This window comes from Ralstonia sp. GX3-BWBA (assembly GCF_003290055.1).
In the GTDB taxonomy this organism is placed as follows: domain Bacteria; phylum Pseudomonadota; class Gammaproteobacteria; order Burkholderiales; family Burkholderiaceae; genus Ralstonia; species Ralstonia holmesii.
Window position 1 is genome coordinate 738221 of record NZ_QMKS01000009.1, and the last position, 111987, is coordinate 850207.

General features: G+C 62.9%; 116 protein-coding genes, 3 tRNA genes, 1 pseudogene and 1 riboswitch (1 of these 121 running past the window's edge). Of the genes and pseudogenes, 66 read left to right on the forward strand and 54 right to left on the reverse strand.

The features are described 5' to 3' along the window. Positions 1-40: 40 nt before the first annotated feature. Positions 41-1363 (reverse strand): DUF3999 domain-containing protein, encoded by a 1323-nt coding sequence (locus DOD19_RS11025; protein ID WP_112185482.1) that lies wholly within the window; start codon positions 1361-1363, stop codon positions 41-43. Then, on the reverse strand, positions 1360-4221 hold the full coding sequence (locus tag DOD19_RS11030) for a DUF2339 domain-containing protein (protein WP_112185484.1): 2862 nt from the start codon (positions 4219-4221) through the stop codon (positions 1360-1362). Before DOD19_RS11030 ends, DOD19_RS11025 begins: the two co-directional genes overlap by 4 nt. A gap of 170 nt (positions 4222-4391) precedes the next feature. Here DOD19_RS11030 and DOD19_RS11035 point away from each other — a divergent pair, with 170 nt between their 5' ends. The 5 genes from DOD19_RS11035 (at position 4392) to DOD19_RS11055 (ending at position 7161) form a co-directional block, all read left to right on the forward strand. Further along, positions 4392-4943 (forward strand): YaeQ family protein, encoded by a 552-nt coding sequence (locus DOD19_RS11035; protein ID WP_024976314.1) that lies wholly within the window; start codon positions 4392-4394, stop codon positions 4941-4943. 42 nt (positions 4944-4985) lie between these two features. Next, a complete protein-coding gene (locus tag DOD19_RS11040) occupies positions 4986-5339 on the forward strand; it encodes an FKBP-type peptidyl-prolyl cis-trans isomerase (protein WP_112185486.1) in 354 nt (117 codons plus the stop codon). A gap of 64 nt (positions 5340-5403) precedes the next feature. Beyond that, positions 5404-5479 (forward strand) — tRNA-Cys (locus tag DOD19_RS11045). A 135-nt stretch (positions 5480-5614) separates the two neighbouring features. Beyond that, entirely contained in the window at positions 5615-6355 is a 741-nt protein-coding gene (locus DOD19_RS11050; RefSeq protein ID WP_024976316.1) for a gamma-glutamylcyclotransferase, read from the forward strand. Between the two features lie 11 nt (positions 6356-6366). Beyond that, positions 6367-7161, forward strand: coding sequence for an ankyrin repeat domain-containing protein (locus tag DOD19_RS11055; protein WP_024976317.1), 795 nt, complete (start codon positions 6367-6369; stop codon positions 7159-7161). A 28-nt stretch (positions 7162-7189) separates the two neighbouring features. On the opposite strand, the gene DOD19_RS11060 is transcribed toward DOD19_RS11055, so the two are convergent. Then, positions 7190-8896 carry a long-chain fatty acid--CoA ligase gene (locus DOD19_RS11060; protein WP_112185488.1) on the reverse strand — a complete coding sequence of 569 codons (1707 nt, stop codon included), beginning with the start codon at positions 8894-8896 and terminating at the stop codon, positions 7190-7192. A 210-nt stretch (positions 8897-9106) separates the two neighbouring features. On the opposite strand from DOD19_RS11060, the gene trxA reads away from it, so the two are divergent. The 4 genes from trxA to DOD19_RS11080 all read left to right on the forward strand — a co-directional run bounded on the left by trxA (position 9107) and on the right by DOD19_RS11080 (position 11591). Then, a complete protein-coding gene (gene trxA, locus DOD19_RS11065; protein WP_112185490.1) occupies positions 9107-9952 on the forward strand; it encodes a thioredoxin in 846 nt (281 codons plus the stop codon). Between the two features lie 9 nt (positions 9953-9961). Further along, positions 9962-10627, forward strand: coding sequence for a DsbA family protein (locus tag DOD19_RS11070; RefSeq protein WP_112185492.1), 666 nt, complete (start codon positions 9962-9964; stop codon positions 10625-10627). 81 nt (positions 10628-10708) lie between these two features. Next, positions 10709-11125 (forward strand): bacteriohemerythrin, encoded by a 417-nt coding sequence (locus DOD19_RS11075; RefSeq protein WP_112185494.1) that lies wholly within the window; start codon positions 10709-10711, stop codon positions 11123-11125. 97 nt (positions 11126-11222) lie between these two features. Continuing rightward, positions 11223-11591: a thioredoxin domain-containing protein gene (locus DOD19_RS11080; RefSeq protein WP_112185496.1), complete on the forward strand. Its 369-nt coding sequence runs from the start codon at positions 11223-11225 to the stop codon at positions 11589-11591. On the opposite strand, the gene tcdA is transcribed toward DOD19_RS11080, so the two are convergent. Continuing rightward, positions 11559-12464, reverse strand: a complete 906-nt coding sequence (tcdA, locus tag DOD19_RS11085) for a tRNA cyclic N6-threonylcarbamoyladenosine(37) synthase TcdA (protein WP_024976323.1) — start codon at positions 12462-12464, stop codon at positions 11559-11561. The two genes, DOD19_RS11080 and tcdA, sit on opposite strands and share 33 nt — an antisense overlap. Positions 12465-12545: 81 nt before the next feature. On the opposite strand from tcdA, the gene DOD19_RS11090 reads away from it, so the two are divergent. Next, the gene (locus tag DOD19_RS11090; RefSeq protein WP_112185498.1) at positions 12546-14831 is read left to right on the forward strand and encodes an AsmA family protein; all 2286 of its coding nucleotides are present in this window, start codon (positions 12546-12548) and stop codon (positions 14829-14831) included. Positions 14832-14853: 22 nt separating this feature from the next. Here DOD19_RS11090 and DOD19_RS11095 read toward each other — a convergent pair whose 3' ends face one another. From DOD19_RS11095 to DOD19_RS11105, 3 genes are read right to left on the reverse strand one after another with little or no spacing between them, the layout of a single operon-like run. Further along, the gene (locus DOD19_RS11095; RefSeq protein WP_235193186.1) at positions 14854-16113 is read right to left on the reverse strand and encodes a cytochrome c; all 1260 of its coding nucleotides are present in this window, start codon (positions 16111-16113) and stop codon (positions 14854-14856) included. 25 nt (positions 16114-16138) lie between these two features. Beyond that, complete coding sequence (locus DOD19_RS11100) at positions 16139-17749, reverse strand: GMC family oxidoreductase (protein WP_112185500.1); 1611 nt, start codon at positions 17747-17749, stop codon at positions 16139-16141. Continuing rightward, positions 17749-18234, reverse strand: a complete 486-nt coding sequence (locus tag DOD19_RS11105; protein WP_112185502.1) for a sugar dehydrogenase complex small subunit — start codon at positions 18232-18234, stop codon at positions 17749-17751. Before DOD19_RS11105 ends, DOD19_RS11100 begins: the two co-directional genes overlap by 1 nt. Positions 18235-18442: 208 nt before the next feature. Between DOD19_RS11105 and pdxH the strand changes: the two genes are divergently transcribed. From pdxH to DOD19_RS11120, 3 genes are all read left to right on the forward strand, one after another. Then, a complete protein-coding gene (gene pdxH / locus DOD19_RS11110) occupies positions 18443-19081 on the forward strand; it encodes a pyridoxamine 5'-phosphate oxidase (RefSeq protein WP_112186014.1) in 639 nt (212 codons plus the stop codon). 196 nt (positions 19082-19277) lie between these two features. Beyond that, entirely contained in the window at positions 19278-20498 is a 1221-nt protein-coding gene (locus DOD19_RS11115) for a cyclopropane-fatty-acyl-phospholipid synthase family protein (protein WP_112185504.1), read from the forward strand. Positions 20499-20502: 4 nt separating this feature from the next. Continuing rightward, positions 20503-21588: a DUF72 domain-containing protein gene (locus DOD19_RS11120; protein ID WP_112185506.1), complete on the forward strand. Its 1086-nt coding sequence runs from the start codon at positions 20503-20505 to the stop codon at positions 21586-21588. 15 nt (positions 21589-21603) lie between these two features. On the opposite strand, the gene msrA is transcribed toward DOD19_RS11120, so the two are convergent. Beyond that, positions 21604-22164, reverse strand: coding sequence for a peptide-methionine (S)-S-oxide reductase MsrA (gene msrA, locus DOD19_RS11125; RefSeq protein WP_102064738.1), 561 nt, complete (start codon positions 22162-22164; stop codon positions 21604-21606). 181 nt (positions 22165-22345) lie between these two features. Between msrA and DOD19_RS11130 the strand changes: the two genes are divergently transcribed. Then, entirely contained in the window at positions 22346-22924 is a 579-nt protein-coding gene (locus DOD19_RS11130; protein ID WP_024976332.1) for a flavin reductase family protein, read from the forward strand. A 13-nt stretch (positions 22925-22937) separates the two neighbouring features. Here DOD19_RS11130 and DOD19_RS11135 read toward each other — a convergent pair whose 3' ends face one another. Both DOD19_RS11135 and DOD19_RS11140 read right to left on the reverse strand, forming a co-directional pair. Then, positions 22938-23144, reverse strand: a complete 207-nt coding sequence (locus DOD19_RS11135; protein ID WP_112185508.1) for a DUF3079 domain-containing protein — start codon at positions 23142-23144, stop codon at positions 22938-22940. A gap of 88 nt (positions 23145-23232) precedes the next feature. Further along, positions 23233-23760, reverse strand: a complete 528-nt coding sequence (locus DOD19_RS11140) for an Lrp/AsnC family transcriptional regulator (RefSeq protein WP_112185510.1) — start codon at positions 23758-23760, stop codon at positions 23233-23235. Positions 23761-23908: 148 nt separating this feature from the next. Here DOD19_RS11140 and kynB point away from each other — a divergent pair, with 148 nt between their 5' ends. From kynB to kynA, 3 genes are read left to right on the forward strand one after another with little or no spacing between them, the layout of a single operon-like run. Continuing rightward, complete coding sequence (gene kynB, locus DOD19_RS11145) at positions 23909-24538, forward strand: arylformamidase (protein ID WP_024976335.1); 630 nt, start codon at positions 23909-23911, stop codon at positions 24536-24538. A gap of 43 nt (positions 24539-24581) precedes the next feature. Beyond that, positions 24582-25835, forward strand: coding sequence for a kynureninase (kynU, locus tag DOD19_RS11150; protein ID WP_112185512.1), 1254 nt, complete (start codon positions 24582-24584; stop codon positions 25833-25835). 1 nt (position 25836) lies between these two features. Next, positions 25837-26712, forward strand: coding sequence for a tryptophan 2,3-dioxygenase (gene kynA, locus DOD19_RS11155; protein WP_024976337.1), 876 nt, complete (start codon positions 25837-25839; stop codon positions 26710-26712). 10 nt (positions 26713-26722) lie between these two features. Here kynA and DOD19_RS11160 read toward each other — a convergent pair whose 3' ends face one another. Next, entirely contained in the window at positions 26723-27547 is an 825-nt protein-coding gene (locus DOD19_RS11160) for an IclR family transcriptional regulator (RefSeq protein WP_112185514.1), read from the reverse strand. A gap of 103 nt (positions 27548-27650) precedes the next feature. Here DOD19_RS11160 and DOD19_RS11165 point away from each other — a divergent pair, with 103 nt between their 5' ends. Beyond that, the gene (locus DOD19_RS11165) at positions 27651-28844 is read left to right on the forward strand and encodes an acyl-CoA dehydrogenase (protein WP_045204570.1); all 1194 of its coding nucleotides are present in this window, start codon (positions 27651-27653) and stop codon (positions 28842-28844) included. A 473-nt stretch (positions 28845-29317) separates the two neighbouring features. Then, positions 29318-30637: pseudogene (locus DOD19_RS11170) on the forward strand (NCS2 family permease); the annotation flags it as partial. A 159-nt stretch (positions 30638-30796) separates the two neighbouring features. On the opposite strand, the gene DOD19_RS11175 reads toward DOD19_RS11170, so the two are convergent. Beyond that, on the reverse strand, positions 30797-31435 hold the full coding sequence (locus tag DOD19_RS11175) for a peroxiredoxin (RefSeq protein ID WP_024976341.1): 639 nt from the start codon (positions 31433-31435) through the stop codon (positions 30797-30799). A gap of 281 nt (positions 31436-31716) precedes the next feature. Here DOD19_RS11175 and DOD19_RS11180 point away from each other — a divergent pair, with 281 nt between their 5' ends. The 3 genes from DOD19_RS11180 to DOD19_RS11190 all read left to right on the forward strand — a co-directional run bounded on the left by DOD19_RS11180 (position 31717) and on the right by DOD19_RS11190 (position 33085). Then, positions 31717-32043, forward strand: coding sequence for a DUF883 family protein (locus DOD19_RS11180; RefSeq protein WP_009238780.1), 327 nt, complete (start codon positions 31717-31719; stop codon positions 32041-32043). Between the two features lie 140 nt (positions 32044-32183). Further along, on the forward strand, positions 32184-32561 hold the full coding sequence (locus DOD19_RS11185; protein ID WP_024976342.1) for a phage holin family protein: 378 nt from the start codon (positions 32184-32186) through the stop codon (positions 32559-32561). Further along, positions 32558-33085: a DUF3318 domain-containing protein gene (locus DOD19_RS11190; protein WP_024976343.1), complete on the forward strand. Its 528-nt coding sequence runs from the start codon at positions 32558-32560 to the stop codon at positions 33083-33085. The genes DOD19_RS11185 and DOD19_RS11190 overlap by 4 nt, the downstream gene beginning before the upstream one ends. 66 nt (positions 33086-33151) lie before the next feature. Here DOD19_RS11190 and DOD19_RS11195 read toward each other — a convergent pair whose 3' ends face one another. After that, the gene (locus DOD19_RS11195) at positions 33152-33517 is read right to left on the reverse strand and encodes a hypothetical protein (protein ID WP_024976344.1); all 366 of its coding nucleotides are present in this window, start codon (positions 33515-33517) and stop codon (positions 33152-33154) included. A gap of 310 nt (positions 33518-33827) precedes the next feature. On the opposite strand from DOD19_RS11195, the gene DOD19_RS11200 reads away from it, so the two are divergent. From DOD19_RS11200 to DOD19_RS11210, 3 genes are read left to right on the forward strand one after another with little or no spacing between them, the layout of a single operon-like run. Further along, positions 33828-34502, forward strand: a complete 675-nt coding sequence (locus DOD19_RS11200) for an ATP-binding cassette domain-containing protein (protein WP_112186017.1) — start codon at positions 33828-33830, stop codon at positions 34500-34502. Then, complete coding sequence (gene fetB, locus DOD19_RS11205; protein ID WP_112185516.1) at positions 34499-35308, forward strand: iron export ABC transporter permease subunit FetB; 810 nt, start codon at positions 34499-34501, stop codon at positions 35306-35308. Before DOD19_RS11200 ends, fetB begins: the two co-directional genes overlap by 4 nt. Before the next feature lies 1 nt (position 35309). Then, a complete protein-coding gene (locus DOD19_RS11210; protein ID WP_112185518.1) occupies positions 35310-35771 on the forward strand; it encodes an NUDIX hydrolase in 462 nt (153 codons plus the stop codon). 143 nt (positions 35772-35914) lie between these two features. On the opposite strand, the gene DOD19_RS11215 is transcribed toward DOD19_RS11210, so the two are convergent. The 17 genes from DOD19_RS11215 to DOD19_RS11295 all read right to left on the reverse strand — a co-directional run bounded on the left by DOD19_RS11215 (position 35915) and on the right by DOD19_RS11295 (position 50224). Next, positions 35915-36400, reverse strand: coding sequence for a nucleoside 2-deoxyribosyltransferase (locus DOD19_RS11215; protein ID WP_112185519.1), 486 nt, complete (start codon positions 36398-36400; stop codon positions 35915-35917). Further along, complete coding sequence (locus DOD19_RS11220) at positions 36397-37461, reverse strand: LacI family DNA-binding transcriptional regulator (RefSeq protein ID WP_112185521.1); 1065 nt, start codon at positions 37459-37461, stop codon at positions 36397-36399. The genes DOD19_RS11215 and DOD19_RS11220 overlap by 4 nt, the downstream gene beginning before the upstream one ends. Positions 37462-37540: 79 nt before the next feature. Beyond that, complete coding sequence (locus tag DOD19_RS11225; RefSeq protein ID WP_112185523.1) at positions 37541-38515, reverse strand: NAD(P)-dependent oxidoreductase; 975 nt, start codon at positions 38513-38515, stop codon at positions 37541-37543. 4 nt (positions 38516-38519) lie between these two features. Beyond that, entirely contained in the window at positions 38520-39800 is a 1281-nt protein-coding gene (locus DOD19_RS11230; RefSeq protein WP_112185525.1) for an MFS transporter, read from the reverse strand. 59 nt (positions 39801-39859) lie between these two features. Further along, positions 39860-40849, reverse strand: a complete 990-nt coding sequence (locus DOD19_RS11235; protein WP_024976352.1) for a sugar kinase — start codon at positions 40847-40849, stop codon at positions 39860-39862. A gap of 29 nt (positions 40850-40878) precedes the next feature. Next, positions 40879-41649, reverse strand: coding sequence for a TIM barrel protein (locus DOD19_RS11240; RefSeq protein ID WP_024976353.1), 771 nt, complete (start codon positions 41647-41649; stop codon positions 40879-40881). 267 nt (positions 41650-41916) lie between these two features. Beyond that, positions 41917-41992: transfer RNA gene (locus tag DOD19_RS11245), tRNA-Lys, on the reverse strand. A gap of 52 nt (positions 41993-42044) precedes the next feature. Then, positions 42045-43160, reverse strand: a complete 1116-nt coding sequence (locus tag DOD19_RS11250; protein WP_112185527.1) for a YeeE/YedE family protein — start codon at positions 43158-43160, stop codon at positions 42045-42047. Positions 43161-43166: 6 nt separating this feature from the next. After that, the gene (gene queC, locus DOD19_RS11255) at positions 43167-43841 is read right to left on the reverse strand and encodes a 7-cyano-7-deazaguanine synthase QueC (RefSeq protein WP_112185529.1); all 675 of its coding nucleotides are present in this window, start codon (positions 43839-43841) and stop codon (positions 43167-43169) included. Positions 43842-44003: 162 nt separating this feature from the next. Continuing rightward, positions 44004-44789 carry a tol-pal system protein YbgF gene (gene ybgF, locus DOD19_RS11260; RefSeq protein WP_024976356.1) on the reverse strand — a complete coding sequence of 262 codons (786 nt, stop codon included), beginning with the start codon at positions 44787-44789 and terminating at the stop codon, positions 44004-44006. Between the two features lie 68 nt (positions 44790-44857). Next, the gene (gene pal / locus DOD19_RS11265) at positions 44858-45379 is read right to left on the reverse strand and encodes a peptidoglycan-associated lipoprotein Pal (protein ID WP_004629508.1); all 522 of its coding nucleotides are present in this window, start codon (positions 45377-45379) and stop codon (positions 44858-44860) included. 29 nt (positions 45380-45408) lie between these two features. Continuing rightward, positions 45409-46713: a Tol-Pal system beta propeller repeat protein TolB gene (gene tolB, locus DOD19_RS11270; RefSeq protein ID WP_024976357.1), complete on the reverse strand. Its 1305-nt coding sequence runs from the start codon at positions 46711-46713 to the stop codon at positions 45409-45411. A gap of 67 nt (positions 46714-46780) precedes the next feature. Continuing rightward, positions 46781-47809 carry a cell envelope integrity protein TolA gene (gene tolA, locus DOD19_RS11275; protein WP_112185531.1) on the reverse strand — a complete coding sequence of 343 codons (1029 nt, stop codon included), beginning with the start codon at positions 47807-47809 and terminating at the stop codon, positions 46781-46783. A gap of 52 nt (positions 47810-47861) precedes the next feature. Continuing rightward, complete coding sequence (tolR, locus tag DOD19_RS11280; protein ID WP_024976359.1) at positions 47862-48296, reverse strand: protein TolR; 435 nt, start codon at positions 48294-48296, stop codon at positions 47862-47864. Positions 48297-48308: 12 nt separating this feature from the next. Continuing rightward, on the reverse strand, positions 48309-49001 hold the full coding sequence (gene tolQ / locus DOD19_RS11285; RefSeq protein ID WP_004629517.1) for a protein TolQ: 693 nt from the start codon (positions 48999-49001) through the stop codon (positions 48309-48311). Next, positions 48998-49402, reverse strand: a complete 405-nt coding sequence (gene ybgC, locus DOD19_RS11290; RefSeq protein ID WP_004629519.1) for a tol-pal system-associated acyl-CoA thioesterase — start codon at positions 49400-49402, stop codon at positions 48998-49000. The genes tolQ and ybgC overlap by 4 nt, the downstream gene beginning before the upstream one ends. A 69-nt stretch (positions 49403-49471) precedes the next feature. Further along, positions 49472-50224 (reverse strand): SDR family NAD(P)-dependent oxidoreductase, encoded by a 753-nt coding sequence (locus DOD19_RS11295; RefSeq protein ID WP_112185533.1) that lies wholly within the window; start codon positions 50222-50224, stop codon positions 49472-49474. Between the two features lie 138 nt (positions 50225-50362). Then, positions 50363-50491: riboswitch (ZMP/ZTP riboswitch) on the forward strand. Between the two features lie 134 nt (positions 50492-50625). On the opposite strand from DOD19_RS11295, the gene glyA reads away from it, so the two are divergent. After that, the gene (gene glyA / locus DOD19_RS11300; RefSeq protein ID WP_027677962.1) at positions 50626-51873 is read left to right on the forward strand and encodes a serine hydroxymethyltransferase; all 1248 of its coding nucleotides are present in this window, start codon (positions 50626-50628) and stop codon (positions 51871-51873) included. Between the two features lie 125 nt (positions 51874-51998). Continuing rightward, a complete protein-coding gene (gene nrdR, locus DOD19_RS11305; RefSeq protein WP_024976362.1) occupies positions 51999-52463 on the forward strand; it encodes a transcriptional regulator NrdR in 465 nt (154 codons plus the stop codon). 32 nt (positions 52464-52495) lie between these two features. Here the strand turns inward: nrdR and DOD19_RS11310 are convergent, their stop codons facing one another. The 6 genes from DOD19_RS11310 to DOD19_RS11335 are packed head-to-tail and all read right to left on the reverse strand — an operon-like array spanning position 52496 to position 59024. Then, positions 52496-52975 carry a type IV pilin protein gene (locus DOD19_RS11310; RefSeq protein WP_024976363.1) on the reverse strand — a complete coding sequence of 160 codons (480 nt, stop codon included), beginning with the start codon at positions 52973-52975 and terminating at the stop codon, positions 52496-52498. A 2-nt stretch (positions 52976-52977) separates the two neighbouring features. Beyond that, a complete protein-coding gene (locus tag DOD19_RS11315; RefSeq protein ID WP_037031652.1) occupies positions 52978-56403 on the reverse strand; it encodes a PilC/PilY family type IV pilus protein in 3426 nt (1141 codons plus the stop codon). Continuing rightward, positions 56403-56993, reverse strand: coding sequence for a PilX N-terminal domain-containing pilus assembly protein (locus DOD19_RS11320; RefSeq protein WP_024976365.1), 591 nt, complete (start codon positions 56991-56993; stop codon positions 56403-56405). Before DOD19_RS11320 ends, DOD19_RS11315 begins: the two co-directional genes overlap by 1 nt. Next, positions 56990-57718: a PilW family protein gene (locus tag DOD19_RS11325; protein WP_200869034.1), complete on the reverse strand. Its 729-nt coding sequence runs from the start codon at positions 57716-57718 to the stop codon at positions 56990-56992. The genes DOD19_RS11320 and DOD19_RS11325 overlap by 4 nt, the downstream gene beginning before the upstream one ends. Before the next feature lie 11 nt (positions 57719-57729). Next, positions 57730-58287, reverse strand: coding sequence for a type IV pilus modification protein PilV (gene pilV, locus DOD19_RS11330; protein WP_037031654.1), 558 nt, complete (start codon positions 58285-58287; stop codon positions 57730-57732). Continuing rightward, positions 58278-59024, reverse strand: a complete 747-nt coding sequence (locus DOD19_RS11335) for a Tfp pilus assembly protein FimT/FimU (protein ID WP_037031655.1) — start codon at positions 59022-59024, stop codon at positions 58278-58280. Before DOD19_RS11335 ends, pilV begins: the two co-directional genes overlap by 10 nt. Positions 59025-59454: 430 nt before the next feature. On the opposite strand from DOD19_RS11335, the gene DOD19_RS27890 reads away from it, so the two are divergent. The 11 genes from DOD19_RS27890 (at position 59455) to DOD19_RS11390 (ending at position 67723) form a co-directional block, all read left to right on the forward strand. Continuing rightward, positions 59455-59655, forward strand: coding sequence for a type II secretion system protein (locus DOD19_RS27890; protein ID WP_112185535.1), 201 nt, complete (start codon positions 59455-59457; stop codon positions 59653-59655). Position 59656: 1 nt separating this feature from the next. Next, on the forward strand, positions 59657-60589 hold the full coding sequence (locus DOD19_RS11345; RefSeq protein WP_112185537.1) for a PilW family protein: 933 nt from the start codon (positions 59657-59659) through the stop codon (positions 60587-60589). Next, the gene (locus DOD19_RS11350) at positions 60583-61374 is read left to right on the forward strand and encodes a pilus assembly protein PilZ (protein ID WP_112185539.1); all 792 of its coding nucleotides are present in this window, start codon (positions 60583-60585) and stop codon (positions 61372-61374) included. The genes DOD19_RS11345 and DOD19_RS11350 overlap by 7 nt, the downstream gene beginning before the upstream one ends. Continuing rightward, entirely contained in the window at positions 61371-61775 is a 405-nt protein-coding gene (locus tag DOD19_RS11355) for a prepilin-type N-terminal cleavage/methylation domain-containing protein (RefSeq protein WP_112185541.1), read from the forward strand. Before DOD19_RS11350 ends, DOD19_RS11355 begins: the two co-directional genes overlap by 4 nt. Then, positions 61763-62344, forward strand: coding sequence for a GspH/FimT family pseudopilin (locus tag DOD19_RS11360; RefSeq protein WP_112185543.1), 582 nt, complete (start codon positions 61763-61765; stop codon positions 62342-62344). Before DOD19_RS11355 ends, DOD19_RS11360 begins: the two co-directional genes overlap by 13 nt. A 23-nt stretch (positions 62345-62367) precedes the next feature. After that, positions 62368-63480, forward strand: coding sequence for a bifunctional diaminohydroxyphosphoribosylaminopyrimidine deaminase/5-amino-6-(5-phosphoribosylamino)uracil reductase RibD (gene ribD / locus DOD19_RS11365; protein ID WP_024976374.1), 1113 nt, complete (start codon positions 62368-62370; stop codon positions 63478-63480). A gap of 6 nt (positions 63481-63486) precedes the next feature. Then, a complete protein-coding gene (locus DOD19_RS11370) occupies positions 63487-64140 on the forward strand; it encodes a riboflavin synthase (RefSeq protein ID WP_024976375.1) in 654 nt (217 codons plus the stop codon). Positions 64141-64278: 138 nt separating this feature from the next. After that, entirely contained in the window at positions 64279-65418 is a 1140-nt protein-coding gene (gene ribBA / locus DOD19_RS11375; protein ID WP_024976376.1) for a bifunctional 3,4-dihydroxy-2-butanone-4-phosphate synthase/GTP cyclohydrolase II, read from the forward strand. Positions 65419-65499: 81 nt separating this feature from the next. Beyond that, positions 65500-66000, forward strand: a complete 501-nt coding sequence (gene ribH, locus DOD19_RS11380; protein WP_024976377.1) for a 6,7-dimethyl-8-ribityllumazine synthase — start codon at positions 65500-65502, stop codon at positions 65998-66000. Positions 66001-66027: 27 nt separating this feature from the next. Then, the gene (gene nusB, locus DOD19_RS11385) at positions 66028-66495 is read left to right on the forward strand and encodes a transcription antitermination factor NusB (RefSeq protein WP_012761449.1); all 468 of its coding nucleotides are present in this window, start codon (positions 66028-66030) and stop codon (positions 66493-66495) included. Between the two features lie 43 nt (positions 66496-66538). After that, positions 66539-67723, forward strand: coding sequence for a pyridoxal phosphate-dependent aminotransferase (locus DOD19_RS11390; protein WP_112185545.1), 1185 nt, complete (start codon positions 66539-66541; stop codon positions 67721-67723). An 80-nt stretch (positions 67724-67803) separates the two neighbouring features. On the opposite strand, the gene DOD19_RS11395 is transcribed toward DOD19_RS11390, so the two are convergent. Beyond that, complete coding sequence (locus DOD19_RS11395) at positions 67804-68991, reverse strand: lytic transglycosylase domain-containing protein (protein WP_112185547.1); 1188 nt, start codon at positions 68989-68991, stop codon at positions 67804-67806. Between the two features lie 538 nt (positions 68992-69529). Between DOD19_RS11395 and ubiD the strand changes: the two genes are divergently transcribed. The 4 genes from ubiD to DOD19_RS11415 all read left to right on the forward strand — a co-directional run bounded on the left by ubiD (position 69530) and on the right by DOD19_RS11415 (position 75660). Beyond that, on the forward strand, positions 69530-71041 hold the full coding sequence (gene ubiD / locus DOD19_RS11400; protein ID WP_024976380.1) for a 4-hydroxy-3-polyprenylbenzoate decarboxylase: 1512 nt from the start codon (positions 69530-69532) through the stop codon (positions 71039-71041). Positions 71042-71170: 129 nt separating this feature from the next. Continuing rightward, positions 71171-72682, forward strand: coding sequence for an NAD-dependent succinate-semialdehyde dehydrogenase (locus tag DOD19_RS11405; protein ID WP_024976381.1), 1512 nt, complete (start codon positions 71171-71173; stop codon positions 72680-72682). An 80-nt stretch (positions 72683-72762) separates the two neighbouring features. Beyond that, a complete protein-coding gene (locus tag DOD19_RS11410) occupies positions 72763-74817 on the forward strand; it encodes an acetoacetate--CoA ligase (RefSeq protein ID WP_112185549.1) in 2055 nt (684 codons plus the stop codon). A 129-nt stretch (positions 74818-74946) separates the two neighbouring features. After that, positions 74947-75660, forward strand: coding sequence for a hypothetical protein (locus tag DOD19_RS11415; RefSeq protein ID WP_024976383.1), 714 nt, complete (start codon positions 74947-74949; stop codon positions 75658-75660). Positions 75661-75823: 163 nt separating this feature from the next. Here the strand turns inward: DOD19_RS11415 and DOD19_RS11420 are convergent, their stop codons facing one another. Further along, positions 75824-77029, reverse strand: coding sequence for an amino acid aminotransferase (locus DOD19_RS11420; protein WP_112185552.1), 1206 nt, complete (start codon positions 77027-77029; stop codon positions 75824-75826). A 31-nt stretch (positions 77030-77060) separates the two neighbouring features. Further along, a complete protein-coding gene (locus tag DOD19_RS11425; protein WP_112185553.1) occupies positions 77061-77987 on the reverse strand; it encodes a DMT family transporter in 927 nt (308 codons plus the stop codon). Positions 77988-78107: 120 nt separating this feature from the next. Here DOD19_RS11425 and DOD19_RS11430 point away from each other — a divergent pair, with 120 nt between their 5' ends. The 3 genes from DOD19_RS11430 to trmB all read left to right on the forward strand — a co-directional run bounded on the left by DOD19_RS11430 (position 78108) and on the right by trmB (position 79794). Beyond that, complete coding sequence (locus DOD19_RS11430) at positions 78108-78614, forward strand: Lrp/AsnC family transcriptional regulator (RefSeq protein WP_112185555.1); 507 nt, start codon at positions 78108-78110, stop codon at positions 78612-78614. 246 nt (positions 78615-78860) lie between these two features. Continuing rightward, positions 78861-78934 (forward strand) — tRNA-Gly (locus DOD19_RS11435). 86 nt (positions 78935-79020) lie between these two features. Then, the gene (trmB, locus tag DOD19_RS11440) at positions 79021-79794 is read left to right on the forward strand and encodes a tRNA (guanosine(46)-N7)-methyltransferase TrmB (protein ID WP_112185557.1); all 774 of its coding nucleotides are present in this window, start codon (positions 79021-79023) and stop codon (positions 79792-79794) included. Positions 79795-79819: 25 nt separating this feature from the next. Here the strand turns inward: trmB and DOD19_RS11445 are convergent, their stop codons facing one another. The 4 genes from DOD19_RS11445 to DOD19_RS11460 all read right to left on the reverse strand — a co-directional run bounded on the left by DOD19_RS11445 (position 79820) and on the right by DOD19_RS11460 (position 82842). After that, positions 79820-80932: an NADH:flavin oxidoreductase/NADH oxidase gene (locus DOD19_RS11445; RefSeq protein ID WP_112185559.1), complete on the reverse strand. Its 1113-nt coding sequence runs from the start codon at positions 80930-80932 to the stop codon at positions 79820-79822. Positions 80933-81051: 119 nt separating this feature from the next. Next, positions 81052-81933 carry an undecaprenyl-diphosphate phosphatase gene (locus tag DOD19_RS11450; RefSeq protein WP_024976395.1) on the reverse strand — a complete coding sequence of 294 codons (882 nt, stop codon included), beginning with the start codon at positions 81931-81933 and terminating at the stop codon, positions 81052-81054. Between the two features lie 51 nt (positions 81934-81984). Continuing rightward, positions 81985-82578, reverse strand: a complete 594-nt coding sequence (locus DOD19_RS11455; protein ID WP_112185561.1) for a DUF1439 domain-containing protein — start codon at positions 82576-82578, stop codon at positions 81985-81987. Between the two features lie 6 nt (positions 82579-82584). Continuing rightward, positions 82585-82842, reverse strand: a complete 258-nt coding sequence (locus DOD19_RS11460; protein ID WP_112186019.1) for a YkgJ family cysteine cluster protein — start codon at positions 82840-82842, stop codon at positions 82585-82587. Positions 82843-83023: 181 nt separating this feature from the next. Between DOD19_RS11460 and DOD19_RS11465 the strand changes: the two genes are divergently transcribed. The 4 genes from DOD19_RS11465 to DOD19_RS11480 all read left to right on the forward strand — a co-directional run bounded on the left by DOD19_RS11465 (position 83024) and on the right by DOD19_RS11480 (position 86451). Beyond that, positions 83024-83767: a TetR/AcrR family transcriptional regulator gene (locus DOD19_RS11465; RefSeq protein WP_112185563.1), complete on the forward strand. Its 744-nt coding sequence runs from the start codon at positions 83024-83026 to the stop codon at positions 83765-83767. A 95-nt stretch (positions 83768-83862) separates the two neighbouring features. Then, a complete protein-coding gene (locus DOD19_RS11470; protein WP_024976399.1) occupies positions 83863-84513 on the forward strand; it encodes a protein-L-isoaspartate O-methyltransferase in 651 nt (216 codons plus the stop codon). Positions 84514-84536: 23 nt separating this feature from the next. Next, positions 84537-84869: a rhodanese-like domain-containing protein gene (locus DOD19_RS11475; RefSeq protein WP_024976400.1), complete on the forward strand. Its 333-nt coding sequence runs from the start codon at positions 84537-84539 to the stop codon at positions 84867-84869. Between the two features lie 145 nt (positions 84870-85014). Beyond that, positions 85015-86451, forward strand: coding sequence for a TolC family outer membrane protein (locus DOD19_RS11480; protein ID WP_112185565.1), 1437 nt, complete (start codon positions 85015-85017; stop codon positions 86449-86451). On the opposite strand, the gene DOD19_RS11485 is transcribed toward DOD19_RS11480, so the two are convergent. The 4 genes from DOD19_RS11485 to DOD19_RS11500 form a co-directional block, all read right to left on the reverse strand. Further along, complete coding sequence (locus DOD19_RS11485) at positions 86452-87132, reverse strand: META domain-containing protein (protein ID WP_024976402.1); 681 nt, start codon at positions 87130-87132, stop codon at positions 86452-86454. A gap of 103 nt (positions 87133-87235) precedes the next feature. Next, positions 87236-88552 carry a lipid IV(A) 3-deoxy-D-manno-octulosonic acid transferase gene (gene waaA / locus DOD19_RS11490; protein ID WP_112185567.1) on the reverse strand — a complete coding sequence of 439 codons (1317 nt, stop codon included), beginning with the start codon at positions 88550-88552 and terminating at the stop codon, positions 87236-87238. Further along, on the reverse strand, positions 88552-89550 hold the full coding sequence (gene waaC / locus DOD19_RS11495; RefSeq protein ID WP_112185569.1) for a lipopolysaccharide heptosyltransferase I: 999 nt from the start codon (positions 89548-89550) through the stop codon (positions 88552-88554). Before waaC ends, waaA begins: the two co-directional genes overlap by 1 nt. Positions 89551-89593: 43 nt before the next feature. Then, complete coding sequence (locus DOD19_RS11500; protein ID WP_112185572.1) at positions 89594-90982, reverse strand: phosphomannomutase/phosphoglucomutase; 1389 nt, start codon at positions 90980-90982, stop codon at positions 89594-89596. Between the two features lie 178 nt (positions 90983-91160). On the opposite strand from DOD19_RS11500, the gene rfbB reads away from it, so the two are divergent. From rfbB to DOD19_RS11580, 16 genes are all read left to right on the forward strand, one after another. After that, positions 91161-92225 (forward strand): dTDP-glucose 4,6-dehydratase, encoded by a 1065-nt coding sequence (gene rfbB, locus DOD19_RS11505; protein ID WP_112185574.1) that lies wholly within the window; start codon positions 91161-91163, stop codon positions 92223-92225. A 15-nt stretch (positions 92226-92240) separates the two neighbouring features. Continuing rightward, positions 92241-93125, forward strand: coding sequence for a glucose-1-phosphate thymidylyltransferase RfbA (rfbA, locus tag DOD19_RS11510; protein ID WP_112185576.1), 885 nt, complete (start codon positions 92241-92243; stop codon positions 93123-93125). Continuing rightward, a complete protein-coding gene (gene rfbC, locus DOD19_RS11515) occupies positions 93122-93676 on the forward strand; it encodes a dTDP-4-dehydrorhamnose 3,5-epimerase (RefSeq protein ID WP_112185578.1) in 555 nt (184 codons plus the stop codon). The genes rfbA and rfbC overlap by 4 nt, the downstream gene beginning before the upstream one ends. Beyond that, a complete protein-coding gene (gene rfbD / locus DOD19_RS11520) occupies positions 93673-94593 on the forward strand; it encodes a dTDP-4-dehydrorhamnose reductase (protein ID WP_112185580.1) in 921 nt (306 codons plus the stop codon). The genes rfbC and rfbD overlap by 4 nt, the downstream gene beginning before the upstream one ends. Further along, positions 94583-95038, forward strand: a complete 456-nt coding sequence (locus DOD19_RS11525) for an FdtA/QdtA family cupin domain-containing protein (protein ID WP_112185582.1) — start codon at positions 94583-94585, stop codon at positions 95036-95038. Before rfbD ends, DOD19_RS11525 begins: the two co-directional genes overlap by 11 nt. Then, positions 95035-95505 carry an acyltransferase gene (locus DOD19_RS28150; RefSeq protein WP_112185583.1) on the forward strand — a complete coding sequence of 157 codons (471 nt, stop codon included), beginning with the start codon at positions 95035-95037 and terminating at the stop codon, positions 95503-95505. Before DOD19_RS11525 ends, DOD19_RS28150 begins: the two co-directional genes overlap by 4 nt. A 39-nt stretch (positions 95506-95544) precedes the next feature. Next, a complete protein-coding gene (locus DOD19_RS11535; protein WP_112185585.1) occupies positions 95545-96672 on the forward strand; it encodes a DegT/DnrJ/EryC1/StrS family aminotransferase in 1128 nt (375 codons plus the stop codon). A gap of 5 nt (positions 96673-96677) precedes the next feature. Further along, on the forward strand, positions 96678-98132 hold the full coding sequence (locus DOD19_RS11540) for an oligosaccharide flippase family protein (RefSeq protein WP_112185587.1): 1455 nt from the start codon (positions 96678-96680) through the stop codon (positions 98130-98132). After that, a complete protein-coding gene (locus DOD19_RS11545; protein WP_162634365.1) occupies positions 98129-99121 on the forward strand; it encodes a glycosyltransferase in 993 nt (330 codons plus the stop codon). The genes DOD19_RS11540 and DOD19_RS11545 overlap by 4 nt, the downstream gene beginning before the upstream one ends. 6 nt (positions 99122-99127) lie before the next feature. Next, the gene (locus DOD19_RS11550) at positions 99128-100387 is read left to right on the forward strand and encodes a hypothetical protein (protein WP_112185589.1); all 1260 of its coding nucleotides are present in this window, start codon (positions 99128-99130) and stop codon (positions 100385-100387) included. 23 nt (positions 100388-100410) lie between these two features. Then, positions 100411-101550 carry an NAD-dependent epimerase/dehydratase family protein gene (locus DOD19_RS11555; RefSeq protein ID WP_112185591.1) on the forward strand — a complete coding sequence of 380 codons (1140 nt, stop codon included), beginning with the start codon at positions 100411-100413 and terminating at the stop codon, positions 101548-101550. Between the two features lie 204 nt (positions 101551-101754). Further along, entirely contained in the window at positions 101755-102102 is a 348-nt protein-coding gene (locus tag DOD19_RS27905) for a hypothetical protein (RefSeq protein WP_239497988.1), read from the forward strand. After that, on the forward strand, positions 102099-103142 hold the full coding sequence (locus tag DOD19_RS11565) for a hypothetical protein (protein WP_112185593.1): 1044 nt from the start codon (positions 102099-102101) through the stop codon (positions 103140-103142). Before DOD19_RS27905 ends, DOD19_RS11565 begins: the two co-directional genes overlap by 4 nt. Positions 103143-103160: 18 nt before the next feature. Next, positions 103161-104264 (forward strand): glycosyltransferase, encoded by a 1104-nt coding sequence (locus DOD19_RS11570; RefSeq protein WP_112185595.1) that lies wholly within the window; start codon positions 103161-103163, stop codon positions 104262-104264. Then, positions 104257-105141 carry a chain-length determining protein gene (locus tag DOD19_RS11575; RefSeq protein ID WP_112185597.1) on the forward strand — a complete coding sequence of 295 codons (885 nt, stop codon included), beginning with the start codon at positions 104257-104259 and terminating at the stop codon, positions 105139-105141. Before DOD19_RS11570 ends, DOD19_RS11575 begins: the two co-directional genes overlap by 8 nt. Next, complete coding sequence (locus tag DOD19_RS11580) at positions 105138-105983, forward strand: symmetrical bis(5'-nucleosyl)-tetraphosphatase (RefSeq protein WP_112185599.1); 846 nt, start codon at positions 105138-105140, stop codon at positions 105981-105983. Before DOD19_RS11575 ends, DOD19_RS11580 begins: the two co-directional genes overlap by 4 nt. A 9-nt stretch (positions 105984-105992) precedes the next feature. Here the strand turns inward: DOD19_RS11580 and DOD19_RS11585 are convergent, their stop codons facing one another. The 7 genes from DOD19_RS11585 to DOD19_RS11615 all read right to left on the reverse strand — a co-directional run bounded on the left by DOD19_RS11585 (position 105993) and on the right by DOD19_RS11615 (position 111461). Further along, positions 105993-106790: a lysophospholipid acyltransferase family protein gene (locus tag DOD19_RS11585; RefSeq protein ID WP_024976416.1), complete on the reverse strand. Its 798-nt coding sequence runs from the start codon at positions 106788-106790 to the stop codon at positions 105993-105995. Next, entirely contained in the window at positions 106777-108054 is a 1278-nt protein-coding gene (locus DOD19_RS11590; RefSeq protein ID WP_024976417.1) for a dihydroorotase, read from the reverse strand. Before DOD19_RS11590 ends, DOD19_RS11585 begins: the two co-directional genes overlap by 14 nt. A gap of 8 nt (positions 108055-108062) precedes the next feature. Further along, positions 108063-109034 (reverse strand): aspartate carbamoyltransferase catalytic subunit, encoded by a 972-nt coding sequence (locus DOD19_RS11595; protein ID WP_024976418.1) that lies wholly within the window; start codon positions 109032-109034, stop codon positions 108063-108065. Between the two features lie 63 nt (positions 109035-109097). Next, positions 109098-109616, reverse strand: coding sequence for a bifunctional pyr operon transcriptional regulator/uracil phosphoribosyltransferase PyrR (pyrR, locus tag DOD19_RS11600; protein ID WP_112185600.1), 519 nt, complete (start codon positions 109614-109616; stop codon positions 109098-109100). Next, the gene (gene ruvX, locus DOD19_RS11605) at positions 109613-110053 is read right to left on the reverse strand and encodes a Holliday junction resolvase RuvX (RefSeq protein WP_024976420.1); all 441 of its coding nucleotides are present in this window, start codon (positions 110051-110053) and stop codon (positions 109613-109615) included. The genes pyrR and ruvX overlap by 4 nt, the downstream gene beginning before the upstream one ends. Continuing rightward, positions 110046-110618, reverse strand: coding sequence for a YqgE/AlgH family protein (locus DOD19_RS11610; RefSeq protein WP_024976421.1), 573 nt, complete (start codon positions 110616-110618; stop codon positions 110046-110048). The genes ruvX and DOD19_RS11610 overlap by 8 nt, the downstream gene beginning before the upstream one ends. A gap of 96 nt (positions 110619-110714) precedes the next feature. Further along, positions 110715-111461, reverse strand: a complete 747-nt coding sequence (locus tag DOD19_RS11615) for a pseudouridine synthase (protein WP_112185602.1) — start codon at positions 111459-111461, stop codon at positions 110715-110717. Between the two features lie 79 nt (positions 111462-111540). Between DOD19_RS11615 and DOD19_RS11620 the strand changes: the two genes are divergently transcribed. Next, on the forward strand, positions 111541-111987 hold the 5' portion of the coding sequence (locus DOD19_RS11620) for a deoxyribodipyrimidine photo-lyase (RefSeq protein WP_112185604.1). It continues 1110 nt past the right edge of the window; 447 of the gene's 1557 nt are visible here — the first part of the coding sequence; the start codon lies at positions 111541-111543; its stop codon lies beyond the right edge, outside the window.

Here is a 111987-nt window from a genome sequence, read left to right on the forward strand (position 1 = left end):
CGGCGCCCAGGTGGCGCCGTTTTCTTTTGAGCAAGGTCGATTACGTCGATGCATCCGGCGGTACGGCCGGCGCGCGGAACAACCGCCAGGCCATGCCGCCCAGCACCGCCACCGCCGCCAACAGCGCGCCCCACAGAACCCACTGGCGCTTGCGGCCGCCCGGGGGCTCTGCCGTCAGCGCGTCGGCAGGCGAATCGCTCATCGCGCCAAGTTGTGCCTGCGCAATGGCAGGCGACGCACCCGCGAGCAAATCCGCCCGTGCGACCGGATTGCCGCGCGCCACTTCCGCCACCGCCAGCATGAACGGCACATTACCGCGCGCCGCATACGTGACCGTGGCCGGACGCCAGCCGATTGCCAACTGCGGCGCGCCGGCACCCAGGCCACCGCTGCGCGTGTCGACCTGCAGACGCCAATAGCGCTCGCCCGTCGCAGGCACGGTGATGGCCGCATTTTCCTGCTCCCCCTTCCCGTCGGCCCCCGCCAGCCGGAACAGGCGCGCGGAAGTCACTGGCCGCCAGGGCGCCTGGGCATCGGCACGCGCATACAGCGTCGCCTGCGCGACGGTGTTGGCTTGCGGCAGGTGGATCTTCACGCGTTCGACCGGGAACACGCCGCCGGTATCGAAGTCGTAATCGCCGGCGGCGGGCGTTTGCACTGGCGCCAGACCTGAGCGCCACTGGATGGCGTTATCCGCAAGCGCCACCGGCGCACCGGCGGCCAGCTCCGCACGCACCGCATCCGGCACAGGCGGCTTGCCTTGCCACGTCAGGCGCAAGTATTTCGCCCGTAGCCCCGTGAACTCGATGCGATCCTGCACCAGCGTGCTGCCCTGATTGGACAGGCGGAACAGCGTGGCCTGGGCGACGGGGCTCCAGTGCTGCAGGTCATCGCTGGCCTGCACGCTCACACCGCTCTGGAATTCCGCAGCGGGCAGCGCAACGATCAGCGCCGTCACCGTGTCACGAAGCTGGCTGAGGTCGACCACCCACGCACGGACAGACGCCTGAGATAGCTGGACGCCCGTTGCGCGCAGCACGCCATCGGTACCGAGCACGACACCAGCGGCACCCGGTTTCTGCACATCGTCGATGGGCGTGGCGAACCAGTGCACGTCGTGCAATGTGCGAGCCTGTGGCGCCGGATCGCGCGGGATATCGATGGTGAACGGCACGGGCTCGCCGTCGCCATTGAGGATGCGCAGATCAGCCAGGCTGGCCTCGTGCGCATGGGCGTAGACGTCTTCGCTGAGCGTGACGGCGTAGTAAGGGGCGCCGGGCGTGCCGGTCAACGCAAAGCGCTCGGCCCAGGCCGGCGCAGACAACAGCGATGCCGCAGCCATCGCAAGAACAACCTTCTTCACAGAACCTCCCCGGTTTCAGCTTCGGCGCTGGTTTTGGGCTTCGGCGGCAACGGCGACAGATAGCCGATCAGCAACAGCAGCACGCCAATACCGATGAATGACACGATGCGCTCGACACCCGTGACGCGCGACAGATCGAACAGGAACAGCTTGACCACCGTCACGCCCAGCAGCGCCCCACCGGTGAACCACAGCGCGCGGCTGGCGCGCCGCGTGGCAAACACCATCACGGCCAACGCCAGCACCGTCCAGAACATCGACAGCGACGCCTGCACCAGCATTGAGGCGCCCAGATCGTCCAGCGTGTACGGCACATGCGCCCAATGGTGCAACGTGCGCAGCAGCACCGCGTTGGCCCAGATGAACAGCGTCGCGCCGATGGCGTAGCCGATCACCATCGGCTCAGGCACAAGCTTCTGCAGCGCCACGCGGCGCATCCACAACGCGATGGCGAAGAAGACCAGCAGTTGCGCGACGTCCAGCGGATTGAGAATCGGCAGGTAGAACAGCGGCGCGGCATTGCCATCGCTGGCGGCGCTCGCCAAGCTCCACAGCCACAGCAGGGCAGCCAGTGGCGCGGCACCCCATAGCAGGTAGGCGCGTTCGAAGCGGGTGATGGGCCAGCGGATGCGCCAGCCTGCGCCCGCCAGCAGGGCAAGCAACGCGCCGTAGGCATAGGCCCAGGCGGCGAAGCTCCAGGTGCCCTCGGGCACGTAGGCATCGAGGCGCCAGTAGCCTTCCGTCGCGAGTACGCCGCAGATCAGCCAGAACAGCACGGTATGCAGCGGCGCGAGGATGGTGTCCTTCACGTCGCGCTCCTGGCGGCGCAACAGCACGAAGGTCAGCACCACAGCCGCAATCCACACCAGCCCGCCCCAGCCGGCCAGCGGTGACGGCACCCAGTGCTCGATCGCAGCCAGCGAAACCAACGCGAGCACCGGCGACAACGCCAGCGCAGGCCATTCGGCCAGCGCCCAATCGAGCTTGCGACGCAGGCCGTGCGCAGCCCACGCCGTCAGCACGGCGAAGGCCGCATACAGCGGAATGTCGGGCCGGTCGACTGTCTTGCTGGCGAAGCGCCAGGCCCAGCGGTCGATCTCGTTGCTGCCGCTGCCGAGCCACCACAGCAAGCCCCACACCGACGCGACGATGCCAAGCACCGGCGCCGCCTTCAGCCATACACGCGCCTCCGCCTTGCCATGCAGGCGCCAGCCGCTGAACACGCCCGCCAGCGCAATCAATACCCCGCCGATATAGCGGCTGTTGAGCACGGCCCAGCCGTTCTGCGGCGCCCAATCGAATACCGCGTCCACGGCGAATGCTGCGCCCGCCGCGAGCTGCAGGAGCAGGCCTGCCGCCAGCGCCAGCCGACGCTGCTGGCGCACGCCCAGCCATACCACGGCGGCCCCTTCCAGCGCCCACACCGCACTGGTGGTGCGCCCGTCGAAGGCCAGCGGAATCGCCAGCGTGATGAAGATCACGCCCAGCGCGAGCATCGCCTCGTACAGCAGACCAAGGTGGGCCCGCCTGGGCGCCAGCCAGCCCGCAATTGCCAGATAGAACGCGGCCAGCGCAGTGGCGCTCCACGCCATCGCAAACGGAATGTGGTGCACCAGCCCCGCCTGCAACCCCATCGCCACCAACGGCGTGCCGAACACCAGCGTGCCGTCAACGTAGTTCGTCAGGCTGATATGACGGCGCAGCGCGGTCAGCAGCGCAATGCCCACATACATCAGGAAGAAGAGGATCAGGAACGGTTCGGTGCTCGCCAGCAACGACGGCTGATAGCGCAGCACGCCCCACGCCGTGGCAATGCCGAACGTAAAGACGAAGCCCAGCAGATTCAGCGCCCGCCACGCCCGGAACCACGCAATGGCGAAGATGCCCGCATTGAGCAGCGCGTAATAGCTGAACAGCGCCACGTGGCTGCCTTGGCCCGTCGAGATCAGGATCGGCGCGAGGAAGCCGCCCGCACTGCCCGTAAAGGCCAGCGCTGGCGCGTTCTGCTTGACGGCCAGCCCGGCGGCCAGCGCGCAGATGAGCACCAGCAGCGGAAACGCCATTGCGGGGCTGAGCAGTGGCACCACGCGCGTGGCTGCAAATACCGTCAGATACAGCACGCCGACCCCGCCGCCCTGCAGCACGAGCGCATAGCCCGGACGCTTCTCACGCAGGTGCCAGCCGATGCCCAGCAACGCAATTGCCCCGACCGCCACACCCGCCAGCCGGAATTCGACGGGCAGCAGGCTGTTGTCCGCCGCGTACTTGAGCAGGAACGCCACACCGAAGAACAGGATCAGGATGCCGACCCGCACCACGCTGTTGCCGCCCAGCAGCCAGTCGCGGGCAGCGCCGACGGCGCGCTCGACCCAATCGGGCTCGTGCGGCGCCAAGACCGGCGCGGGCTGGGGAACAGGCTGAGGCATTGGCTGCGTAGCCACCACCTGCGGTGTCGACGCAGGTACGGCAGGCGTCTCCACCGGTGGCAACGCCTCGGCCACGATCGGCGGCGCCTCAACGGCAGCGGCCTCCACGTTGGCGGGCGCTGCAAACGTTCCACCTTTGATTTCAGCCATCTGCCGGCGCAGGAGCGAAACCTCGTGCTCAAGCTGCGCCACTCGTTCCTGCAGCGTGGCAGGCGGTGGCGACACGGCAGCCTGCGCGGGCGCATGGCTCTGCGCAGCGCCGGTTGCGCCCGGCGCGTCGGGCGGATTTGCCCACTGCGCGCTGCCCCGCTTGTCCATGTACAAAATCAGCGATGCCAGTCCCAGACCGATCAACGCCCCAAAGAACGCCCCGACGACGCCCCCCGACAGGCCTCCGAGCAACAGACCCACGATTCCGAATATCCAACGCATCGTTCTGATTGTCCTGTTTGGATAGGAAAAATATGCGCCGAATAGCGCACGCACCGCTCATATACCGCAAACCGCCGCCGTTGGGAATGCGCCAGGCCAATCCGTCAGCTTCACCGGCCCGTGCGACAATGCGCGCTTTGCCAAAAACGGCCCATCCACCGACCACCCGCATGGCCCTGAAATCCACGATCTACAAGGTCGATCTGCAGATCGCCGACATGGATCGCCACTACTACGCCAATCACGCGTTGACCGTCGCCCGCCACCCCAGCGAAAACGACGAACGCATGATGGTGCGCGTGCTCGCCTTCGCTCGCCACGCCAGCGAAACGCTTGCCTTCACGCGTGGCCTGTCCGAGCCCGACGAACCCGAACTCTGGCAGCGCGACCTGACCGACGCCATCGAACTGTGGATCGACCTCGGCAACCCCGACGACACCCGCATCCGCAAGGCCAGCAACCGCGCCGAACAAGTCGCCGTCTATACATATAGCGGCAACGCAAGCCGCGTGTGGTGGCAACAAATCGAGACCAAGATCACGCGCTTTGCCAACGTGTCGGTGTACGAAGTTGCGGCGGACACCGTGGCCGCGCTAGCCGCCATGGTGGAACGCACCATGCGTCTGCAAGTCACCATCCAGGACGGCGACATCTGGATCGCCAACGACGCCGACAACGTCCACGTCCAGATCGAAACGCTCAAGGCCGCGGACGCCGCCTGAGCCCTTTCCCCTCATCACCCACGCCACTCCACGAGGCTCATCATGACCATCGAAACCACCGCAAGCGGCCTGCAATACGAGGATGTCGTCGTCGGCGACGGCGCTGAAGCCACGGCCGGCAAATACGTCACCGTGCACTACACCGGCTGGTTGTACGACAACGGCCAGGCCGGCAAGAAATTCGACTCCAGCAAGGACCGTAACGACCCCTTCGCCTTCCACCTGGGTGGCGGCATGGTCATCAAGGGCTGGGACGAAGGCGTTCAAGGCATGAAGGTCGGCGGCACGCGCAAGCTGATCATTCCGGCGGCCCTGGGCTACGGCGCACGCGGCGCAGGCGGCGTGATTCCCCCGAACGCAACGTTGCTTTTTGAGGTCGATCTGCTGGAAGTTTGATCCTGCGCTAGAATCCGCCCCGGCTTGCGATGTGCCACGCGGTGCATCGCAAGCCGCCTCCCCCGGCGGGGTGGCAGAGTGGTCAATGCTGCGGCTTGCAAAGCCGTATAAGACGGTTCAATTCCGATCCCCCGCCTCCAGTTTTCCGGCTGCGCATGCTCCACCGTTGCGGCCGCGCCATAGTCAAACGCCCCCGAGCATCGCAACGCCCCGTTTCCGGGCCATCGGCCGTCAGCCCGCGTGACCACTCGTAACGATTGCTCTATGCTTGCGACATGGCCGTCACCCGAGAGGATCTCGAACAGAACCGGTTGCGCGCCGCCCTGGGTGATTCGCCCGTCGCGTCGTCGTTGCTGACCGAGGCTGCGCTGGAAGCGTCGCTTGCATCGACGCTCGCGCGGTTGTCGGCCGCGCACGGCGAATGCCAGGACGCCTGGGTGTTCGGCTACGGCTCGCTCATCTGGAACCCGATGATCTTCCACACCGAGGCCGCCCGCGCCACGGTGCATGGCTATCACCGTGGCTTCTACCTCTATTCCCGTATCAATCGCGGCACTTGGGACAACCCCGGGCTCGTGCTCGGTCTGGACCGTGGCGGCAGCTGCCGAGGCGTAGCCTTCCGCGTACCGCGCGACCATGCGGAGCACGAATTCCGCGTGCTCTGGCGCCGCGAAATGCTGACCGGCGCGTACCTCCCCCGCTGGCTGCCCACCGAAATCAATGGCCGACGCGTCATGGCGCTGGCTTTTGTCATGAACCGCGCGCATGAGGCCTATGCCGGCCGTCTGCCCGACGAGCGCGTGGTCGGCTGCCTGCGCGAGGCGGTCGGGCTGTACGGGCCGGCACGCGAATACCTACAGCGCACGCTGATCGGCCTGGCCAGCAATGGGCTGCACGATCCGTATCTGGACCGCCTGTGGTCACGCCTGCAGGCCACCGACGCGGCAAACGCCCCCTGCGCGACAACGGACGCAACCGACACCGCGCCGCTTCCCGATCCCTATCTCAGCGCCTGAACCCGCCCGCCATGCTTATCGCTCCGCGCCCCGCGATCAACCAGCTCATCGGCGTCATGCTGGGGATGGCACTGGCCGTGGGCGACATGGCCAATGCGTGGCAGGAGCAACACCTGCCGGTCCTGCATGTGGCAGCCAACGCGAGCGCCAAAGTGGCACCCGGCGCGGCACGCCCGGCCGACGCCCGCCCCACCCGCCGCAGCGACCCCGCCACGCGTGACCGCGACCTGATCCTCGCCGCGCAGGCCGGAAACACGATGGCCATCCAGTCGTTGCTGGCCGAAGGCGCCAGCCTCAAGGCGCGTGATGCCGAGGGCCGCACGGCCCTCATCGCCGCCGTCATGGCGCACATGGGTGCGGCAGCACGCTTGCTCATCCAGGCCGGTGCCGACGTCAACCTGCAGGACAACACGCAGAACAGCGCCTTCCTGCTCGCTGCCATCCAGGGCGATGCGGAAACGGTACGCCTGGCCCTGTCGCACGGCGCCAACCTGCGCGCCACCAACGCTGATGGCGATACTGCGCTTATCCCGGCTGCGCGCCGTGGCTACGTCGAAGTCGTCAACGAACTCGTGAAGGCCGGCGTACCGCCCGATGCCACCAACAACCTGGGCCTGACCGCGCTGATCGAAGCCGTGGCCCTGGGCGATGGCAGCGACAAATACGAGAAGACCGTGCAGCTCCTGCTCGACGGCGGCGCCGACCCCAACCTGGCCGACCGCGGGGGCGTCACGCCGATGCGGCATGCGCGTCAGCGTGGCTTCCACGGGATCGGCGCACTCTTGTTCAAGGCGCGCGGACATTGAAAAAGGGGCCACTGAGGCCCCTTTCTCATTATGCCGCCGCAGGTTTCGCGGCCACTTCGTTCCTTGCGTTTTCCTGCTCCTGCAACGTGCGCCACATCACCTTGCCCGTGCCGGACTTGGGCAGCGCATCCACAAACTCCACCACGCGCGGGTACTTGTAGGCGGCCATGTTGTCGCGCGCCCAGTTGATGATGTCCTCTTCGGTGGTCTTGCCCTTGGCGTGGGCCTTGAGCACCACCACCGCTTTGACCGACTCGCCGCGATACGCATCGCGCGTGCCGATGATGCAGGCCTCCTGCACGTCGGAGTGCTTGTACAGCAGGCTCTCCACCTCGGCCGGCCAGACCTTGAAGCCCGACGCATTGATCATGCGTTTCAGGCGGTCGGTGAGGAAAAAGTAGCCATCTTCGTCCATCCTGCCGAGGTCGCCCGTGCGGAAGAAGCGCTTGCCTTCGAATTCGATGAAGACTTCGGCACTGGCCTGCGGCTTGCCCCAGTAACCCAGGAAGACCTGCGGGCCGCTGACGATGATTTCACCCACCTCGCCAATCGGCAGCTCCTGCAGCGTCTGCGGATCGACGATGCGAGCGTCGGTGTTGAACACGGGAATGCCCAGGCACTGCTGCTTGGCCCGATCCGCCGGATTGCTGTGCGTAGGCGCGATCGTTTCCGACAGGCCGTAGCCTTCCTGGTACGCGAGGTTGAAATCCTTCAGCAACCGCTCGGCCACTGCCTGCGGCATCGCCGCGCCACCGCCGCCGATGTAGGCCAGGCTCGACAGGTCGAACTCCGCCAGCTGCGGGCTCGCCAGGAAGTCGATCACCATGGTCGGAATGTTCGTCCAATGCGTGATCTTGTAGCGCGAGATCAGCCGCCCTGCCACCTCGCGATCCCAGCGGGGCAACATCACGACCGTGGAGCCCATGTAGATAGGTGCGTTCATGCCGTACTGCATGCCGGTCACGTGGAACAGCGGGATGATCGACAGACTCACGCCTTCCTTGGTCGAACTCGACCACATCGAACCGCCCACCACGTTGTGCATGACCGTGCGATGCGGGTGCATGCAGCCCTTCGGAAAGCCCGTGGTGCCCGATGTATACGGCATCACGGCCAGGTCGTCCGGCCCGGCGGTGTGCGGGCCCGGCACGAGCCGCTGTGCGAGTGCGTCGTTCCAGGCGACGGCGCCGGGCTGTGCCGGATGCTGCGCGGTAATCCACGCGGGGGGTGCATCTTCGGGATATTCGTACTGGGCCGGCAGCGCATCGGCGTACGACGTGACCAGCAGGTGCTTGGTGCGTTGCGCCTCCGGCAGCTCGGCGTTGGCCGTGGTCACGTTGACGGCCAGATCTGCGCTGCAGATGACCGTAGCGGCGCCCGCATCGGTGATGTAATGCTTGAATTCTTCCGGCCGGTTCATCGGATTGACCGGCACGACCACCGCATCAGCGCGCAGGATGCCGTAATACGCGGCCATGAACTGCGGACAGTTCTGCATATAGAGCAGCACGCGGTCGCCCTTTTGCACCCCCGCCACCTGCTGCAGCCAGCCAGCCACGGCCACCGCATCGTCGTGCAGCTCACGGAAGGTGGTGTGGCGACCGTAGAAGATGATCGCGTCCTTGTCCGGATAGCGTCGGGCAGACACTTCCAGGTTGTACCAAAGGCTCGTTTGCGGCGAGCTGATGTTGTGCGGCAAACGTCGGGGCCAGAACTGGAAGTGCGGTCGTGTCATGCCATGTCTCCGTGAATCTGTGTGTTGTTTTTACCGGATGGTATCCGAACGATCGTTCTATTTTCAACCGTTGCCCTGACATACGTTATTGCGGCGGACAAAAGGCGGGCAGATCGCCTGGAAACGGTCTGCTCCACCCCCAAGTAAAATGCACGATACCTCTCGCCGGTGCGTATGCCGGCGCCATTGCCCCTCAGGAGAATCCCGACGATGAGCGACATCACCTCGCAGAATTTCGCGCAAGAAGTGATCGAAACCTCTCGCCAGGTCTCAGTGCTCGTTGATTTCTGGGCGCCATGGTGCGGTCCGTGCCGCACATTGGGCCCGATGCTGGAAAAGCTGGAGGCCGAGTACGCCGGAAAATGGAAGCTCGCCAAGATCAACTCGGACGAAAACCCCGAGCTTTCCGCCCAGTTCCACGTGCGCAGCATCCCGTATGTGGTGGCGTTCGTGGATGGCAAACCGGTCGACCAGTTCGTCGGCGTCTTGCCCGAAGCGCAATTGCGGGCGTTTCTGGACCGCGTGATTCCGCAACCCGCAGAAGTCGCCTATCGCGAAGGGCTGGCCGCGAGCCAGGCCGGCGAAACTGCCCACGCGCGCGAAGCGTTCCAGAACGCCCTGGCATTCGACCCGGGCTTCGATGCCGCCCGCTTTGAGCTGGTGAACCTGTTGCTGGACAGCGGCGACGTGCATGCCGCGCAGGGCGAATTCGCACTGCTCTCCCCCAAGGCGCCGCAGGACGAACGCTATGCCCCGCTGGAAACGCGGCTGAAGGCCACCGAACGGGCCGATACGCTGCCCGATGCCGGCGCCCTGCGCACGGTCGTGGGAGCGGAGCCCGGCAATCTGCAGGCGCGGCTCGATCTGGCGCAACAGTACATCGCCGGCAAGGATTACGAAGCGGCCTTGGAGCAATTGCTCGCCATCGTTGAGCGGGATCGCACATTCCGTGACGACCTCGCCCGCAAGACGATGGTCTCGGTATTCGACATGATGCGCGACGCACCGCAGGCGGTATCGCACTGGCGCCGGCAGCTGGCGTCCAAACTGAATTGAGGAGCCGTCATGCGACTGATCTACGTAGCCGATCCGATGTGCTCCTGGTGCTACGGTTTCGGCCCGCAGTTGGCTGACCTGCGCAAGCGGCTGGCCGACACCCTCGGCGCGCCTGTGCCCGTCACGCTCATCACCGGCGGCCTGCGCCCCGGCCAACGCGAACCGATGGCTGCAGACAAGCGCGACGAAATCCTGCACCACTGGCATGCCGTGGCCGAACGCAGCGGCATGCCGTTCGACCAGTCGCCCGAGGCGGCCATACGCCGCAATGGCTTCGTCTACGACACCGAACCCGCCTGCCGCGCCGTCGTCATGGCGCGCGAGCACTGGGCCGAGGACGACGAACGCGTGCTCACCGTCTTCCATGCCATCCAGCACGCCTTCTACGCCGAAGGCCGCGACACCACACAAGCCGACGTGCTGCGCGACGTTGCACTCGCCAATGGCGTTGAGGCGGCACACTTCGATGCCGTGTTCGACACGGACGCGTTGCGCGACGAAACGCGCGAAGACTTCCGACTGTCGCGCCGCTGGGGCATCACCGGCTTTCCCAGCTTGCTGGCCGAACTGGGCGGTGCGCTGTATCAGATCGGGCGTGGCTATGCGCCGTCGGTGGCGCTATACACGCGGGCGGTAGAAGTGCTTCAGCAGCATCCCGCACCGGACGCCGGCTAATACGTTTGCCCGACGTCAAACTGTGGTGAGGTGGCCGTCGCTTAAGCTGACCGCCTCGCCCATCCAATTCTTCAGCCTGCCATGCCCGTGATCGAATGGTCCGAGGCGCTCCAACTAGGAGACGCCGCCACCGACGCCAACCACGCCGAATTCTGCGCGCTGCTCAACGCCATCGCAGATGCCTCGGACGCCGAGTTCATTCCCGCGCTCGACGCCTTCATCGACCACACCGAGCACCATTTCGGTGAAGAAAACACGTGGATGGACGCCGCGGACTTCCCCCCGCGCCACTGCCACCGCGGTGAGCACGACAACGTGCTGGCGCTGTGCCGCGAGGTGCGCAAGCGCGCCGCCGCCGGCGAGATGGATCTGGGCCGGCGGCTGGTGGCGGAATTGCCAGAGTGGTTTGCCCAGCATGTGGACGTGATGGACCGGATGATGACGACGTACCTGGCGCAAATGGGCAGCGCGGTGCGCAACATCGAGCACGTCGGCTGAACCCGGGTTGTCGACCGGCGGTCTGCTGCCTAGAGTCAAAGTGGCCCTGCCCGCTGGCCTTCGTTGCGCGGGCGTCCACTCCACCCTGGGAGCGCCCATGAAGATCGTCAACGAAGCCTCGTTTCAATCCGATGTGATCGACGCCTCGCAACGCAGCCCGGTGGTGGTGTGCTTTGCCGCGGAGTGGAGCCACCCAAGCCAGTCCGCCGTGGCCAGCCTCGAACAGATGGAATCGAGCTTCGCCGGACGCGCCACATTCGTCACCATGGATTTCGACGAGAACCAGCACACCGCTGATCGATACGGCGTGTCGGTCATGCCTGGTTTTGTGGTCTTTGCCAACAGCCAGCCACGCGACGGATGGTCGGGCGTGTATGCCGACGCCATCCGCGAGAAGCTTGATCAGGTCATCCCTCGATCAAGCAGCACGCCGTCAGACACCGGCGATCGCACGCAGCGCCGTTGACGCGGCCACCATCCCGAACACCGCCGTCACGCAAACGGACGAGCCAAAGCCCGCGCATGCCAGGCCTTGCGGCCCTTGCTGCGCAGGCTGCGGAGCGGGCGGCGCGTTGACCACGGCAATATCCCCAGCCGCTGCAAGGTCGTCGATGCCGGCGTGGCTCGACTCGACCGGCAACTCGACGGCGCACGCCTGTTGCTCGGGTTCGGGATAGCGCAGCGGCTCGTCCGAGAAGACGGCATCGATGCCGAAACGTGACTTCGGGTTTTTCGGAAAGCCATGCTGGCGGCGGAGGTTGCCGCGCACCTTGGCGAGCAGCGGATCTTGAATCGTGCGCGAGAGGTCCGTCACGCGAATGCGCGTCGGGTCCAGTTGCCCGCCTGCAGCGCCGCACGTCACCACGCGTTTGCCGGTGCGTTTGCAGAACGCGATGATGGCCGTCTTCACCTTCACCGCATCGATCGCGTCGATCACGTAATCGAACGGATGGCCAAGCAGTGTTTCGACGTTCTCGACCGTCACGAAATCATCGATGCGGCTGATCTCGGCGCGCGGATTGATCTGCAGGATACGCTCGGCCATGGCGTCGACCTTGGCCATGCCATACGCATCGCCCAGCGCGTGAATCTGCCGGTTGGTGTTGGACACCGCGATGTGATCGAGGTCGATCAGGGTGAACTTGCCCACACCGCAGCGCGCCGCCGCCTCGGCCACCCACGAACCCACGCCGCCGATGCCGATCACGCACACGTGCGCCGCCGCAAACCGCTCCAGCGCCTGCGGACCGTACAACCGGGCAACACCGCCAAACCGGCGTGCGTATTCATCATCGAGGACGGGCGGGTGCGCTGGCGCGCTGATTGCTACTTGGCTCATGACACAATTGAATCGTGGTTGCGCCGAACTATATATCAACGTGCGCAGTCGCATTTTTGTGCCAATACCAACAAAAAGACGATGCGTACATCCGGCAAACTCGCCCTCGGACTGGTCATCACACCCGTCGTCATCGTGGCAGCGGCGGTCATCTTTGTGCTGACGTTCGACTGGAACCGCGCAAAGCCGTATCTGAATGATCGCGTCTCGCAAGCCATCGGGCGCCCCTTCGCCATCAACGGCGATCTGATGCTCACGTGGAAGAAGCCCGAAGGCGAATCCGGCTGGCGTGCATATGTGCCCTGGCCACGACTGATTGCCAACGACATCACCATCGGAAACCCGGATTGGGCCAAGCAGCCGAACGTGGCCACCATCCATCAACTCACGTTTGTGCTGGAGGCGCTGCCGCTGCTGGCGCATCGCATCGTCATCCCCAGCGTGACACTGGACACGCCCGCCATTGCGCTGGAGCGCGACAAGCAGAACCGCAACAACTGGACGTTCGATCTGGCGGGCAGCGAGGGCGACAACAAGAAGCCGTCGGACTGGAAGCTGGACCTGCGCGAGATCGCCTTCAGCAAGGGCTCGCTGGCCCTGGACGATGACATCAAGCGCATTCACCTGACAGCGGCCATCGACACCGTCGACAACCAGACGCTATACACCGCCGCCAACGGCACCGCCATCAAGAGCGCGGACCAGCCCGGCGGAGTGCCGGCTGCATCCGGCGCGGCAGCATCCGATACCGCCGCGCAGACGCGGGCGGAGCCGGATCCGCAGCAGCCTTACGGCATCGCGTGGACGGTCAAGGGCACCTACAACAACGCCACCATCAAGGGCAGCGGCAAGGCCGGCGGCGTGCTGCGCCTGCAGGAGGCACAACGGCCCTACCCGCTGCAGGCCGACGTGACGGTCGGCAAGACGCGCATCGACCTGGCAGGCACGCTCACCAACCCCGCCAGCCTGACGGCCATCGACTTACGCCTGCACCTGTCGGGCGCAAGCATGGCGCAGTTGTATCCGCTGACCGGCGTGGTGCTGCCGGATACGCCGCCGTTCGACACCCGCGGCCGGCTGATCGGTGAACTGCGCAAGCAAGGATCGACGTGGCGCTACGAGAAATTCTCGGGCCGCGTGGGCGGCTCCGATCTGGGCGGCACGCTTACCTTTGCGATGCGCGAGCCCCGTCCGCAATTGACAGGCGAACTCGTTTCGCATCAATTGCTGTTCGCCGACCTCGCGCCAATCATCGGTGCCGACTCCAACGCCAGCAAGGCCAAGCGCGCCGACCCGAGCGCCGACCCAGGTGACAGCAAAACCGTGCGCCAGCCGGCCGACAAGGTGCTGCCGGTCGAGCCCTTCCGTACCGATCGCTGGAACGCCATTGATGCCGACGTGAAGTTCACAGGCGAGCGCATCGTCCACACAGCAGATCTGCCGATCAACCACCTCGTTACGCACGTCAAGCTGCAGGACGCCCTGCTCACGCTCGACCCACTCAACTTCGGCATTGCGGGCGGCACGCTTTCCTCCAACATCCAGCTCGACGGACACGCCACGCCCATGCAGGCGCGCGCCGCGCTGGCGGCACGGCACTTCAAGATCAAACAACTGTTCCCGAAGATCGAATCGGTGCGCGCCAGCGTGGGCGAGATCAACGGCGATGCGCGGCTCTCAGCCACGGGCAACTCGGTGGCGGCGCTGCTCGGTTCATCCAACGGCGAGGTGAAGATCCTGGTGGAGCAAGGCACCATCAGCAAGTTCATCCTGGAAGCCATGGGGCTGAACGTGGGCAACGTGATCCTGACCAAGCTCTTTGGCGACAAGCAGGTCACCATCAACTGCGCGGCGGGCGACTTTGCTGTGAGCAATGGTCTGGCGCAGGCGCGCACGTTTGTGGTGGATACGCAGGATGCCGTCATCGACGTGACCGGCGCGACGAGCTTCAGGCAGGAAGCGCTGGACTTCACCATTCATCCGGATTCGAAGGGGCTGCGCGTGTTTTCGCTTCGCACACCGCTGTATGTGAAGGGCACATACAAGCATCCGGATGTGTCGATTAACCCGGCAGTCGTGGCGCTACGGGCAGGCGGCGCAGTGGCGCTGGCATTGACGGCGCCGGTGGCGGCGGTACTGCCGGTGCTTGAGCTCAAGCCTGCACCGGAGAGCGCCTGCGGCAAGCTACTCGCCGATGTGCGCCAACGCCCGACTGCGCCGCCGCCGGGCAAGACGTATCACAGCAAGAACCCGGGCCGCACGCCGGAAGGCGATTTGAAATCGACGCAGCCCGACTCGGGCAAGACCGCTGTGCCCCAGCGTCCCGCAGCACCCGCGTCGCGCGACCCGCACACGACCGGCGGCTGACTTGCCGCCGGCACCGTCGCCGCTACTTCGCTGAACGCCGCTTTGCGATGGCCTCCGCCGTCACCGCCGGCGTGGCCGGATCGCCAAACTGGCGCGTGACGTAGTTCGTCAGCGCGGCGAGCTGTTCGTTGGACAATTGACGCCCAAACGCCGGCATGCCGATGTGCTTGTCGCCTGCCTTGCGCTCAATGCCAAACAACATCACCTGCACAAGGTTGGTCGTGTCCCGCGTGCCGACCGCTGAGTTGTGCAGCAGCGGCGGGTAATAGCCATCGGGCGTGCCACGTCCATCAGCCTGGTGACACGTGGCGCAATTGCCAAGGTACAGGCGCGCGGCGTCAATCGTGGTTTCGATGGGCTTGCCGCGCAGCGCGGTCACATCGGTGGCAGGCTTGCCCCAATCCTGTCGTGCGCGTTCAAGGTTGTTGCTTACCGCTGGCACGGTGCGCAGGTATTCGGCGATGGACTCGACGTCCTGCATGGTCATCCGCGAAAAGCTGTGCTGCACGGCTTCGCCCATCGGCCCCGCGGCTTGCGCCACGCCGGGCACGCTGCCGGTGCGCAGATACTGGACGAGCTGTTCAGGCTTCCAGGCGCCGATGCCGCTCGTTGGGTCCGACGTGATGTTGAATGCCGTCCAGCCCGCGAGGGTTGAGCCTGCAAGATAGCCGCTGCCGCGCTCGTCCAGTGCCTTCTCCTGCATGGCGAAGCCGCGCGGCGTATGGCACGTGCCGCAGTGTGCGAGGCCTTGCGTGAGGTACGCACCGCGATTCCACGTCGGCGACTTGTCATCCTTCGGGGTGTACGGCTCGCTCTTGAGGAAGACGAGGTTCCACAGCTTGAGCGGCCAGCGCATGTTCAGCGGCCAGCGGATCGTGCTCGGTGGCGGATCGTTCTGCACGGCCGTCACGCCGTTGTGGAAATACGCATAGAGATCGCGCATGTCCGCATCGTTGATCTTCGCGTACGACGGATACGGCATGGCCGGATACAGATTGTCGCCGTCGTCGTCCACGCCTTTTCGCACGGCGCGCTCGAATTCTTCGTAGGTCCATTTGCCGATGCCGGTCTTCTCATCGGGCGTGATGTTGCTGCTGTAAATGGTGCCCAGCATCGGAATCTGCATCGGCAAGCCGCCGGCAAAGGGCTTGCCGCCGGGCGCCGTATGGCAGGCCGCACAGTCCGCCACAATCGCGAGGTATTCACCGCGTTTGATCTGCGCAGCGTCAGCCGGTGTGTCCTTCGCCCAGGCATTCGTCACGAGGCCGGTCAGCAACAACATCGAGAAAGAAGCGATCGATTTCATCTCACGCCTCCTTCTTCAGTTGGTCAGCAATGCGCAGGGCCAGCGCCGCGATGGTCAGCGTCACGTTGACGGTGCCCACGGTCGGCATGGTGGAACTGCTGCTGATGAACAGGTTCGGGTGATCAAACGTCCGGCAATCCTTGTCGACCACGGAGTCTTTCGGATCGGCACCCATGATGGTCGCGCCGGTGATGTGGTTGTTGGGCGCGAAGTCGTCGTGGAATTCGACATTGGTGCCACCCATCACCTGCGCTGCCGTCGCGTAGACCTCCCGCGTATGCACCGCGCTGCGTTTGACGTAGTCGTCAATGTGGTACGTGATTTCGGGGCGTGGAATGCCGATGGCATCCACTTCCGTCGCGCTCGGCACGATGCGGTTCTCGGGCAGCGGCAGGATCTCGTGAAAACTGTCGAACTGGACGTAGCGCGCGGCCTGGTCGCGGATGCGCGCATCGAGTTCGGCCGGCTTGATCAGCTTGCCTTCCTTGAAGATGCGTTGCGTCTCCTGCTCGATGCGCGAGATGTTCGACAGGTGCAGCTTCTTGCCAGCCTGCGTGGCACGGAATGGCCCGTCACGAAAACCGATCAGCGAGGTCATTTCCTGCGGCCCGCGGCCGGGCCATAGCTTGCGGTCGGCATAGAAGCTCACGCCGGTGCCGGGGTGGTCCATCAGGTTGCGCCCCACCATGTCGGAGCTGTTGCCCACGCCCTTCGGAAAATCCTGGCTGGTCGACATCAGCATCAGCTTCGGCGTTTCGATGCCGTTGGCGGCCAGCACGAACCACTTGCCTTCCACGCGGTGCTCGGCGCCTTTCGAGTCCTTGTAGCGCGCGGCCACGATGCGCTTGTTGGGGCCGACTTCGAGCTTGAAGACAACGGCGTTCTCGATCAGCCGCGCGCCGGCCTGCTCGGCTTTCTCCACATGGACGATGCCGTTGTACATCGCGCCGATCGGACAGATCGGCATGCAATTGTTGTTGCCGCAGCAGGTCGGGCGACCGTCGTACGGGCGGCTGTTGCGTGCCACGGGTTCGGTCACCACGTGGAAGCTCGCGTCATGCGCATTGAGCGCTTCCTTGATCGTGCGCTCATTGAACGAGAGCGGAGGCGGAGCCATGGGATACGGCTGGCTGCGCGGCGAGCCGAGGTCTTCGTCGTTCGGCCCCCATACGCCCAGCGCCTCTTCGGCCAGGCCGTAATAGCGCTCCAGATCCTGATACTGGATCGGCCAATCGCGCGCGATGCCGTACACGCTGCGCAGCTTGAAATCATTCGGCAAAAAGCGCCACGTCGATGCGGCCCAGTGCCACGTCGTGCCGCCCACCGCCCGGATGTACTGCGAGTTGAACTGATGCTCGCCCTTGAGCACGAGGTAGTTGTTGGGCGGCCCATATTCCGGGTGCGGCGCCCAGGGCGTGGATGGATACGGAGCCATGAAATCCATCTTGTCGGCCTGGTTGCGGAAGCGCTCGACGATCTCCCAGCGCGGCAGGCGCGGACCGGCTTCGAGCATCAGCACCGACTTGCCCGCGCGCGCCAGTTCGTACGCCACCAGCGCCCCGGCCACGCCGGAGCCCACCACCACGATATCGGCTTGTTGGGTATCGGCCATCAGACTTGCCTCTCGACAGGGGGCTCGGCCCAGAAGCCTGGCTGGTTCGGGCAATACGTGCGGATGACGAGCGTGTCGGAGACCACGCTGTACATCAGCGCTTGCTCGTACGTGACGATATTGCCGTCGACCACACCCAGGTACCACGCTTCCAGAATCTGCAGCGCGGTCTTCTGCTGCGCATCGGAAAGCGAGCCCGCCGCCAACGCCTGTGCCAGTGGCCGCAATTGCGCGGCAAAGTCGGCGCTGGATTTGCCCAGCGCCGCCAGCAACCGCGTGCCGACGCCGCGATCCAGCGCCGGCCGCGCCGTCAGTGCCTGTGACAACACCATGAATGCATCCAGCGATTCAGTCGGGGCCTGGGCGACCGCACGCAGCACCTGCGAGCCCGCCAGCCCGGCCGCAGCCAACGCCAGCGTGCCCTGCAGCCACTGGCGGCGTGTCAGGCCGGCGACGGTGTCGGGAGAATGGGAACGGGGGGCCATTTCGACATCCTGTTGAAATTTTTGTGGGGAACATGGCAGGCGGCGCCAGCCTGACGCCCTTGACTAGCCAATATAGGCGGCGCACGGCGGACCGCCAGAACAGACGCCGAAGCGTGAAACGTGCCAGCCTGTGCTTGCGCAGGCGCAAACGGCGGCCGCCGATGTTTGTCTATACTCGGCCCGTTCGCATGTTGCATCCGCCACGCTCATGACCTCCATTGCCGATATCCGCACCGATTACGCCCGCGCTTCGCTCGACATTGCCGACGTCGACGCCAACCCCCTGCGCCAGTTCCGACGCTGGTTCGACGAGGCGCTGAAGGCCGAGGTGGCCGAAGTCAACGCCATGACGCTCGCCACTGTCGATGCGCAGGGCCAGCCGGCGGCGCGCATTGTACTGCTCAAGAATCTGGACGAACGCGGCTTCACCTTTTTTACCAATTACGCCAGCCACAAGGGCGAGGAACTGGCCGCTAACCCACGCGCTGCGCTGCTGTTCCACTGGATCGGGCTGGAGCGGCAAGTACGCATCCAGGGCATCGTCGAAAAAGTGAGCGACGCAGAGAGCGATGCCTATTACCACTCGCGGCCGCTAGGCTCTCGGTTGGGGGCGTGGGCGTCGGAGCAGAGCAGCGAAGTGCCCGACCGCGCCACGCTGGAAGCCCGCGAAGCCGAATACAGCCAGCGCTTTGGCGACTCCCCCCCGCGCCCGCCGCACTGGGGCGGTTATCGTTTGCTGCCGGAGCGGCTGGAATTCTGGCAAGGCCGCCCTTCGCGCCTGCACGACCGTCTGGAGTACCGCAAACAGGCAGACGGCAGCTGGACGATCGTCCGCCTCGCCCCGTAGCCGGACGCATAGACGCGCAATACGTTATTGCGCATCGCGTCATGTCGGCACGGCGCTTGCTGGCAGCGGATTGGCCCGGCACGCGCCCGTAAGACCCAGACAGCACAATGGGAAACTTTGTCGTAAGCTAATGTGATCCGTTCGGGCCGCAATCCGATGGCCGCCCCGAACATTTGCACATCAGGGAGGCGTCGACATGTTTTTCCAACAGGCGATTGACCGCAAACTCGAGCAGTGGATCCAGGAAATCCGCGAGTCTGCCGACCTTCCTTTACGCCTGCGGCTATGGAACGGTGATCAATATGAACTGGGCCGCTTCGAGCAGCCCCGCGTCACGCTCACCGTGCGCGAAGCTAGCGCACTGCCGCTGCTGCTGTCCCCCACGCTCAACAACCTTGGCGAGGCGTACGTTCAGGAGAAGATCGATCTGGACGGCAAGCTGGCCGACATCATCAACGTGAGCTACAGCCTGGCTTCTGCGGCTGCGGTCAGCAGTGGAAACGCGCTGGCCCGCGTGGTACGCCACTTCGCCCACACGAAGGAAGGCGACAGGGAGTCGATCCAGTACCACTACGACGTTTCCAACGATTTCTACAAGCTGTGGCTGGACCAGAACATGGTCTACTCCTGCGCTTACTTCGAAAATGGCGATGAAACGCTCGACGAGGCGCAGCTCAAGAAAATCGACCATATCCTCACCAAGATCCGCTTGCAGCCCGGGCAAACGCTGCTTGATATCGGCTGCGGCTGGGGCGCGCTGGTGCTGCGTGCCGCGCAGAAGTACGGCGCGCGCTGCCTGGGCGTGACGCTGTCGCAAAACCAGTACGAGCTTGCCACCGAACGCGTGCGGGCGGCCGGTTTGCAAGACCAGATCGAAATCCGCATCCAGGACTACCGCGACCTCACCGGCCAGTTTGATCGCATCACGAGCGTCGGTATGTTCGAGCACGTCGGTCGCAAGAACCTGCCAGGGTATTTCCGTCGCATGCACGATCTGCTGGCCGATGGCGGCGTCGCCATGAACCACGGCATCACGTCGTCCGACACGGCTGGCGGCGAGAGCTCGATGGGCGGCGGCGATTTCATCGATCGCTACGTCTTTCCGCAAGGTGAACTACCGCACATCTCGCTGGCGCTGAGCGCCGCGCAGGATGGCGGCCTGGAAGCGCTTGACGTTGAAAGCCTGCGCCGCCACTATGCGCGCACGCTTGAGCACTGGGCTGAGCGTTTCGAAACCAACGGCGAGACCATCCGCGCGATGGTGGGCGAGAAAAAATACCGCATCTGGCGCGTCTACCTGGCCGGCTGCGCGCACGCTTTCGACGCCGACGAAATCTCGATCTTCCAGACCGTGCTGCAGAAGGCCGGCAAATCGGCGACGTCGATCCCGTGGTCGCGCCGCTATATCTACGCGTAACCATTTGACTGCCAGTTCCCCCATCGACGATCTGTTCGGCGCGCCGCCCATACCCAGCGACGGCGCGGCCGCCGAACCCGGCAAGTCCGCCCCGAAAACCAAACGTTCCCCCACCCGCCAAGGCGTTCTGCCCGCAGCGGTCGCACCCGAAGTGGCCGAGCTCGCGCAACGCTTGCCGCGCGGCCTGCGCATTGGCACGTCGTCGTGGTCGTATCCGGGGTGGGACGGGCTGGTGTATGCGGGCGAGTATTCCGATTCGATGCTCGCACGCAAGGGCCTGGCGGCTTATGCCCAGCATCCGTTGCTGCGCACGGTCAGCATCGATCGCGGTTTCTATTCGCCGATCCCCTTGGCGGACTACGTCGCTTACGCGGCCAGCGTGCCGGAAGATTTCCGCTTTGCCGTCAAAGCCACCTCTGCCGTATGCGATGCGTGGATTCGGGAATCGGACGGGCGCGGGCGCATGGCCAATCCCGCCTTCCTGAATGCTGAATTTGCGATCCGCGATTTTGTTGAGCCAGCCACCCGCGGGCTCGGGACGCGATGCGGGCCGCTGGTGTTTCAGCTCTCGCCGCTGGGCGCGCTGGCCGAAGATGCCACCGGCTTTGTAGAGCGGCTTGAGGCGTTCCTGACCGCCCTACCGCCGCTCGATCCGCAACTCAATCCCGATGCCGTCTACGCGGTGGAATTGCGCGATGCCACGCTGCTCACGCCACGCTTGATCAAGATGCTGCGCGCGGCAGGCGTGCGTTATTGCGTCGGCCTGCATGAGCGGATGCCGGCGGTGGACCGGCAAGCCGCCGCCGTTGCGCTGCTGGATGAGGGCGCGGGCGGCCCGCTGGTGGTGCGCTGGAACCTGAACAGCCGCTATCGCTACGCGCAAGCCGAAGCGGCGTACAAACCGTTCAACAAGCTCGTCGATGAAGACCCGCTCTCGCGCGAGACGCTGGCTGACATGGCAGTCGGCGCGCTGGCGGCCGGGCGCAAGGTGACGATCCTGGTCAGCAACAAGGCGGAAGGATCGTCCCCGTTGTCGTGCATCAAGCTGGCCGAGGCCATTGCCGCGCGCCTGCCGGCGGACGCAGCGTAGCCTCGGCGCCATCTCCTAACCCTGCAAGCGGTGCGCGAACTGCTTGCGGAACTTCGCCACCTTGGGCGAGATCACGAACGCACAGTAGCCTTGTGCCGGGTGGTCGCGGAAGTAGTTCTGGTGCTCGTCTTCCGCGCGCCAGAAGGTCACCTTGCCGTCAGCGGCATCCACCAGTTCCGTCACGATGGGCGCTTCAAAGATATCGCTGGCGCCCAGTTCGGCAATGGCCGTGCGTGCCGTCGCCAATTGCTCGGGCGTTTGCGCAAAGATAGCCGAACGGTATTGCGGGCCGACATCGTTGCCTTGGCGATCCACGGTGGTCGGGTCGTGAATGGCGAAGAAGATGTCGAGAATCTCGCGATACGGGATCACGGCCGGGTCGAACTTCACGGCCACCACTTCAGCATGGCCGGTGTTGCCATTGCATACGGCACGGTAACTCGGACGATCGACATGGCCACCGGCATAGCCGGACACCACGTTTTGCACGCCTTGCACCTGCTGGAACACGGCTTCCAGGCACCAGAAGCAGCCGCCGCCCAGAACGGCGGTTTCAAGGGCGCGTTGTTCAGTCATTCGAATTCTCCTGCGGTTGATTAGGCTGCCATTGGTCGGTCGAAGACCCTCATCCTGACACAGGCACCCTCATGTGATCGCAGGACCACGCAAAGCCCTACCCCGATGCGGCCTATCGGGCGTCCGTTACAATTGAGTATTACTTTCGGTAGTTTTCATGGACCAACACGGAGCCATTCCCATGGATGCGCGCGCCCCGGAATCTTCCGCGCGCGAGGCGTCGTCACATCGACGCCCACATGGCCGCGCCACCCCGCCCGATTTTGACGCCGCGCACTTCCGGCATGCACTGTCCCAGTTTGCGACTGGGGTGACGGTGGTTACCACGCGCTCTGAAGGCCGGCCGGGTACGCCGGCGTTCGTTGGGGTGACGGCCAGCTCGTTCAATTCGGTGTCGCTGGATCCGCCGCTGGTGCTGTGGAGCCTGGGCACGCAGGCCAATTCATTTCCGCTGTTCCACGCCGGCTCGCACTACGTCATCAATATCCTGGCGGCCGAGCAGTTGGACCTGTGCAAGCGCTTCGCCACGCTCAAAGGCGACCGCTTTGCCAACATCGACTATCGCCTGAGCCCAACCGGCTTGCCGATCCTCGCGCAATCGCTGGCGTGGTTCGAGTGCCATAACCGCAGCCGATATGACGAAGGAGACCACGTCATCTTCGTGGGTGAAGTCGAGCGCTGCGGCGTGATCGACGCGGACGGCGCACCGCTGGTGTTCCATCGCGGCGCGTTTTCGTCGCTCACGCACATCGGCGACTGATCCTCCGGCCACATCACGTAGAAGTCGCTGCCTTCTGCGGCGCTTCCGCGTCGATGCCCCAATCCCCGAATTCGTACCAGTCGTCGCCCAGCAGTTCAGCGGGGTGCTGCGTGCGGCCCGAGCCGTTGCCGCAGCCCAGGGCGTCGGTGGAGCAATACTTGTCGCAGCCCCAGCAGATGCGCTCAGGATGCACAGGATGCAGCGGAAACTTCTTGGCCATGGCCCGCTCCGGTCGACAACACAGGGCCACTATCCGCGCATGCTTGCAGTAGGGGATTGATTCTCGTCAGAAACTCCAGCGCTAGCTTCTACTTTGCCTTCCCGCGCTTGCCCGCCGCCCCGCCCTCCAGCGGGCGCACGCCACGCGCTTCCATCAGCAGCGCCAAGCCGCCATCGCGGTCCTTGATGGTACGCAGGACGATATTCGAGCGGATGTCCATCACGCCGGGCGTCTTGTACAGCCGCTCGATGATGAACTCCGAGTAGTGCTGCAGGTTGGGCGCCTGCACGCGCAGGATGTAGTTGCAATCCCCGGTGATGATGTAAGCGGCCACGATCTCGGGCCAACTCTGCACGGCGGCCATGAACGTCTCGTGCCAACCCGTCACGTCCTGGCGCATCGACACCTGCACGATGGCTTCCAGTTCCAGCCCCAGTGCCGCGCGACCCAGTTGCGCCCGATAACCGGTGATGGCTCCGCCCTCTTCCAGCATCCGCACCCGCCGCAGGCAAGCTGATGGCGACAACGCCACGCGCTCAGCCAGGTCCTGATTGCTGATGCGGCCGTCTTCCTGCAATACCTGCAGAATGCGCAGATCGGTGGTATCGAGTTGCATCTGTCGTCGTTCTTTGCGTGATTTCTTTGATATGTTGAATTTTATGCGAATTCATTGAAATAGCACGCACGATTATGCACACCCATTGCGCGTGCTTTTCCCTATCATTTCGGCACGGATTCAACGAATTTTCCGCCCTGGAGCCGCCTTGGAACGCACTTTGTGGGACATCAGCCCCGCCCTTTCGCCCGCCACGCCCACGTGGCCCGGCGACACGCCGTTTTCGCAGGAAATTGCGTGGAAGTTGGAAGGCGACTGCCCGGTCAACGTCGGGCGCATCACGCTCTCGCCGCATACGGGCGCGCATGCCGATGCTCCGCTCCACTACCGCGCCGACGGCGCTGCCATCGGGCAGGTGCCGCTGGACGCTTACCTTGGCCCATGCCGCGTCATCCACTGCGTGGGCGTAGCGCGCGTTGAGCCGGAACACGTGCGTGAAGCGCTGACTGGCGCACCGCCGCGCGTGCTGCTGCGCACGTACGCACACATGCCGCAGAACGCGTGGGACGACCACTTTGCCGCCGTTGCGCCCGAGACCATCGCGCTGCTGGCTGCCCACGGCATGAAGCTCATCGGCGTCGACACCGCCTCGCTTGATCCGCAAACCTCCAAGACCATGGACGCGCACCACGCCGTCGGCAAGCACGGCCTCGCCATCCTCGAAGGACTCGTGCTCGACGACGTGCCCGCCGGCGATTACGAACTGATCGCCCTGCCCCTCAAGTTCGCCACCCTCGATGCAAGCCCGGTGCGCGCCGTGCTCCGCAGCCTGCCCTGATCGATACCACGACAGAACACCAATCACTTCGCCCCGCATTCACATGACAATCACCCGCAACTCCTGCCTCGAACGCGACGCGGCCGATCCCATCGGCTCGCTGCGCGACGCCTTTGCACTGCCCGAAGGCGTGATCTATCTGGATGGCAACTCGCTCGGCGCACGCCCGAAAGCTGCTCTCGCTCGCGCGCAGGAAGTCGTCGCCAGCGAATGGGGCGACGGTCTCATCCGCAGCTGGAACCAAGCCGGCTGGTTTGAACTGCCGCGCCGCCTCGGCAACAAACTGGCACCGCTGATTGGTGCGCGCGAAGATGAAGTCGTCGTCACCGACACCACGTCGATCAACCTATTCAAGGTGCTTGCCGCGGCGATTCGCGTGCAGCGCGAAGACGCGCCAGACCGCAAGATCATCGTTTCGGAAACGCACAACTTCCCGACCGATCTGTACATCGCGGAAGGACTGGCCGATATGCTGCGCGACGGCTACAAGCTGCGACTGATCGATTCGCCGGAAGAGCTGGAAGGCGCGCTGGGCGACGACGTCGCCGTCACCATGCTCACGCACGTCAACTACAAGAGCGGGCACATGTACGACATGGCGGCCGTCTCTGCACTGGCGCACCAGCACGGCGCCCTGGCCATCTGGGATCTCGCGCATTCGGCCGGCGCGGTGCCCGTGGACCTGCACGCTGGCGGCGCGGATTACGCCATCGGCTGTACCTACAAGTATCTGAACGGCGGCCCAGGCTCGCCGGCCTTCGTGTGGGTAGCACCGGCACTGCGCGAGCGCTTCTGGCAGCCGCTGTCGGGCTGGTGGGGCCATGCACGGCCCTTCGCGATGGAGTCGCGCTACACAGCCGACGCCGGCATCGGCCGCTTCCTGTGCGGCACGCAGCCGATCACCTCGATGGCGATGGTGGAATGCGGGCTCGACATCTTCGCGCAGACGTCGATGGCCGCGCTGCGCGCCAAATCGCTTGCGCTGACTGACCTCTTCATCACGCTGGTCGAAACACGCTGCGCGGGCTTCCCGCTCACGCTCGTCACGCCGCGTGAGCACGCCGTGCGCGGCAGCCACGTCAGCTACGAACACCCCAACGGCTATGCCGTGGTGCAGGCACTGATCGAGCGAGGCGTGATCGGCGACTACCGCGAGCCGCGCATCATGCGTTTCGGTTTCACGCCGCTGTACACGAGCTTTGCCGATGTGTGGGATGCCGTGGAGGTGCTGCGCGATGTGCTGGAGACCGGCGCATGGCAATCGGCCCAATTCAACGAACGTACGCTGGTGACCTGAGATGTCGAACCCAAATCAACCTGCAGCATCGGGCTGCCCAATGCATGCCGCCCCGGGCGAAGGCTGGCACGACGCACAGCTCGATTTCTCGAAATCGATGAGCTACGGCGACTACCTCGCGCTCGACCAGATCCTGAACGCGCAACACCCGCGCTCACCAGATCACAACGAGATGCTGTTCATCGTCCAGCATCAGACCACCGAGCTGTGGATGAAGCTGATGCTGCACGAGCTGCGCGCCGCGCGGGATTGCGTGCGCAATGACAACCTGCCGCCCGCCTTCAAGATGCTGGCGCGCGTGTCGCGCATCATGGATCAGCTGGTGCAGGCGTGGAACGTGCTCGCCACGATGACGCCGCCGGAATACTCGGCCATGCGTCCGCACCTGGGGCAATCGTCGGGCTTCCAGTCGTATCAGTACCGCGAGATCGAGTTCATTCTCGGCAACAAGAACGCGGCGATGCTCAAGCCACATGCGCACCGCACCGAGCATTACGAACAGGTCAAGACTGCATTGGAAACGCCGTCGCTGTATGACGAAGCCGTGCGTTACATGGCGCGCCACGGCTTTGCGTTCGACGCGGATTGCGTCGAGCGTGACTGGTCGCGCCCGGTCACCTACAACGCTTCGGTGGAAGCGGCGTGGCTGGAGGTCTATCGCGACCCGACGCACCATTGGGAGCTGTACGAACTGGCCGAGAAGTTCGTCGATTTGGAAGACGCGTTCCGGCAATGGCGCTTCCGGCATGTGACTACGGTGGAGCGCGTGATTGGCTTCAAGCGCGGCACGGGCGGCACCGAGGGTGTCGGCTACCTGCGGAAGATGCTGGATGTCGTGTTGTTTCCGGAGCTTTGGAAGCTGCGCACGGACCTTTGATCGACGCGGCTCAGGCTGGCTCGACCACTTGGCCGAGCCTTGCCGCGAACTCGCGCAGCGCGGGGGCCAGCTCGTCGCGAATGCGTTCCGCGTCGGCGGCCGTGTAAGGCGCGCTGCAGCTCACCACGTAAGGCTCGCGCTGGCTCGGCGCGAAGAACGCCACCGCACACGCGTGGATGGCTGGATGCCAGTCGCGCAGCGATACGGCATACCCATTGCGTATGCCGGCTTTCACTGCGTCATCTGCGGCGGCACCTTCTGCCGCCCACTGCGCCGGCTGCTGCGTGCGCAGTGCTTCGTACAGGCGCTCACGCCGCGCTGCAGCCAACGAAGCCAGATACGCCCGCCCCATCGAACTCGACAGCAGCGACAGCCGCGAGCCTACGCCCAGCCCGGACGACCCGCTCATCGAAGGGCTGTCATGACGGATCGTTTCCAGATACACCATGTCCAGCCGATCTCGCTTGCCTAGCGAGATCGATACGCCAAAGCGCTGCGCAAACGCGCTCATGTGCGGCCGCGCAAGCTGGATTACGTCGCTCGATGCGAGGTAAGCAAAACCAAGCGCGAGCACACCGGCGTCGAGTCCGTATTTGCCGAGCGCATCGTCGTAACGCAGGTAGCCAAGCGACACCAGCGTGCCGGCCAGCCGGCTCACCGTGGCTTTGGGAAAGCCGGTGCGCCGCACGAATTCCTGGTTGCCGAGCAGCGTGTCACCCGGGCGGAATGCGCGCAGCAACTCCAGCCCGCGCGCCAGTGCCGTAACGAAATTCGGATCGCTCGACTCGGCGGGCGCCGTATCGAATTCGGGATCAGGGAGACGGGTTGTGCTCATGGCAAAAAAGCCCTGGAAATTGTCGGTGCTTGCGCTATGATAGCTCTAAATTTCGAAACTGTGTTCCGTATAACGGAACAACAAAGACTCGGAGACTACCGCTGTGACTGCTCGCAACGCCTTCAATTGGGCCGACCCGCTGCTGCTCGACCAACAACTGACCGACGACGAGCGCATGGTGCGCGACGCCGCCGCGTCGTACTGCCAGGACAAGCTGATGCCGCGCGTGCTGGAGTCGTTCCGGCATGAGAAGACCGACGCATCGATCTTTCGTGAGATGGGCGAGCTGGGCCTGCTAGGCCCGACGATTCCCGAGCAGTACGGTGGCCCGGGCCTGAACTACGTCAGCTACGGCCTGATCGCGCGCGAAGTCGAACGTGTGGATTCGGGCTATCGCTCGATGATGAGCGTGCAGTCGTCGCTGGTGATGGTGCCGATCTATGAATTCGGTAGCGAAGCGCAAAAACAGAAGTACCTGCCCAAGCTGGCAACCGGCGAGTGGATCGGCTGCTTTGGTTTGACTGAGCCGAACCACGGCTCCGACCCGGCTTCGATGATCACGCGCGCCAAGAAGGTCGACGGCGGCTACTCGCTGTCGGGCGCCAAGATGTGGATCACCAATTCGCCCATCGCCGATGTCTTTGTCGTGTGGGGCAAGCTGCCGAATGACAACGGCGAGGACGAAATCCGCGGCTTCATCCTTGAGAAAGGCTGGAAGGGGCTGACGGCACCAGCCATCCACGGCAAGGTTGGCTTGCGTACGTCGATCACCGGTGAAATCGTGCTGGACGAAGTGTTCGTGCCGGAAGAAAACCTGATGCCGGGCGTGCGCGGCCTCAAGGGCCCGTTCACGTGCCTGAACTCGGCGCGCTACGGCATCGCGTGGGGCGCCCTGGGCGCTGCAGAAGCTTGCTGGCACATCGCGCGCCAGTACGTGCTGGACCGCAAGCAGTTCGGTCGCCCCCTCGCCGCCAACCAGCTCGTGCAGAAAAAGCTGGCCGATATGCAGACCGAAATCACGCTCGGCCTGCAAGGCTGCCTGCGTCTGGGGCGCATGAAGGACGAAGGCACGGCGGCGGTGGAAATCACCTCGATCATGAAGCGCAACTCGTGCGGCAAGTCGCTCGACATCGCCCGCGTGGCGCGCGACATGCTGGGCGGTAACGGCATCTCCGATGAGTTTGGCGTGATCCGCCACGTGGTGAATCTGGAAGTGGTGAATACGTACGAAGGCACACACGATATCCACGCGCTGATCCTGGGCCGCGCACAGACCGGCATTCAGGCTTTCTTCTGATTGCGCTTTGTTTTTCCGGCGAGTTGGCGCACACTCGTGCGCCACTCGCCACACCCCTGGCTGCATCTCTCGCCCGTCCTGGGCACCGTTGTTCTCCTTCCCTCGCGATATACCAATTTGCAAATGACCGGGATACGCCACGCCGCATGAATCGGCGGTAGCGCGCGTCTATGCTTCGGTCCAAGTGTCGGCGGATTGTTGGGCCGCACGCCCCTCACACCGATAGAACGAGCGCGCAGTCCACACGCAGATTGCAGCGCCACGCGACAAAACCAATCGCGAGACAACGGTCTGGAGAATGCCGGCGCGCGTACGCAGGCACCCGTACCGATATCAAAACCAGAACAGGGCACCTTACGCGGACGACCCAGATCGGCCGGCGCGGAGTCCTGCCAGGAGACAAACCCACCATGGCTGAACAGTCCATTCCGTCGTCGACGGAACTTGGCGCCGCTGGCATCGCCGATGCGCGTGCCATCGATCGCTATTTCCAGATTTCTGCACGCGGCAGCACGCAAAAGCGCGAGGTCGTGGCTGGCATCACCACCTTCATGGCGATGGTCTACGCCGTGTTTGTCGTTCCCGGCATGCTGGGCAAGGCCGGCTTTGATACCAGTGCAGTCTTCGTCGCTGTATGTCTGACCACTGCCTTCGGATCGCTGCTGATGGGCCTGTGGGCCAAGCTGCCGATCGCCATCGGCTGCGCAATTTCGCTGACCGCGTTCATGGCCTTTGGCTTGGTGCTTGGGCAAAAGCTGACGCCGGAAATCGCGCTGGGCGCCGTATTCCTCATGGGCGTGGCCTTCACCGCCATCTCGGCTACGGGCGTGCGCTCCTGGATCCTGCGCAATCTGCCTTCGGGCGTGGCGCATGGCACAGGCATCGGCATCGGCCTGTTCCTGCTGCTGATCGCCTCCAACGACGTCGGACTGGTGGTCAAGAACGCCGGCGAAGGCCTGCCCGTTGCACTTGGCCACGTCACCGCCTTCCCGGTCATGATGTCGGTGCTGGGTCTGGCCGCCATCTTCGGCATGGAGCGTCGTCGTGTGCCGGGCGGCATCCTGATCGTGATTATCGCCATCTCGATCCTGGGCCTGATCTTTGACCCGGCCGTGAAGTTCACCGGCGTGTTCGCTGTGCCTTCGCTCGCCGCCGCAGGTCACGCCTCGCTGATCGGTGCAATGGATATCCGCGGTGCCCTCACGGCCGCCGTGCTGCCGAGCGTGCTGGCGCTGGTGATGACCGCTGTGTTCGATGCCACCGGCACGATCCGCGCCGTGGCCGGCCAAGCCGGCCTGCTTAACGACAAGGGCCACATCATCAACGGCGGCCGCGCCCTCACGGCCGATTCGATCAGCTCGATTTTCTCGGCATTCTTCGGCGGCGCTCCTGCAGCGGCTTACATCGAGTCGACGGTTGGCGTGGCAGCAGGCGGCAAGACGGGCCTGACGGCTGTCGTGGTCGGCGTGATGTTCCTGGCGGTGATGTTCTTTTCGCCGCTGGCCGGCCTGGTGCCGTCGTACGCAACGGCCCCGGCGCTGATGTATGTCGGCCTGCTGATGCTCTCCAGCGTGAGCAAACTGCACATGGACGACATGGTTGACGCGCTGTCCGGCCTGGTCTGCGCCGTGTTCATCGTGCTGACCTGCAACATCGTCACCGGCATCATGCTCGGCTTCAGCACGCTGGTGATCGGCCGCCTGGTGGCCGGCGAATGGCGCAAGCTCAACATCGGCACCGTGGCGATTGCCGGTGCGCTGGTGGCCTTCTACGCAGGCGGCTGGGCGATCTGATCGCACACTGAACCGTCTTCACAAAAGACAAACCGGCCAGACCCGAAAGGGCTGGCCGGTTTTGTTTTGCGCTGCGCGTTACCGCACAGTCAGATTGTCATGCCGACGCAAAAACGCCCGGCACTAGGCCGGGCCGCAATCACACTACCAAGGAGACGGTCACTTGTTGGGCTGCGGCGTCAGGCGCAGATACGGCCGCACCGCCTTGTAGCCCTTCGGGAATTTCTGCTTTAAGACTTCCTCGTCCTTCAACGACGGCACGATGACCACATCGTCGCCGTCTTGCCAGTTGCCTGGTGTGGCCACGCTGTGGCTGTCGGTCAACTGCAACGAGTCGATCACGCGCAGCACTTCATTGAAATTGCGCCCCGTCGAGGCCGGATACGTAATCGTCAGGCGAATCTTCTTGTTCGGATCGATCACGAACAGCGAACGCACGGTAAAGGTCTCGCTCGCATTCGGATGAATCATGTCGTACAACTGCGAGACCTTGCGATCGGGGTCGGCAATGATCGGAAAGTTGACGCTGGTGTTCTGCGTCTCATTGATATCGTTGATCCAGCCCTTGTGCGACTCGACCGAATCGACCGACAGCGCAATCGCCTTGACATTGCGCTTGGCAAATTCATCCTTCAGCTTGGCGGTCAGGCCCAGTTCGGTGGTGCAGACCGGCGTGTAATCGGCCGGGTGCGAAAAAAGCACGCCCCAGCTATTGCCCAGCCACTCATGAAACTTGATGCGGCCTTCGCTGGAATCCTGCTCGAAATCAGGGGCGATATCGCCCAAACGTAGAGACATCGTGTCCTCCATACACAGATTGGGAACCACTATAGCCAGATTGCCATCCAACCAAAACGACTATAAATTCACAACAACATCACTTTTCGTCATTAGGCGCGGCATTTGCTGACAACAGGGTGGAAGGCGCGCGCACATTGCCGGACAATGACCGAAGCCTTGATCCATCGCAGTGCGCGCGACGCGAGCGCTTGAAGTTTCGCAGCGCTCACACATATGCTAGCGAATAAGCGCGCCAAGATATTGACGATTGAACACCCCCCGACACCGAGGACCCGACCATGACGAACACTTCCCCCAACCTGGCCGATTCCGTCAATAAGGAGAAACTGATGACCGACGTGAAGACTGTACTGTCCGACGCTGAAACCCTGCTCAAACAAGCTGCCTCCAGCAGCGGCGAAAAGGCCGCCGAACTGCGCGAACGCGGCATGGGCATGCTCCGCCAAGCCAAGGAAAAGGCGCAGGACCTGCAAGACGCGGTCGTCCACAAGAGCAAGGCTGCCGCACGCGCCACCGATGACTACGTCCACGATCATCCGTGGCAAGCCGTGGGCGTGGCGGCCGGCGTGGGCCTGCTGATCGGCCTGCTGCTCAACCGCAAGTAACCCGCAGCAGCCTTTCTGGCCGATGGCGCGCGCCCTGTGGATCGCGCCATCGGCCAGTTGCATTTTGGCGGCTCCATTCCGGGCATGGCGCGTGCTGCGTCCGCAGTGGCGCCATTGGCCTAGCACCCTCTCAACACCCCATGACCGACGACACCAGCCCAAAGCTGTTCGCTTCCTTGAAGAAACTGGCCGGCACGGTCGTCTCGATGCTGCAGACGCGGCTCGAGCTGGCGAGCGTCGAACTGGCTGAAGAAAAAGAACGGCTGCTCGGTACCGCCTTCCTGGGCATGCTGGCCGTGAGCCTGATCGGCCTGTCCATCATGACGCTGACTGCGCTGGTGGTCATTCTGTGCTGGGATACGTATCGCTGGCAGTCCCTTGCCGTGATGGCCGCGCTGTATGCGCTGGGCGCGGCGGCGTGCCTGTGGAAGGTACGCTCGCTGCTGCGTAACGCACCGCCACTGTTCGAGGCCACGCTGGCCGAACTCGACAAAGACCGGGAGATCCTGCGCCGATGACCGATCCGACCGAACACACGCCGTCGCCCGGCCCGTCTATGAACGAACCCGCATCGAGTGCACGACATCATGTCCGGCCATCACGCCGCGGTGCCGAAACGCGACTGCCGCTAAGCGTCCGCAAGGAATTGCTACTGACACGCGCCGCGCTGGAGCGCTACGACTACGCCCAAGCCCGCAACGATGTACATCGCGCCACCAGCCGTACGTTCAGCCTGGGAGGCCTTGGCGCGTTGCTCCCTAGCTTCATCCGCCCGCTGGCGCGCCCCAATGGCCTGATGCGAGCGCTGGGCATTGCCCGTGAATATCCGCTGGTTGGCACGGCGCTGTCACTCGCATATGCAGGATTGCGCCGCACCGTCATCGGCCGGATCACGCGCAAGCTCGGCAAGGTGGGGATCGTGGCCGGAGCGGCGTGGTGGGGCTACAAAAAATGGCAGGATGCACAAGGCGAGCCGGTCAGTGCGCCAACGCCCGCGTCTAATGCCGACGCGAACGAGATCATCCCGGGCAGCACCTCCTGAGAGGGCTACCCGCCCGCCAAAAAAGGCCGGAGCAATCCGGCCTTTCTCGTTTGTGGCAGCACAATATCAGTGCAGCGGAATCGGATGGCGCATGCGCTCCCACCGCCGGGCCATGTTCTGACGCAATCCAGCGAGCCCGTGCGCCTGCGCCGTGGCATCAACCTGGGCTGGAACGGGTTGCGCTGCCACGTCCGCCTCATGCCCGATGCGCCGCCGGCCATGCCACATCAACGCGCCGCTGGCAGTCCAGCCAACTACAAACAGCGTGTCACCAACATGCCGAAGGGAATCGGGCGACGTGCCCGCATGGAAGATGGCCCCGAGCATATCGGGAGGCAACTCCGCGCAGATCCACAGAAAAATGGCCGGCGCAGATGCAAAAACTCCCGGCTGCCACCATGGGTGGGCAACTTGCACTTTGTCGGTCTCCATGGCGCCCTCCGTCGCTTCTTCTAGTGATGCTTCGATCCTATGTCTCGCATGCGCAAATGGCGACCCTCCCGTTGCTGAATGGCATGTCGGATTCGTCCGACATCGGCCACCGGCCAACGCTTTGGGGCTGCTCCGTTTGGGCTAAGGGCCACTCCGCATGGCACGCGGATGGCGTAACCATGCGGCGATGGCACTGCGCCTGCGCAGGCGAGTTCAGGATTACGGCGGAGGACCGCCTCACCCGCTCATATGCATAATGCATAAAAGCGGCGCATTGATGCCGTACCGTACGCAACACACTCGCCCCACCATGCTGGCTGCCACCCATCTCCAACGCCGCGATGCCCGCACCGGTGTCACGCTGCTGCAACCCGCCACGCTTGCTGTGCAGGCTGGCGATCGCATTGCGCTGACCGGGCCATCCGGCGCGGGCAAGAGCGTGCTGCTGCGCGCGCTGGCATTGCTCGATCCGCTCGAGGGCGGGCACGTGACATGGCACGGCCAGGCGATTGGCCCGCGCGCCGTTCCGGCCTACCGCTGTCACGTGGCGTACGTGCGCCAGCGCCCTGCGCTCTTGCCCGGTACGGTGGAAGACAATCTGCAGATGCCATACCGCCTACATGCGCGGCGACACGGCGCCGAATTCGATCGCGACGCCGCCATCGCCCTGCTTGCGGGTGCCCAGCGCGACGCCAGCTTTCTCGACAAGAACGCCATCGATCTTTCCGGCGGTGAAGCGCAGATCGCCGCGCTGGTCCGCACGCTGCAGACAGGGCCGACCGTCCTGCTGCTCGACGAACCCACGGCCGCCCTTGACCCCGCCTCCGCACGCGCCGTTGAGGCGCTTTTGCAGCATTGGTTCGCTCAGGCGCCCGAGCGGCATGCGTGGATGTGGGTGACGCACGACCCGGCGCAAGCGGAACGCATCAGCGGTCAGCATTGGCGCATGGTTGCCGGACAGCTCGACACGGAGCCCCCGCGATGAACGGGCAAGACCTCTCGCTTTCCGCCTTGCAGGTCGGCATTGCGGCGGCGCTGATCCTCGTGAACGGCGCGCTATCCGTCGGGCTGGGGCTTGGGCTCGAGCGCCGCCTGGCGTGGGCGGCCGTGCGCACCGTCGTGCAGTTGCTGGCGGTAGGCTTCGTGCTCGAATGGGTCTTCGCCCACGCGTATTGGCCGGTGGTATTGGGCATCGTGGCTGTCATGACGTTGATTGCCGGACACGCCACCGGCAACCGGGGCGCGCGCGGCTATGCAGGCCTGCAGCTGGACGGCACGTTGTCGGTCTTCGGCAGCACATGGATGATCGGGGCGATCGGGCTGGTGGTCGTACTGCATGCGCGGCCGTGGTATGAGCCGCAATACGCCATCCCCATCATGGGGATGATTCTGGGAAACACGCTCACCGGCGTGGGCCTTGCACTGGAGCGCATGACCGGCGAACTCACGGCCACGCGAGACCAAGTGGAGACAATTCTTGCGCTGGGAGGCACACGCTGGGAGGGTGCGCGCGATGCCGCCCGCACGGCCGTGCGCGCCGGCATGACACCGATCATCAATCAGATGACCGTCGTGGGCGTGGTGAGCCTGCCCGGCATGATGACGGGCCAGGTGCTGGCCGGGCAGTCACCGCTGGAGGCCGTGCGCTACCAGATCGTCATCATGTTCCTGCTGGCGGCATCTTCAGGACTGGGGACGGTTGCGGCCGTGCTGCTGGCCTATCGCCGGTTATTCAGCCGCGAGCACCAACTGCTGAGCGCACGCATCGCACAACGCGTCGGAGCGAAATAACATGCCGATCGCCCTATCCTGCGGCCTCGTGCTGCTCAATGAAGACGGCGATGTGTTCCTCGCCCACGCCACCGAAACGCGCCACTGGGACATCCCCAAAGGCGCCCCCGACCCGGGCGAGAATCACCGTGACACCGCGCTGCGCGAGACACGCGAGGAAACCGGCCTTGTGCTCGACAGCCACGCACTGATCGAACTGGGCCGTTTTCCCTATCGCCGTGACAAGGAGCTGCACTTGTTCGCCACGCGCCTGCGCCGCGCGGAAGTTGCGCTCGACACGCTGACGTGCACGTCGATGTTCAACAGCTATCACACCGGCCGACTCATCCCAGAGATGGATGCGTACCGCTGGACCACGGCGGACGAGGTGCCGCAGTACGCGAGCCAATCGCTCACGCGGCTGTTTGCGCAGACGTTGACGCTGGCGAGTATTGATGCCCGTCTGGCCGAGGCAGGGCTATAGAAGAGTGGCGCCTACACCGGCACATCCCCTTCAATGGTCGGGCGATGCAGCGTGCGCCGATATTTGCCGGCGCAGCCTGGCGCGGAGTCCACGGCCTCACCTACTCCGAAGGAAGCATCCGCATACGCATATACAGCGCACGACTATGCGTAGTGCGCGCGCATGCGCTCCAGGCACGCGCGCACATCACCCACGACGAGGCGGCAGCTGCAAGCAATCATGAGGTTGCGCGGCAGGCCGAAATCTTCCACGGTCCAGCCATCTGCATCGTTGCCGTTGGTGTTCGGCACCTGCCCCAAGAGTGGCACGGCGGGTACGTTGTAGCACCACACGTCTTTGCCACGGGCGATGGCGTAACCGATTTCGAAGCACGTGCCGGAATCGGGTTCGTAGCCGCGAAAATCCGCCACGTTGGCAAGCACGGCGTCGGCAGAGTCGATCAGCGCGATGTTCTGGCGGTAGATCTCCGCAGCGGTCGCAGGGCCATCGGCCTGTGGCGCAATCGTGTTATCGAGCGGATACAGGCCGATGTAGCCGAACTCCGCACACAGCGCCTTGAGCGCTTCGCCGTGCGCGATGGGCTCCGGACGGAAAACGTCCGGCCCGGCGAGATACAGGCGCAACGTCATGATGCGGCCTGTACCGAATGCGCTGTCGAAGCACGTTCGACCAGCGTACCCGGGAGTAACACGACACGGGCATCCCCGCTTACGCCTTCGATGCGCTCATGCACGAATTCGACCGCCTTGTAACCGATGTCGTACGTCGGTTGCCGGATCGTGGTGATGCCGATCAACTCCGCCCATTCTGGATCGTCGATCGACAGCAGCGCCGTCCGCTCCTGCCAGGCTGGACCAAATTGCGTACGAAGATGCCGCGCAACGACCAGCGCAACCGGCGCGTTGGCAACAAACAGGGCCAGTCGTTTTCCGCTCCGCTGGTGCACCGCTTCGATGCGTGCATCGATCGCTGCCAGCGCACACTCGACTGAGGCCGGATCGTTCGGGTCCAGCACCACGGTCGGCTCCGCTGGCCGGCCTCGCGCTGCCATCGTCTCTCGGAAAGCGAGTTCGCGCTCACGCCGGGAACTGACCTGCTCAAACGGCTGCACGATGAACTGGATGGAATCGAAACCTTGATCCAGCAAATGCTGCACACCCAACCTGACGGCGTCGCGGTTATCGAGGCCCACCAAGTCGGCGTCGAACCCTTCGACCGTGCGATCCACCAGCACGGCAGGAATGCCGCCACCACGCAGCGGGCGCAAGACGGCTTCTTCTGCACCGAGCGCGTTGACGATCAATCCCTCGACCCGGTACGTCGTCAGCAACTGGACGAATCGGCGCTCCATCTCGACCTCGTTTGCGGCGTGGCAGATGAGCGGCATGTAGCCCAGCGCGTGGCAGGCCGCCTCCACGCCTTGCAGCACTTCGACCGTATAAGGATTGGTGAGGTCGGCCACCAGCATGCCGAGCAAGCGATTGCGCCCGCGCTTGAGGCCGCGCGCCATCTGGTTGGGCCGGTAGTTCAACCGCTGGATGGCGCCTTCGATGCGCTGCCGCAAATCTTCGGAAAGGACTTGTGTCTCGCCATTCAGATAGCGGGACACGCTGGTCTTGCCGGTTCCCGCTTCGCGGGCAACGTCGGTGATGGTCGCAGGGCGCGAGGAGGAGGATGGGAAATCAGTCACGATGCGCTTCAGAACAGTCCGTCGGCGCGAGGGGCCGGAGCCAGGGTGCGAGGATCATAGCGCAATCCCCGCGCCCCGCTCATGAGGCACGAACACGCTCCAGTACCTGCGGATTGACGAGGTTCTCACGCAACGTGCCAGCCAGCGCCCTGACCAGGTTGTCGGCCGCGCAGCGGGCCATTGCGTGTCGCGTCTCGTGCGTTGCGGAGCCGATATGGGGCAATGCCACCACGTTCTTCATCAGCAGCAGCGGCGAGTCTGCGGGCAGCGGTTCGTACTCGAACACGTCCAACCCCGCGCCGCGAATCGTGCCGTCGCGCAATGCATGGATGAGCGCCGCCTCGTCAACGACGGGCCCACGCGACGCATTGATCAGGATCGCATTGCGTTTCATCTTCGCCAGCTCCGCCGCGCCGATCAGGTGCTGTGTTTCGGGCGTCAGCGGCACCTGCAGGCAAACAAAATCGGCTTCAGCCAGCAACGTGTCGAGCGTCACGCGGCGCGCGCCGTACTGCGCTTCGGCTTCGGGATGCGGATTCCGGTTCGTGTACAGGACACGCATCCGGAAACCCAGCGCTGCGCGGCGCGCCAATGCCGCACCGATCCGACCCAGCCCGACGATGCCGATCGTCTTACCCTGAACGTCCGTGCCGTAGAGCTCAGGCCCGATGCTGCGCTGCCAGTTGCCGGCCCTGACCCACTCGGCCAGTTCCACGACGCGACGCGCCGACGCGAGAATCAGCGAAAACACGGTATCGGCGGTCGACTCGGTCAACACATCCGGTGTGTGCGCCAGCGCAATGCCACGACGCGTGAGATCAGGCACGTCGAAATTGTCATAGCCGACAGAGATCGTGGACCACACCTTGAGCCGGGGCGCGCGGTCGAGCATCTGGGGCGTGATCTTCAGGCTTGCACCGATCGCGCCCTCGGCGTTGGCAAGCGACCCGGTCAACGCCGCAACACCGTCGACCTGCACGAGTTCGACATGCTGGCGCAACTGGGCGACGACATCGTCGGGCAATGGCTTATAGGCAATGACGAGAGGTTTCATCAGTTCATTTTCCAGGCACAGGGTGGGCGAGCCCGTAAGCATCACGCGGTTGCGGCTTGACGCAGAGCGTGAGGACCACGGCCGCCAAGAGTGCGGCGCTCATGAATGCGTACGACGCCAGCGGCGAGCCGGTGGCACCGTTCAGGTAGCCAACGAAGTACGAGCCGACAAACGAACCGAGTGCGCCCATGCTGTTGATCAGCGCCATCGCGCCGCCCGCGACGTTCTTCGGCAGCAGCTCCGGCACAATGGCGAAAAACGGACCATATGGCGCATACATCGCCGCACCGGCAATGACGAGCAACGCATACGACATCCAGAAATGCGTTGACCCAAGTCCATACGATGCAGCAAACGCCGCAGCGCCCACCAGCAGGAACGGCCAAACGAAACCGCGCCGTGAACCGACCTTGTCGGACGCCCACGACGCCACGAGCATCGCGATGGTGGCAGCCAGATACGGCAGCGCCGACAGCCAGCCCGTTTCGACCATGCTGAGCGACGAGCCGTTCTTCACGATGGACGGCAGCCACAGCACGAAGCCATAGACGCCAATGCTCCAGCAGAAATACTGCGCGCACAGCTTGATGACGACAGGCGAGCGGAAAGCCTCGCCATAGTTGCGCATCGGCTTGATGGCCGCTTGCTCCGCCGCCAGTACCTGTTCCAGGTCGCGCTTTTCCTGTGTGCTCAGCCACGATGACTGCGCGGGCTTGTCCTGCACCAGGCACCACCAGCACACGGCCCAGATGATGGCGGGCACGCCCTCGGCGATGAACATATGGCGCCAGCCGAACTCGCGCACGAGATAGCCCGACACCACCGACATCCAGAGCACGGTCACAGGATTGCCGAGAATCAGGAACGTGTTCGCGCGCGATCGTTCCTGCTTGGTAAACCAGTTGCTGATGTAGATGAGCATCGCGGGCATGACGGCCGCTTCGACCACGCCCAGCACGAACCGGATCGCCAGAAGCGAGGGAATGTCACTCACGACGCCCGTGAGCGCCGCGCACAAGCCCCACAGCACCAGGCTGATGAACACGAGCTTCTTCACGCTGCGCCGTTCGGCATAGATCGCGCCCGGAATCTGGAAGAAGAAATAGCCGAGGAAGAACAGCGCGCCAATCAACGACGACAGCCCCTGGCTGATCCCCAGATCGTGATTGATGCCGGCCGCCGCCGCGAAGCCATAGTTCGCGCGATCGAGGTAGGCCAGGCTGTAGGTAATAAAGACGATCGGCATGATCATCCACCAGCGCCGCGCAGCCAGTTGCGTTGCCATGGTCGTGTCTCCTTTGGTGGTTTGCGTCGCCCACGAGGGGCGGCAGTCGAAGCGCTGCGTTACACGCTGGAAATAGGTTCCGGCGCGCGCATCATGCGAGCCGGTCGCTCAAGCACATCGAGCTCGGCGCGAGTCGGCAGGCCTTCGGAATCTCCGATCACCTGGATCGCCAGCGCGCCAATACGGTTGCCGCGCGCAACGGCCAACTCGGGTGACTGCCCTTCGAGTAGCGCGCTGACAACGCCCACTGCAAAACCGTCACCCGCGCCCACCGTGTCGACGACGCGCTCCACGCGCACGCCGTCGGCGATGCCTTCTGCGCCGTCGGCGGTCCGGTAGTACGCGCCGGCAGCACCCAGCTTGATGGCAACACCACGAGCACCTTGATCGAGATAGAAGCGCGCGATATCGGCCGGGCTGTCATAGCCGGTCAGTTGCTGCCCCTCGGACAAGCCGGGCAGCACCCAATCGGAATGCGCCGCCAGCGCGTTCAGGGTGTTCACCATCTCCGCAGCGGACGGCCACAGCGTTGGGCGCAGATTCGGATCGAACGAGATCGAGCCACCGGCTGCGCGCATCTCGCGCGCGAGGTGGAACGCAAGCTCACACGACGACGCTGAAATTGCAGGGGCCACACCCGTCAGATGCAGATGGCGCGCGCTGAGAACATAGTCGGCCACATAGTCGGCACAGGAGAGCCGGCTGGCGGCCGACCCCTTGCGGAAGTACTCGACACGCGGGTCGCTGCCGTCGTCAGCCCGCGACTTGAGCTGAAAGCCGGTCGGATATTGCCGATCTACCGCCACGCATGAGGCATCGATCCGTTCGCGCGCCAGCGTCTCCAACACATATTCGCCAAACGAATCCTGCCCCACCCGGCTCACATAGCCGACGCGAAACCCCAGCCGACTCAAGCCGACGGCCACGTTCAGATCAGCACCCGCAATGCGCTTGGTGAACTGCGTCGCCTGCGCGAGCGGCCCAGGCGCCGTCGCCACGAACATCGCCATGGCTTCGCCGTAGGTGATGACATCCAACATCTGTGACATGCGTAGGTTCCTTTGATGTCGAGTCACAGTCAGGCGGCCTTGAGCCACGTGACATGCCGATGCGCATCGACAGCGAGATCGACCGCGTCGAACGGAAATTCGATGCCCCGCGGAACATCGCCCGGCAATGCCGCCAGCACAGCCGCGAACCGCGCATCGTTGTCCGCTGGCGCCACCGCAAAACGGCGTGCTCCCTCGCCCGCGACGCTTTTGCAATGGATGTATTCCACATACGGGGCCAGGGCTCGCGCGCACGCCAGCGGCGCTTCGCCCGACCACTCCCAGTTGCCGACGTCGAACGTCATGCCCAGCATGTCGGCCACACCCGCCACTTCCAATGCGTCGAACAAACCTCGGAACTGCGCCAGCGAGCCGCCCACCGTCTGTTGACCGTTCTCAACCAGCACCCGCGCGCGCCAGCCTTGCAGCAGTTGGGCCAGCACCTCTGCCGACGCATCGCCGGCAAACCCGCCGAGCTGGAACTTCACGATGCGCGCGCCCAATGTTTGCGCTTCGATCAGCGCGCCGCGGATAGCAACAGCGTCCAGAGCGCCATCGTCCGTGTACAGCGTGGCCGGCGTCGAATAGACCGCCCAGAGACCATGCGCCGCAATCAACCGGCCCAAGGCAGCGAGGAGCTCTGTCGATACCGCGCCATCGAGCCCAGCGGGCAACAATTCACGCCGCACCTCGAAGCCGGCGGCACCGACCGATGCGGCCACGGGAACATAGGCGTGATGCCCCTGCTCAAGCACGTGGGCGGCGCCGAACGCGCTCGCCACTATCACGATATCTGCCATTTGTGCGCTTTTCTCCGTATGGAACCGGTTCCAGTAGAAGATATGGTGGTGGCAGCGTGTCGTGAGCGCTATAGAGAGAATCCCTAGCGACGACAGAATGCGACGCGCCCGCCATGTGATCGGCGGTGGTCAGGGGATGCAGCTATCGGGAAGGCGTCGCGTGCTATCGATGTGGAAGCTGCGACCGCACAGAGTGCGAGGAGATGGCAGTCGCGCGGAATTACCAAACAAAAAGGGCCGACAGTTGCCTGTCAGCCCTTCGAATTTTGGTGGGTCCTGCGGGATTCGAACCCGCGACCAATAGATTAAAAGTCTACTGCTCTACCGACTGAGCTAAAGACCCCAAAGACCGCGATTATAGGAAGATATCGGCGATTCTGTCAACGCCTGGCAGATCAAACCAGACGCTCCATCCGCCACATCTGGTAGCGGAACGCCAGCACCGCGCCGATCACGATACCGGCCAGCGCGATGAACGAGCCGATCGCCAGCGTCGACACGCCCGACAGCCCCTGCCCGATCGTGCATCCCAGCGCCGTCACGCCGCCAATGCCCATCAGGATGCCGCCAATGATGTGGTTGCCCGTGTCCTCGGCATTGGCAAAGCCCTCCCAGCGGAACGAGCGCGTGGCCAGTGCCACCGCCGCCGAGCCCGCAATCACGCCCAGCACGCTCACGATGCCGACCGTCAGCACCTTCGACGTATCGCTGAAGAACATCAGCCACTCCAGCGTGTACGACACCGGCGCCACGAAGCTCAGCGCTTCCATGCGGCCGCTGTTGGTCGCCACAAACGCTTCCTGCAGCGTGTTCGGATCTTCCTGTACGTAACCGAGATGCCCCGACACGTACCACATGCCGACGATGATGAGCCCGACGCCGATGCCTCCGAGCAAGTTGTCACCGGTGCGGAAATCGCGCGCGAGCAGCGCCCACAGCGATAGCGCACCACCAATTACCAGCGCCAGCACCAGGCGCAGCATGCGCGCATCGGCGGAGAACGCGTGGCCCAGCACGCTCGGTAGATCCTGCGACGTCGGCAACGTAATGGCCACGCTGTCCACCGTTGCCACACGCACCACGCCAAACACGCCCTTGAGCGTCATGTACGCCGCCAGCCCCAGAAACACAAACACGACGACCGACTTCAGATTGCCGCCGCCGATACGCACCAGCGTCTTGCTGCCGCACCCCGAACCCAGCACCATGCCGAAGCCGAACAGCAGCCCGCCTACCAACGATGACAGCCACAGCAGTTTGCTCGCCGTGTAGATCGTCTTGCTCGTATCGATCAGGCCAAGCCAGCCTAGGCACCCCGTGCCGATCATGGCCACGCCGATGGCCAGCGCCCACATGCGCAACCGGTTCCAGTCGCCGATGTTGACGACGTCGGACACCGCACCCATCGTGCAGAAGTGCGTGCGCTGGAGGATCGCGCCAAACACAAACGTAAGCGCAAACGTGGCCCACAGCACCGTGTGGGACAACGCGTTGAGGTCGATATCGGGCATGGTGCGTCAGACGTAGCGGGTGGGGTCGGGCACGCCGGCGGCTTCAAACCCGGCTTTGCGGATCCGGCACGAATCGCACACGCCGCAAGCACGGCCGTCGTCGTCGGCCTGGTAGCACGACACGGTCAGGCCGTAGTCCACGCCGAGCCGCACGCCGGCCTGGATGATCTCCGCCTTGGTCATGTTGATGATGGGTGCGTTCACGCGGATGCGCTCGCCTTCCACGCCGGCCTTCGTCGCCAGGTTGGCCAGCGTTTCATAAGCGGCAACGTATTCGGGACGGCAATCCGGATAGCCCGAGTAGTCCACCGCATTCGCGCCAAAGAATAGGTCACGTGCGCCAACCGCCTCGGCCCAGCCAAGCGCCAGCGACAGCATGATCGTGTTGCGCGCCGGCACATACGTGATCGGGATGCCCGATTGCGCGCCGTCGGTCGGCACGTCAAGCGCATCGTCCGTCAATGCGGAACCACCGAACTTGCGCAAGTCCAGATCGACGATTTCATGGCGCACTGCACCCAGCGTCGCCGCCACTTTCTTGGCCGCTTCCAACTCGGACGAGTGGCGTTGGCCGTAGCGCATCGACAGCGCGTAAGTCTCAAAGCCATCGGCATTGGCCATGGCGAGCACGGTGGCAGAGTCCAGCCCGCCGGAGAGCAGGACGATGGCGCGTTTTTTCATGGGCGAAGCCTTGCAAAGCAAATCGGGAAGGCCCGCATTTTAGCGTGCCGCCGCCCTGCTTGCGCCCGACGCGGCATATGCCCGCCATTCGGCGCCCTATGAAAAACGCCCGCCGGTGCAGCCACGGGCGGGCGTTTGTTCAGATGCCGGGCGGCTTGCCGATCAGCGCATCGTCTTCAGACGGCTTTGCGCGGTCTTGGCCTGCTCGGTACCGGGATACTGCGAGACCACCGATTCCAGCGTCTTGCGTGCAGCGGCCTTCTGGCCCGACTCGCCCTGGTTGGTCGCCACCTGCAGCAGCGCATCGGGCGCCTTCGGATGCTGCGGGTTGCTGCGCGCCATGTTCTCCAGCACGTAGCTCGAGCCCTTGTAGTCGCGCTGCGCATAGAGCGCATTGCCCAGCCAGAACTGCGCCAGCGGCAGATACGGGCTTTGCGGATACTTCTTCACGAACGCCGAGAACTGGTTGCCCGCGCCCTTGAAGTCGCCACCCTGGAACGCCTTGAGCGCAGTGTCGTATTCCGGCTTCTCATTCGGCTGGACCATGCCTTCGCGGCCGTCCACCGTCGCTTGCTGCGGCTCGAACTTCTTCAGGCGCGCATCCAGGTCAGAGTAGTAATCCTTCTGCTGCTTGGTCAGCGTATCGACGCTGTTCTGCAGCACTTCGTTCTGCCCGCGCAGGCGCGCCACTTCCGATTTGAGCGTTTCAATCTGGTTTTGCGCGTCGATCAGGTTCTTGCTGTTCTGATCGATACGCTGCGCCGCCGTCGACTGGAAGTTGTTGAACTTGTCGCGCATGTCGATGATGGCGCGGCGCGCCTCATCGTCGTCAAACACCCCCGCTGCCGCCGGGCCGGCCATGGTGAGGGCGCCACCCGCGACGAGCGTCGCCATTAGGATGGCCCGACGCATGGCCCCATAAGCGCGCTGTTTCATCATCGTATTCATGTGATTGCCAACGTAAGAACGCCGGCCGCAACCTCGCAGCCGGCGCGTTCCACTTCAAACCGTACCGATTAATAGACGATATCGGCGCGGCGGTTCTGTGCCCACGAATCTTCGTCGTGGCCGGTCGCTTGCGGCTTTTCCTTACCCAGGCTCACGGCTTCCATCTGGCTGTCAGGCACGCCCATCGACGACAGGGCGCGACGCACGGCCTCGGCACGCTTCTGACCCAGTGCGAGGTTGTATTCGCTGGTGCCGCGCTCGTCGGTGTTGCCCTGGATCAGGACCTTGCGCTGGTTGTGCGACTGCAGGTAACGCGAGTGCTGACCCAGCAGGCCTTGGTACTCCGACTTGACCGAGTAGCTGTCGAAATCGAAGTAGATGCTGCGCTTGGCCAGCGGGCTGTTCGGGTCGGTCAGTTCGTCACGGCCCACGTCCACCGGGGTCACCGTGCGGGCATCAGCGCCAGTGCCGGCAGCACCGCCCGTACCGTTCTTGGCGGTGTCATCGAGCTTCACGCCCGAGCTGCAAGCGCCCAGGGCCAGCAGCGCGGCAATGGCTGCGAGTTTGATCATGGTTTGGGACTTCGACATGTCCGATTTCTCCTAGTGGAACAGCTTCGTTATTGCATGAAAGGACCCCACGCCGGCTCACGAACTTCGCCGGCCTGGAGGGAAAGAACCTGACGCGTACGGCCATCGGTCGACACGGCGGCCAACACCGATTTGCCGCCAACGCGCGTGGAATACAGGATGAACTTGCCGTTGGCCGCAAAGCTCGGCGATTCATCGTGCGACGTATCCGTCAGCGCATTCACATCGCCGTTGGACAAGTCCTGCGTGTACAGGCGGAACGCACCGCCCACGCGCGAGATGTACGCCAGCAGCTTGCCGTCCGGCGACACACGCGGGCTCGTGTTGTAGTTGCCCTTGAATGTCACGCGTTGCGCACCGCCCGACTCTTCGCCATCAACCGACATGCGATAGATCTGCGGCGCGCCGCCGCGGTCGCTGGTGAAGTAGATGTAACGGCCATCCGGCGAGAACGACGGTTCGGTATCGATCGCGCTACTGCGGCTCAGACGGCGCAAGCCCGAGCCATCGGCGTTGACCATGTAGACCTGTGTATTGCCATCGCGCGAGAGCGACACCGCCACGTGGCGGCCATCCGGCGACCAGGCCGGCGCCGAGTTGTTGCCCTTCTGGTTCGAGATGACCGTGCGGCGGCCCGCCACCAGGTCATGCACGTACACCACCGGCTTCTTGCTCTCGAATGACACATACGCGACCTTGGTGCCGTCCGGCGACCACGACGGCGAGATGATCGGCTCATTGCTCGTCAACGCAATCTGCGGGTTGGCGCCATCCGAGTCGGAAATCTGCAGTTGGAAGCGGCGGCCAACCTTGGACACGTACGACAGGCGCGTCGCAAAAATACCGCGCTCGCCAATCAGCTTCTGGTAGATGTAATCGGCAATTTCGTGTGCAGCCAGGCGCAGTTGGCCAGGACCGCGCGTAAGCGACAGGCCGCCCAGGCTTTCGCCCTTGGCGGTGTCGTACAGGCGGAAGCGGATTTCGTAGCGATCGCCGTTGCGGGTCACGGTGCCGCCCACAAATGCTGCTGCGCCCTTGGTTTTCCAGGCACCCAGGTCAGGTGCCGGGCTTTCCGGCACCACCGCTCCGGCAACATCGACGTTCGAGAATCGGCCGCTGCGCACGAGGTCTGCCCGGACGATGGCCGAGAGGTTTTGTGGGGCCTGTGCCTCGCCCTGGAAGTTGGCGATCGCGATCGGGTACTGGCTGGCGCCGACGCCCGAGATCTCCACGTTGAGCTGGGCATGGGCAACGCCGGCGCTTGCCGCAGTCAGCAGCAGTGCCTGCGCTGCGCGTCGGAACATCGGGATCCACATCGTTCGCATCATGTTCATCTTCCCTACTATCAAATCCGGAATCTGAGTACCGTTGGCCAGCGCCGCCTGGGCGAGCGCCGACCCGTTATTCCTTCGGCCGGAACGTCAGGATGACGCTCGACGGCGCTTTGCCATTGGTATCGCGTGGCAGCGGGTCAGAGCGCTCGACCGCGCGCATGACAGCCTCGTCATAGGCGCCGTTGCCGCTCGATTTCGTCAGGCGCTTGGACAAGATCGAACCATCCGGCGCCATCTGCACCGACACGACCGCCGACGGGTTGCCGTTGACCGCCGAAGGATCGAACAGGATGTTCGGCTTGACCTTGGCCCGCACACGCTCGGCATACCCTGCCGATGCTGTACCGCCCGTGCCCTGAGCATTGCCAACACCACCGCCGGAGCCCGCCACCGTGCCAGTCGCGCCCGCCCCCGCCATTGCGCGCAACCGATCCAGTTGGGCCTGACGCTGTGCATTGGCACGCGATTCATTCGCCTTACGCTCGGCATCGGCCTTGGCCTTGGCTTCTGCGGCAGCCTTGGCTTTCAATTCCTTCTGCTTCGCGTCGGCTTCCGCCTTGGCCTTCGCTTCGGCCTGAGCTTGCAGTTGCGCATTCTTGCGAGCCTGCGCCGCGTCGGCAGCAGCCTTTTCAGCCGCTTTTTCCTTGGCCTGCTGTTCGGCCAGGGCCTTGCGTTGGAGTTCCGCCTGACGGGCTTGTTGCTCCTCCTTCAGACGGGCCTGACGCTGTGCTTCGGCGCGGTCTTGCGCGGCGCGGCGGGCGAGCTCGGCCTCACGGGCCGCCGCAGCCTCCTGCTCACGCTTGCGCTTCTGCTGCTCCAGCGCGATATCGGCTTCCTCTTCCACCTTGGCCGGCGGCGCTTTGATCACCGGTTCCGGCTTGACTTCTGGCACCGGCGCGGCCTGCTGTACGGCTTGCTGAACCGCCGCCTCGTCCCACAGCTCAGCCTCTTCGCCGCGCGGGGTGCTGCTCTGCCACTGCACGCCAAAGTACAGAAAGATGATCAGCAGAACGTGTGTCAGGACCGCCAGCCCGAACGCGCGCAGCGTGCCACGCTCGCGCACAGGCTCATAACGATGCAACGACGTCGTAGTCATGACGTTCAGGTTGCCCCGCCTTGGTTCGTCAACGCTGGGTTCATCAAGGTGCTCATGACGATTTCACCATCAGGCCGACGCGCTTCACGCCATCGGCCTTGAGCACGCTCATCACGGTCAGCACGCGGTCGTATTGGACCGACTTGTCGGCGGCGATCACGACGGGCTGATCGGGGTTTTCGTCAGTGCGCTGCTTCACAAACGCGCGCAGCTCGTTGTTGTTGGCGAGCTTCTGCTCGATTGCTCCCGAACCAGTCTTGACGCGAGCAAGGATCGTGCCGTCACCCTTGATGGTCACGACGATGGGCGGCTGGGTCTGCTGCGGCGTGGCGTTGGCCACCGACGGCAGATTGACCACCCCCGGGTTCACCACGGGTGCCGCCACCATGAAGATGACCAGCAGCACCAACATCACGTCGATGTACGGAACAACGTTAATGTCGGCCTTGGCCCGTCGGGCGCGGCGCGTTCGCTGGATGGTAGCCATGAGCGCGGCTCCTTAGCGCGTTTGGCGCTGAAGGATGTTCGAGAACTCTTCCATGAAGCTCTCGAAGCGGTTGGCCAGGCGGTCCATCTCGGTGGCGTAGCGGTTGTAGGCAATCACCGCCGGAATGGCCGCAAACAGACCGATGGCCGTGGCGACCAACGCTTCGGCAATACCAGGCGCCACGGCCGACAGCGTCGCCTGCTGCACGTTGGACAGGCCGCGGAAGGCGTTCATGATCCCCCAGACGGTACCGAACAGGCCGATGTACGGGCTGACCGAGCCGACCGACGCCAGGAACGGCAGGTGCGATTCCAGCGAGTCCATCTCGCGCTGGTAGGCCGCGCGCATGGCACGGCGGGAAGCATCGAGAATGGCACTCGGATCGCCGCCGCCGCGCTGCAGCTCGCGCGCTTTGAGGTATTCGCGCATGCCGGCTTCAAAGATGCGCTCAAGCGCTCCGGTCGTGTGGCGGTTGTTGGCGGCGCTCTGATACAGCGCCTGCAGGTCGCCGCCGGCCCAGAAATCGCGCTCGAACGATTCGGTCTGGCTGCGCGCGGCGCGCAGGGCAAAGGCTTTGCGGAAGATGTACGTCCAGGAGAATAGCGACATCACCAGCAGCAGGCCCATGACGAATTGGACCAGGAGGCTGGCGTGCAGCACCAGCGAGACGATCGACAGATCTTGTGTGACCTCGACGGGATTCATGCGGCGGCTTTGATGGTTGCGAGTACGGGAGCGGGAATCGGGGTCGGCCGGAAAGTGAGCCGGTCGACACATCCAACACGAATCGTGCCTGATGCGAGCAAAACGTCGCCGCGCCAGCCTTCCTGGGCGAATTGGACCGACGCGGGGCCGACCCGTTCCATACGCGAACGGATCTGCAGCAGGTCATCCAGGCGTGCCGGCGCGCGGTAGTCCACAGCGGTGCTACGCACCACGAAAATGGCCCCGGTCGTGTCGGCCAGCGCCTGCTGGTCGACCCCAAGCGCGCGCAGCCACTCTGTGCGGGCGCGCTCAAAAAATTTCAAATAGTTGGCGTAAAACACCACGCCACCTGCGTCGGTATCTTCCCAATACACACGCAGGTTCCAGTCAAAAGAAGCCATCGGGTAATTTTACCAAGACGCAAGTGACGGCCAGCCATCCACCGACCGGCCGAGGGCTTGCGCTGGAATTCAGGCCATGCCTCGCGTCACGCTGGTGGCCGAGAATGACTGGCAAACGGGCATCAGCTCCATCGCGTTGACATTGAAGTGCGCGGGAAGCGCCGCCATCCAATAGACGGCCTCGGCGATGTCATCGGCCGTCAGGGCTTCCGTGCCTTCGTAGACCTTCTCCACGCGGGCATCGTCGCCCTTGAAACGCACGTTGGAAAACTCTGTGCCGGAGCAAAGACCTGGCTCGACGTTCGAAACGCGTACGCGGGTACCGGTGAGGTCCGCACGCAAGTTCAACGAAAACTGGTGCACGAATGCTTTGGTAGCGCCATACACGTTGCCACCCGGGTACGGGTACGTCCCCGCGATCGAGCCAATATTGATGACGTGACCGCGGTTGCGTTCGACCATGGCCGGAAGTAACGCACGCGTCATATGAACCAGCCCGGAGCAGTTGGTGCCGATCATGCGGTCCCAATCGGACAGGTCAGCGCGCTGGGCGGGTTCGAGGCCCAGCGCCAGACCAGCGTTGTTGACCAGCACGTCGACTTCACGCCAGCCTTCTGGCAGCGTGCCCGGCAACGCCGCAACGGCATCGGCGTCCAGCACATCCAGTACGAACGGCAGCATGGCGTCGCCCAATTCAGCCTTGAGTGCGTCTAGACGGTCCTGGCGGCGGCCTGCCGCGATCACGCGATGGCCTTCTCGCACGAAACGCCGCGCGATGGCCGCGCCGAACCCGGCGGTAGCGCCGGTCACGAATACGATCATGGAAGTGTCTCCGGACCTTAAAAAGCGAAAGGTCAGAGTTTACCTGAAGCCTTGAACCGCATTGCACCGCAATGTGCGTGTCTGCACGCTCGCTTCTTGCGGCGGCCATGGGGCTGTCGTACACTCGCGGGCAACCATTCCACCTTGCGCGACTGGCGAATCCTGGAGCAGCTTCAGCGGCTCCGACATGTGGGCAGCGACCACGAGGAAGCGCAAGGTTTCTGGCGTCATGCACAACGGCGCCTGCCGCTCGCCTGGGCAGCGAATGGGAAGCACAGGGTGACTTGGACACCCGCTGCAATCGGCCAACACCGGGCGCAGTCGTTCAAGCCGCGCGCATGTTTCCCCACGCCTCGCCCGATCTCCGCCATTTCCGTTTCGTTTCAGACCAGACACTCGCCATGTTCGAACGCAGCCGCTATACGATCGACCAGATCGATCCCGAAATCTTTGCCGCCATCCAGAAGGAAAATCAGCGTCAGGAAGACCATATCGAGCTGATTGCCTCCGAGAACTACACCTCGCCGGCCGTGATGGCCGCGCAGGGCTCGCAACTGACCAACAAGTACGCCGAGGGCTACCCCGGCAAGCGTTACTACGGCGGTTGCGAATATGTGGACGTGGTGGAACAGCTCGCCATCGACCGCGTGAAGCAGCTCTTTGGTGCCGAAGCCGCCAACGTGCAGCCGAACTCGGGCTCGCAGGCCAACCAGGGCGTGTTCTTCGCCGTGCTCAAGCCGGGCGACACGATCATGGGCATGAGCCTGGCCGAAGGCGGCCACCTGACGCACGGCATGGCGCTCAACATGAGCGGCAAGTGGTTCAACGTTGTGAGCTACGGCCTCAACGCGCAGGAAGACATCGACTACGACGCGCTCGAGGCCCTGGCGCAAGAGAAGAAGCCGAAGCTGATCATTGCCGGCGCATCCGCATTTGCGCTGCGCATCGATTTCGAGCGCATCGGCAAGATTGCCAAGTCGATCGGCGCGTATTTCATGGTGGACATGGCGCACTACGCCGGCCTGATCGCCGCGGGCGTGTACCCGAACCCCGTGCCGCACGCTGACTTTGTGACGACGACCACGCACAAGAGCCTGCGCGGCCCGCGCGGCGGCGTGATCCTGATGAAGGCCGAGCACGAGAAGGCCATCAACTCGGCCATCTTCCCGGGTATCCAGGGCGGCCCGCTGATGCACGTGATCGCCGGCAAGGCCGTGGCGTTCAAGGAAGCCCTGTCGCCGGAGTTCAAGGCTTATCAACAACAGGTCGTGAAGAATGCAGCCGCCATGGCTGAAACGCTGATGGCCCGCGGCCTGCGCATCGTGTCTGGCCGCACCGAAAGCCACGTGATGCTGGTCGATCTGCGCGCCAAGAAGATCACCGGCAAGGAAGCCGAAAAGGTGCTGGGCGACGCACACATCACGGTCAACAAGAACGCAATCCCGAATGACCCGGAAAAGCCGTTCGTGACCTCGGGCGTGCGCCTGGGCTCGCCAGCCATGACCACGCGTGGCTTCAAGGAAGCCGAGGCCGTGAAGGTCGCCCATCTGATCGCCGATGTGCTGGACAACCCGCACGACGAAGCGAACATCGCCGCCGTGCGCGCCAAGGTGGCTGAGCTGACCAAGCAGTTCCCGGTCTACGCCTAAGGCATCCGCCGATGGCCGGATCTTACGGCCACGTAGTACCCTGCCGCGATGCGCCCGCCCGGGCCATCGCGGCGTTGTTCTTTTAGCGCAGTGCGTTCTTTGAGGTTGCCGAGGAGACCACCGGCATGAAATGCCCCTTTTGCGGCCACGCGGCCACCCAGGTGATTGATACCCGCATGTCGGAAGAAGGCGACACCGTACGCCGCCGCCGCCGCTGCGAATCCTGCGACCGCCGCTTCACGACCTACGAACGCATCGAGTTGTTCTTCCCCGCCGTCGTCAAGAAGAACGGCAGCCGCGTCGACTACGACCGCAACAAGGTCAAGGACTCCATGCGGCTGGCGCTGCGCAAGCGCCCCGTTTCCGCCGAAGCCATCGACGAAGCCATCGCCCGCATCGAAGAAAAACTCCTCAGCCACGGCGAGAAGGAAATCGGCAGCGACCGCGTGGGCGAGCTCGTGATGCGCGAACTCAAGCGGCTCGACAAGATCGGGTACATCCGGTTTGCGTCGGTGTATCGGAGTTTTGAGGATGTGTCGGAATTTCGCGACGTTTTGGATGAGATTGCGGCGACGAATGTGCGGAAATGAACAAAGGCCCTGGGGGCCTTTTTTCTTTCCTGTTACCAACACTGCGCTGACGTAGTACCTGCCGCCATGCCGACGTTGCCTTGCACGCCGAGCTGGTTGATGGTGTATGTCCCGCAGGCGTCGGCCGTTTGCGGGCTGACCGGAACAGCAGAAGCGGAATAGCCAGGCGCTGCCGCACCACTCGCGCCTGCCGTGCCCGTTACCGCGACATTCAGCTGATAGTACGACTGCGTGCCAGACTGAATGGCGAACGGAAAGCTCGCCGCCGCATAGCCGAGGGAGGCAGGCGATGCCGCGTAGCTATTCTGCAGTGTAAAAAACCGCTCCTGGCGTGCTGCCAGATCCAGCAGCGCCGTCTTCGCATCCGCGCGGTGCGATTTCAGGATGTACTGCTGGTAGGACGGATAGGCAATACGGGCCAGGATGGCGATGATCGCTACCGTAATCATCAACTCCATCAAGGAGAAACCGCCTTCGCCAGGGGACAAGGAGGGAGTCTTGGTTCGGCTCATGATTAGCGCAGCTTGGTCCAAGTCATGCGAGAGCCAACACCGGCGGCGCTCGGGTTGATCTGGTTGACCGTACCCGTGCCGCTGACGGTCTGCTGCACCAGGTACGGCAGCTTATTGGCGGTCACGATAGACGGAGTGCCGGTACCACTCAAACCGATACCGCTGACAATGCCGCCGTTGAGGGTCGGGAAATTGTTGTTATTGTCGCCGAAGAACGAGGCGGTACCTGCCCCACCCGATGCGACCGAAATGGCCATGGTGTAGCCAGATGCTGGCGTCGAGCTACAGGATAAAACCTGCTGCGTGCCTGGCACGGTCGTATTGACGATGAACATGCCATAGGCCAGCGTTGGGTTATAGACCACCTGTTCATAGTTCGTGACCGCGCTCGAACCAGAGCCCGTGGTGGTGCTGGGCAGCGCGAGCTTCCAGCCAAACTGGGTATTAGCGGTACCGCTAGTGCCGCACGCTGTCGATCCCATCCAGCAAACCTTATTGTTGCTTACAGTCCGGTACGATGGCGTCGTGCCCGAGCTTGCAGACGTGTTGGTGATACTTTGTGTCTGCAGGGTAGAGGCGGTCACGGTCTGCGGGCCGGTCAGGGTTGCGTAGACTGCAGCCGCCGGTGCGATATTGTTCCAAGCGCTCATGTTCCAGTCCCAAACACCGTACAGGGACTGTGCAGTGTTGCTGGAATAGGCCGCAGCGCTGGTCTGTGTCACCGGGAAACTCTGACCGGTGCCGAAGCTGACGAGTACGCGCGGCGCGCCCGTGCCGCTGCCCGGAATGGCGGCAACCGCGACCTTGCTGGTAATCGGTTGACCCGCTGGCGTCGAGAACATCGGCGCAGACGAGACGCTCCACGATGCCGGGTTTTGCGAGGTCAGGTCGAAACGCCAGACGTTGCCAAATGCATCGCCCGCATAGACGTAGTCGGTGATGTGATCACCATCCAGGTCCGCTGGTGTGACATAGGCGATGCCGTTCTTATTGTTCGCCTTCAGCGGATCCTTACTCGGACCGTACTTTGTGTCGAGGTAGTAGAACGACGTGGTGCCGTTGCTGGCCACCAGCATGATGTACAGACCCGCCGACCCGTTTGCACTGTTCAAGCCGTTACCGAACAGCACGGCCCAGTTGCCGTTATGGAGCCGGCGAATGACGGGGGTGCCATAGGTGTTGCCCAAAAAGGCGCCACAGCTAGTGACATTGGTACAGGTGAGGGTCGAAGGCGTCCATTCACCGAGCACCAGCGAACCAGCGTTGCTCTCACTGAAGTTAGCAGGGTTGGTGATATCAAGCGCGTAGATAGCGCCCGTACCGACGCTGGTGTTGTCGGCGATGGCGCCCCCGGCGTTGCCGCCTCCGCCCAAGCCGCCAACCAACCATGTGTGCCAGGCATTGTTGTAGTAAAGCTCCCCTGTACCTGGCGTCGCATCCACGTACAGATTGTGAGCATACGAAGGCGAGCTGAAATCCAGCTTGCTACTGGTGTTGTAGATGGTGTTCAGGGCTGCCGCCGGCATGTAAGCCAGAACCTCCTGCCCATCGTTGGGGGTGGTCGCCGTGGTGAACTTACCGGTCGCGTCGTAACCACCTGCACGGAAACCATGCAACATGCCGTCGTTGGCGCCCACATAGACCACGTTCGCGCGCTGCGCATTGTTGGTCTTGAAGAGTGCGTAGCTGCCGGACGTTTCGGGCGGAACTGCCGTCCCGTAGAGAGAATCCACCCACGGGCCGTTGTACGGCGCCGACGGTGCACCAACCCAGGTCGGGCTGGAGTTCATGATGTCGCCCATCACGCCGGTGCGGGAGCGGAAAGAGCCGCCATTGGCGACTTCATTGGTGCGATCGCCCCGCAGATAGAGTTGGCGAGGGCTGCTGGTGCCGCTGGCTGAGCCGCTGTCCAGCGCATTCTTCTGTGCAGACGTGAGGCTCGACCATTGGAAGGGAATGCCAGTGGTGCCATTCCACGTCAAAATGTTTCGTGCCGATGGGGCTTGTGCAGTCAACGTCGAGGTGGAACTAATGGCCGGGCATGCCCCACCCGTTAAGGTGCAGCTGGCGTTCCAATTGGCATTGGTAGCAATGGAGACGATGCCCGTCGTCGGGTCCATCACCAGGTTTTGTGCGGTCAACTCGCCCCACCAGTTGGTCGGGTGATAGTAGGCGAGATACACCTGAGTCCCGGCTTCCACGCGGGCTGACTGCTGCACGTTGGTACCTGCCGAGCTGTTGGCTTGCCCCACCGGTGCTGCCTTGAAGCAGGTGATTTCGTGAACGTTACTGCCACCGCCGGTACCCGCCGAGAAGCCAAAGCGGAATGACGAAGGCAGCGGGCCGTTCGACGCGGTAATACTCTGGTTTGTGATCACAGGCTGGGCCGTGCCACCATTCACGCTATATGAAAGGCTCAGCAGACCGTCTTGCGTGATACTGAGTGCGTAGGTGATAGGGGTCGCATTTCCCCGCACCGCGTTGCTGCCTCCTGCCGAATTCTTTCCAGCAGCTTCCTGGCTGTAGAGCTTGACGGTACTACTTAACGTATCGCCGCCAAGATAGTTGTAGTTATATGGAATCTGCTCGGTCGTCTGGTTGCCGTCGTAGATGTAGTATCCGTTCGCGTCCTTCTGCCCCTTACCGCTGAAGTTATAAAGATAGCCTGCTGCACACGTGCTCTGTACAGCGTTCATCTGAGTCGTGCTCAGGGCTGACGGATAGTACTTCGCGTAGTTCGTGGACAGGTTTGCCCAGTTGGTGTTGCCCGCACCGCGCAAGCTAATGCGACCGGGAATCGCACCACCACTCGCCCCGGAGCTAGTGTTGTCGCCGGCGTTCGAGAAATTTCCGAACTCGTCGATACCGAGACCGATATAGCCACCCTGCACGCCATCGTACGTAGGGTTGCCGTTAGAACAGCTGTAACCAAGACTGCCCCCCAGCGCCCCCACCGTTGCCGGGTACTTGCCGTCGGCCAAGAAGAAACTGATGCCGTCAGCGCCAGACGCTTGGCCAGCGGCGTTCTTATAGGCATTACCACCGTACGTCACCGTCGTGAACGTTACCTGTATGCCCTGATTGGTCGGGAAGGTGAAGTTCGAAACGACAGCGCCCGTCTGGTTATTACCGTTGCTACCGGTGGTTGTATCACCATTGGTCAGACGCAGAGCCCCAGAACCCACCGCGTCAGGAAGCGTACCCGTGACACCACCCACAAGCGTCTTACCGCTGTAGTAACTGAGGCCCGAACAGGCCGGAATCGTGCCTGTACCGTTGCCCGCAGTCAGGCATGCGCCGTTCAGCGCCTGCCACTTGTACGAAGATGACGCCCCCGTCAGCGTGTCGCTGATCACCAACTGCGCCCTGGCAACCCCCGGCAGTAGCGCAGCGGTTGCCAGCAAACCCACCCGTTGAATTGTTTTCATCACTGTTGTCCCAGATCTTTGGCGCCAGAACTAATGCGATAGGTGCTCTGCACCACTGCTGCTGTCGTTGCATCACCGCCAAAGCCATAGGCGGTGACTTGGTAAAGCTGTGCGAGCCCGTTCGGGCTCATACCGATGTAGTTGATGTACAGGCCTGGGACACCCGCGTAGTTGATATCCCCCGCCGGAGAACTCGCACCGGCCATGCCTCCACCGCCATTCGCCGTCATGGAAGGCGGCAGATAGGTTGACCCCACGCCCCATGGCAAAGTAGAAGGAGTCGCCAAGGCGGTGTTGCATACCCGCATATTCGTGAGCGTATTGCCGTTGTTAACGCCCGAGCAGGCGATGCCGGTGGATCCGTTGCCCTGTCCCAACCACCATTCGCCGTACTGAAGGGCGCTCTGTGCAGCCTCGAGCGCACGCTGCTTATCCCGCGTGTTTGCCGCAATCTTCTCTTGCAGGCCAAAGCTACGAAACATGCCAATAGCAAACAGCGTGAGAACAACCAGCAACAGTAATCCAACAACAAGGGTGTACCCGCGCTCAGCGCGACTTGGCAGCTTGGAAAAACGCATGGTGGTGCTCATGACTGGTTCTTCAGGCTGATGTTCTGCACCCACGTTGTGCTCTGTGCCTGCCCAACTTGGTTACCAAACTGTGTGGTGAACGTGAGGGTGACTTGAACGGTATGGACTTGCGACCAATAGCCCGACGCTGCCACCTGCGCGGCCGTCAGATAAGAGTCGTCATAGCCGTTGCTGTTGGTATCGGTGCCATACAGCACGCTCAGTCCAGTGACCCCACTCACAAGCGGTACCGTGGTTGTTACACCACTGGACACGAGCGTCATCGCACACTGCAATTCGTTGTTTGCATTGACGGACAATGTGTTGATGTAGACCTGCTGGGCACCACTCGTGTTGGTCTGCCCTAGGCAATTCATGGTGCCGTCACCGCTGGCAGTCGCAAACTGCGTTGTCACCGTATCGGTGCCCGCCGTCGCACCCGAGGTACCGGAAATTACCTGGCCGGCAGCCAGCGAGCCAGTGGCCGGGAATGCCGACAGGGCCGTGTTGACTGTTGGGTTGGGGAAATACCCTGCCTGCTGTACAACATTGGTAAAGATGGTCAGCGCTAGCCGTTCATTGTCTTGCAACTGTGCAAGCTGATCCTGGCTGGTGAAGGTCTTCTGCATATTGACGAATACCACCACCACGCCGCTCATGATGAACAGCGCGATCACCATGGCGATCAGGATCTCAACCAGGCTTGTACCGGCCTGATTGCGTGCCGATCGCCTCCGCAGAGTCATGGAATTGGCACTCATGGCTGGACGTAGACCGTAAAGCTCTGGGTGGATGCCGTGGTCACCCCAGACGCAGCCGTCGTGCTGTTGACTGCAACGTATTTCTCATTCCAGTTCACTGTGATGTTGCAGCTCACCGGCACACCCGTTGCGGTCGTACAGTTAACCGTGGCGGAATAGCCGGGGAAGTTCGCGTTCATCGTGCTGGCCCATTGCTGTACATCGTAAGCAGCCAACTGAGCCGGCGTGCAAGACTTTCCGGAAAGACAGGCGCCAGTGGTCAGCGTCTGATTCAAGACATTCGAACTATCCGTAATAGTCGTGCCGGTCACACTAAACGTCGCTGGAGCGGTGCCACCTGCAGCCCAGAATGTGCTATTCCCGTGCATGGCCGCAGCCAAGCTTTCGGTCTGCAGGGCCACCAGCGAACGCACACGCGATATCTGCGTATTGCCCACCGCTGCCGCCTGAATTTTCGCCAAACCCAACAGGCCCACGCCGACCACTACCATGGTGATCAACGCCTCGATGAGCGAGAATCCGGCGGCTGTGCGGCACTTCATACTCAGCTGCATGAGCCGGTCCCCTTGGTCTGTACCACTTGCCGACCGACCATGTTGATTGCCACGCAACGCGTCGCGCTGTCATTGACAGGCGCCGCGGTGTGCAACGTCATCGTGACGGTGCCATTGGCCAAATTGGACGCGAAGCCATCGCGGTTATATGTCACCGCCGAAGCCGCCGGACTGGGTCTGAACGTATCGCCATTAGGAAGGGCGGCACGCACGCGTAGCGGCACATCGCTGGCGGAGTCGGTCGTACCCGAGCCATTGACGTCATTGAAGACAATCCAGCCAGTCTCCCAATTGCTCGTACTTGTCGTATTGCACGCCGTACCGTTAGACGAGGGACAAAGACTGACCGGCTGTCCACGCTTGATCGCCTCGCTGCGGGCAAATTGCAGATCATTCACCAAAGAATTGGCTTCTGCCTGCAACCGCGTGCGCTGTGTCAATCCGACATACGACGGCGTCGCAATGACCGCGAGAACAGCCACGATCGCCAGCGTCACCATCAACTCAACCAGCGAGATGCCGCGGATGCGGCTCGAACGAATGCAACCGGCACGCCCTCGCCCGCCGCTTTCCCCATTCGGGTACGACATATCTGTATCGATTTGACTGTGACACAACGCGTTCTCGGCGCGAACGCCGACAGCGTCGCCACGCCGCTCCGCCCGGTATTCACACCAACGGTTGCGTGACGATTGAAGTTGATGCGCGGTGAGGGAATTGCGGACCGCTGCCGCCATGTCAGCGCAAGAAACGACTGACTAGAAACCCGCACCGCCCAATGGACGAAATCCCGTTAAGCATGACTCGAACCCCCGACTATTGTTTTATGCGGCAACCGCGACGCAATCGATTTCGCACGCTGCCGATTTGAAGCTAATTTGAGTTCTTCTACGATGGCTCACGTCCGACCCCCGTGAACGCGATCATCTGCATGACAAAAAAAGCCCAGGCAGATGCATCTCTGGAATAGTGGGGAATTAGTCAAAAAGTGTCAACAACCCCCTCCTTCAACCAAAGACTTGGGAAGGCTCACGTTGGTGAAAAACCAACGGTCCGCCACATCACGGGATACCGCGCAGGCGATTCCTCAGGAGGGTATTGACCAGATATGACAGTTATACGGCCAAATCCACACTAACTTGAGCAACTCCAAGTGTCAGTTGACTCATGCCCGCCCACAATCACGTCATCCGCCAACACGGCGCCATCCTCCTCGAATCCCTCGTCGCTCTGGCCGTATTGTCCCTGTGCGCTGCGGGCACCCTGTCTGCACTTGAGCAGATGGAGGCTACGAGCCAAAGCCTGCGTCAACTATTGACCGACGTCCGAACGCAAAACGACCGAGTCGAATCCGCAAGCGGGCGCTGACATGCGGCAGCTCTCGCATGCTCGGCGTGGTGCGACGCTGGTGGAGTTGCTGATTGGCATGCTGGTAGGGTTGATCGTGCTGGGTATCGCTCTGCAACTCACACTCCTTGCGCGAGCAAGCTACCAGCGCGTTGCCGATGATGCCCTGATCGAAAGTCGCGGCACGCAAGCGCTGGAACTACTGACAACGGCACTGCAGCATGCAGGCTGGGTAACCGATACACCGGCGGTATCGCAGGAGCGCCGATGGCCAGACGCCAAGGCAGCACTCTCGATCCAAGGTGCGGACAGTTGCGCCCCTCGAGAAGCGGAGGCTCTGGAGTGCAATAGCAGCGACATCCAAGGAAGCGACGCGCTGCTGGTGCGCTTTGCCGGTCGCAGCATGCAGACCAAGCCAGACCGAACTGATCAGAGCATTGTCGACTGCTCCGGCTACGGCGTAGCTGAGCGTGTCCAAAACGGCAGCGAGGAGCAGCGTGCGGGATACATGCTGCTCTACCTCAGCCGAGCTCCGGATCAAGAACCGCAGCTGATGTGCCGCTCGCGAAGGCATCAAGACGGTCAGACTGTGGCAGGCGGTTGGACATCTAATGGCATGGTCCGCGGCGTCGAAACAATGCAGCTTCTATATGTGGTTCGGACCGCTGGCGGCACGGCCGCCACGACACTGTCTGCGCGCTCGCTCACCGCCGAGCAATGGCGCCAGGTTCAAGCCGTGCACATCGTGCTGGTCGTCCGCGGCGACTACAACTCGCCCAGTTCAGCCAACAAGAGCACGTCAACACTTGCGCTATTTCCCAACCTCCAGCGAGTGGAAGGCGCCAACGCGCAGGACTTGCAGTTCACGCCCACCCAACCCCACCGCCATCGTGCCGTCTTCACTGCAACGGTGCGCTTACGCAATCCGCTCGCCTGCGATGTGGACGTATGTTGAGCGACAAGGCCAAGGCGCGTGGCTTTTCGATGATGATCGTGATGCCTGCAGTGGCGTTGCTCAGCCTGCTGACCATGGCGACCTTCCATCTGGTGTTGGATCAGCGGCATCGCACGTCTCTCATCGCCGATCGCGCCTTGGCCAAATACGCTGCCGAAATGGCGCTGAATGCGGCGGAGTGCGAACTGTCCGTCGCCACCGAAACGCCAACGAATCTCGAATGTATAGCGGCCGTGCCGCTCGAACGTATCGCCGCTCTCGATCCGGTTTCGGGACGCGGCTTCTTGGCCGGCACGTGCGGCAGCGGTGTCTCGCTCGGACTATGTCAGCCGCAGCCCGGCCAATCGCTCTGGACGTTGGCGCGACTGATGGATACGGCCACCCTCGCCGTAGAGATCGACACGCGCCTCCCGGGTAGCAAGCGCATTGCCAGACGCACTGCGCGGTACGTCATCGAGCGGATTCCAGATCGATGGCCCAGCCAAGCAACCCATACCGATGAAACGACAGCCCCTCGTTTGTATCGCCTCACGGCAGCAGGATTTGGCACCGACCCCGCCGTCAGCATCGTGCTGCAAACCGTCTTCCGCCCAAAAATACCGAGCCGTACGTCCACGGCCCAGGCAACCATCGAAGGTGCATCGCCCATCATTCGTCCCAATGGAACGGTGACACAACGGGTCTACACCACAGGCACCCAACAAGGCGCAATCGACACCCAAGTGCAGACATTCATGCTCGGCCGCTTGAGCTGGCGTGAGCTGATCGAGGAAGGCCTGCGATGAGGTGTCGCCATGCCGCATTCACCCTTGTCGAACTCACGATTGCATTGGCTATCGCCGCGTTGTTGACCAGCACTGCCATACAAACCTGGTCAAGACACCATGAGCGCGCGCAGCGGGCTGCGGTGCAAGCGGCGCTGGTCTCGACCATGGTGGAATGGGAGCGCCAGTACGCGCGCACAGGCGACAGCTCCGCATCGGCAAGCGTTCCGAACCACATCTCCGGTTATCACTTGATCACTAATCCTTGCGAAGACCGCGCTCTCGTACATTGCGTTGAAGTCGTGGCCCAGCCGGTGCACCCGGGCACGGGGTGCGGCTCGCTCATCCTGCGCAGCACCGGCGAACGGTTCACGCAGATCGGCAATGCGCGTCAACCTGCATCGCGTGCATGCTGGCCATGAAAGCGGCCCGTCTGCGGGCAGGCTTCACGCTCGCTGAGCTTGTAGTCGTCCTGAGCGTCATGGCGATCCTGGCGGTGTTCGCCGGGCCCACCGGCCTGAACTGGTGGCAACGCGAGACCGTCGTTGTTATGGCCGACCGCTTTGTCAGCGCCATCTCGCTGGCGCAGACTATGTCGCGCAATCAGCGTATGTGGATCCACCTCGGCCCGCTCAGCGCTCAGCAGGGTTGGTCGTCGGGATGGGCGTTGTATATGACGCCCTCGCCGCAGACCCAGGCGACGCCTCTGGAGCCGGGCACCGAAGATATCTTGATGCGCGTATCGCCTCCGGTGGTGCCGCCGGTCGAATTTGCGTTCACGGCGTCACAGCGCGACGTCGACACCCTCTCGTATGCACCTGTGGGATACTCGCGACAGCGCAACGGCAGCCAGCTATACGGCACGCTAACCATCCGATGCGGAGCACATGTACGGCGAGTCCGCATCAGCTCAGCAGGCCGCGCCCGCATCTGCGATCCGGCCCAGGACACCAAAACGTGCGGCACTGGCGCCTCGACTAACGACGATTAATTCATACTCCCCGTTTTTTGCCCATGTTCTCCGACTTCGACCACGCCATGATGCAGCGCGCCCTGGCGCTGGCCGAGAAAGGCTTGTTCACCACCACGCCTAACCCGCGCGTCGGATGCGTGATCGTGCGTGACGACACCGTCATCGGCGAGGGCCATACGCAACCCGCCGGCCAGGACCACGCTGAAATCCAGGCCATCAAGGATGCCCAGTCGCGCGGCCAGGACGTGCGTGGCGCCACCGCGTATGTGACGCTGGAGCCCTGCAGCCACTTTGGCCGCACCCCGCCCTGCGCGGACCGGCTGGTCGAGGCCGGTATTGCCCGCGTGGTCGCGGCCATGGAAGATCCGAACCCAGCCGTCTCCGGACGCGGCTTGCAGAAGCTGCGCGATGCCGGCGTCGACGTGCGTTGCGGACTGCTCGAGCGCGAAGCGCGTGAGCTGAACATCGGTTTCGTTTCACGCATGACGCGCGGCACGCCGTGGGTACGCGTGAAGGTCGGCGCATCGTTGGACGGCCGCACCGCGCTGGACAACGGCATCAGCCAGTGGATTACCGAAACCGAAGCGCGCAACGACGGCCACCGCTGGCGCGCACGCGCCTGTGCCATCCTCACCGGCATCGGCACGGTGCGCGAAGACAATCCGCGACTGACCGTGCGCGCCGTCAATACGCCGCGCCAGCCGCGCCGCGTATTGATCGACTCGGCGCTGGACGTGCCGCTCGACGCCCACATCCTCACCACAGATGGGCACCACGAGCCGACGTTGATTTTTGCCGCCCAGCCCGAAGCCGGCCGCATGCGCGCGTTGAGCGAGCGCGGCGCGGAGGTCATCCTCCTGCCCAACGCTGATGGAAAGGTCGACCTGGCCGCAGTCCTGCGCGAACTGGGCCGCCGCGAGATCAACGAGCTGCACGTCGAGGCCGGCTTCAAGCTCAACGGCTCGCTGCTGCGCGAAGGGCTGGTTGACGAGATCCTCGTCTACCTGGCGCCCAAGGTGCTCGGCTCGGGCCAGGGCATGTTCAATATGGGGCCGCTGCAAACGCTGGAAGGCGCGGCCGAATTCTTCTTTCACGACATCTCGCGCATCGGGGGCGACCTCCGCATCCTGGCGCGCCGCAACCCCACGGATTGATTGCTCATGTTCACCGGAATCGTCGCCGCAGTTGGCCGCATTGAAACCGTCTCGCCGCTTGGCGACAACGCCGATGCAGGCGTGCGCCTGTCCATCGACTCGGGCGGCCTGCCGCTGGCGGACGTGGCGTTGGGCGATTCGATCGCTATCCAGGGTGCGTGCATGACGGTTGTCGCCAAAACTGACAGCCGCTTCGACGTGGATGTGTCGCGCGAATCGCTGTCCAAGACGGTCGGGCTGGAACGTCCGGGCGAGGTGAATCTGGAGAAGGCCCTGCGCCTGGCCGACCACATCGGCGGGCACCTCGTATCCGGCCACGTGGACGGCCTGGGCACGGTCACGCATTTCGCGCCCGTCAACGAATCGCACGAACTGCGTGTGCGGGCGCCGGCGGAGCTGGGCAAATATCTCGCCTACAAGGGCTCCGTGGTGGTCAACGGCGTGTCGCTCACGGTCAATACCGTCCGGGACGACGCCGACGGCTGCGAGTTCTCGATCAATCTGATCCCGCACACCGTGGCGGTCACCACGCTCAAGCACTTAAAGGCCGGCAGCCAGGTCAACCTGGAGATCGACCTGATCGCCCGCTACGTGGAACGCATGCTGACCCACGCCGCCATCGGCCTGCCCGTGGGCACCCAGCCTCTGGCAGCCGCCTGAACCGCTGACCCCACTGGCTTGGGGCCACCTTGGCGTACCCTTGGCGTACAATAGCCGGCTTCCCATTTACGCAGTCGCATGGCCCCCGAAATTACGAATTTGCGGGAGTTGGTCAGCGGCGCGCACCCCTGCTACGCCATGTCGATCGCCACAGTCGAAGAAATCATTGCCGAAATCCGCGCCGGCCGGATGGTCATCCTGGTCGACGAGGAAGACCGTGAGAACGAAGGCGACCTGATCCTGGCGAGCGATTTCGTCACGCCGGAAGCCATCAACTTCATGGTCACGCACGCGCGCGGCCTAGTGTGCCTGACGCTCACCGAAGAGCATTGCGACCAGCTCGACCTGCCAATGATGGCCAGCCGCAACGGTACGCAGTTCGGCACCAATTTCACCGTATCGATCGAAGCGGCTGAAGGCGTAACCACCGGTATTTCCGCCGCCGACCGCGCACGCACCATTCAGGTGGCCGCCGCCAAGAACGCGAAACCGTCTGACTTGGTGAATCCGGGCCACATCTTCCCGCTGCGAGCCCAGAAGGGCGGCGTGCTGATGCGCGCCGGCCACACCGAAGCCGGTTGCGACCTGACCGCGATGGCTGGCCTGACACCCGCCGCCGTAATCTGCGAGATCCTGAAGGACGACGGCACCATGGCGCGCTTGCCGGACCTCGTGGAATTCGCCAAGAAACACGGCCTGAAGATCGGCACGATTGCCGACATGATCCAATACCGCAGCCGCACTGAGAGCATCGTCGAGCGCGTCGGCGAGCGCACGATGGAGACGCAGTTCGGCACATTCCACGCCGTCGCCTTCCGCGATCGGGCGGCCGGCCGCGCCCATCTGGCGCTGGTCAAGGGCACGCCGACACCGGACACCGAAACGCTGGTGCGCGTGCATGAGCCCCTCTCGGTGCTCGACCTGCTCGAGTGCCAGCGCACGACGCACTCGTGGAGCGTGCCCGCTGCCCTGCGCGCCGTCCAGGCTGCCCCGACCGGCGTGGTCGTGCTGCTCAATTGCGGCGATTCGGCGGACCGGCTGTTCACCCAGTTCTCCGCGCTGGACGCGCCGCACGAGCGCCCGCGCACCAAACCCGATCCGCGCATTTACGGTATCGGCGCGCAGATCCTGAAGGAGGTGGGCGTCGGCAAGATGCGTGTGCTGGCCTCGCCACTCAAGCTGCCGAGCATGGTCGGCTACGATCTGGAGGTGACGGCGTACCAATCGATGGCGGATGCGCCCGACGTCACTTCCACTTCGTCCGCCGCCACGCATTGATTTTTCCGCCGGCAGCCTAGACTGCCGCGCCGACTTTCTTTTTTGACGTTGCCTAACCGGCAACCCCAACCGGAATACACCATGGACCACGGCTTCTACCCGACCAATCTCAACGGCGAAGGCCTGCGCATCGGCATCGTCCAGGCGCGTTTCAACGAGCCCGTGTGCGAAGCGCTGCGCGAGGCCTGCGTCGCTGAACTCGAACAACTCGGCGTGGCGGGCGAAGACGTGCTGCTCGTGACCGTGCCCGGCGCGCTGGAAGCCCCGCTGGCGCTGCAAAAGATGGCCGAATCGGGCCAGTTCGACGCCCTGATCGCGCTGGGCGCAGTCATCCGCGGCGAGACGTACCATTTCGAGCTGGTGTCCAATGAATCGGGCGCCGGCATCACGCGCGTGGGCCTTGACTTCAACATCGCCATCGCCAACGGCATCCTGACCACCGACACCGATGCACAGGCCCACGCCCGCACCCGCGAGAAAGGTCGCGACTGCGCCCGTACCGCCGTCGAAATGGCCAACCTGACCAACGACCTCGATGGTCTGCAGGATCACGGCCAGGACGACGACGGCGAGAATGAATAAGCGCTTCCTCGCGCAAAGGCTTTTCCCATGACGCAAGACAATTCCCAAGCCAAGACCAAGGCGCCCGCCAAGAGCGCGCGCCGCCGTGCGCGCGAACTGGCGCTGCAAGGTCTGTATCAATGGCTGCTCAATCGCAACGACCCCGGCGTGGTCGAGGCGCATCTGCAGGATGCGCAAGGCTTCAACAAGGCCGACCGCGCGCACTTCGACGCGCTGCTGCACGGCGCCATCCGCGAAGAAACCACGCTGACCGAGGCGTTCACGCCGTACCTGGATCGCCCGGTTGCCGAGTTGTCACCGGTCGAACGTGCCGCCCTGCTGGTCGGCGCGTACGAGCTAGTGCACTGCGTGGACATCCCGTACAAGGTCGTGATCAACGAGGCGGTTGAACTGACCAAGACCTTCGGTGGCGTGGAAGGCTACAAGTACGTCAACGGCGTGCTGGACAAGCTGGCCGCCCAGGTGCGCGCTGTCGAGGTCGCTGCCCGCCGGTAATTCGGCGTCTGCTCTTCGCTTTACCCTTTCGCTTCGCTTCAAGATGGACGCCCACCGCCTGCAGACAGCCGCCCGGCTGGCCAATATCCGCGCCTTTCACGTGATGGAGCTGGCCAAGCAGGCCCGCGAGCTGGAGCTGGCCGGACGCAGCATCATTCACATGGGCATCGGCGAGCCGGACTTCACCGCCGCCGAGCCCGTCGTGCAAGCCGCCGCCGACGCCATGCGACGTGGCGTCACGCAGTACACCGGCGCATTGGGCATCCGCCCACTGCGCCAAGCCATCGCCCGCTACTACCAGACCACTTACGGCCTCGACATTGCGCCCGAGCGCATCATTGTCACGGCGGGCGCGTCGGCAGCGCTGCTGCTGGCGTGTGCGGTGTTGGTGGAGGTTGGCGGCGAAGTCCTGATGCCCGATCCGAGCTATCCGTGCAACCGTCACTTCGTGGCGGCCTTCAATGGCGAGGCAAAGCTGGTGCCATCGGGGCCGGAAGAACGCTTCCAATTGACGGCCGCGCAGGTCGAAGCTCACTGGGGGGAACGTACGCAGGGCGTGTTGCTGGCCTCCCCATCCAACCCGACCGGCACGTCGATCCTGCCGGACGAGCTGCAGCGGATCGTGCAGACGGTACGCGCGCGAGGCGGATTTTCGATCGTCGACGAGATTTACCAAGGCCTCTCGTACGATCAGGCGCCCGTTTCAGCACTGTCGTTCGGCGACGATGTCGTCACGATCAACAGCTTTTCCAAGTATTTCAATATGACCGGCTGGCGCCTTGGCTGGCTGGTAGCGCCCGCCGAACTGGTGCCAGAGTTCGAGAAAGTCGCGCAAAACCTGTTCATCTGCGCGTCGGCGGTGGCGCAGTATGCCGCGCTCGCGTGCTTTGAACCGGAAGCGCTGGCGATCTACGAGGCACGCAAGGCCGAATTCCGTCGCCGCCGCGATTTCATCGTGCCGGCGCTGGAGTCGCTTGGCTTCAAGGTACCGGTCAAGCCGGATGGGGCGTTCTATGTCTACGCCGATTGCCGTGGCGTAAACCACCCGCACGCCTCCAATGCCGATGCCCTCACCCAGTCGATGCTGCATGACGCCGGCGTGGTGCTGGTGCCGGGGCTTGATTTTGGTCCGCACACGGCCCAGCACTACATCCGACTGTCGTACGCAACATCGATGGCACATCTGGAAGAAGCCGTCGCGAGGTTGGGCAAGCTGTTCGGACGATAAAACGATCTCCGCGCCTCGTCCAAGCAAAAAGGCCGTCCCGAAGGACGGCCTTTCTTATATAGCGCAGCCAAGCAAGTCAATCAGGCCTGGCCTTGGGACTTGTCATCCAGACGCGCCTCTTCCTGCTGACCTGTAGCCGGTTGCTTGTCGGCCGCCTTGGCGGCTTGCGTCTTCGCCTCGGCTTGCGTCACAGGCGTTGCCGCTGCGACCGGCTTCGCCGATTCGCGCTCCGACGCCGCCGTCATCGGCGAACGGTGGCCGGTAGCCACCATGCGCAGGCGCGAACGCTCTTGCAGCACCTTGCCGCCGTAGCCGCCGTCGCCTTGTGTGACCGCACCGACATACAGCTTCAGGCCGCCTTCGATCGAACCTGCACGCGCGATGCAATCCTTCAGCACGAGCGCACCGACCTTGATGTTGGCGTACGGGTTGAGCGCGGCACCAACGCCACCCATCACCTCGTACTTGTCCTGGTGGACCTTGGTCATGACCTGCATCAGGCCCTGCGCACCCATACCGCTTTCGGCGAACGGGTTAAAGCTGGACTCGATCGCCATCACGCCGAGGATGAGCAACGGATCCAGGCCGACTTCCTTGCCGGTCTGATAGGCCGCCTTCACCAACTGGCCCGTGGCAGTGGCCGCCACGCGGTACTTGCGGGCAATGTACTCCGCCACGGCAGCCTGCTCTCGCGGGGTACCGGCGGTTGCCGACTCACGCGCGTCGCGGACGACTTGCGTGTTCGGAATCTGCGCGGCCAACTCGGCCACGGACGGCACCTTGGATAGCGTGTCCCAACCGGCAGCCGCCACCGTGCCGCCTTGGGCCGTAGCAGGGGCCACAGCCTGGGCGGCGCCCGTACCGGCAGACGGCGCAGTCGGCGCAAAAGCTACCGGCTGCACGCCAGCCGCAATCGCGGGTGACGGATTGGCCGAGGCGACACTGGTGTCGACACCCGGCGTGAAATGCAGCACGCGTTGAGCGACCGTGGCACGCCACTCGCTGTTGAGCGAGAGCGCGACTGCAGCGGCCACAGCCAGCAAGCCGATGCTATTGAGCACGACATGCCCGCTGCGGAACACCAGCAGCACGCCAGGATGCAACTCATTGCGGGACGCGGCAGCGCCCCCTGCGTTCAACTCCATGCGCAGCTTACGAGGCAGCGCAACTTGACCTGCACGCGCGAGGCGGCGGCCAACCGGGGCTACGAGCCGGCGTTGCAGCGCCGATCCGATCCCGGAAGAATGAAGGGTTTTCCAACCGTTCATACTTACCTCCGTCCGCTGCGCTGATCCGGTAGACGCCTTTCTTTTGCATGGCGCCGTGCGTTTCGTGTCGCAACGGTTTTTAGTAAGGATGCCGCGCTGTTGCAGTCAGCCGGCATCTGTTGGGGGCACTCCCCTAGTGCCCAGAGAAATGCGGGCCGTGTCCTTGGGGAGGTCACGTCCCGCAGCGATGCTGATGTGCTCTGGTGTCGCCCCTCATACGTCGGAGAGTTGGGCGAAGGCATTAGCCGAAAACATGTTGCGTTGCAACAATTACCAGATCGGATTGGATTGTAGGAAGCGCGTTATTCCAAGTCAATCATAAAGAAGTAAGTTTTCATATCTAAAAGTTATGATACAACCGGTGTTGTTGGGACTAGCTGACCTGCGATGCGTTCTGTCATCAGGGGGCCGTGGGGTTTTGGCCGTACAATCGCGGCCACCCTGCCTACACCAAAAAAATGTCTCCCGGACGACCGTTCGGAGGGCCGGCCCCTCCACGTTGTAGGCGACCCACCTTACCTTTGGTTACAAAATCTCCATGCAATACAGGGACTTACGTGACTTTCTCGCCCAGCTCGAACGCACGGGCGAACTGCGCCGCGTGCGCCAACCGGTATCGCCGCGCCTGGAAATGACCGAAGTCTGTGACCGCCTGCTGCGCGCCGAAGGCCCAGCGGTGGTCTTCGAGCAGCCGGTGGATGGCACGCAGAAGTACGACATGCCGGTGCTCGCGAACCTGTTCGGCACCACGCGCCGTGTGGCGCTGGGCATGGGTGCGGAGTCACTCGATGAACTGCGTGACGTGGGGCGCCTGCTCTCGGCATTGAAAGAACCCGAACCGCCGCGCGGTCTGCGTGAAGCCGGCAAGCTGTGGACGATGGCCAAGGCCGTGTGGGACATGGCGCCCCGCAAGGTGTCTTCGCCAGCGTGCCAGGAGATCGTGTGGGAAGGGAATGACGTCGACCTCGCGCGCATTCCCGTACAGACATGCTGGCCGGGCGATGCGGCACCGCTCGTCACATGGGGACTGGTCATCACGCGCGGGCCGCACAAGAAGCGGCAGAACCTTGGCATCTATCGACAGCAGGTCATCAGTCGCAACCAGGTCATCATGCGTTGGCTGGCGCACCGGGGCGGCGCGCTGGACTTCCGCGAACACGCCATCGCCAATCCGGGCCAGCCGTTTCCGATTGCGGTGGCGCTGGGTGCGGACCCGGCCACCATTCTCGGCGCGGTGACGCCGGTGCCGGACACGTTATCTGAATACCAGTTCGCAGGTCTGCTGCGTGGCAGTCGGACCGAGCTTGCGACATGCCTGACACCCTCGCTCGCGCAGGCACAACTGCAAGTCCCGGCTGGCGCCGAGATCATCCTCGAAGGTCATATCCAGCCCGACCCGACACACCCGAGCGGCTATCAGCACGCACTCGAAGGCCCCTTCGGCGATCACACCGGCTATTACAACGAGCAGGACTGGTTTCCGGTGTTCACGGTCGAGCGCATTACGATGCGCCGCGACCCGATTTATCACTCTACGTATACAGGCAAGCCGCCCGACGAGCCGGCCGTGCTTGGCGTGGCGCTCAATGAAGTGTTCGTGCCGTTGCTGCAGAAGCAGTTTCCGGAGATTGCCGATTTCTATCTGCCGCCCGAGGGCTGCAGCTACCGCATGGCGCTGGTCAGCATGAAGAAGCAATACGCGGGCCACGCCAAACGCGTGATGTTCGGCGTGTGGAGCTTCCTGCGGCAGTTCATGTATACGAAGTTCATCGTGGTGGTGGACGACGATGTGAACCTGCGCGACTGGAAGGAAGTGATCTGGGCGATCACTACGCGTGTCGACCCGGCGCGCGATACGGTCATGGTCGAGAACACGCCCATCGACTATCTCGACTTCGCATCCCCCGTGTCTGGGCTGGGTTCCAAGATGGGCATTGATGCCACCAACAAGTGGCCGGGCGAAACCACCCGCGAATGGGGCCAGCCCATCGTCATGGATGCCGCCGTCAAGGCTAAGGTCGACACCATGTGGGACACGCTCTTCCAATAACCACAAGGCCTGGCGGCTCAGTCTGCGAGCGAACGATCGTTCGGTTATTCTTAGCAAGTTAAGCGACTGCTGCATCTAAAAGGCGGGCCCTTTTTGTCTACTGGGTCCGCCTTCCTTATGGAGAACGCCATGGCCGAAGCACTCGACTCATCCCGCACCGCCGCCAACGCGCTGGAGCGCATCAAAGACCGCACCCTCGTCAAAACGCAGTCCTATGTGGACGGCGCCTGGGTTGGCGCCGCCGACGGCGCGACCTTCCCCGTCCACGACCCTGCGACCAACGCACACCTGACCGACGTCGCCAACCTCGGGCATGCAGAAACGCTGCGCGCGATCGACGCGGCCAACGCGGCGTGGCCTGCGTGGCGCGAGCTGACTGGCAAGGAGCGCGCAGCGCTGATGCGCCGCTGGTTCGACCTGCTGATCGCCAATGCCGACGACCTCGCCGCCCTCATGACGGCAGAGCAAGGCAAGCCGCTGGCCGAAGCCAAGGGCGAGATCGTCTACGGGGCATCGTTCATCGAATGGTTTGCCGAAGAGGCCAAGCGCGTCTCGGGCGACGTGATGGCCAGCACCTGGCGCGACAAGCGCATGGTCGTGCTCAAGCAGCCGGTGGGCGTGTGCGCGTCCATCACGCCGTGGAACTTCCCGCTGGCGATGATCACCCGCAAGGTTGCGCCGGCCATGGCGGCAGGTTGCACCATCGTCATCAAGCCGGCTGAACAGACGCCGCTGTCTGCGCTGGCGATGGCCGAACTGGCGCACCGCGCGGGCATTCCCAAGGGCGTGGTCAACGTGGTGACGGGCGACGCGGACCGGTCAATCGCCATCGGTAAAGCCCTGTGCGAATCGCCGATCGTGCGGCATCTGTCGTTCACGGGCTCGACGCCGGTGGGCCGCATCCTGATGCAGCAGTGCTCGCCGACGGTGAAGAAGGTCGCGCTGGAGCTGGGCGGCCATGCGCCGTTCATCGTGTTCGACGACGCCGACATCGATGCTGCCGTGGAAGGCGCAGTGCAGTCGAAATACCGCAACGCGGGCCAGACCTGTGTGTGTACGAACCGCTTCTATGTGCATGCCTCGGTGTACGACGCGTTTGTCGAAAAGCTCTCGGTCAAGGTGCGCGGCATCAAGGTCGGCAACGGCTTCGAGACGGGTGTGGTGCAAGGCCCGCTGATCGATGATCAGGCCGTGGAGAAAGTGCAGCGCCACATCAACGACGCGACGCAGAAAGGCGCACGCCTGACTGCCGGTGGCAAGCTGATGCAGGGCTTCGGCTCGCAGCGTTTCGTGGAGCCCACCGTGCTGGCTGACGCCACGCCTGACATGCTGATCGCGCGCGAAGAAACCTTCGGCCCGGTCTCCGCCATCTTCAAGTTCCAGGACGAGGCGGAAGTCGTGCGCCTGGCCAACGACACCGAATTCGGCTTGGCGTCGTACTTTTTCAGCCGCGACATCGGCCGCATCTGGCGCGTGGCCGAACAGCTCGAGTACGGCATGGTCGGCATCAACACGGGGCTCATCTCGAATGAGGTGGCGCCGTTTGGCGGCATCAAACAATCGGGCCTGGGCCGTGAAGGTTCGGTCTACGGCATCGACGAATATCTCGAACTCAAGTATCTGTGCATGGGCGGCATCTGAACCGCCATCCCCTATCGGCCGACCTGCCACATTGATAGAGCGGGCGGCCTTTCCCCTTGCCTGGCCGGCGGAGGAGACACATGAGCACCATCCAGGAAGGCGCCCTGCTATGGACGCCGTCTGCTGATTTCATCGCGCGTTCGCGCCTGACCCACTATCTCGATTGGCTTGCGCGCGAACGCGGCCTGCGCTTCTCAGCCACCACGCCAGAGGACTACGCCCAACTCTGGGAGTGGTCTACCACCGAGCTGGAAGCATTCTGGACGTCCGTCTGGGATTACCTCGACCTGCGCGCCTCGACACTGTTCACGCGGATGCTCGGCGACCGCACCATGCCTGGCGCGCAGTGGCTGCTCGGCGCCAAGCTCAATTACGTCGATCAGGTCATGCGCCATGTGGAAGAAGGCGGCAGCCCCGACCGCACCGCCATCCGCTACGCCAGCGAGACCAAGCCGCTGGCCGATCTGTCATGGCGAGAACTGCGCCAACGCGTCGCTTCTCTGGCCGATGCACTGCGCAAGATGGGCGTGGAGCCCGGCGACCGCGTTGCCGCGTATCTCTCGAACACGCCAGACGCCATCGTCGCGTTCCTCGCTGCGGCCAGCGTGGGGGCCGTCTGGTCAGTCTGCGCGCCTGACATGGGCCAGGTGGCCGTCACGGACCGCTTCCGGCAGATCGAACCGAAGGTGCTGATCGCGGTGGACGGCTATCACTATGGCGGACGCGCTTTCGACCGCACCGACGTAATCGCGGAGATGGTCGCCACGCTGCCCACCGTCGAACACCTCGTGCTCGTGCCGCAACTGCTCGGCGATATCAACCGCGCGCGCTTCCCGGACGCCCACGACTGGCGCGACTTGACGGCCAGCGACGTGCCGCTCGTCATCACACCGGTCGCTGCCGACCACCCGCTGTGGATTCTGTATTCGTCCGGCACCACCGGCATGCCCAAGCCCATCGTGCATGGCCACGGCGGCCTGCTGCTGGTGCAGACGATGATGGGCGCGCTGCATCTCGACCTTGGTCCCGACGACGTTTATCACTGGTACAGCAGCACCGGCTGGGTCATGTGGAATTCGCAGGCGAGCGGCCTGCTCGGCGGCGTCACGCTCGCCATTTACGACGGCAATCCCGGCACGCCCGATCTCAATACGCTGTGGCGCTTCGCGCAGGATGCGGGCGTAACGTTCTTCGGCGCCGGGGCGGCGTTCTTCGCCAATTGCCTGAAGGCCGGTATCGAGCCCGGTCGCGATTTCGACTTGTCGAAACTGCGTGCGGTCGGATCGACCGGTTCGCCGCTCTCGGCCGAGGCGTATGACTGGATCTACCACCACGTGAAGGCCGACGTCTGGCTCAATCCGATTTCCGGCGGCACCGACTTCGCCGGATGCTTCGTGGGCGGCGTCGCCACGCTGCCCGTCTATGCGGGTGAGATGCAATGCCGCAACCTCGGCTCGCGTGTGGAAGCCCTGGACGAGGCCGGCCAACCGCTCATCGACGCGGTCGGCGAACTGGTCTGCACCGCGCCCATCCCGTCAATGCCGCTTTTCTTCTGGGGCGACACCGATGGCAGCCGCTACCGCGACAGCTACTTCGATATGTACCCCGGCCAGTGGCGCCACGGCGACTGGATCAAGATCACCCCGCGTGGCGGCGCCGTCATCTACGGCCGGTCCGACGCCACCATCAACCGCCACGGCATCCGCATGGGCACTGCGGAGCTGTACCGCGTCGTGGAAGACCTGCCCGAAGTGCTCGACAGCCTTGTCGTCGACCTGGAATTTCTCGGCCGGGAATCGTTTATGCCGCTGTTCGTCGTGCTGCGCGAGGGCGCGACGCTCGACGACACGCTGCGCAGCACGATCAACGCGCGCATCAAGGCAGGACTATCGGCCCGGCATGTGCCCAACGTGGTTGTGCAGGCGCCCGGCGTGCCGCGCACGCTCTCGGGCAAGAAAATGGAAGTACCGATCAAGAAGCTGCTGCTGGGCGCGCCGCCCGAGCGCGTTGCCAACCCTGATGCAATGGCCAATCCGGACGTTCTGACGTGGTATGCGAGCTACGCCCAGTCGTTGGCTCAGCACAGCGGCACCTCCGGCGAACCCGCGCCGGCACTGGAATCGTGGCGGAGCTAGACCAATCGTTGGTTCCCCGTTTTGTCATCTCCGCCAATTGAACGATGGCACGGCCCGGATGTGATGACTAACGTACAGCTTGCACCGGCACATCAAGATGCCGGGCGAGCTGCTTAACGGGGAATCACTATGCTTGCAACGACGAACGTCCTGGTCAAAACCGAGGACGGCCGTGAAGCCTTGGCCGAGCGCCGCCACGACATGCAGATGCGCCAGCGCCATCTGCTGATCCTCATCGACGGTGCCCGCACGGTCGGGCAACTGCATCAACTGCTGAGCGACTGGCCCGATCTGGACGAACTGCTCGCGGGGCTACAACAGGCCGGCATGGTCGACGTGCTGCCCGGTATCTCGCGTGAGAACGCATCGGCCGCTGAACCGTTCGACCCCATCGCCCACTTCAACCGTCCGCTGCTTGACGATCAAGCCGACGGCGCACCTGCCGCCTTGTCGCTCATCTACGACGAACTGCCACCGTTGACCGGCATGACGCTGGGCCTGCAAGCGGTGGCGGCACCCATCGACGAGCCTGCGGCCAATGACGCGAGCACACCGCCTGCGGCGCCAGTCCAGACTTTTTCTGTGCCACCGTCGGCCGTTCCGCCGGAGTTGGCCGACGTGTTGCCCAATGTCGTCAAGGTCGAGTTGATGCGTTTGGCTGTGCAGCACTTCGGTTCGGCTGCGGGTGCCGCCATGCCGCTGCTGCGCGCCTGCAAGGAAGATCCGCAATCGCTGTGCGACGTGGTTGCCGCGTGCGCCAAGGCTGCCTCCCCAATGGCGGGCGAACACGCCGCTGCGAAGTTCGTGGATGCGGCAATGCAGGCGATGGCGCTGCGGCGCTAGGCAACGGCACCGATAACACGGCGTGCGGCATTCCCACGCGTCCGTGCCTGACAGCCGGAAGAAGCGGGGCGTGACGGCCTTTGCAGCTCGCTCGCCGGCTTCCGTTGGCGCAGCAAATCGGCGAGCGGGTTGCCTGGGTTCAAGGCAAAGTCATCCAGATCGATCAGACCAGCATACAGGTCATATCCGACGCCACCGCAACGAGCGCGCCCGCAACCCGGTCGGTCTGCTCCGGTGCGAGTCCCGCAATATTGATCCGGCCGCCCTGGGTGCCATAGATGGCGTGATCTGCGCGCAAACGCTCCATGGCATCGGCATCTAACGGCAGCATGGAAAACATACCCTTGTGCCGCGCCAGATTCTGTAGCGAAACGGGGGCGCCCAGACTGGCCAGTGCGTCATCCAGACGGTGCCGGTTGCCCACGATACGCTGACGCATGTGCTCCAACTCCTTACGCCAGAACGCCGTCAATGCGACATCGGCAAGGATGGCAGCCACGATGGCGGCGCCGTGGTCAGGCGGCATCGAGTAGTTGCTGCGTGTGATGCGCTCCAGCACGCCGCCCACCGGCTGCAGGGCAGCGCTGTTCTTGCCGATCACCATCGCCGCGCCGGTGCGTTCGCAGTACAGGCCCATGCTCTTCGAGCAGCTTGCCGCCACCAGTACCGTATCAAGCGCATCGACGAGCAACCGCAGGCCCGCGGTGTCCTGCTCCAGACCATCGGCGAGACCCAGATAGGCCATGTCGACCAGCGGGATCAGGCCCTGCTTCGCGCAGCGCTCCGCCACGGTTTGCCAGACCCCGACGCCCATATCGATGCCGGTCGGGTTGTGGCAGCAACCATGCAGCAGCACGATATCGCCAGCACGCGCAGCCCACAGGTCCGCGAACATGGCATCCGCGTCGAGCAGCCCGCCTTCGGCCCGCCAGCGGTAGCGGTCTACTGCAAGCCCGGCCGCTCGCATGATGGGCACGTGGTTGACGTAGCCAGGGTCAGACACCCAGACACGAGCACCAGGCGAAGCCACGGCGATGAAGTCAGCGAGCAATCTGAGCGCGCCGGTCCCACCCACGGTCTGCATCGTGTGCTGGCGTGCCAGGCGACCCACGTCGTTGCCGAGCAGCAGCGTCGACAACCCGGCATTGAAGTCGGTGTTGCCGGCCAGCCCACGGTAAGCCTTGGAGGCACCGGCGGCGGCCAGGCGCTCCTCGGCGGCCTTCACTGCGGCCATGACCGGCGTCTGCCCGGTGTCATCGCGGTAGACACCCACCACAAGATCAACCTTGTCGGGCCGAGGGTCCGCGCGGAAAGCCGCGGTCAGTCCCCACAGCGGGTCCGGGGCAACGGTGGCGAGAGTTGCGAGCATGGTGTGTTCTCCGGAAAGGCGATGCGATGGTCTACGCACGGTTTGCGAGGATCACGCCAGCGGTGATCACAGCAATGCCGCATGCAACGGTCAGGGTCAGCGATTCACCGAGCAAAGGCACAGCCCCCAGACAGGCCAGCGCGGGCGCCAGCGAGCCAATGGCGGAACAGCGCGGCGTATCCAGATGACGAATCGCCAGTGCATAGGACAGACTTGAAATCACGCCAACCCCCAAGCCCTGTGCCAGCAAGAAAGGCATGGCGTTGGCCACGGTGAAGTGCCCGATATGGCTGTCGACCACGCCCAGGCCCGCCAGCAGCGCCGTGAGCAAGAAAGACGGCACACTCAACAGCAATGCGCAACCGATGGCATCAAGCCCCGCCCGGCGCAGCCCCAACGTGTAGCTGCCCCAGAGCAGACTCGCCAGCAACAGCAATGCGGCACCGGCGACAAACGCGCCGTGCGACGCGCGCGATTGCGATACCAGCAAGAGCAGCACGCCTGCGAGGATGATCGCGATCGCCCGCCCGCGTGCCGCAGCGATACGCTGGCGGTCCACCACATACGCAATCAGCGCCACCGACAACGGCGTCGTGCCCGCGATCAACGCAGCCACGTGGGCGGCCGATGTCACCTTGCCGCCGGCCGAAGCCATGAAGAAGAACGGCACGCCGCCGCCTACCAGGACCATCAGTGCGCTGAGCGGCTTGACCCGCCGCAGCATCGGCCAGCGGGAGGGCAGGAACGGCAACAGCAACAGGGTCGGCAAGCCGAATCGGATGAGCGCCACGTCGGCAGGCGCCAGCGGCGAAGCGCCAATGGCCCGGATCGACAGCGCGAACCCGGCCCAGATCAGCACCGTCAGCACCATCGCCGCATACCCGATCAGCGGGCTGGCCTGGAAGGCATTTCGCCCGGCCTGCGCGCCCACGCCCACCGTCAATGTCGAACCACGCATGCCGCCCCACCCTCGATTTCGGAATGGAGACAGAATGCCCCAGCACAAAAGGTAGTATCTTGCTATTTCCGCTAATACTTCGCTCCGCTTTGGCAGAACCTGCCACGCCGGAAAGATCATATGGATAAGAAAGACAGGCAGATCATTGCCGCCCTCCAGAAAGAAGGCCGCTTGACCAACCAGGAGCTGTCGGAGCGGGTCAACCTGTCGCCCTCGCCCTGCCTGCGCCGGCTGCGGTTGCTGGAAGACGCGGGCATCATCCGCGGCTACACGGCCATCGTCGATGAAGAGGCGTACGGGCTGCCGGTCACGGCATTCGTGCATATTCGTCTGCAGCAGCACTCGCGGGAGGTGGTCTCGACGTTCGAGAACCGTATCCGCGCCATCGACGCGATCCTCGATTGCTATGTACTGACCGGCGAAGCGGATTACCTGCTGCGCGTGCTGGTGGAAAGCCTGCAGGACTACGAGCAGTTCGTGCGCGTGCAATTGCATGCCATTCCGGGCATCGCCGCCATCGACACAAGCTTTGCGTACGGTGTGGTGAAGCGGTCGACGGTGTTTCCGGCTTGGGATGAGAATAAAAGGAGTATGGTGCGGCGGCGCGAGAAGCCATCGGGTGGGTAATGCCACCGCCAAGAATCGGACAGTATGCCGGCGAAAGCTGGTACCGAGCTGCGACCCAGCTTTTCATCTGACGGGTTCCGGGGCTATGACGTGCTGGCCGTTGATTTCATCGGCGCAGCGCACGTCGTTGTTGCCTCCGACTTCAGGTGACCACCTCGGGAAAGGCGTGTACGCCACTTCAGATTCGCCGTCCGCGTTGCTGTCACTTGCCCAACCCCAGCAACCCCGCATAAAATGACGGACTGCGCGGGCGTCGTATAATGGTAATACCCTAGCTTCCCAAGCTAGAGCCGTGGGTTCGATTCCCATCGCCCGCTCCACCGAATAGTCTGAAGCCGCCCTCGGCGGCTTTTTTGTTGCCTGCTCGCCCCTCATTCCACCGACGGGCAAACGGCACGGGATCTCCATGCAGCCCATCGAACAACCGGGCACCGGCCCCGACGACATCACGCCGGAATCGCACGACACCAATACCGCGGAAGGCGACGAAACGGGCGCGGAAACCGGGCACCCACGCCGCATCCGCTCGTTCGTGCGCCGGGCCGGCCGCACGTCGACCGGCCAGCAGCGCGCCATCGATGAACTCGGGCCCCGCTTCCAACTGCCCTACACTGCCGAGCCGCTCGACTGGGAAGCCGCCTTCGGCCGCACCGGCGCCAAGCGCATCTTCGAGATCGGCTTCGGCATGGGCGAGACCACCGCGCACATCGCGCAATTGCGCCCGGACGACGATTTTCTCGGTGTGGAAGTGCATGAGCCGGGCGTTGGCGCACTGCTTAAGCTGATCGGCGAACGCGAAATCGGCAACATCCGCATCGTTTCGCACGATGCGGTGGAAGTGCTAGCGCAGATGATTCCGGAAGGCACGCTCGATGGCATTCATGTGTTCTTCCCCGACCCGTGGCACAAGAAGCGTCACAACAAGCGACGCCTGATCCAAAGCCCGTTCGTGGCGCGTCTAGCGGCCCACCTGAAGCCCGGCGGGTACTTGCATTGCGCGACCGACTGGGAGGAATACGCTCACCAGATGCTGGAGGTGCTGTCCGCCGAACCGACGCTGGAAAACACCGCCGACGGCTTCGCGCCGCGCCCCGACTACCGCCCTGTCACCAAGTTCGAAAAACGCGGCCTGCGCCTCGGGCACGGCGTGTGGGACGTGGTCTTCCGCAAGCGCGGCTAGCCGTATCCGCGCACGCTAGCCCGCGTTAGCGTGCGCCGAAATGCGTATCGCCGAAGAGGTTCTTGGCGTGGCGCGGGAAAGCGCGCCAGTACTGCGGCGGCGCCTTGACCGTCGCGCCCAGTTCGGCAGCCGCAGCCCAGGCCCAGTGCGGGTTGTAGAGAAAGGCCCGGCCGACGGCGACCAAATCCGCACGCCCTTGCGCAACGATGGCCTCCGCCTCGTGTGCTTCGTTGATGAGCCCAACGGCGATGGTGGGGATGTCCGCTTCGTGGCGGATCTTCTCGGCGAACGGCACCTGATAGCCCGTAGAGAGCGGAATCTGCTGCAGCGGCGACACACCGCCTGACGACGCATCGATCCAATCGCAGCCGCGCGCACGCAGTGCCTGCGCAAATACCACCGAATCTTCCGGCGTCCAACCGCCCTCCACCCAATCGGTGGCAGACACGCGCACGCCAACCGGGATGTTGTCCGGCACCACGGAGCGCACGGCGTCAAAAATCTCCAGCGGATAACGCATGCGGTTCTCACGCGAACCGCCGTAGGCATCCGTGCGCTGATTGGCGATCGGCGACAGGAATTCGTGCAACAGATAGCCATGCGCGGCGTGCAGCTCGATGGCCGATAACCCCAAACGCACAGCCCGGCGCGCGGTATCGACAAACTGGTCGCGCACGCGGGCGAGGTCCGCATCGGACATCTCGCGCGGGGCGCGCTCTTCAGGGCGCTGCGGCAACGCGGACGGACCCATCGTTTCCCAGCCGCCGACATCGAGCGCCAACAATGCACCGCCTTCCCAGGGCCGAGCGCTTGAAGCCTTGCGGCCTGCGTGCGCGATCTGCATGCCGATCGGCACCAGCGCGTTCTGGCGAATGGCAGCAAGCGTGCGCTCAAGCGCGGCTTCGGTCGCGTCGTCCCACAAACCCAGGCAACCGTTCGTAATGCGCCCTTCCGGCGACACGGCGGTCGCCTCGATCATCAGCAACCCGGCCCCCGAGAGCGACAGGCCGCCCAAATGTGTGTGGTGCCACGCCGTAGCTTGGCCGTTGACGGCCGAGTACTGGCACATCGGCGAGATGACGATGCGGTTCTCAAGCGTGAGACCGCGCAAGGAAAAAGGCTGGAAGAGAGCACTCATGATCGGGAGATTCGGCAGTCAGCGGCTGGCTAAAGAAACCGCCAGTGTGTCCGAATCCGCCCGATCGTGCAGACGGTGCGAAAGCCTCGCACCGAGGAAGGGAAATGCTCGCCGGTGGCTTAGGCTTGCCAGGCGATGAGGTGCGTATAAGCCGTCACCAGAACGATGACCCCGAAGATGATCCGGTACCAAGCAAAGCCGCGGAAATCATGCGTGGCAATGAACTTCAGCAGCCAGCGCACGCAGAAGAACGCCGAGATGAATGCGGCCACAAAACCGACCGCGAAGATGGACAGATCGTCAGCCGACAGCAGCGCGCGCGACTTGTACAGCTCGTACACCGTCGCGCCAAAAATCACGGGAATCGCCAGGAAGAACGAGAACTCCGTGGCCACCTTGCGCGACAGCCCGAACAGCAAGCCGCCGATGATGGTCGCGCCCGAACGCGACGTGCCCGGAATCAGCGCGAAACACTGCGCGAAGCCCACCTTGATGGCATCGGAGATGCGCAGGTCATCCAGCGTTTCAATGCGTGGCGCGCCAGCCTTGGCGGCTTCGAGCAGTGCATTGGCGCGCGGATCGTGCGTCTCGCCGCGATGACGTTCGCGCCATTCGGCCCACAGAATCACGAAGCCCCCGAGGATGAACGCCGACGCCACCACGATCGGGTTGAACAGATGCGCCTTGATCGCCTTGCCGAAGATCAGCGCAAGCGTGATCGCAGGAATCGTCGCCACGATCACGTTGATTGCAAAACGCTGCTGGCGCGGGTCATTCGGCAGACCCTTGATCACGTCGATGATCTTGTGACGGAACTCCCAGCACACCGCTAGGATGGCGCCGAACTGGATCACGATCTCGAAGATCTTGCCCTTCTCGTCATTGAAATCGAGCAGTTGGCCAGCGAGGATCAAATGGCCCGTGCTGGAAATGGGAAGGAACTCGGTCAGACCTTCGACGATGCCGAGAATCAGCGCTTTGATGGCGAGTGCGATATCCATGCAGTAAGCAAAGAGGGAAAAGAAAATGAAGCGCTGGGCGCGCAGCAGGACTCAGGGCCGCTTGGCCTGAACGTGCACGCCTTCGGGCAAAACCGTGATTGTACCGGGCTCTACGGCAATGCCAGCCACTTTCAGCTGTTCGGGCTTGAACGTGTAGACGGCGTAGTCGCTGAGCAGTTGGCCGGCAATCAACGAACCGATCGAACTGATCTGCGGGCCGATGCCGCCGGGCACGTTCTGCAAATCGAAGCGATCGACAGTGGGCTGATCCAGGCGAATCGAATGCGTGGGCGAGTCGTAATGCAAGCCGCTGGATACGGCCAGAGGCCCCGTCAGCGGCTGACGGAACAGACCGCTCTGCACCACAGCGTCCGCCTGGATGGCAATGCGATTGCGCGCGGGGTCAAGCGACACCTGCGGGTTGGACAATGTCACGTCAAAGAAGCCGAGAAAGCGCCGCTGGAACGGAAACTTGCCCGCAAGCGCGTCCTGCATCTGGCCGCGGGAAAAGGTGTAGCCGTCGCCAGTCCAGCCGGTCGGCATGCAAGCCACGAGCGTGACGGCAACGGTCACAGCAACAGCGGCCGCACCCGCCCACCAGCGGACGCGGTTGGAGCGAGCGGCAGATTTCGTGGAATCGGTCATGGTAAATCAGTGCGCTGCGGTAGCGATTTCAAGTCGGGTCAGAAAGTGCATGGCATGGGTGGCCGAGCGGCCGCACATATCGGGCTCGGGCTGCAGGCTACCGCACACCGCCGGACGCTCCGGCTGGCCGAAGATACGACAACCGTTGGCCTCGTCCAGTTGCGCGCAGCGCACGCCGGCCGGCTTGCCGTTCGGCATGCCAGGAATGGGGCTGGAGATGGAAGGCGCGATGCAGCACGCGCCGCAGTGGGGTCGACAGTCCATGCTGTCCAAGTCAACGAAATCGGGGCGGAAACCGCTATTGTGCACCAGCACAATCGAGGCCCAGTCTGATTGACAATGCCGATGCCGCTTGACCCACCCTTGCGGCATGCGTACATTAATGACCGGAAAGTAAGTTATCTGTGAGTCAGTGATCGTGCGCACTGACTGACCCCCTACCGCCGTGACTGATCAAGATTCCGAGTCTTCCTCCAAACGCTGGACCCGCCGCAAAGAGGCCCGCCCCCAAGAATTGGTCGCCGCCGCGCTGAACCTGTTCGTGGCGCGCGGCTACGCGGCCACGCGGCTGGAAGATGTGGCCTCTGCAGCTGGGGTATCCAAGGGCACGGTCTACCTGTATTTCGCCAACAAAGAAGAGCTGTTCAAAGCCGTTGTGCAGGAAAACCTGGTGCCCGCACTGGCTGAGGGCGAGGCCCTGATCGACAGCTTTGATGGCACCAGCGAAGCGCTGCTGCACGAGATTCTGATGGGCTGGTGGGAACTGATCGGCGAATCGCCAGCTTCGGGCCTCACCAAGCTGCTGATGGCCGAATCGGGCAACTTTCCCGACTTGGCGCAGTACTACCACGAAGAAGTCATCGAGCGCTGCGACCGTTTGTTCGCGCGCATCCTCGAACGGGGCATGGCCCGCGGCGAATTCCGCGACGTCAACATCGACCTCACCACGCTGACCATGGTCGCGCCGATGATCTTCCTCATGATGTGGAAGCATTCGTTCGGCCCGTGCTCGCACCGGGAGTTGGAGCCTAAGGCGTTCATCGCCCATGTGGTGTCGCTGCTGCTGCACGGCGTGCTTCGCAATCCAGTGACAGGCGCAGTGATTCCGCCGCCGCCCGCCCTCACCGCACAACCGTGGCGCACGTTGCCAGAAGGTCCTGGCAACCCCGATGAAGGCGCCGCGTCATGACAATGTCTGCCGGAATGTCCTCCGGACTTGCTAAAATGCCGGGTTTGTCGTCAAACCCTCATTCGCATCACTCGCTCCGCGTGGAAGGCATGCCCATGGACATCGAAAAATCCCGGTTCAACATGATCGAGCAGCAAATCCGTCCTTGGGACGTGCTCGATACCGACGTTCTCGACCTGCTCAGCGTCGTCAAACGCGAACATTACGTGCCTGAGGCCTACCGCGCGTTGGCCTTTGTCGACATGGAAATCCCGCTGGCCGGCGGCCAGAACATGCTGGCTCCGCGTGTGGAAGCCCGGGTGCTGCAGGAGCTGGCTGTGCGCAAGCATGAAGACGTGCTGGAAGTGGGTGCAGGTTCCGGCTACATGGCCGCCCTGCTGGCCCATCGCGGCCGCCAAGTCACCACACTCGACATCGTGCCGGAGCTCGTCTCCTTTGCCCGCGACAATCTTTCGCGCAATAGCGTAACCAACGTCGACGTGGTCGAAGCCAGCGGCGCGCAGGGCTGGGGCGATGGCCTGTACGACGTCATCTGCGTATCGGGCTCGGTGCCCGCCGTGCCGGAAGCACTGCTCAAGCAGCTCAAGGTGGGCGGTCGCCTGTCGATCTTCGTGGGCGGCGCGCCGGTCATGGAAGCACAGCTGATCACGCGCATCTCCAACACCGAATATCAGACGCGCAACCTGTTCGAGACCTATGTGGCGCCGCTGGTGGGCGTTCCTGCACCGTCGCTCTTCCGCTTCTGATCCATCTCGGCTCCCCAATCATCATGCAACAGCTCGCTCCCACCGCCCTCGCCCAATGGCTCGCCGACGCATCGCGCGCGAAGCCCGTCCTGCTCGACGTGCGCTGGACGGAGGAGTTGGAGATCTGTGCCATTCCCGGCATTACGCACATTCCGATGGACCAGATCCCGGCGCGTGCCAGCGAGCTGAATGCTGACCAAGACATCGTCTGCATCTGCCACCACGGCGGACGCAGCGCGCAGGTTGCGCAGTATCTGATCACGCAGGGCGGCTTTGATGCCGCGCGTGTCTACAACCTGCAAGGCGGCGTCCACGCCTGGGCTAACCAGGTGGACCCGCAGATGGCGACGTACTGATTGGGGAAGCCGCTGCCGGGCAAAGACCTGTTCACCATCGACGGACTCTGAACAGGCTCTGACGCGCCCGCGCTGCCTTCCGAACGCGAACGTTTCCTCCTCGCTCGGGGGCTTTATGACTGTTGCTCGCAGTAGCCGTACGCGGATGGCCGCGCGCGGTTCGCTTGTTGTGCTGTGCTGTTCCATGATGCCGATGTTCGCGTGGGCGCAGTCCCAACCGAACACGGCGGCCGCGACCGACCTCCTCTCTGCCTACCGCGCCGCGCTGGCCAACGATCCGCAATTCGCATCAGCCCGTGCGCAGTCGCTCGCGCAACGCGAGAAGCTCACGCAAGGCCGAGCCGGTTTGCTACCGCAGATCGGCGGCGCCTGGAGTTCCACGCGCGTCATCTTTGATCAAACCGCTCCGGCCGAATTCAACAAGACGTTCTCGTCGACGGGCTGGACGCTGTCGCTGTCGCAGCCGCTCTTCCGCTGGGACCGCTGGGAAACCTACAAGCAAGGCGAAATTGCTGCGCAGGCCGCCGAGGCCTCGCTCGCGCAAGCGCAGCTCGACCTCATCACGCGTACGGCGCAGGCCTACTTTGACGTGCTCAACGCGCAGGACACGTTGCAGCTCGCCACCGCGCAACGCGATGCGATCCAGCAGCAGTACGAACAAGCGCGTCGCAACTTCGACGTTGGCAACGCCAACATCACTGACGCAAATGACGCACAGGCCCGCCGCGATGCCATCGACGCCAGCGTCATCGCCGCACGCAGCGACTTTGAGATCAAACAATCGGCGCTCAAGCAGATCATCGGGGAGCCCGTTGGCACGCTGGCCGGCGTGCGCCCAGGCGTCACGATCCCCCAGCCTGAACCGGCTTCAGCAGAGCCTTGGGTGGACCAAGCGCGCAGCAGCAACCTGCAAGTGGCGCTGGCGCAGTACAACCTGCAAAGCGCGGAGCGCGATGTGAAGAAGGCGACCGCAGGTCATCTGCCTTCGGTCGATCTGGTGGCGCAGACCGGCCACACCAATGCGAGCGGTAACCAATATCTGCCCTCGCTGCCCGGGGGCGCGCGTTTTGACAGTTCACAGATTGGCGTGCAGGTGTCGATTCCGATCTTTGCGGGCGGTGCGATCCAGTCGCGCGTGCGTGAGAACATCGCGCTGGAAACCAAGGCTGCAAACGACCTCGAATTTGCCCGCCGCTCTGCCGAGCAAGGCGCACGGCAAGCGTACATCGGCGTCATCGCAGGACTGGCGCAGGTCAAAGCGTTGGAAGCGGCCGAGCTGTCGGCGCGTACAGCGTACGACTCCAACCAGCTCGCCTACGGGGTGGGCGTGCGCATCGGCACCGACGTGCTGAATTCACAGGCGCAGCTCTTTCAGGCGCGGCGCGATCTGGCACGCGCGCGTTATGACACCATCGTCAACGGGCTGCGGCTGAAGTCTGCCGCCGGCTCGTTGAGTGAGGCAGACGTGATCCAAGTGAACACGCTGCTCACAGCCAACGGTTCGAGCGATATCACCGCGTTGCCGCCGGCAAGCGCCAAACCCGAACTGGCGAAACGTGCCGGCAAATCGGCCAAACGCTGATCAGTGTGTCTGGCCGCGCGGCGGCAGCGGCCGCTCGGCAAACTGCAGCAACGCGCCGCTCGTGGTCTTCCAGATGACTTGGCGGCCTTGCTTGCCGTTGGCCGAGGGCTGCATACCGACGGTCGCCAGGGGCGATTTGAGCGCCTCCAGGAACGCAGTCTCCAGCTCCATACGCGCCGGGTCGCACGCCATACGCGTCGACACCAGGTTGCCGAAGCGCATGCCCGAAGCGAGCTTCTCGTACGGCCCCGAGAACCGATTGCAGCCCGAGTAGCCGGACACCACGCCGTTGGCCGCCTCCAGGCCGCCACTGAATTCGATCGAGATCGGCTGCGTAGCCGGGTCAGCATCGTCGCCCTCGGCGGAAGGCAATTCCTTCGGCGCGGCGCCCGACTCTTGCCAACGCACGAGCACGAAACGCGAGCGGCCTTCGCCCTGCGCTTGCGCGAGCGTCGCCTGGCCCGGATTGGGCGCTGCGCTAGCGGGTGTTTGTTTGGTTTCAGCGGCCGGCGCTGACGCGGCTACGGGGGCCGCCACAGCGGGCGTGGATGAAGGTGTCGGCGTCATGCAGCCGGCACCGATGATGGTGGCGGCGGTTACTGCGGCCAACGCCATGGCGGTCAGCACCACACGGCGCGGCGTTCGCAGCAGGCTCGGCTTGGGACGATTCGGTAGGGACATGAACGGGTCGTGAACGGTGACGGAATGCAAACCACATGAGGAGCCGTTAGTCTGCCCGGCTCGCAATGAGTTCGCACTTTTCGTGCCGGACATGCACTGCGCCTTACAGCGTCGGCAACACCAAGGAGGCCACCGCTTCCACCGTGCGCGCCGTCGCGCCGCCGTGTGTGGCGGCAAAGGCCAGCGCGGCGCGCGATGCGCTCTCACGCGCGTCGGCATCCGACAGCCACGCGTCGATCACACGCATGACACCAGCGGCGTCTTCCACCTGCTTGCATGCACCCGCAGCGACCGCATCGCGCGTCGCCTGCGCAAAGTTGAACGTGTGTGGCCCGATGACCACGGGCGTGCCGACTGCGCAGGCCTCGATCAAGTTCTGCCCACCAAGCGGAAGCAAGCTGCCGCCGATGAACGCCGCTTCCGCCGCCGCGTAATACAGCGCCATCTCGCCCATCGAGTCGCCGAGCAGGACATCGGCATCAGCAAGGGCATCGGCATCCGCCACGCCTGCAGCAGACACCGACAACGCACTGCGACGCACGACGCGCAAGCCTGCGCGTTCGGCCGCCTGGGCCACTTCATCAAAACGCTGCGGATGACGCGGCACGAGAATCAGCAAGGCATGCCGGCGTCCGACGTGCTGCGCGCGATGCGCTTGCCACGCGTCCAGCAGCAGGGCCTCTTCGCCCTCACGCGTGCTCGCCGCCACCCATGCAGACCGACCGCGCAGCGCATCACGCAGCACGCGGCCAGCCATGATCTGGTCCACATGCGGCGTGATGTCGAACTTCAGGTTCCCGGTGACGCGCACGCGCGGCACGCCGAGGGAGCGGTAGCGATCGGCATCGTCGGGCGTCTGCGCCAGCACTGCAGCGAGTTGCGCGTACGTCTGGCGCGCTGCATCGCCAAGGCGCGCGGTACGCCGGTGGCTGCGGGCAGACAGGCGTCCGTTGACTAGCACCATCGGCACGCCAGCGGCATAGGCGCGTTCGATCAGCACCGGCCAGATCTCGGTCTCCATTAGCAAACCAAGGCGCGGCTGGAAATGACGCAGAAACCGATCGACAGCACTCGGCAAGTCGTACGGCAGATACGCCTGGATGACGCGGCCGTTGCGTTGCGCCGCAAATTCGGCGCCGGTGCGGCGACCCGTCGGCGTCATGTGGGTCAGCAGGACGGCGTGATGGGGAAAGCGCGCAAGCAGCGCATCGATGAGCGGTTGCGCGGCGCGCGTCTCACCAACGGACACGGCATGCACCCACAGTAAAGGACGATCCGGATTCGGGCGCGGCGGGTAGAAGCCGAGCCGCTCGCCGACGTGCTGGCGATAACCGGGCTCCTTGCGGCCGCGCCACCACAGGCGCAGCAGCGCGAACGGCAGCGCGATGCGCCACAACCAGCGATACAGAACGCGGAGCATCAGAGCACACCCAGCGCACGCAGCGCATCAAGCGCTTGCGCGCTGGTGGGATGGGCCTCGGCGCTGCCGAGGTCGTGCACATTGGGCGTCCAATAACCGCCCGTGCGCCACGACGTGGTGAAGTTGTAGAGCGCCACCGTCGGCTTGCACAGCGCTGCAGCAATGTGCACAAGACCGGTGTCCACACCTACCACCGCAGTCGCCTGATCGAGAAACGCCGTCACATCCGGCAGCGACATGCGCGGCGGAATCACCACACGGCCCACCGTGCCCGGCGCTGCAGCGACGATGGCTTCGCGGATGGATTCGCTCGTGCGCCGCTCCGTTTCACTGCCCCACGGCAGCGCGATGGCGTAGTCGCGCCCCAGCAATTCGCGCGCGACGTCAACCCACGCCGCCTGCGGCCACCCCTTATCGGCACGCGAAGTCGCATGCACCAGCGCCACGTACGGACGCGGCAGTTTGAACGGCAAGTCGGCCGGCGGCTGCAAACCGAAATCGATGGTATCGGGCAGCGCGTAACCGAGTGCCTCCGCCACCATGCGGCGCGAGCGCTCGACCACGTGCACGCGCGGCTCCATCTCGATCTTGCGCTGATAGAACAGCTTGGCGAGCGGCTCATAGCCGGCGCCTTCCGTACGATTGCCAAGGCCCGCCACGAAACCACCCGATGTCAGCTTGGCCTGCGCGGCAATGAGAGCAGTCTTGATGAGCCCCTGCGTGTCCAGCACAGCATCGTACGAATTGGCGCGCAACGCACGGCGGAACGCCGCCATCTCACCCCACGTTTTTCCGGATCCGAGCGACTTGCGCCAACGCCGCAGCGCAAACGGAATCACGCCCTGCACGCCGCGCACGATGCGGACAATACCCGCGAAGCCTTCTTCAACCACCCAGTCGATCTCGGCATCCGGATAGGCCCGCAGAATATCGGCCACGACCGGCGTGCAATGCACCACATCGCCAAGCGACGATACCTTGACAATCAGCACACGCATGCCGTTACCCTTTCCCCCAACTTCATGAGCGCGGACCGTGCGATCAGAACGGCAGTTGCGCGTCCGGCTTCTCGGCCAGGATCACGCGGCGGAATTCGCCCTGGATGCGCGCCATCGCGGCATCGTTGTCGGCCTCGAAACGCATCACCACCACTGGCGTGGTGTTGGACGGTCGCGCCAAGCCAAAGCCATCTTCGTATTCCACGCGCACGCCATCGATGCGATTGACTTCCTTAGCGCCTGCAAACGTGGCGTTGGCCTTGATCTTGTCGAGCAGCTCAAAGGACTCACCCTCGGCACACTTCAGTTGCAGCTCAGGCGTGCAGTGCGAATTCGGCAGCGCGTTGAGCGTGGCGCTCGGGTCTGCCAAGCGCGAAACGATCTCCAGCAGACGCGCGCCCGTGTAAAGCCCGTCATCAAAGCCGTACCAGCGGTCCTTGAAGAAGATATGGCCGCTCATCTCGCCGGCCAGCGGTGCGCCCGTTTCCTTCAGTTTGGCCTTGACCAGCGAATGGCCGGTCTTCCACATCGTCGCCTTGCCGCCCTGCTCACGAATGAACGGCGCCAGCTTGCCCGTGCACTTCACGTCGAAAATGATTTCACCGCCCGGGTTGCGCGACAGCACTTCCTGCGCAAACAGCATCAACTGACGGTCTGGGAAGATCACCTGGCCGTCCTTGGTGACCACGCCCAAGCGGTCGCCATCGCCGTCGAAGGCGAGGCCAAGTTCACAATCCGTGGTCTGCAGCGTGCGCACGAGGTCTTGCAGATTCTCAACGTGGGCCGGATCCGGATGGTGGTTCGGGAAATGGCCATCCACTTCGCAGAACAGCTCCGTCACCTCACAGCCCATCGCGCGAAACAGCTCCGGCGCAAAAGCACCTGCCACGCCGTTGCCACAGTCCACCGCAATCTTCATCGGGCGGCTCAGCTTAACGTCCGAGACGATTCGGTCGATGTACTGCTGGCGGATGTCCACTTGGACGTAGTCGCCCGCGCCTTCCGTGAAATCGCCCTGCTCGATGCGCGTGCGCAACGCTTGGATTTGGTCGCCATAGATGGCCTGGCCTGCCAGCACCATCTTGAAGCCGTTGTAGTCCGGCGGGTTGTGGCTGCCCGTGACCATCACGCCCGAGGTAGCGCGACGCCCGGCCAGTTCGATGTTCGTGCCGAAGTAGACCATCGGCGTGGCGACAAGACCCAGATCGATCACATCGATCCCGCTCGCGCGGAGGCCATCTGCCAGCGCTGCCAGCAGTTCCGGGCCGGACAGGCGCCCGTCGCGACCGATGACGACGGCGGATTCGCCCTTGGCGCGCGCTGCGGAGCCGAAGGCGCGGCCGATCAGGCGTGCGGTCTCAGCATCGACGGTTTTTCCGACGATGCCGCGGATGTCGTAGGCTTTGAAGATGGTGGGGTTGAGTTGTGTCATGAAGTTCTCGGCACGTCAAAACGCCGTGTGCGGCGAATGTTACAAGTGGTTTCGGATTCTAACCTTCAACCCTTTATAATACCGGGCTGGCTTTCCTGAGCCGCCCGCCACTTCCCAAAATCGCGGGACTGATCGTCCGGTCTAAGTCCTCCGCGCAACGACTACCCTTACAAATCGTATGATCTTGATTACAGGCGGCGCCGGCTTCATTGGCGCCAATTTCGTTCTGGATTGGCTGCGCGGTTCCGACGAGCCCGTAGTCAACGTCGACAAGCTGACGTACGCCGGCAATCTGAAAACGCTTGCACCGCTCGATGGAGATGCTAGGCACACGTTCGTTCGCGCAGATATCTGCGATCGGTCCGCGATGGACAGCCTCCTAGCAAAGTATGCTCCCCGGGCGATCGTGCATTTTGCGGCGGAAAGCCATGTCGATCGGTCGATCCACGGGCCGGCAGACTTCGTACAAACGAACGTGGTCGGCACGTTCACGCTGCTCGAGGCCGCGCGTGCGTACTGGAACAAGCTAGAAGGTTCAGCACGCGAAGGCTTCCGGTTCCATCACGTTTCCACCGATGAGGTCTATGGGTCGCTCGGCGTGGACGACGCACCGTTCACGGAAACGACGCCCTACGCCCCCAACAGTCCGTACTCTGCATCGAAAGCAGGTTCGGACCATTTGGTCCGTGCCTACTTCCATACCTATGGGATGCCGGTCCTGACGACCAACTGCTCGAATAACTACGGCCCGTATCATTTCCCCGAGAAACTCATCCCGTTGATGATTGCGAATGCCCTAGCGGGCAAGCCCCTGCCGGTGTACGGCGACGGCCTGAACGTGCGTGATTGGCTATATGTCGGCGACCACTGCGCCGCGATCCGCCGCGTGCTTGAAGCTGGCAAAGTGGGCGAGGTCTATAACGTCGGCGGTTGGAATGAGAAAAACAACCTCGAAGTCGTCCACACGTTGTGCGATCTTCTTGACACATTAAAACCGCGTGAGCAGGGCGGCTCGTATCGCGAGCAAATCACATTCGTGAAGGACCGCCCCGGTCATGATCGCCGCTATGCGATCGACGCACGCAAGCTAGAGCGCGAGCTGAACTGGAAACCGGCAGAAACCTTTGAAACCGGTTTGCGCAAAACGGTCGAATGGTATCTTGCGAATCAGGAGTGGGTGGCTGACGTGACCTCTGGAGCCTATCGGGAGTGGGTCGACGTAAACTACGGCGGCCGCCGCTAACCAACCGGATTTTTCATGACACGCAAAGGCATCATTTTAGCGGGTGGCTCTGGAACACGGCTGTACCCGATCACGCATGCCGTTTCGAAGCAACTGCTTCCGGTATACGACAAGCCGATGATCTACTACCCACTCAGCACGCTGATGCTGGCGGGGATTCGGGACATCCTGGTCATCTCCACGCCGCAGGACACCCCTCGATTCTCCGAGATGCTCGGTGACGGCAGCCAGTGGGGACTGAATCTTCAGTACGCGGTCCAGCCGTCGCCGGACGGACTAGCGCAGGCCTTCATCATCGGCAAGGAGTTCGTCGGCGGTGACCCGTCTGCGCTCATCCTTGGGGACAACATATTCTACGGCCACGATCTGGTAAAGCAGTTGAACCGGGCCAGCGTACAGACCAGCGGCGCCACAGTATTTGCGTACCATGTTCACGACCCGGAGCGCTATGGGGTGGTCGAGTTTGATAGCGGCATGCGTGCGGTCTCCCTTGAAGAAAAGCCCGTCAAACCGCGCTCGAATTACGCGGTCACCGGCCTGTACTTCTATGACGCGGACGTCTGCCAGATCGCTGCAGACGTCAAGCCGTCGGCGCGCGGCGAACTCGAGATCACCGAAGTTAATCAGCGCTATCTTGAACGCGGTACCCTGGAAGTGGAAATCATGGGCCGCGGCTATGCGTGGCTCGACACGGGCACGCACGACTCGCTGATCGAAGCCGCGACGTTCATCGCCACGCTGCAGCGCCGCCAGGGCCTAATGGTTGCCTGCCCCGAAGAGATCGCCTTCCGTCAGCACTGGATTGATCTCGAACAAGTTCAGAGACTTGCTGCGCCGCTGGCCAAGAACGGCTATGGCGCGTATCTCCATCAGCTTGTCGCCGAGGACGTCCTTCGATGAACCTCATCGTCACAGAAACTTCCCTGCCCGACGTACTCATCTTGGAGCCTAAGGTTTACGGAGACAACCGCGGCTTCTTTTTCGAGAGCTTCAACGCCCGGGAATTCGAGGCCCTGACCGGAGTCAGCACGCCATTCGTGCAGGACAACCACTCAATGTCCCGCAAAGGGGTTCTGCGTGGCATGCATTATCAGATTCAGCATGCCCAAGGGAAATTGGTCCGCGTGATTTCCGGCGAAGTTTTTGATGTCGCCGTCGATCTGCGCAAATCTTCATCGACCTTCGGCAAGTGGGTCGGTGTCCACATGTCGGCCGATAACAAACGTCAGTTGTGGGTGCCTCCCGGCTTCGCACACGGCTTCCTGGTCTTGAGCGAGACCGCCGAGTTCCTCTACAAGACGACCGACTATTGGTATCCGGAGCACGAGCGGTCGGTGGTGTGGAATGATCCCACGATTGCTATCGAATGGCCGCTGGCGGGCATTGAGCCCATCTTGGCGGCAAAAGATGCCGCAGCCGCAGCGTTTGCCAGCGCCGAGGTCTTCGTATGACCACACGCTCGCGACCGCGCATCGTCGTGACGGGTACAACGGGCCAGGTTGGATGGGAACTGTTGCGCAGCCTGCAAGGTCTGGGGGAGATCATCAGCATCGACCGCTCCGTGGTTGACCTGTCGCGCCTGAACGCAGTACGCGCGCTAGTCCGCAGCATCGAACCGTCGATCGTCGTCAATGCTGCCGCCTACACTGCCGTAGACAAGGCGGAACAGGAGCGGGACGCGGCATTCCTGCTCAACGCCGATCTTCCGGGTGTCCTCGCCGAGGAGTGCAAGCGCGCGCAAGCTGCATTCATCCATTACTCCACAGACTATGTATTCGACGGCTGCAAGGACGGCGCCTACACGGAAACGGACACCACCAATCCACTGAATGTCTATGGCGCCTCGAAGCTGGCAGGCGAACACAACGCATTGGGCGTAAATCCGGCCACGCTGGTTTTCCGCACCAGTTGGGTGTACGGCGCGCGCGGCAAAAACTTTTTGACCACGATTCAACGGCTCGCGAAGGAACGTCCGCAATTGCGTGTCGTCGCCGACCAGATCGGCGCGCCCACATGGGCACGTACCATTGCCGACCTGACCGCCCATATCGCCGCTCGCGGACTCGGCGACATGCCAGCCGCTCCGGCTTGGTGGGCGACCCACGGTGGCGTGTATCACCTGACCAGCAGCGGCAGCACAAGTTGGCACGGGTTTGCCGAGGCGATTCTGCAGCACTCAGGCATCACCGGTGTGGCCGTTGAGCCGATCCCAGCCGTGGAATACCCAACACCGGCAGTTCGACCAAGCAACTCTCGACTGACGCTAGACAAGTTGGAGTTGGTTTTCGGGCTCAAACCAGAGAGTTGGGAGCAATCGCTGACTAAGTGCCTCGCCCCTACCTCAGTCGAACGAATTCATGCTAACTAACACGCACCTGATTAGCTTCGATGTCAAAGGCGACGAGCGCGGTTCCTTGATCGCGTTGGAGCAAGGGTGCAACTTGCCCTTCCCCGTTGCTCGTGCGTATTACATCTTTGACACGGCTCCCGGGGTCCGGCGGGGATATCACGCGCATGCGGATCTGTTGCAAGTCGCAGTTTGTGTCAAGGGCGCCTGCAGCTTCCTGCTGGATGACGGCCAACACCAAGAGGTCGTTAAGCTCGACTCCCCCGCAAAAGGGCTTTTTATCGGACCAATGATCTGGCGTGAAATGTTTGATTTCACGCCAGATTGTGTGCTGCTTGTGCTGGCAAACAAGATCTACGATCCTGAGGATTACATCCGAGAGTACAAGGAATTCAAGCAGCTCATCGAACGCCCAAAGCAACCATTAGTTTCACCGAAGTCACCAGAAGAGGAGAAGAAGCGATGATTCATCCGTCTGCTGACGTACAGAGTAAGACTATTGGAGAGGGTACGCGCGTGTGGCAATTCTGCGTGATATTGGAAGGCGCAAGAATTGGCAGGAATTGCAACATCAACGCCCATTGCTTTATCGAAGGCGATGTCAGCATTGGTGACAACTCGACGATCAAGTCTGGTGTGTATCTATGGGATGGAACTGTCATCGAAGACAGTGTTTTTGTTGGGCCAAACGCCACCTTCACGAATGACCGGTATCCCCGGTCAAAGCAATACCCAGATCGATTTCCGGTTACGACTGTCAAGCGAGGTGCATCAATTGGGGCTGGTGCCGTCATACTCCCGGGCCTAACGATCGGCGAGCACGCGCTCATTGGCGCGGGTGCCGTGGTGACGAGGGATGTTCCCGCCCGCGCACTGGTCGTTGGCAATCCCGGCAGGATTGTTCGATACCTGGATACCAAGAACTCCGATTAATTCCGCGACGTCGTAGAGAAACTGCATAGTCACCCGATCATGAGAGAGCACATTCCTTTTCTCGACCTGAAAGATGTCAATGCCCGCCAAAGGGATGAGTTGATCGCTGCATTCACGGAAGTGCTAGATGCGGGCTGGTTCATCCACGGCAAGCAATGCGAGGCATTTGAAGCGGAATTTGCCGCCTACTGCGAAGCCAAGCACTGCGTTAGCGTAAGCAACGGCCTCGACGCTCTGCATTTGATCCTACGCGCAATGTCGATCGGACCCGGCGATGAGGTGATTGTCCCATCGAACACGTTCATCGCGACCTGGCTGGCAGTTAGCTTTGCCGGTGCCACGCCAGTGCCGGTCGAGCCACGTGAAGACACGTGTAACCTCGACCCTGAATTAATTGCTGCTGCAATCACCCCCCGCACCCGAGCAATCATTCCTGTGCATCTGTACGGGCAGCCGGCCGACATGGATCCGATCCTGGAGATCGCACGCAGACATGGGCTCAAGGTAATCGAAGATGCAGCGCAGTCGCATGGCGCGCGTTATCACGGCAAGCGCACAGGCAGTCTTGCCGACGCCGCAGCCTTTAGCTTCTACCCTGGCAAGAACCTCGGGGCACTCGGCGACGGCGGTGCAGTGACGACGTCGGACCCTGAGTTGGCACAACGCGTCCGCATGCTTTCGAACTATGGGTCGCGGAAGAAGTACGTTCATGAAGCAGCCGGCTTCAATGCTCGCCTGGATGAAGTGCAAGCAGCCCTGCTCCGGGTCAAACTCCGCCAACTGGATGCCGACAATGCCATCCGCCAGCGGCTGGTAGGCATCTACACCCAGGAGTTGGCATCCTTGCCGCTTACGTTGCAGGCTGCGCCCCAAGGCATCGAGTCTGTTTGGCATCTGTTTACGATCCGACACCCGGAGCGGGATCATCTGCAGGCCGAACTCTCCACGATGGGAGTTGGTACGGCTATTCACTACCCGACCTCGCCGCACCGTCAAGGCGCCTACGCAGCTACCGCGCTAGGCAAGCTGGCCCTGCCGATCTCGGACCGTATCCACGCCGAGACGTTGAGCCTCCCCCTCTCGCCGGTGCATACCGAGAAGGAAGTCCTGCAAGTCGCTGAAGCCGTGCAGCGCGCCGTCGTGAAAATCGGGGCTACGGACTGCTGAACAGCATGCTGCAAATCTTTAAGGCACTCCTGATCACGGGGCTGGGCACGATTACGTCGCTCGGCTTGGGTGCCTTGGCATTGAAGATCATGGCCGTCCAAACGGGGCCTGCCGGCGTCGCCGTGTTTTCGATGCTCCGACAAGTGCAACAGACTGCGACCATCATTGGATCTTGGGGAGGTCAAACGGCCTACACTCAATCCCTGTCGCGCAGCACATCAGGCTATCCCATCCGCTTCTGGACGCTCGCGCGTCTTGCCATTGTGGGCTGCTTTCTGACGGCCCTGCTCCTGTCGGTGGTCTGTCTGTTCGGTGCACAATCGTTGCTGCCCGGTATTCACTGGGCAGCGGCACACCTGACCATCACCATCGGGGCGGCGGTCGCCGGTATCCTATTCTTTTTCTTCATGGGCGTGCAGGCAAGCGGCGGGCGTCACGGCGGCATCGCGGGTACGCAAATCGCAGCGGCGGGCACGCTGCTGGCGATCGTGGCCTGCGGCTACTTCGCACCTACGGAATGGCGCACACTCGTCAACGCCTTGGCGTTATGCATGTCGCTCCTGGTGGGAGCAGCCTATGCATGGCAGTCCGCCCGCCGCCGCGGCCTCCTTCCATGTCGGAATCCTGCCACTCCCCCGCTCGACTGGGCCGTGGCTCGCGAGTTCCTGCAAGTTGGCGCATCCTCGCTCATTAGCGCTGCATTGGCGACCGGCTCAGGCCTTCTGATACGCCGGATGCTGATCCAACGGCTGGGGCTAGACTCTGCCGGCATCTTCGATGCAGCCTGGACGGTTTGCATGATGTATGTGTTGACGCTGCTAAGCGCGCTATCGAATGTCTATCTACCCAAGCTAGCGGCCTGCAATACCATCGAAGAGGAGTGCAATCTGCTCCAGGCAGTGCTGAAGCTCGTTCTGGCTGCATTCGTCCCCATGGTATGCGTGATGATTGCAGCGCGCGGTCTGGTGATCGAACTCCTTTACTCACCGGCGTTTAGCGACGCGGCGTCGATCATTCGCTGGATGCTTGCTGCCGACCTTTTGAAGGTTGCGGGCTTTATCTTTGCGATGCCCTTGATCGCGCGCGGACACAGCCGCCTTTTTCTCGCCAGTGAACTGTTGTGGTACGGGCTATTCTGGATCGGTATCTGGGTTGTCCGTGACACAGGGCACGCCCTACCAGAGCATATCGGCATCGCCTATCTGGTCTCGTACGCAGGGTACTGCCTATTCGTCGCCATGTACGTTCCTCGACTGAGATCATATGGCCCGCATCTCCGAGCCAGCCACTTATTGTGCCTGTGTGCGGCCATACCTATTGCGCTCACCATCGTACTCAATTGGCATACCACAGCACATATCGACTGGATGCGCAACACACTCAGCGTGCTACCCGCGCTCGCCTTCTCTGCGGCCGCCTTGCGACCATGGCGCCTAATTTCCTTGAAGAATCGCTCGTGACGTCAACTTTCAAGCAACTGCCGACGGAACCACTGGTCTCCGTAATGGTGATTACTTACAACCAAGCGCATTTCATTCGCGAGACGCTGGATAGCGTCCTATCACAGGACTATCCGCGCTTGGAGATTGTTGTCGCAGACGATGCTTCAACTGATGACACCCCCAGGATTCTCGAGGAGTACGCTGCCCGCTATCCGGGGCGCGTCAAGCCAATCCTCAACGCAACAAACCTTGGGATCACTGGAAACAGCAACGTGGCCCTATTCGGCTGCGCCGGGGACCTAGTCGCCGTCATGGGTGGTGACGACCTATTCTTGCCCGGCAAGGTCTCGAAGCAAGTCGAGGCTTTCCGTTCGAACCCTGAAGCTGTGCTGTGCTATCACCCAGTCGACATCTTCGAGTCCAAGTCGAATCAGACCATCTTCGTGACTGACCAGCATGCCCGCGAAGACATTCGGTCATACCGCGACATCATCCTGAAGGGGGGTATCGCGGGCGCATCGTCTGTCATGATCCGCCCCGAAGCTATTCCTCCCGGCGGCTTCGACGAACGTCTACCTTGGGTCAGTGATTGGCAGTTCTATATCGAGGTTGCGCTGCGAGGCAAGGTCATCAAGGTCAATGAAGTCCTTGGACGGTATCGCAAACACGGGCTCGGTGCGAGCGATCGGACCTTGGAACTGTTGGACGAATCGCTCTACGCGTTGGATCTGGTCGTCGAGAAGAATCCCGAATTCAGCGATCTTCCTGCATTGTGCAAACAGGGGAAAGCTCGCTACATCGCCGGGGAAGCGTTCCGGCAACTGACAAAAGACCCCCAGATTGCGGCCCAGCTCGCGAAACGCTGTGTCGATCTCGCACCTGAATCAAGCCGATATCGCATTCTGCGCGCGTTCTCGATCGCGAACCGCTGGATGCCGGGCGTATCTTGGCTGACATGCAAAGTGGTGCCGTATGCAAAGTATGCACTCAAGCGCAGATTGGGATAACGGCACATGCTCGGCCTGTTGCGCTTTCGCCGCCTTTATTTACTCCCCGTGATAGGAACGCTGGTTTTCTACGCAGTGCCCAGCGCCCTCGGAATACTTTTTCGAAGTAATGGGTACGACGCGGAAATGCTGACACTGTCCTTAATAGCGATGGTGACATACTTCCTTGCTTTCCACTTCTTTTGGAAACGAACTGCGGTCGAGCAAAGGCTACGAGGTATGCTGCTGCACGTATCATGGCGGCATTTCTGCTTGGTTGTTTTGCTGTGCTATTTCTGCATGATTGCATATGCTGCAGCCACAGCACCAGGAATCGCACTCATTGCGTCAATTCAAGGTGCATCGCTTGACCAGATTGCCCAGCTGAGAGAAACATTCCTGCGAACCAGGGTCGGCGCAGAACGCGCCTTGCTCTACTGGTACGCGATTAACATTTCATCGCTGATGCCCCTGGTTTTAAGCATCCTATTCCTGAAGCAAGCCAAGTACAGATATATCGTGCTGATTGCATTTTTGTTCACGCTGGCACTAACGCTCGAAAAAAGCTTAAGTATCACAGCGCTTATTCCGCTAATAATCATATTCTACAATTCGAATCGGCGGAAATTTGTTTATCTTATTGGCACCGCATTGATCGCAGCGGTTATGGTCGTCTCCTTTGCTGCACGCGGCGGGCTCAGCGTAGAACAAGGTGGCACAGCGTCGACCGGATCAGCCGCGGCCGTACCCGACGAATATAACCTTTTCCAAGGCAGTGACAGCCAAGCGCTCTATGTGCTCAACCGCATCTTGTACATTCCTTATGCATCCGCTGTAGATTGGTTGCGCTATTTGGACATCGAATTAAAAGGGGAACCGACCGAGGGGCAATCGATTGGGGTCATTGCATACCTAACAGGTAGACCCAGTCTCAATCTAGAGCGCGAGGTCTTTGCATTCGAATGGGGGCAAAACGAGACCCAAACAGGTTCAGCCAATACTGTATTCTACATTGATGCATATGTTAATTTCGGCGTGACCGGGGTCATTCTATACTCCGCTCTCTTAGCGTTACTTGCAAGGTTATGTTTGGCTTCAAGGAACCGCGCCATTTGTGCAGGACTTACCGTTCCCATGATCTATGTATGCTTCAACTCGCTGTCTGCCATCATTTTCAGTGGTGGCTTGGGCATCCTTGTCGGGCTCGCCGTCTTGACCCGCTTTGGTGACAGCGCGCTGGAATGGAAGCAAACCGATCAGTTTGTGTTCGGCACAAATCCTCGCTAAACAGAATCTTCTTTCAATCTAACATGTCAAATATCGTTCTCATCACCGGCGGCGCCGGGTTCATTGGATCGCATCTCACTCCGAAGCTGTTGGAAGCCGGATACACCATACGCATCCTTGATAACCTCTCGACGCAGATCCATGGCGCGCTGCCCACGGGCTTGGAATGGCTAAACACCGAAGGGATCGAGTTCGTCCGTGGCAGCGTTGCCGAGCGCGATACCTGGGTACGCGCGCTCAAAGATGTGGAAACGGTCGTGCATTTGGCCGCTGAGACCGGCACCGGTCAATCGATGTACGAAGTCGCACGCTACGACATGGTCAACACCCACGGTACAGCGCTGCTATTCGACGTGCTGGCGCAAGACAAGGTACGCACCGTAAAACGCGTGATTCTGGCCTCGAGTCGCTCGGTGTATGGCGAAGGCGCTTACCATTGCGGATCCTGTGGATTGGACCCGGTCTATCCGGATAGTCGCACTCCGGAAGCGCTGGCCGCACATCGTTGGGAATACGAGTGCCCTAGCTGCGGCGCAACATTGACAGCGAAACCAACTTCCGAAAGTGATCGTGTCCGCCCCGGCTCCATCTACGCGGCTACGAAATACGCACAGGAAGACCTGACACGCATTGCCTGCGAATCCCTGGGGATCGATTACGTCATCTACCGTTTCCAAAATGTCTACGGCGAGCGCCAATCCCTGAACAATCCGTACACCGGGATTCTCTCCATCTTTTCAACGCGCATACGCCGCGATCTGGTTCTTCCACTGTTCGAAGACGGCGAGGAAAGTCGCGACTTCGTTCACGTGGAAGATGTTGTCACGGCGGTCGCCATGGGTGTCGCGTCCAAAAACGCTATCAACCGCATCTTCAACGTGGGTAGCGGAGTCCAATGCTCCGTCAGGCAGGTTGCAGAGGAACTGACTCGCGCCCTTGGCAAGACGCCGAACGTTCAAGTCACAGGCCAGTATCGCGTGGGGGACATCCGCCACAACTACGCAAACATGACGGCTAGCGCTTCGATACTTGGTTTCAGGCCAGCCATTTCTTTGCAGGAAGGGCTCGGCCGGTTTGCTGCTTGGGTGCATACCCAACCGCTTCCTGCCGACCGGCTCGAAGAAGCCAATAAAGAACTGCGCGCCCGAAAGCTGATGGGTTAAATGATGGCGACTACGTTCCGCCTGATTCCGTGGCTGCGAGAGGACCTCCTGCGGGGCCTCTCTCTAGAGGGCAATACTTCCATCTCCGGGGGCTGGCGCCTGTGGGTAAAAGTACTGTCTCCGCGCTTTGCCCCGGTGCTGCTCTGCCGCCTGGCTCACAGTTGCCACCGACACCGCTGGGGAGCAGCCAGTAAAGCGCTCTCAATGCTGAACTTCGTCATCTTCGGCATCGAAATTGCCGCCCGCTGCGAGATCGGACCGGGACTGTACTTCCCACACACCCAGGGCACTGTGATAGGCGCGTGGAGCATTGGCAAAAACGCTGTGATCTATCAGGGCGCGACACTCGGCGCCAAAGAACTTGATTTTGCCTATAGCGAGGTATCTCGCCCCAGACTCGACGACAACGTGACCGTCGGCGCTGGCGCCAAGGTGCTCGGCGGCGTACGGCTTGGCCATGGCGCCCGCGTTGGAGCCAATGCAGTCGTGATCACCTCCATCCCAGAAGGGGCACTCGCGGTCGGAGTACCGGCCAAGATTTCCAATACATGAATACGACTGAACGCTCGCTCTCAGGAAAGCGCGTGCTGATCATGAGCCCGCGTTTTTTCGGCTATGAGAATGCAATTGCTCAAGCGGTTCGTGCGCTAGGCGCACAAGCTGAAGTAGTGCTCGACAAGCCGTCGAATACTGTCTGGACCAAGGCTGCCACACGTCTGTCACCATCTCTCGTGGCCACCCGCATGGCGAATTACATTCGTTCGCTTGCAGAACAATACGGCCGAGACAGTTTCGATGAAGTCGTCGTGATCAAAGGCGAGGCGTTGCACGCGGAAGCTGTCGAACTACTGCGAGCGGCGTTCCCTCGGGCGCGATGTACTTACTACAACTGGGATTCGCTGAGAAACTACCCCCACCTTAAAGATATACTTCCGCTGTTTGACGCTTGCTTTAGCTTCGATGCCGAAGACTGTGAGTCTGTCGGACAGCTTGCCCACCTGCCCCTGTTCTATACCGATGAATACCGGGATCTTCCATTAGTGGAGCCCCGGTACGACCTTTTCGCCGTGGCGTCATTGCATTCCGATCGCTATGACGTCATTCAGCGCGTCATACGTCAATGCCCCGAGGCAACGCGAGCGTTCACGTACTTTTTCTACCCGAGCAAGATTGCGCTGCTCGGCAAGAAGGTGCTTGAGCCCGGCTTTATCACGCCACCACTGCGTGAAATCCAGTGGACACCGCTGCCGAAGGAAAAAATGATCGACGGCCTCGTTCGCAGCCGCGCAGTCATCGATGTACAGCACCCGCGCCAAACAGGGCTCACGATGCGAACCATCGAAATGGTTGGCGCTAACAAAAAGCTCATCACAACCAATGCCCTGGTCAAGAGCTACGATTTCTACAACCCGAACAACATCCTCGTGATCGATCGAACGCAACCGGAAATTCCGTCCACGTTTTTCGACACTGAGTACACGCCACTGACCGAAGCAATCCGACAGAAGTACAGCATCCACACATGGCTGGCCGTCCTGCTCGGACTCCAGCCTGTAGCGTCCTATCAACGCGCCCCCGTCCGACTCCCCTGAACTGCGGAACCCTGCAGCATGTTGAATTTCAGTATTGGTTTCATTGTCTCGTTCTGCATCACCATGCTGGTGGTCAGGTACGCGCATCTACACTCCCACTTGTCTGGCGATGCGGATCTGAGCGGCGCGCAAAAGTTTCACACGAAACCGGTCCCCCGCATCGGAGGTAGCGGCATCGCAGTTGCCCTGATCTTGAACGGCATTGCTCTATGGATCGCCAGCGCATACCAGTTCCCAGAGTATGCAATGCTGATTGGCGCATCGCTTCCTGCTTTCCTCGGCGGTTTTATCGAAGACTTAACAAAGCGTGTCAGCGCGCGCGACCGCCTTGTTTTGACGATCATCGCAGCGCTCTTGGCAGTATGGTTACTCAACGCACGAATAGCGCAGGTCGATATCCCTGGCTTTGGCTCTTTGGCCGTCCCATACTACGGCTCCATTCTTTTGACCGCACTGGCTGTGGCAGGTTTGGCCAACGCTATCAACATCATCGATGGTTTCAACGGACTAGCGGCGATCGTCGCCACCATGATGTTCTTGTCGCTAGCGCTGGTTGCCTTTCATGTCGGTGACGTATTTGTTTTGTCGTGCGCGCTTGTCATGGCAGGGGCGATCCTGGGTTTCTTCCTGTGGAACTTTCCAGGCGGCCACATCTTCCTTGGTGACGGCGGAGCCTACCTCATCGGCTTTATGTTGGGAGAATTGGCGGTGCTACTGACCATGCGTCACACGGAAGTCTCCGCTTGGTACCCGGTGCTCATGTTCATCTACCCGATTTTTGAAACGCTGTTCTCCATCTATCGGAAGCAATTCCTGCGCGGGATATCCCCCGGGATACCAGATGGCATCCACCTTCACATGCTGATCTACAAACGCCTGATGCGCTGGGTTGTTGGTAGTCAGGAGGAGCGCCATCGACTGCGTCGGAATTCGTTCACCTCGCCTTATCTGTGGTTGTTGAGCCTGTTAGCGGTTCTACCGGCAACACTCTTCTGGAACCGCAATGGGTGGTTGATTGCATTCGTGGTCGTTTTTGTATCGACCTATGTCTGGCTTTACTGGAGTATCGTGCGCTTCCGTGTGCCGCGTTGGATGATTGTCAAGAAGAAACATCATGATTGAAGAACAGATGCCCACCGATGAGAATCGTTTCGGTACTGGCTTGGATGATGTCGGCGCATTTATTCGCCGTCATGCGCTCAGGCTTGCAGTTTTCACCACTATTGGTGCAAGCGCTGCTTTGGCCGCCACATTCATAATGCGCCCGCTTTGGCAAGCCCAGGTTACTGTTCAAAACGGACAGCTATATTGGGTGACATCGACAGGCCCGACCGTGGTCAACATCGAACCACCAGCCCGTACGGTTGATCGTCTTAAAGTTGCGACGTTTCAAGACACGGTACTTAAACAGCTCAAATTGCCTTTGAATGAGGGGGTGAGCCCGGAAACCGATCTCATTCGGCGCAGCTTCGAGGTCCGCCTTCTACGCAATTCTGACCTCATAGAACTTGCAGTCCGAGGGTATAGTCCGGCCGACGCGTCACATGTGCTGCAGCAATACGTGCGTAATCTAGCGGAAGAGCATGCCTCTTTGGCAAAACCCACGTTAGACCGCCTTTCTGAGGACATGAGGCAGGTTGAGGCAGACCTATCGGGAGCCCGAGCTCGCCAAGCCGAGCTCGAAAGGCGTGAGCAGGAACGCTCGAGAACAAGCATTGCTGGCAAATTCTCGGAAAATGTGCTGCTGGACAACATGGTCAACAGCACCGCCGCGGATATCCGCTTGCTGCAGCAGCGGAAGAATACGCTCCAAGAACAACTTAACCCCGAGCGCACTTTTAATACGCGTGTGATCGGTGAAACCGTTGTAAGCCGCGACCCGGTGTTTCCGAAGCGGCCACTTTTCACTGTCTCGGGAGGGTTGATCGGCTTGGTACTCGGTTTGATTTACTGCGCTTTGCGTGGTGATCGCCTAAAGAGCCACAGAAGGAAAATGTGAGCCAAATTGCCCACGCCATCGGCGACCTCCAAGGCTGCTGCTCCCCTCTCCAGACCCTGCTGGCCGCCCTCCCCGCCAACGCCGTGCTGCGCTTCGTCGGCGACCTCGTCAACCGCGGCCCCGAGTCCCTGGCCACGCTGCGCCAGGTCATTTCGCTATGCGAAGCAGGACGCGCACGCACCGTCCTTGGCAACCACGACATCCACCTGCTGGCCGTGGCGGCAGGGGTGCGAAAACCCGGCAAGCGAGACACCATCGCCGAGATTCTTTCCGCCCCCGATAGCGATCAACTGATCACCTGGCTGCGCCACCAGCCGCTGGCCATCTTCGAAAACAGCTTCCTGATGGTGCACGCCGGCGTCCTGCCTCAGTGGACAACAGGCGACGTACTAGAACTGGCCGGCGCGGTGGAGCGGGAGCTGCGCAGCCCACATTGGAAAACCTTCCTGGCCGATGCGTTTGGTAACCATCCGGACAAGTGGAGCAACGATCTCGTCGGCATGGATCGGCTGCGGCTGACCATCAACGCCTTGACGCGCCTACGCTTCTGCAAGCCCGATGGGACGATGGAGTTCGAGACTACTGACGCCGATGGCGCTCCGGATGGCCACATGCCGTGGTTCGACGTGCCGGGGCGCCGCACGCGCGGCACACCGATCGTGTTCGGGCATTGGTCCACACGCGGGCTGGTGATGCGCGACGATGTGATGGGCCTGGATACCGGCTGCGTGTGGGGTGGCAAGCTGACGGCGGCGAAGCTATCGCTGGCACCAGCCGGGCGTGACGTGATCCAAGTGGATTGCGAGCAGGCGCAGGACCCGCTCGCGCACAAGAAGAAATAGCCGAGTAGCCTAGCCCGCGCGGTCGATCAGCGCGGCAACAGCGTCGTGACTATGTGCAGCCAGCCCACGGCGGTCCATCTCCGGCGCCACGGCGGGGCCCACGAACACTTCCACCACCAACGGTGGCCCGTTCAGCATGGCGTTGATCGTGTCCATCATCGACAGATCACCGATATACGCCGGAATGGTCGTCAACTCACCCGTCTCGGCAATGCGATAGCGCAGCGCCAGCGGGCGGATCGGTGCGCCAGCGCTAACAGGCGCCTGAAACAGATTGGCGTGGAACGGCAGCAGCTGCAGCCCGTCCGACGTCGTGCCCTCGGGAAACACGCAAATGACATCGCCGGAACGCATCGCATCAGCGATGACATGCATGATGCGATGCGCATCGCGCTTGCGGGCGCGCTCGACGAACAGCACGCCGGTCTGCGCGCACAGCCAGCCAATGATTGGCCAGCTGCGAATCTCCGATTTGGCGACGAAGCGCGGTGGGTACCAGCTGTTGATCGCATAGATGTCGATCCACGAGACATGGTTGGACACCAGCATGGAGCCAGCCAGATCCTTGCCCGCGACCGGCTCGCCATGCACAACGAGTGAGACACGGAACAGCGCGAGCAACTTGCGCGACCAGCGCTGAATCAGCCTCTGCTTGGTCTCAAGCCTGACCCACCAGAACAGCAGCGCGCACGTGATAAGGCCTTCGGCCAGATGGGCGAGCAACCGCAGCTTGCGGCGCACATGCTTGCGCTGTGGCGTGCTCACCTCGCTGGGCGCGCTTGCCACGCGCTGATCAATGCCCGTCATAGGCAAGATGGCCAGCGACCATCGTGGCACGTACGCGGCCAGCCAGCTCAAAGCCCAGGTACGGCGAGTTCTTGCCCTGGCTCCGCAGAGCGCGCGGCTCAAGTTTCCAGGTCGCATCCGGATCGAACACGCACACATCGGCCATCGCCCCCACTTCCAGCGAGCCTGCATGCAGGCCCAGCACACGAGCCGGCTCGCTGGTGATGCGCGCCAGCGCCTTCGACAGCTCGACCTTGTGTTCGGTGGCCCAGCGCAGCGTGAGCGGCAGCAGGGTTTCGAGGCCGGTCGCGCCGGGTGTGGCCTCGGCAAACGGCAGCAGCTTCTCGTCGTCATCCACAGGCGTGTGGTCGGAACAGATCGCGTCGATGGTGCCATCGGCCAGCGCACGCACGATGCCGTCGCGGTCGCGCCCGGAGCGCAGCGGCGGCACAAAACGCATCTGCGAATTGAAGTAGCCGATATCGACGTCGGTCAGCGAGATATGGTGGACGTTCACGTCGCATGTGACCGGCAAACCCTCGGCTTTCGCACGGCGCACAAGCTCGATGCCCGCGGCCGATGACAAGCGGCACAGGTGCACACGGGCGCCCGTGCTACGAATCAGCTCGAAGATGGTATGCAGGCGCACCGTCTCAGCCATGACAGGCACACCCGAGAGGCCCAGGCGTGACGCCAGCGGGCCGCTTGCGGCCACGCCGCCCTTACCCAGATACGGGTCTTCGGGGCGCAGCCAGACGGTGAAGCCAAAGGTCTGCGCGTATTGCAGCGCACGCATCAGCACTTGCGTGTCGGCCATCGGCGCATCGGTCTGCGAGAAGCCAACGCAGCCCGACTCTGTCAGTTCGGCCATCTCCGTCAGCACCGCGCCCTTCAAGCCGACAGTGAGCGCACCGAGCGGATACACGTGCGCCTGATTCAGGTTGCGCGCGCGAAACTTGAGCATCTCGACCAAGCCGGGTTCGTCCAGCACAGGATCGGTGTCCGGTGGGCACACCAGCGAGGTCACGCCGCCGGCCATGGCCGCCGCCATTTCCGATTCGAGCGTGGCCTTGTATTCGAAGCCCGGCTCGCGCAGGCGGGCCGACAAGTCGATCAGGCCCGGGCAAACAACCAAACCCGTCGCGTCGATAGTCTTGTTGGCATGGAAATCCGCCGGCGCGTGGCCGACACCGACCACCTTGCTCGCAGCGATGTACAGGTCCTGTTGTGCGTCGATACCGTTGGCCGGGTCGATCAGGCGGCCGCCTTTGATATGCAGTTTCATCGCTCTTCTTAGTCGTTGTTGCCAGCTACGATGCCCATGACCGCCATGCGCACGGCGATGCCGAACGTCACCTGATTCAGGATCACCGATTGCACGCCGTCTGCCACTGCGGAGTCGATCTCCACGCCGCGGTTCATCGGGCCCGGGTGCATGACGATGGCGTCCGGCTTGGCCAGCGCCAAGCGCTCCTGCGTGAGGCCGTAGGCCTTGAAGTATTCCTGTGCCGAGGGCAACAGCGCGCCGCTCATGCGCTCGTTCTGCAGGCGCAGCATGATCACCACATCCACGCCCTTCAGGCCTTCTTCCATGTTGTGGAAGACGCGCACGCCCATGTGCTCCAGCCCGCCCGGCAGCAGTGTGCGCGGGCCAATGGCGCGCACTTCGGCACAGCCCAGCGTCGTCAGCGCATGGATGTCGGAACGCGCCACGCGCGAATGCAGAATATCGCCGACGATCGCCACCGTCAGGTTGGAGAAATCCTTCTTGTAGTGGCGGATGGTGTACATGTCGAGCAGCCCCTGCGTGGGGTGCGCATGGCGACCATCGCCCGCGTTGATGACGTGCACGTGCGGTGCGACGTGCTGGGCGATCAGGTACGGCGCACCGGAACTGGCGTGCCGGACGACAAACATGTCCGCCTGCATCGCAGACAGATTGTTGATCGTGTCGAGCAGCGACTCTCCCTTGCTGGTGGACGACGCGTTGATGTTCAGGTTGATCACGTCCGCCGAAAGCCGCTTGGCCGCGATCTCGAACGTGGTGCGCGTGCGAGTGGAGTTCTCGAAGAACAGGTTGAACACGCTCTTGCCGCGCAGCAGCGGCACCTTCTTCACCTCGCGGTCGGAATCCGATACGGAGACGAACTGCTGCGCGGTGTCCAGCACATGCGTGAGGATGTCGCGCGACAGCCCCTCGATCGACAGCAGGTGCTTGAGCTCGCCGTTTTTCGTGAGCTGCGGGTTAGCGAAAGTCTTGGGCATGAGAAACGAAGGGCGACGAGGTCAGTACAGGTCAGTTCAAAGCGGGCGCGGCGCGGCGCGAACTCAAGCGCCCTTGGGCTCGCGCGTGAAGGTGAAGCGGGCCGAAGCGCCCTCGCCGGTTTCACTCAGCACGAGCGATTCGTTGGGCGGCAACATGATCCGTTCACCGATGTAATCCGGGGCAACGGGCAGTTGGCGTTCACCGCGGTCGACCAACACGGCCAGTTCCACCGCAGCTGGACGGCCGTAGTCGAACAGCTCGTTGATGGCCGCGCGGATGGTGCGGCCGCTGGCCAGGACGTCGTCCACCAGCAGGATGCGGCGCTCGTTCACGTCGAACGGCAGCGTGGTCGGTTGCGCCTTGGCGTGCAGGCCTTTCTTGGCGTAGTCGTCGCGGTGCATGGCGACGTTGACGACACCGTATTCCGGCAGGCCAAGGTCATGCGCCAGCCGCTTGGCGATCCAGGCGCCGCCGCTGACAATGCCGGCCACCGACCAGGCGTGGCCGTCGGCAAGCCGCGTGCGCAGTTGTGCAACGAGGCTCTGGTACAGCGCCTCGGCATCGATCTGTTGCGATGTCATGCGTGTTCGTCGAAAAACTGTTGGAGGATGATGCGCGCGGCTTCTGCGTCGAGCACATCGTCGGAGGCACCGGCGTCCTGCGCGGCGATCGACGAATAACGCTCGTCCACCCAGGTGACCGGCAGGCCATAGCGGCCGTGCAATTGATTGCCGAAGCGCTTGGCGAGCTTGATCATCGGCTGCTCTTCACCGTCGGGGTGAACAGGCATGCCGACCACGAAGCCGACGGGCTGCCATTCGCCCACAAGCCGCGTGATCTGGGTGAAACGGAAATCGACCGAGCGATTAGGAATGGTTTCCAGCGCACGCGCCGAGCGCGTAATCGAGTTACCCAGCGCCACGCCGATGCGCTTTTCGCCGTAATCGAATGCCAGCAAGGTGCCCTCTGCGAGCACGGAAGTGGTGGCTGGACCCGTCGACGATGCGGGCTCAGGCATGCCCGGCCTCGCCCGACAGCATGGCCGGGTTGATGCCGAGCAGGTTCAGCGCCGCGGCAAACCGCTCTTCAGCAGGCACGTTGAAGATGATCTCGGGATCGGCGTGGACGGTCAGCCAGCCGTTGCGGCTGATTTCGTCTTCCAGTTGACCGGCGCTCCAGCCGGCATACCCGAGGGTCAGGATGAAGCGGTGCGGGCCGCCCCCCTGGGCAACGGCTTCCAGCACATCCTTGGAGGTGGTCATTTCCAGCCCGCCCGGCACCGCCAGCGACGACGAATACGCGCCCGTGGCGTCGTGCAGCACGAAGCCGCGCTCGGTCTGAACCGGGCCGCCGTAGTACACGGATTGTTCTGCGAGGGGGTGGATTTCGAGCTTGAGGTCGATCTTGTCGAACAGCGTCGCCAAGTCGATGTCGATGGGTCGGTTGATCACGAGCCCGAGCGCACCGCGCTCATTGTGCTCGCACATGTACACGACCGTGCCCGAAAACGTGGAATCCGCCATGCCGGGCATAGCGATCAGGAACTGATTCGTGAGATTGATAAGTGCGTCCGGCGAGGCCATGGGGCTAGTTTACCAAAAGCCCCCGGCCGGTGCCCCTTTCATTTGGAGGAATCGGCCCTCGGCACAAGGTTTTTTGTTTTGGCGCATTGTGGCGCTTCAGGCACTCGCCCCGGCAGCGTTCGGCGGCGTGGTGTTCAGAGCCTCCAGGTCCGCGGCTTCCAGCCAGCGCCATTCGCCCGGGGCCAGATCGCCCAGCGACAACTCGCCGATGGCGCTGCGGTGCAGTCCGGCCACGTGGTTGCCGGCGGCCGCCACCATGCGTTTCACCTGGTGGTATTTGCCCTGCGTGAGCGCCATGCGCAGGTGGTGCGTGTCCACGCGATCAGCCCAGGCGGCGGCAACGTTTTCATTCTCATCAGCCAGCAGCACGCCGGCGCACAACTGGGCGATCTGCGCATCGGTCACAGGCTCGGCGGTGGCGATCTCGTACACCTTGGGCACCTGGTGGCGCGGGCTGGTGATGGCGTGAACGAACTGGCCGTCGTCGGTGAGCAGCAGCAGGCCCGTGGTGTCCTGGTCGAGCCGCCCGACGCACTGGACGGCCCGCTCGCGCAGCGGCACCGGCAGCAGCGTGTACACGCTAGGATGGTGTTTCGGCTTTTGCGAGCACTCCACGCCGGCCGGCTTGTTGAGCATCAGATAGGCGCGGGCGTGGTACGCCCAGCGTTCGCCGTCGACATCCAGCACCAGGCCAGCGGTATCGACCAGCGCATCAGGGCTTTCCATCTCGACGCCGTTGATGAATACCAGACCCGCGAGCACGAGGTCCTTGCAATAGCGGCGCGTGCCGAAGCCCTGGGATTGCAGGATGCGATACAGCGGAAGACGAGAAGAATCAGCCATGACAACAACGTGAACAAGACAAAAAAGGGCGATTTTTGCGATACGCTCGGCCAGTCCAAAGAGCAACCGATTCCATCCGATGCCCTCCACCGCCCCAAGCCGCCAGCCGTACAACATTGGAGCGCACTTCCAGCGTGGTCTGGTGTGGTTCCGGCGCGATCTGCGGCACTTTGACCACGCGGCGCTGCATTATGCCTTGCGCCACTGCCGCGAGGTCTATTGCGCGTTCGTGTTTGACCGCGACATCCTCGACGCGCTGCTTGCGCGCGGGCTCAAGGCCGACCGCCGCATCGAGTTCATCCGCGCGTCCATTGAGGAGCTGCGCAGCGCGTTGCGCGAGGCCGGCGGCGACCTGATCGTCGTGCATGATCACCCGCGCCACGCGATTCCCGAGATCGCGCGCAAGCTCAACATCGAAGCCGTTTTCGCCAACCATGACGAAGAACCTTCCGCGCAGGCCCGCGATGAAGCGGTGCGCAAAGTGCTGGCTCAGCAGCCGTGCGCCTGGTTCGACTTCAAGGATCAG

Coding starts and splice junctions, on each gene's coding strand:
- DOD19_RS11080 (WP_112185496.1), top strand. CDS start 11,223: ATGAAGATCGTCAACGAAGCCTCGTTTCAATCCGATGTGATCGACGCC.
- DOD19_RS11470 (WP_024976399.1), top strand. CDS start 83,863: ATGGACATCGAAAAATCCCGGTTCAACATGATCGAGCAGCAAATCCGT.
- DOD19_RS11410 (WP_112185549.1), top strand. CDS start 72,763: ATGAGCACCATCCAGGAAGGCGCCCTGCTATGGACGCCGTCTGCTGAT.
- DOD19_RS11480 (WP_112185565.1), top strand. CDS start 85,015: ATGGCCGCGCGCGGTTCGCTTGTTGTGCTGTGCTGTTCCATGATGCCG.
- DOD19_RS11425 (WP_112185553.1), bottom strand. CDS start 77,987: ATGCGTGGTTCGACATTGACGGTGGGCGTGGGCGCGCAGGCCGGGCGA.
- DOD19_RS11565 (WP_112185593.1), top strand. CDS start 102,099: ATGAATACGACTGAACGCTCGCTCTCAGGAAAGCGCGTGCTGATCATG.
- fetB (WP_112185516.1), top strand. CDS start 34,499: ATGAACGGGCAAGACCTCTCGCTTTCCGCCTTGCAGGTCGGCATTGCG.
- DOD19_RS27905 (WP_239497988.1), top strand. CDS start 101,755: ATGCTGAACTTCGTCATCTTCGGCATCGAAATTGCCGCCCGCTGCGAG.
- DOD19_RS11405 (WP_024976381.1), top strand. CDS start 71,171: ATGGCCGAAGCACTCGACTCATCCCGCACCGCCGCCAACGCGCTGGAG.
- DOD19_RS11250 (WP_112185527.1), bottom strand. CDS start 43,160: ATGCCCGATATCGACCTCAACGCGTTGTCCCACACGGTGCTGTGGGCC.
- kynU (WP_112185512.1), top strand. CDS start 24,582: ATGACAATCACCCGCAACTCCTGCCTCGAACGCGACGCGGCCGATCCC.
- nusB (WP_012761449.1), top strand. CDS start 66,028: ATGACGCAAGACAATTCCCAAGCCAAGACCAAGGCGCCCGCCAAGAGC.
- DOD19_RS11105 (WP_112185502.1), bottom strand. CDS start 18,234: ATGGCCCCCCGTTCCCATTCTCCCGACACCGTCGCCGGCCTGACACGC.
- DOD19_RS11550 (WP_112185589.1), top strand. CDS start 99,128: ATGCTCGGCCTGTTGCGCTTTCGCCGCCTTTATTTACTCCCCGTGATA.
- DOD19_RS11415 (WP_024976383.1), top strand. CDS start 74,947: ATGCTTGCAACGACGAACGTCCTGGTCAAAACCGAGGACGGCCGTGAA.
- DOD19_RS11140 (WP_112185510.1), bottom strand. CDS start 23,760: ATGCAACTCGATACCACCGATCTGCGCATTCTGCAGGTATTGCAGGAA.
- DOD19_RS11315 (WP_037031652.1), bottom strand. CDS start 56,403: ATGAAAACAATTCAACGGGTGGGTTTGCTGGCAACCGCTGCGCTACTG.
- DOD19_RS11190 (WP_024976343.1), top strand. CDS start 32,558: ATGACCGATCCGACCGAACACACGCCGTCGCCCGGCCCGTCTATGAAC.
- DOD19_RS11130 (WP_024976332.1), top strand. CDS start 22,346: ATGGATGCGCGCGCCCCGGAATCTTCCGCGCGCGAGGCGTCGTCACAT.
- rfbA (WP_112185576.1), top strand. CDS start 92,241: ATGACACGCAAAGGCATCATTTTAGCGGGTGGCTCTGGAACACGGCTG.
- DOD19_RS11585 (WP_024976416.1), bottom strand. CDS start 106,790: ATGACGGGCATTGATCAGCGCGTGGCAAGCGCGCCCAGCGAGGTGAGC.
- DOD19_RS11115 (WP_112185504.1), top strand. CDS start 19,278: ATGTTTTTCCAACAGGCGATTGACCGCAAACTCGAGCAGTGGATCCAG.
- DOD19_RS11195 (WP_024976344.1), bottom strand. CDS start 33,517: ATGGAGACCGACAAAGTGCAAGTTGCCCACCCATGGTGGCAGCCGGGA.
- rfbD (WP_112185580.1), top strand. CDS start 93,673: ATGACCACACGCTCGCGACCGCGCATCGTCGTGACGGGTACAACGGGC.
- rfbC (WP_112185578.1), top strand. CDS start 93,122: ATGAACCTCATCGTCACAGAAACTTCCCTGCCCGACGTACTCATCTTG.
- rfbB (WP_112185574.1), top strand. CDS start 91,161: ATGATCTTGATTACAGGCGGCGCCGGCTTCATTGGCGCCAATTTCGTT.
- DOD19_RS11090 (WP_112185498.1), top strand. CDS start 12,546: ATGCGTACATCCGGCAAACTCGCCCTCGGACTGGTCATCACACCCGTC.
- trmB (WP_112185557.1), top strand. CDS start 79,021: ATGCAGCCCATCGAACAACCGGGCACCGGCCCCGACGACATCACGCCG.
- DOD19_RS11430 (WP_112185555.1), top strand. CDS start 78,108: ATGGATAAGAAAGACAGGCAGATCATTGCCGCCCTCCAGAAAGAAGGC.
- DOD19_RS11100 (WP_112185500.1), bottom strand. CDS start 17,749: ATGGCCGATACCCAACAAGCCGATATCGTGGTGGTGGGCTCCGGCGTG.
- DOD19_RS11215 (WP_112185519.1), bottom strand. CDS start 36,400: ATGACGTTGCGCCTGTATCTCGCCGGGCCGGACGTTTTCCGTCCGGAG.
- DOD19_RS11055 (WP_024976317.1), top strand. CDS start 6,367: ATGCTTATCGCTCCGCGCCCCGCGATCAACCAGCTCATCGGCGTCATG.
- ribD (WP_024976374.1), top strand. CDS start 62,368: ATGTTCTCCGACTTCGACCACGCCATGATGCAGCGCGCCCTGGCGCTG.
- ribH (WP_024976377.1), top strand. CDS start 65,500: ATGGACCACGGCTTCTACCCGACCAATCTCAACGGCGAAGGCCTGCGC.
- DOD19_RS11295 (WP_112185533.1), bottom strand. CDS start 50,224: ATGATCGTATTCGTGACCGGCGCTACCGCCGGGTTCGGCGCGGCCATC.
- DOD19_RS11395 (WP_112185547.1), bottom strand. CDS start 68,991: ATGAACGGTTGGAAAACCCTTCATTCTTCCGGGATCGGATCGGCGCTG.
- DOD19_RS11485 (WP_024976402.1), bottom strand. CDS start 87,132: ATGTCCCTACCGAATCGTCCCAAGCCGAGCCTGCTGCGAACGCCGCGC.
- DOD19_RS11075 (WP_112185494.1), top strand. CDS start 10,709: ATGCCCGTGATCGAATGGTCCGAGGCGCTCCAACTAGGAGACGCCGCC.
- DOD19_RS11320 (WP_024976365.1), bottom strand. CDS start 56,993: ATGAGCACCACCATGCGTTTTTCCAAGCTGCCAAGTCGCGCTGAGCGC.
- tolB (WP_024976357.1), bottom strand. CDS start 46,713: ATGAACATGATGCGAACGATGTGGATCCCGATGTTCCGACGCGCAGCG.
- DOD19_RS11575 (WP_112185597.1), top strand. CDS start 104,257: ATGATTGAAGAACAGATGCCCACCGATGAGAATCGTTTCGGTACTGGC.
- DOD19_RS11325 (WP_200869034.1), bottom strand. CDS start 57,718: ATGACTCTGCGGAGGCGATCGGCACGCAATCAGGCCGGTACAAGCCTG.
- pilV (WP_037031654.1), bottom strand. CDS start 58,287: ATGCAGCTGAGTATGAAGTGCCGCACAGCCGCCGGATTCTCGCTCATC.
- DOD19_RS11335 (WP_037031655.1), bottom strand. CDS start 59,024: ATGGCGGCAGCGGTCCGCAATTCCCTCACCGCGCATCAACTTCAATCG.
- DOD19_RS11360 (WP_112185543.1), top strand. CDS start 61,763: ATGCTGGCCATGAAAGCGGCCCGTCTGCGGGCAGGCTTCACGCTCGCT.
- DOD19_RS11135 (WP_112185508.1), bottom strand. CDS start 23,144: ATGGCCAAGAAGTTTCCGCTGCATCCTGTGCATCCTGAGCGCATCTGC.
- DOD19_RS11475 (WP_024976400.1), top strand. CDS start 84,537: ATGCAACAGCTCGCTCCCACCGCCCTCGCCCAATGGCTCGCCGACGCA.
- nrdR (WP_024976362.1), top strand. CDS start 51,999: ATGAAATGCCCCTTTTGCGGCCACGCGGCCACCCAGGTGATTGATACC.
- tolA (WP_112185531.1), bottom strand. CDS start 47,809: ATGACTACGACGTCGTTGCATCGTTATGAGCCTGTGCGCGAGCGTGGC.
- waaC (WP_112185569.1), bottom strand. CDS start 89,550: ATGCGTGTGCTGATTGTCAAGGTATCGTCGCTTGGCGATGTGGTGCAT.
- DOD19_RS11555 (WP_112185591.1), top strand. CDS start 100,411: ATGTCAAATATCGTTCTCATCACCGGCGGCGCCGGGTTCATTGGATCG.
- DOD19_RS11590 (WP_024976417.1), bottom strand. CDS start 108,054: ATGAAACTGCATATCAAAGGCGGCCGCCTGATCGACCCGGCCAACGGT.
- ribBA (WP_024976376.1), top strand. CDS start 64,279: ATGTCGATCGCCACAGTCGAAGAAATCATTGCCGAAATCCGCGCCGGC.
- DOD19_RS11040 (WP_112185486.1), top strand. CDS start 4,986: ATGACCATCGAAACCACCGCAAGCGGCCTGCAATACGAGGATGTCGTC.
- DOD19_RS11185 (WP_024976342.1), top strand. CDS start 32,184: ATGACCGACGACACCAGCCCAAAGCTGTTCGCTTCCTTGAAGAAACTG.
- DOD19_RS11610 (WP_024976421.1), bottom strand. CDS start 110,618: ATGGCCTCGCCGGACGCACTTATCAATCTCACGAATCAGTTCCTGATC.
- DOD19_RS11235 (WP_024976352.1), bottom strand. CDS start 40,849: ATGTCACAGATGTTGGATGTCATCACCTACGGCGAAGCCATGGCGATG.
- tolQ (WP_004629517.1), bottom strand. CDS start 49,001: ATGAATCCCGTCGAGGTCACACAAGATCTGTCGATCGTCTCGCTGGTG.
- DOD19_RS11050 (WP_024976316.1), top strand. CDS start 5,615: ATGGCCGTCACCCGAGAGGATCTCGAACAGAACCGGTTGCGCGCCGCC.
- DOD19_RS11500 (WP_112185572.1), bottom strand. CDS start 90,982: ATGACACAACTCAACCCCACCATCTTCAAAGCCTACGACATCCGCGGC.
- DOD19_RS11210 (WP_112185518.1), top strand. CDS start 35,310: ATGCCGATCGCCCTATCCTGCGGCCTCGTGCTGCTCAATGAAGACGGC.
- DOD19_RS11160 (WP_112185514.1), bottom strand. CDS start 27,547: ATGAGCACAACCCGTCTCCCTGATCCCGAATTCGATACGGCGCCCGCC.
- ubiD (WP_024976380.1), top strand. CDS start 69,530: ATGCAATACAGGGACTTACGTGACTTTCTCGCCCAGCTCGAACGCACG.
- DOD19_RS11180 (WP_009238780.1), top strand. CDS start 31,717: ATGACGAACACTTCCCCCAACCTGGCCGATTCCGTCAATAAGGAGAAA.
- kynA (WP_024976337.1), top strand. CDS start 25,837: ATGTCGAACCCAAATCAACCTGCAGCATCGGGCTGCCCAATGCATGCC.
- DOD19_RS11535 (WP_112185585.1), top strand. CDS start 95,545: ATGAGAGAGCACATTCCTTTTCTCGACCTGAAAGATGTCAATGCCCGC.
- DOD19_RS11450 (WP_024976395.1), bottom strand. CDS start 81,933: ATGGATATCGCACTCGCCATCAAAGCGCTGATTCTCGGCATCGTCGAA.
- pdxH (WP_112186014.1), top strand. CDS start 18,443: ATGACCTCCATTGCCGATATCCGCACCGATTACGCCCGCGCTTCGCTC.
- DOD19_RS11240 (WP_024976353.1), bottom strand. CDS start 41,649: ATGGCAGATATCGTGATAGTGGCGAGCGCGTTCGGCGCCGCCCACGTG.
- waaA (WP_112185567.1), bottom strand. CDS start 88,552: ATGCTCCGCGTTCTGTATCGCTGGTTGTGGCGCATCGCGCTGCCGTTC.
- DOD19_RS11225 (WP_112185523.1), bottom strand. CDS start 38,515: ATGAAACCTCTCGTCATTGCCTATAAGCCATTGCCCGACGATGTCGTC.
- tcdA (WP_024976323.1), bottom strand. CDS start 12,464: ATGAGCCAAGTAGCAATCAGCGCGCCAGCGCACCCGCCCGTCCTCGAT.
- ruvX (WP_024976420.1), bottom strand. CDS start 110,053: ATGCCTGAGCCCGCATCGTCGACGGGTCCAGCCACCACTTCCGTGCTC.
- DOD19_RS28150 (WP_112185583.1), top strand. CDS start 95,035: ATGATTCATCCGTCTGCTGACGTACAGAGTAAGACTATTGGAGAGGGT.
- ybgC (WP_004629519.1), bottom strand. CDS start 49,402: ATGGCTTCTTTTGACTGGAACCTGCGTGTGTATTGGGAAGATACCGAC.
- DOD19_RS11615 (WP_112185602.1), bottom strand. CDS start 111,461: ATGGCTGATTCTTCTCGTCTTCCGCTGTATCGCATCCTGCAATCCCAG.
- tolR (WP_024976359.1), bottom strand. CDS start 48,296: ATGGCTACCATCCAGCGAACGCGCCGCGCCCGACGGGCCAAGGCCGAC.
- DOD19_RS11445 (WP_112185559.1), bottom strand. CDS start 80,932: ATGAGTGCTCTCTTCCAGCCTTTTTCCTTGCGCGGTCTCACGCTTGAG.
- DOD19_RS11200 (WP_112186017.1), top strand. CDS start 33,828: ATGCTGGCTGCCACCCATCTCCAACGCCGCGATGCCCGCACCGGTGTC.
- DOD19_RS11390 (WP_112185545.1), top strand. CDS start 66,539: ATGGACGCCCACCGCCTGCAGACAGCCGCCCGGCTGGCCAATATCCGC.
- DOD19_RS11570 (WP_112185595.1), top strand. CDS start 103,161: ATGTTGAATTTCAGTATTGGTTTCATTGTCTCGTTCTGCATCACCATG.
- DOD19_RS11095 (WP_235193186.1), bottom strand. CDS start 16,113: ATGTTGTTGCTGACCGGCCTCGTGACGAATGCCTGGGCGAAGGACACA.
- ybgF (WP_024976356.1), bottom strand. CDS start 44,789: ATGAATACGATGATGAAACAGCGCGCTTATGGGGCCATGCGTCGGGCC.
- DOD19_RS11540 (WP_112185587.1), top strand. CDS start 96,678: ATGCTGCAAATCTTTAAGGCACTCCTGATCACGGGGCTGGGCACGATT.
- DOD19_RS11350 (WP_112185539.1), top strand. CDS start 60,583: ATGTTGAGCGACAAGGCCAAGGCGCGTGGCTTTTCGATGATGATCGTG.
- pal (WP_004629508.1), bottom strand. CDS start 45,379: ATGTCGAAGTCCCAAACCATGATCAAACTCGCAGCCATTGCCGCGCTG.
- DOD19_RS11460 (WP_112186019.1), bottom strand. CDS start 82,842: ATGGACTGTCGACCCCACTGCGGCGCGTGCTGCATCGCGCCTTCCATC.
- DOD19_RS11455 (WP_112185561.1), bottom strand. CDS start 82,578: ATGACCGATTCCACGAAATCTGCCGCTCGCTCCAACCGCGTCCGCTGG.
- DOD19_RS11370 (WP_024976375.1), top strand. CDS start 63,487: ATGTTCACCGGAATCGTCGCCGCAGTTGGCCGCATTGAAACCGTCTCG.
- DOD19_RS11595 (WP_024976418.1), bottom strand. CDS start 109,034: ATGCCCAAGACTTTCGCTAACCCGCAGCTCACGAAAAACGGCGAGCTC.
- DOD19_RS11030 (WP_112185484.1), bottom strand. CDS start 4,221: ATGCGTTGGATATTCGGAATCGTGGGTCTGTTGCTCGGAGGCCTGTCG.
- DOD19_RS11060 (WP_112185488.1), bottom strand. CDS start 8,896: ATGACACGACCGCACTTCCAGTTCTGGCCCCGACGTTTGCCGCACAAC.
- DOD19_RS11175 (WP_024976341.1), bottom strand. CDS start 31,435: ATGTCTCTACGTTTGGGCGATATCGCCCCTGATTTCGAGCAGGATTCC.
- DOD19_RS11310 (WP_024976363.1), bottom strand. CDS start 52,975: ATGAGCCGAACCAAGACTCCCTCCTTGTCCCCTGGCGAAGGCGGTTTC.
- DOD19_RS27890 (WP_112185535.1), top strand. CDS start 59,455: ATGCCCGCCCACAATCACGTCATCCGCCAACACGGCGCCATCCTCCTC.
- queC (WP_112185529.1), bottom strand. CDS start 43,841: ATGAAAAAACGCGCCATCGTCCTGCTCTCCGGCGGGCTGGACTCTGCC.
- DOD19_RS11420 (WP_112185552.1), bottom strand. CDS start 77,029: ATGCTCGCAACTCTCGCCACCGTTGCCCCGGACCCGCTGTGGGGACTG.
- DOD19_RS11345 (WP_112185537.1), top strand. CDS start 59,657: ATGCGGCAGCTCTCGCATGCTCGGCGTGGTGCGACGCTGGTGGAGTTG.
- pyrR (WP_112185600.1), bottom strand. CDS start 109,616: ATGACATCGCAACAGATCGATGCCGAGGCGCTGTACCAGAGCCTCGTT.
- DOD19_RS11525 (WP_112185582.1), top strand. CDS start 94,583: ATGCTAACTAACACGCACCTGATTAGCTTCGATGTCAAAGGCGACGAG.
- trxA (WP_112185490.1), top strand. CDS start 9,107: ATGAGCGACATCACCTCGCAGAATTTCGCGCAAGAAGTGATCGAAACC.
- glyA (WP_027677962.1), top strand. CDS start 50,626: ATGTTCGAACGCAGCCGCTATACGATCGACCAGATCGATCCCGAAATC.
- DOD19_RS11070 (WP_112185492.1), top strand. CDS start 9,962: ATGCGACTGATCTACGTAGCCGATCCGATGTGCTCCTGGTGCTACGGT.
- DOD19_RS11230 (WP_112185525.1), bottom strand. CDS start 39,800: ATGGCAACGCAACTGGCTGCGCGGCGCTGGTGGATGATCATGCCGATC.
- msrA (WP_102064738.1), bottom strand. CDS start 22,164: ATGACTGAACAACGCGCCCTTGAAACCGCCGTTCTGGGCGGCGGCTGC.
- DOD19_RS11355 (WP_112185541.1), top strand. CDS start 61,371: ATGAGGTGTCGCCATGCCGCATTCACCCTTGTCGAACTCACGATTGCA.
- DOD19_RS11035 (WP_024976314.1), top strand. CDS start 4,392: ATGGCCCTGAAATCCACGATCTACAAGGTCGATCTGCAGATCGCCGAC.